The sequence below is a fragment of the Pseudomonas sp. Hp2 genome (genome assembly GCF_006386585.1).
Lineage (GTDB): Bacteria > Pseudomonadota > Gammaproteobacteria > Xanthomonadales > Xanthomonadaceae > Pseudomonas_S > Pseudomonas_S boreopolis.
In genome coordinates this window covers 1-113,551 of record NZ_VAHJ01000002.1, presented here as the reverse complement: position 1 = coordinate 113,551, position 113,551 = coordinate 1, and the positions used below count along the sequence as shown (strand labels likewise).

Sequence of the window (113,551 nt, the reverse complement as noted above, 5' to 3'; positions counted from 1 at the left end):
CGCATCGACTACACCGTCGCCGGCGGCAACGCGGTCCCGGGCATCGCCCCGACGACCTGGCCCGGCCCGGTGATCTACCAGCCCTCATCGCCGCTGCAGGCGTTGCGCGCCGCATTGCCGGGCGTGCAGGTGGACTTCGCCGATGGCCTCGACCCGGCCGCGGCGGCGCGCGCCGCGCGCGATGCCGATGCCGTCGTCGTGTTCGCCACGCAGTGGGCCGCCGAGTCGGTGGACCTGCCGGACATGGCGCTGCCCGACGGGCAGGACGCGCTCATCGCCGCGGTCGCCAGGGCCAACCCGCGGACCACCGTGGTACTGGAGACCAACGGCCCGGTGCGCATGCCGTGGCTGGAACGGGTGCCGGCGGTGCTGCAGGCCTGGTATCCGGGCATCGGCGGCGGCCCGGCCATCGCCAACCTGCTGACCGGCAAGGTCAACCCGTCCGGCCACTTGCCGGTGACCTGGCCGGTGGACGAGTCGCAGCTGCCGCGCCCGTCGATCCCGGGGCTCGGCTTCCACCCGGAGCAGCCGGGCGCGGATACCGTGGACTACGCCATCGAGGGCGCCAACGTCGGCTACAAGTGGTTCGCCGCCAAGGGCCTGAAACCGCGGTTCGCGTTCGGCCATGGCCTGTCCTACACCACCTTCGCGTTCTCCGGCCTGCAGGCGAACGTGGACGGCGCGCGGCTGCGGGCGAGCTTCGAGGTCGCCAATACCGGCGATCGCACCGGCGCGGCGGTGCCGCAGCTGTACCTGCGGATGCCGTCCGGGCACGCCACGCCGGTGCGCCTGGTCGGTTGGCAGAAGGTCGCGCTCGAGCCGGGCGAGCGCCGCCGGGTCACGGTCGAGGCGGAACCGAAAACGCTGGCGGACTTCGACACGCAGGCGCGTCGCTGGAAGATCGGCGCCGGCCGCTACACGCTGGAGCTGGCGCGTTCGGCCGGCGACGTGGTCGAGCGCGTCGAGGTGGCGCTGCCCGAAGCCGTCCTGCAATGACCGTGGCGCAGGCGTCGCCGTGCACGACGCCTGCACCCTGGCTGGGCGAAAATGCAGGCATGATCGCGTTCGCGCCCCGCACTCGCACGGCCCGGCACTGGTTCGTCCTGTTGCTGGCGTTCGGCCTGTGCCAGCCAGGCCTCGCGTCCGCGGCGACCACGCCCCGTTCGCAGCCTTCTTCGCAGGAGCGCACCCTTTCGGTCGCTTCGCTGAGCCTGGCGGGCGACCGCGAGCGCTGGCCGGAACGCCGCGACGGCGTGCTCGCCCTGCTCACTCGGCTGCGTCCGGACGTGATCGCGCTGCAGGACGTGCTGCAGGCGCCGGACGTACCCAACCAGGCCTGCTGGCTGGCGGCACGGCTCGGCTATGGCTGCAACTTCATCACCGCCGATCCGCCCAGCCGGCCGCGCCGCATGGGCAACGCCCTGCTGACCCGCCACACCGTCGTCGCCGACGCGGTGACGCTGCTGCATCCCTTCGAAATGGCCGGCACCGCCGGCATGGTGCAACTGGAGCTCGATGGCAGGCCGCTGGACGTCTACGTTACCCACCTGTATCCCGACGATCCCCAGGCACCGGAGGATTCGGCCGCGATCCGGGCCGCGCAGGTGCGCAACCTGCTGCGCTGGATCGACGTCACCTCCGGCGATACGCCGGCCATGATCCTCGGCGACATGGCCACCGCGCCCGAAGCGGCGGAGCTGAAGCCGTTCGCCGCGCGCTACCGCAATGCCCTGGCCAGCGCCGGCAGCGCGCCGATCGCGCCGCCGCCCGCCTGCAGCGGCGAGCAGGTGTTCGTGCAACCGCCGCTGCGCATACTCTCGATCCGCCCGATCATGGCCGAACCGGACGCGGGCGCGGACGCCGCGCACGGCGTGTTCGCCACGGTGGCCTTGCCGGCCGAGTCCGCGGCGGCGGAACCCTTGAACTAGGTTCCTCCCCGGACGACCTGGCGCTCCTCGCCCGCGCCGGCCTTCCGCACCGCGCGGGCACCCCTTCCCGGGGATTGCGCCGGGGATCCCGCGCCCGCAAGCAAGAAGGCCGGAACCTCGCGGTCCCGGCCTTCCCGTCATGCATCCACGGCGGAACCGCGGATCAGGCGATCGCTTCCTTGTAGCGGCGCTCGACCTCGTCCCAGTTCACCACGTTGTAGAACGCGCCGATGTATTCCGGGCGGCGGTTCTGGTACTTCAGGTAATAGGCGTGCTCCCACACGTCCAGGCCCAGGATCGGCGTGTTGCCCTCGAACAGCGGGCTGTCCTGGTTGGCCGTGCTCTCGACCACCAGCTTCTTGTCCGGGGTCACGCTCAGCCAGGCCCAGCCGGAACCGAAACGGCTGACCGCGGCCTTGGTGAAGGCTTCCTTGAACTTCTCGAAACCGCCCAGGTCCTTGTCGATCGCCTTGGCGACCTCGCCCTTCGGCTCGCCGCCGCCGTTGGGCGACATCACGGTCCAGAACAGCGAGTGGTTGGCATGGCCGCCGCCGTTGTTGCGCACCGGGCCCTGCAGGTTCTCCGGCAGCGACTTCAGCTTGGAAACCAGCTCCTCGACCGGCAGGTCGGCGTACTCGGTGCCTTCCAGCGCCGCATTGACATTGTTGATGTAGGTCTGGTGATGCTTGGTGTGATGGATTTCCATCGTCTGCGCATCGATGTTCGGCTCAAGCGCGTCGTAGGCGTAGGGCAGCTTGGGGAGGGTGTAGGCCATGCGTGTCTCCTGGACTCGTTCGCCCGGCGGGAGACCGGGCGTTGCGGGGTGAATGGTAAGGACGGCGCCGTGACTTACCAAGCCCGGCGCCGGGGAAACTTCGTCCCACGGGCATGCGGACGCCACATGCGACTGTGCGGCGCGGCCGGTTACATGCGGGTGAACCGCACGTTCGGCGCGGGTGTGCGCCATGCCGCGTTCAACCAGGGATGCCCGTGGCGGGTCATACTGCCGGCCTCTCGACCAGGAGCCTGCCGATGCGCCGACCCGCCCTGTTGATCACCGCGATCGTCCTGCTGGTGGCGGGCCTGTGGGGCATGAGGCAGGTGCAGCAACCGCATCCGCAGTTCGCCCCGCAATCGGACCTTCCGGCCGTCGCCGAGGCCCGCCGCGCGCCGGCGCCGGCGTCGACCGGCTCGATGGACGGGCTGCCGGCCTTCCTGCCGGCCGAGGCACGCGACACGATCGCCTTGGTCCGGCGGGGCGGCCCGTTCCCGCACCGGCAGGACGGCAGCGTGTTCGGCAATCGCGAACGGCGCCTGCCCGACCGCCCGCGCGGCTACTACCACGAATACACCGTGGACACGCCCGGTTCGCGCGACCGCGGCGCGCGCCGCATCGTCACCGGCGGCACGCCGCCGGAAATCTGGTACTACACCGACGACCATTACGAGACGTTCAAGAGCTTCAGCGTGCCGGAGGACGTGCGATGAGCGGCGGTTTCGGCCTGGACCTGTCCGATCCGGCGCAATCGGGGGTCTACTCCGTCGGCGAGGCGGACCTGGACACCCTGGCCGCGCTGGCGCGCGATGCCGGCCTGCGGGTGCTGCGGGTGGACCTGCAAGGGTGCACCGACAAGCGCACGCTGCTGGCGCGCCTGGCGGCGCAACTGGACTTCCCGCCCGCGTTCGGCCGCAATTGGGACGCGCTGAGCGATGCGCTGCGCGACCTGTCGTGGCAGCCGGCGAACGGCTACGCGCTGCTGCTGGAGTCGGCCGCAACGCTGCGCGCCTCCGCGGGCGCCGACTTCGACACGTTGCTGGACATCCTCGACGAGGCCGCCATCCGTTGGCGCGAATCCGGCATCCCGTTCGCGGTCTTCATGGGATTGCAGGACGATCCCTAGCCTCGCCCGTCCGCGCCCGGCGGCAGCGCAGCGCAAGGCACGCATGCCCTGTGACGCGGACCGAGGAATCGCACATCCGCCGGCCGGGGCGCTTCCACTCGCAGTTCGGTGCGGACCCGTACCTGAAGGCGTGCTACGAGGATTTCAGGATCTGGAACGGGGCCCTGGACGCGGCGCAGGTCGCAAGCCTCGCGCAAGGCCGTTGAACGATGCCGGCCCCGGCCGCATGCGTGCTCAGCCGTCCAGCTCCGACCAGCGTGCGTAAGCCGCGTCCAGCTCGGCCTGCAGCACCGCCAGCTTCTGCGTGTCGGCGGTGACGGCGGCGCCGTCGCGGGCGAAGAAGGCCGGGTCGTTCATCGACTCGGTCAGGGCGGCGATGTCGCCTTCCAGCGTCTCGATCCGCGCCGGCAGCTGTTCCAGTTCGCGCTGCTCCTTGTAGCTGAGCTTGCGCTTGCCGGCGGCGGGTTCGGCCGCCTTCGCCACGGCGGGCGCCGGTGCCGGCGATGCCGGCTTCTCCGCCGGCCTGGCGACCGCCGGCGCGGGGCGCTGGCGCAGCCAGTCGCTGTAGCCGCCCACGTACTCGCCGATCCTGCCCTCGCCTTCCATCACCAGCGTGGAGGTCACCACGTTGTCGAGGAAATCGCGGTCGTGGCTGACCAGCAGCAGCGTGCCGGCGTAGTCGGCCAGCAGCTCCTCGAGCAGCTCCAGCGTCTCCACGTCCAGGTCGTTGGTCGGTTCGTCCATCACCAGCAGGTTGGAAGGCTGCGCGAACAGCTTGGCCAGCAGCAGGCGATTGCGCTCGCCGCCCGACAGGCGCGTGATCGGCGCGCGCGCGCGCTCGGGCGTGAACAGGAAATCCTGCAGGTAGGCATGCACGTGCTTGCGCTTGCCGTTGAGGTCGATGAAGTCCGCGCCCTCGGCGACGTTCTCGATCGCGCTCCAGTCCTCGCGCAGGGTCGCGCGGTACTGGTCGAAATAGGCGACCTGCAGGTTGGTACCGAGCCGCACCTCGCCCGATTGCGGCTGCAGTTCGCCCAGCAGCAGCTTGAGCAGCGTGGTCTTGCCGCTGCCGTTGGGACCGATCAGGCCGATGCGGTCGCCGCGCACGATGGTGGTGGAGAAGTCGCGCACCATGACGCGCTCGCCGAACGCGAAGCGAACGTCCTTGGCCTCGATGACCTTCTTGCCCGACGCATCGCCCTTGGCCGCCTCCAGCCGCACGTTGCCGCCCAGTTCGCGTCGCTGCGCGCGCTCCGCCCGCATCGCCTTGAGCCGGCGCACGCGCCCCTCGTCGCGGGTACGGCGTGCCTTGATGCCCTGGCGGATCCAGGCTTCCTCCTGCGCCAGCAGCTTGTCGAAGCGCGCGTTCTCCTGCGCCTCGGCATTGAGCCGTTCCTCGCGGCGGCGCTCGTAGTTGGCCCAGTCGCCCGGCCAGCTGGTGACCTGGCCGCGATCGATCTCGACGATCCGGGTCGCCAGCGCGCGCAGGAAACGGCGGTCGTGGGTGACGAACAGCACGCTGCCGCCCCAGCCCTTCAGGAAACCTTCGAGCCAGTCGATCGCCTCGATGTCGAGGTGGTTGGTCGGCTCGTCCAGCAGCAGCACGTCCGGGCTCGACACCAGGGCCCGCGCCAGCAGCACGCGGCGCTTCATGCCGCCCGACAGGCGCGCGAACTCGGCCTCGCCGTCCAGTTCCAGGCGCGTGAGCGTCTCGGCCACGCGCTGGTCCAGCGCCCAGCCGTCGGCGGCATCGATCCTGGCCTGCACCCGCGCCAGCGCGTCGGTGTCCAGTTGCGCGGCGTGGCTGAGATGATGGAACTCGGCCAGCCACTGGCCCAGCTCGCCCAAGCCGTCGGCGACCACGTCGAACACGCTGCCGCCGGTGCCCTGCGGCACCTCCTGCTCCAGCCGCGCCACGCGCACGCCCTGCTGGACGCGCACTTCGCCGTCGTCCGGGCGCAGTTCGCCGGCGATGAGCTTCATCAGGGTGGACTTGCCGGCGCCGTTGCGGCCGATCAGGGCGATGCGTTCGCCCGGCTCGATCGCCAGCTCGGCCTTTTCCAGCAGCAATGGGCCGCCGACGCTGTAGTCGACGGCATTCAAGGTGATCAAGGGCATCCGCGCATTGTACGGGAGCGGCGCCGCTCGCCCCCACCTGCCGCGCCCGCCCCGCGATCGGCCGTCATTCCAGCAGCGCCGCCAGGGCCGGCGAGAAACGCTTGCCGCGATGGCGCACGACATACAGCTGGCGCAGCAGCCGCGGCAGCGTGGTGCGCAGCTCCACCAGCCGTCCCAGCGCGATCGGCTCCTGCACCGCGCAGTGCGACAGGCAGGCGATGCCGAGCCCTTCCGCCGCGGCCTGCTTGATCGCCTCGGTGCTGCCGAGTTGCAGCGTGCTGGCGAAGCCGCCCAGGTGCGGCAACAACGCGTTGTCCACCGATTCGCGCGTGCCCGAGCCGGGCTCGCGCAGCAGCCAGCGCTGGCCGCGCAGCGTGGCCGGCGCCAACGCGGTGCGCCGCCGCGCCAGCGGATGGCCGGGCGCCGCGACCAACACCATCGGGTCGTCGCACCACGGCCGTGCGTCCAGTTCGTCGAGGTGGCAGGGGCCTTCGATCACGCCCGCATCCACCTCGAAGCGCGCGACGGCCTCGGCCACCGCGCGGGTATTGCCGATGCGCAGCTCCACGCCCGCCTGCGGTTGCACGCGCAGCAGCGCGGCGATGCGGGCGGGCATCAGGTAGTTGCCGATGGTGGTGCTCGCGCCCAGCCGGATGCGCGCCGGCGGGCAGGCACCGGCGAGGTCGCCGAAGCGGCGCTCGATCTCCTGCGCGGCGTCCAGCGCGGCGCGGGCCGGGTCCAGCAGCGCGCGCCCGGTCTCGTTGATGACCAGGCGCTTGCCGATGCGGTCGAACAGGCGCGCCCCCAGCAGGCCTTCCAGCTCGGCGAGCGCGGCGCTGGTCGCCGATTGCGACAAGGGGATCGCCTCGGCCGCGGCGACGGTGCTGCCGTGCTCGGCGATCGCGACGAAGGTCCGCAGCTGGCGCAGGGTCAGGCGCATCCATCTATCCATATTCCAGGTTATCCATAACGATACAACCTGTTTTACAGGTAATCGAGCCCGGTCCAGGCTATGCGTATTCCCGCTATCCGCACCCTCGATGAATACCCTCTCGGTCCAGCCGGCCCGCTCTCCCGAGCGCCTCCCTTCCCGCCCTTCCCCGCTGCCCGGCCTGCTGCTCACCGCGGCGATCGCGCTGTCCTCGCTCCAGTTGGCGCGGCTGGACTGGCTGCAGGCGCATGGCCTGAGCGCGCTGACGGTGGCCATCGTGCTCGGCATGCTGCTCGGCAACACGCTGTACCCGGCCTGGGGCTCCACCGCCGGGAGCGGCGTCGCCGTGTCCAAGGGCACGCTGCTGCGCGCCGGCATCGTGCTGTACGGGCTGCGCCTGACCTTCCAGGACGTCGCCCAGGTCGGCGGCACCGGCGTGCTGGTCGACGCGATGGTGCTGGCAAGCACCTTCGCGCTGGCCTGGCTGCTGGGCACGCGCCTGCTGGGGCTGGACCGCGGCACCGCGCTGCTGGTCGGCGCCGGCAGCTCGATCTGCGGGGCCGCCGCGGTGATGGCCGCCGAACCGGTCGTGCGCGGGCGGGCCGAGCAGGTCACCGTGGCGGTCGCCACCGTGGTGGTGTTCGGCACGCTGGCGATGTTCGCCTACCCGCTGCTGTACCGCGTCGGCGTCGACCATGGCTGGCTGGCGATGACGCCCGAGCAATACGGGCTCTATGCCGGCTCGACCGTGCACGAAGTCGCGCAGGTCTATGCCGCCGGCCGCGCGATCGGCAGCGACGCCGCCGATGCCGCGGTGATCGCCAAGATGGTGCGGGTGATGATGCTGGCGCCGTTCCTGGTGCTGCTGTCGTGGATGCTGGCGCGCCTCGACCGGCGCGCGCCGGCCGCCGGTGCGCGCCGGGCCGGCAGCCCGATCGTGGTGCCGTGGTTCGCGTTCGGCTTCGTGGCCGTGGTCGGCCTCGGCTCGCTGCACTGGCTGCCGGCGCCGCTGGTCCAGGCCGCCAACGCGCTGGACACCGTGCTGCTGGCGATGGCGATGGCCGCGCTCGGCTTGACCACGCACGTCTCGGCCCTGCGCCAGGCCGGCCCGCGCCCCCTGTTGCTGGCCGGATTGCTGTTCGCGTGGCTGCTGCTGGGCGGCCTGGCGATCAACCTCGGCGTGCGCGGCCTGTTCGGTTGATCCGGTGCGGCGCGGGCCGCCGGGTAGAATGGCGCATGACCGAATTCTCCACGCTGCCGCTTTCGCCGGCGCTCGCCGCCGGCATCGACGCCCTCGGCTACACCACGCTGACCCCGGTGCAGGCGCTCGCGCTGCCGCCGATCCTGGAAGGCCGCGACGTGATCGCGCAGGCGCCGACCGGCAGCGGCAAGACCGCCGCGTTCGGCCTGGGCCTGCTTGATCGCATCGACCCGTCGCACCTGCGCGTGCAGGCGCTGGTGCTGTGCCCCACCCGCGAGTTGGCCGACCAGGTCGGCAAGCAGCTGCGCAAGCTCGCCACCGGCATCCCCAACCTCAAGCTGTCGCTGCTGACCGGCGGCGTCGCGCTCGAGCCGCAGGTCGCCTCGCTGCAGGCGCACGCCCCGCACGTAGTGGTCGGCACGCCCGGGCGCGTGCAGGAACTGGCGCGCATGCGCGCGCTCAACCTCGGCAAGGTCGCCACGCTGGTCCTCGACGAGGCCGACCGCATGCTCGACATGGGCTTTGAGGAGCCGATCCGGGAGATCGCCGGCCGCTGCGCGCGCGACCGCCAGGGCCTGCTGTTCTCGGCCACCTTCCCCGACGCGATCCGCGACCTGGCCCGCCAGCTCCTGAAGGAGCCGGTCGAGGTCACCGTGGCCGGCGCCGACAGCGCGCCCGCGATCGACCAGCAATTCTTCGAGATCGAACCGGCGCACCGGCAGAAGGCGGTGGCCGGGCTGCTGCTGCGCTTCGCGCCGGAATCGGCGCTGGTGTTCTGCAACACCCGCAAGGACGTGGACGAAGTCGCCGATTCGCTGCGGCAGTTCGGCTTCTCCGCGCTGGCGCTGCACGGCGACCTGGAGCAGCGGGACCGCGACGAGGTGCTGGTGCGCTTCGCCAACCGCAGCTGCAACGTGCTGGTCGCCAGCGACGTGGCCGCGCGCGGGCTCGACGTCGAGGACATCGACGTGGTGCTCAACTACGAACTGCCGACCGACCTGGCCACCTACCGCCATCGCATCGGCCGCACCGCCCGCGCCGGCAAGGCCGGGCGTGCGCTGAACCTGGTGGCCTCGCGCGAGCGGCCGCGAGCGCAGCTGGTCGAAGCCGAACTGGGCGAGCCGCTGCGCTTTTCCAACGCCCCGCTGGCGACCGGCAAGCCGCCGAAGCTGCCGCAGGCAGCGATGGCGACGCTGCGCATCGACGGCGGCAAGACCGACAAGCTGCGGCCCGGCGACATCCTCGGGGCGCTGACCGGCGATGCGGGGCTGTCCGGCGCGGCGATCGGCAAGATCGCGATCTTCCCCACCCGCTCCTACGTGGCGGTGGCGCGCGCCCAGGCCGACAAGGCGCTGGCACGGCTGGAAGCCGGCAAGATCAAGGGCCGCCGGTTCCGCGTGCGCAAGCTCTGAGTTCAGGCCGCCGGCGCCGCCCGCGGCCGCCCGCCGAGCAGGCGCGCGGGCAGCGTCAGCAGCGCGCGCAGGAACGCGAACAGGGCCTCGAAGGTGATGCCCACCAGCCGGAACGGCAGCGAGAGCAGCCAGACCAGCGGCCACAGCAGCAGCACGAGCAACGCCAGCGGCCAGCACAGCACGAACAGGATGCACCAGGCGGCGATGGCGAACAGCGTCTTCATGGGCAGCTCCGAAGCGATCGAGGACCCGGGGTTCCGGTGAGCGGCAGCATGCGGGCGGCCTCCCTGCCCGGCAACGGCCGTGCGACGAAGCGCCGGTTGCGGCGACGAAGCGCCGGTTGCGGCGACGAAGCCCGGCGCCGGCGCGACGAATCCGGCCATGGCGGGCATGGGAGAGGCCGCCGGTGCCGGCAGGCCGTGCCCGCTAGAGAGGAAGCTCCATCTCCACCAGGTCGTAGCCGCCCCCGAATCCATCCGGTTCGATGCGCCGGACCACGAAGCCGAAGCGCGCGAAGAAGCCCTGGCTCATCGGCGTGGTCTCGATCAGCACGCGGGCGAAGCGGCCTTCCGCGCGGATGCGTTCGAGCCGCTCCTCCAGCAAGCGGGTGCCGAGCCCGTGCGCATGCAGATCGCGCCGGACCATGCCCCACACCAGACCGGCGGCCGAGGGCTCCGGATGCGGCGCATAGCCGCCGCACCCGAGCAGTTCGCCCCGGGAGTCCTCCAGCACGAAGTAGCGCAGGCCGTCTTCATCGAGGCTGTCGAGGAAGTCCCCGCGCTCGTGCGCGCCGAAATAGTCCGGCACGTTGCTCTCGAACAGCGCGATGCAGGCGGCCAGGTCGGTGGCGCGGTACGGACGCAGGCGGGCCAAGGCGGACATGCCGTCGGTACGAAGAGGGCTGGCTCAGTACGCCAACGTGGCCTGCAACGGCACCTCGCCGGTCCAGCGAGCGCGCCCGGCCAGCGCCTTCAGCTCGACCAGCACCGCCGCGCCGATCACGTCCAGGTCCAGCTTGCGCGCCAGCGCCATCGCGGCCAGCAGCGTACCGCCGGTCGCCAGCACGTCGTCGACGATCAGCACGCGCGCCCCGGGCTTCAACACGTCGGCATGCATCTCGATCCGATCCGTGCCGTATTCCAGCGCATATTCCTGGCCGACCGTGCGCCCCGGCAGCTTGCCCGGCTTGCGCACCGGCACGAAGCCGCAGCGCAGCTCGTGCGCAAGCGGCGCACCGAGGATGAACCCACGTGATTCGATCCCGAGCACCGCCTCCGGCGATGCCTGCCGCCAGGGCTGTGCCATCGCGGCGATTGCCGCAGCAAAGCCCGGCCCGTCCGCGAGCAACGGCGTGATGTCCTTGAACACGATGCCCGGCTTGGGAAAGTCGGGAATGTCGCGGATCAGATCGGCCCAGTGCGCAGGCACAGCGGAAGCCATGCCATGGCTGGCGTCGTTCATATCGATTACCGGGTAAATCGCGGGGGCGGCCATTCTAGGCCGTACCAAGCCCCCGAGCGAGCCATGCTGTGGCTGTGGCTGTGGCTGTGGCTGTGGATTTTGCCGTTTGACTTGCCGGGGCCCCTCCGAAGCGGCGGAGACGGTGGGAAAAACCCCGCAGGGGCGACGCACATGGATGTGCGTCGTTTTTCGCCGCGACAGGAGGTCGCGTCGAAAAATCCTGCCGGCTCCGCGGACCCGCAGCGTAGCTGCGGGCGCGTAGGCGGGGTGTGCTTGATCAGCCGTTCGGCTGCTGTGAAGCGCTTCTTTTGGTTACTTTTCTTTACGCGGCACATCCTTGTGCCGCGCCCTTCGGGCCGGCTTCGCCGTGCGGCGCCGCTCCTGCGGCGCGCGTGCACAAGCAAAGAAAAGTGACTCGCCGCAAGGCGAAAGCTTTCGCCTTTCTAGCCAAAGGCAAAAAAAGCGAAAAGCAAAGTCCCTGGATGATCAGCCATTCGCCCGCTGAAAAGCGCTTCCCGCCTTCGCGGAAATGACGACAGTGGGATTACGGATAGAGACTGGATAGATGGCGTCAAAGTCGCTGGGTCCCCGCCTTCGCGGGGACGACAGCACGGAGATAGCGAGAACCGGATCGATGGTAGGAAAGTCATACACACCCAACCCAACCAATCCCTCACGACATCAACCGGCAACCGCCTTCCGCCGCTGGAACAATCCCCGCACCAGCACGAAGAACATCGGCACCAGGAAGATCGCCAGCAACGTACCCGTCACCATGCCTCCGATCACGCTCACGCCGATCTCGCGCCGGCTGGCCGCACCCGCCCCCGTCGACAACGCCAACGGCAGCACGCCCGCCACGAACGCCAGCGACGTCATCACGATCGGCCGCAGGCGCAGCCGCGCCCCTTCCAGCGCCGCCTGCATCAGCGAACGGCCCGCGCGATGCTGCGCCTCGGCGAACTCCACGATCAGGATCGCGTTCTTGGCCGACAGGCCGATCGTGGTCAACAGGCCCACCTGGAAATAGATGTCGTTGACGAACCCGACCAGCGTCGTCGCGGCGACCGTACCGATCAGGCCCAGCGGGATCACCAGCATCACCGCCACCGGGATCGACCAGCTCTCGTACAGCGCCGCCAGGCACAGGAAGATGAACAGGATCGACGCCGCATACAACCAGATCGCCTGGTTGCTGGCCATCCGCTCCTGGTAGGACAGTCCGCTCCAGGCCAGGTCGAAGCCCGGGTGCTCGGCCGCCAGCGCCTCGATCCGCCGCATCGCCTCGCCGGAACTGCGCCCGGTCGCCGGCGCGCCCTGGATCTGCGCCGCCGCCAGGCCGTTGAAACGCTGCAACAGCTGTGGGCCGCGCGTCCAATGGGTGGAGGCGAACGCCGAGAACGGCGCCATCTGCCCGTCGCTGCCGCGCACGTACCACTGGTCGATGTCCTGCGGCAGCGAGCGATACGGCGCGTCGCCCTGCACGTACACGCGCTTGACCCGGCCGCGGTCGATGAAGTCGTTCACGTAGCGCCCGCCCCAGGCGATCGACAACGTGCCGTTGATGTCGCTCTGGGCCAGGCCGAGCGCGCGCGCCTGCGCCTGGTCCACGTCGACCTGCAGCTGCGCCTTGTCGCCCAGGCCGTTGTAGCGCACCGCCGCCAGTTGCGGGTCGTCGCTGGCCTGCTGCACCAGTTGCTGCCGCGCCTGGTCCAGCGCCGGGCGGCCCACGCCGTCGGCGTCGCGCAGCCACACCTCGAAGCCGCTCGACTGGCCGAGGCCGCGCACGGACGGCGGCGAGAGCACCGTGATCCTGGCGTCGCCGAAACGACGGAAGTAGGCGTTGGCGCGATCGATGATCGCCTGCGCGGAGCCGTCGCGGCCGCGCTCTTTCCAGTCCTTCAGCCCGGCGAACGCCTGGCCGGCGTTCTGGCCGACGCCGGCCTGGTTGCGGCCGATCACCATGAAGATCACGTTGAGGTTGTCCTTCTCCTCGCGCATGAAGTAGTCGCTGATGCGCTTGCCGACCTCCTGGGTCTTCGCCAGCGGCGTGCCCTCCGGCGTGGTGAACTGCACCTGCACCTGCGCCTGGTCCTCCACCGGCAGGAAGCCGGTCGGCAGGCGCTGGTAGAGGACGGCCACCACCAGCACCACCAGCAAGTACAGCGCCACCCAGCGGCGCGGCCGGTCCAGCAGCCGGCCCAGCCGGCTTTGGTAGCCCGCCTGGCTGCGTTCGACCAGCCGGTTGAAGCCGCGGAAGAAACGCCCCTGCGGCCGCTCGCGCTCCACCGGCGCCAGCAGCGTGGCGCACAGCGCCGGGGTCAGCGTCAGCGCGACCAGCGCCGACAGCGCCATCGCCGACACGATCGTCAGCGAGAACTGCCGGTAGATGATGCCGGTGGCGCCGCCGAACAGCGCCATCGGCACGAACACCGCGCCGAGCACCACGGTGATGCCGACCAGCGCGCCGGTGATCTGCCCCATCGAGCGCTCGGTGGCCTCCAGCGGCGGCAGGTGCTCCTCGTGCATGATGCGCTCGACGTTCTCGACCACCACGATCGCATCGTCCACGAGCAGGCCGATCGCCAGCACCATCGCGAACAGGGTCAGCGTGTTGATGGTGAAGCCCGCCACCGCCAGCAGGCCGAACGTGCCCAGCAGCACCACCGGCACGGTGATCGCCGGGATCAGCGTGGCGCGCCAGTTCTGCAGGAACAGGTACATCACCACCACGACCAGCACGATCGCCTCGACCAGGGTGTGCACCACGCCCTCGATCGACACCCGCACGAACGGCGTGCCGTCGCGCGGATAGGCGACCTCCACGCCGTGCGGGAAGCGTGGCTTCATCCGCTCGACCAGCGCGCGCACCGCGTCGGAGGTCTCCATCGCGTTGGCGCCGGAGGACAGCGTCAGCGAGAAACCCGCGGCCGGATGGCCGTTGAGCCAGGTCCAGCTCTGGTAGTTCTCCGCGCCGATCTCGACCCGGGCCACGTCGCGCAGCCGCACCGCCGAGCCGTCCGGCCGGGTGCTCAGGATGATGTCCTCGAACTGCTCCGGCGTCCGCAACCGCGATTGCGCGGTGACCGTGGCGTTGAGCGCCTGCTCCGGCCCGGTCGGCAGCGCGCCGAGTTCGCCGGCGGTGACCTGGGTGTTCTGCGCCTGGATCGCGCTGGTCACGTCCGAGGGCATCAGCTTGAACGCGTTGAGCTTGTGCGGGTCCAGCCACACCCGCATCGCGTACTGGGCGCCGAACACGTTGATCTCGCCGACGCCGTTGAGCCGGCTCACCGGGTCCTGCAGGTTGCTGACCAGGTAGTCCGACAGGTCCACGCTGTCGAGCGTGTCGGTGGTGTCGTACAGCGCCACCACCATCAGGCTGTCGCCCTGCGACTTGGCCACCACCACGCCCTGGTCCTGCACCTCCTGCGGCAACCGGTTGAGCGCCTGGTTGACCGCGTTCTGCACCTGCACCTGGGCGATGTCCGGGTCGGCGCTCTGGTCGAAGGTGACGGTGATGCGCGACTGCCCCGACGAGGAGCTGGTCGAGGAGAAGTACAGCAGGTGGTCGATGCCCTTGATCTGCTGCTCGATCACCTGGGTGACGCTGTCCTCGACGGTCTGCGCGGAGGCGCCGTTGTAGTTGGCGGTGATGCTGACCGTCGGCGGGGCGATGTCCGGGTACTGCTCGACCGGCAGCGTCGCCACCGCGATCGCGCCGGCGGCCATGATGCAGATCGCCAGTACCCAGGCGAAGATCGGGCGGTGGATGAAGAAACGCGGCAGCACCGGCTCAGCCTCCGCCGGCGACGCTGGCGGCCGGGGCCACCTTCACCGGCATTCCTTCGGCCAGTCCCTGCGCCCCCTCGACGACGACCTGGTCGCCCGCCGCCAGCCCGGCGTCCACCAGCCAGCGGTCCCCCACCGCGCGCGCGGTCTTCAGTTCGCGGCGATAGGCCTTGCCGTCCTTGCCGACCACCCACACCTGGGCGAGCCCGCGCGGCGTGCGGTCCACCGCCGCCTGCGGCACCAGGATGGCCCGCTCGCGCACGCCCTGCTCGACGATGGCGCGCACGTACATGCCCGGCAGCAGTTGCCGGTCGGGATTGGGGAACTGCGCGCGCAGCGTGACCGTGCCGGTGTCCTCGGCGACGTCGATGTCGGCGAATTCCAGCCGCCCCGGCAACGGGTAGTCGGTACCGTCGGCGAGCTTCAGCTTGACCTCGGTGGACGCCGGCAGCACGCCGCCGGCGGCGATCTCGCGGCGCAGCGCCAGGTACTGGCTGCCCGACTGGGTCAGGTCCACGTTCATCGGATCGAGCTTCTGGATCTTGGCGATCGCGCCGGCCTGGTTGGCGGTCACCAATGCGCCGGGGGTCACCAGCGAGCGGCCGATGCGCCCGCCGATCGGCGCATCCACCGTGGCGAAGCGCAGGTTGGTGCGCGCGGTCTGCAGCGCCGCCGAAGCCGCGTCGCGGTTGGCGATCGCCTGGCGGTAGGCGGCCTCGGCATCGTCGATGTCCTGCTGTGCGGCCAGTTGGCCACGGCCCAGCGAGCGGTAGCGCTCGGCCTTCAGGCGCGTGGTCGCCAGCGCCGCCTCGGCATTGCTCAGGTCGGCCTCCGCTTGGCGCGCGGCGGCCTGGTAGAGCGTCGGCTCGATCTGGAACAGCGGCTGCCCGGCGCGGACCTCGCTGCCCTCCTCGAACAGCCGGCGCTGCAGGATGCCGCTGACCTGCGGCCTCACTTCCGACTCTTCGGAAGCCACGGCCCGGCCGGCCAGTTCGGTGGTGAGGGTCACCTTCTCGGGAGCGAGGGTGACGACGGCGACCTGCTTGGGCCCGGCGGTCTTTTTCTCGTCGCTGCCATGGCAGGCACTGAGCAGGCCGGCGAGCGACAAGGCGAACGCAACGGGGGCTCCCCGGAAAAACAGTCGGAGCGAGGGCATGCGGGGGATTGGAGTCGGGACTGCCGTCGAGATTATAGGTTGGGGTGGGCGCGGGGTACGTGCCAATGGTTGGTCAACCGGCACCGCGGTCGAGCGTTCTCCGCCGACGCCCTGCATCCCGGCAGGCTCGGCCGGGGAAGACCGGAAGCCTCCGGCCGCCGATCGCGCGATCAGGAACTGCAGGAAAGCATCGAGCATCCGGCTCGGTCGCGCGCCCAGTCCGGGCGCTTCGCCGCGAACGCCTCCCGTCCCGGCTGGTCCTCGTAGGGACGCCGCATCACCTCCATCAGCTCTTGGATGCCGCCCATGTCGCCCTGCTCGGCCCGGTCGATCGCCTGCTGGGCCAGGTAGTTGCGCAGCACGTAGCGCGGGTTCGCCCGTTGCATCCGCTGGCGCCGCGCCGCCGCGGCGCCGCCGTCGGCTTCCACGCGCGCCAGGTAGCGCACCAGCCAGTCGCGCAGCGCCGGCAAGGCCGCATCGCGCTTGTCCGCCGAATAGAAGGCCGGCATCAGCGGCTCGGCCGAGGGCGCATCCGGGGCCACCTCGACGAGGCTGCGGAAGGTCAGCGTCATGTCCATCTCCGCCCGCTGCATCAGCGCGTAGAGCTCGCCGGCCAGCTCCAGGTCGCCTTCCCGGCATTCCGCCAGCCCGAGCTTGGCCGCCGTGTCGCGCCGCTGGCATGCCAGGTAGGTGGCGCGGAACCGCTCCAGGCCGGCGTTCAGCGGCTCCGCGTCCGCGAACAGCGGCGACAAGGCCTGCGCCAGCCGCCCCAGGTTCCAGTACGCGACCTGCGGCTGGGTACCGAAACGGTAGCGGCGGCCCTGGGCATCGGTGGTGTTGGGGGTCCAGTCCGGGTCGTAGTCGTCCACCCAGCCGTAGGGGCCGTAGTCGATCGTCAATCCCAGGATCGACATGTTGTCGGTGTTCATCACCCCGTGCACGAAACCCACCCGCATCCAGTGCGCCACCAGTTCGGCGGTGCGCTCGCACACCTGCGCGAACCAGGCCGCGTAGCCCGGCCCGTCCCGGTCCTGCAGCCCGGGAAAGTCCCGGGAGATCGTGAAATCGGCCAGCCGCCGCAACAGCGCCGCGTCGCCGCGCGAGGCCGGCAGTTCGAAGCTGCCGAAACGCACGAATGACGGAGCGACCCGGCACACGATCGCGCCGGGCTCCGCGCGCGGGTGGCCGTCGTAGAACATGTCGCGCACCACCACCTCGCCGGTGGCCACCAGGCTCAGCGCGCGCGTGGTCGGCACGCCGAGATGGTGCATCGCCTCGCTGCAGAGGAATTCCCGGATCGAGGAACGCAGCACCGCGCGGCCGTCGGCACCGCGCGAATAAGGCGTGCGCCCTGCCCCTTTCAGCTGCAGCTCGTGGCGCTGCCCGTCGCTCCCGAGCACCTCGCCCAGCGAGATCGCACGGCCGTCGCCGAGCTGCCCGGCCCAGTGCCCGAACTGGTGCCCGCCGTAGTTGGCGGCATACGGCTGCATGCCGGGGTAGAGCGCGTTGCCGGCGAACACCTGGGCGAACTCAACCCCGGCCAGGTCGGCGGCATCGAACCCGATCCGCGCCGCGACCTCGGGCGAGTACGCCAGCAAGCGCGCCGCCGCCACCGGCGTCGGCATCACCGGCGACCACAGCGCGCCTTCCACCTGGCGCTGGCGCGGCCCGCTCTCCGGATCGCCCGGCAGCTCGGCGACGAAGCGATTGTCGAAGACCAGCGCCGCCATCGCCTCAGCCCGCGCCGAGCGCCCCGAAGGGGCCGCCCTGCTGGAGCGCCGCACGGTAGGCCGGGCGCGCTTCGATACGCCGCAGGAAGGCCTGCAATCGCGGATGTCCCTCCAGGCCGCCGGCGCGCGCGGCCGCGGCCTGCACCGGGAAGCTCATCTGGATGTCCGCCGCGGTGAAACGCTCGCCGGCGAACCAGCCGCTCTCGCCCAGTTCGCGTTCCATCCAGTCCAGGTGCAGCTTGAGTTGCGGCCCGACGAAGCCCTGCATCGCCCTGTCGGCGATCATGCGCGCGACCGGGCGCACGAAGAACGGCATCTTCGCCGAGCGGATCCGGTTGAACACCAGCGCCATCAACAGCGGCGGCATCGCCGAGCCCTCCGCGTAATGCAACCAGTACCGGAAGCGCAGCCGCTCGGGCGAATCCACCGGGCGCGGCGTCGGCGAAAGTACCCGCTCGCTGTCGTAGCGGTCGACCAGGTATTCCAGGATCGCACCGGACTCGGCCAGCACGTGGTCGCCATCCACCACCACCGGCGACTTGCCCAGCGGGTGGATCGCGCGCAGCTCGGGGGGCGCCAGCAGCGTCTCCGGATCGCGCGCGTAGCGCACCACCTGGTAAGGCAGCGCCAGTTCCTCCAGCAGCCAGAGCACGCGCTGCGAACGGGAATTCTCGAGGTGATGGACGGAGATCATGAAGGCCCGGGCGAACGAAGACGGGCCTCGGATGTTACGCCGCCCCGGGGAATCCCCGCAGGGACGCGCGCGTTCTTGCCAAGGCCCGCACAAAAGAAAACGCCGGGGACTTGCGTCCCCGGCGTCCTGGCGACCTGTCGGTGGCCGGCACGATTACAGCGCCTGCACCTGGTCGGCCTGCATGCCCTTCTGGCCCTGCACGGCGATGAAGCTCACCTTCTGGCCTTCCTGCAGCGACTTGAAGCCATTGCCCTGGATCGAGCGGAAGTGGACGAACAGGTCCGGGCCGCTTTCCGGGGTGATGAAGCCGAAGCCCTTGGCATCGTTGAACCACTTAACCGTTCCGTGTTGACGATCAGACATCTTTACTTGCTCCTGAAACATGTTGGGATTAATCGCGACCACCGGGACCCCGGGGCCGAGACTGAGTTGCAGGTGTGGGTAAAGCGGAACGATGGAGCGGATCGGATGATCGGCAGCACCAGGCCACGATTCACGGTGACCCTAGCAAACACAGTGGCGCGCACATTACTAGGGTTTTCGGGAAAAAGCGACTCCCGCACGTTCATCTTCCCGACCGGGCCCGGCCCCGGGTGGCCCGGGCGGTGGCCGCGCGTATCATGCCGCCCTTTGCCGCAGGCATCCCGATGGCCCTCACCGCCACCATTCGCAAGGCCGAACTGCAGATAAGCGACCTGGACCGTGGCTACTACGCCACCCACAACCTGACCCTGGCCCAGCACCCCTCCGAGACCGATGAGCGCCTGATGGTGCGGCTGCTGGCGTTCGCCCTGTTCGCGCGCGAGCGGCTGGAGTTCGGCAAGGGCCTGAGCACCGACGACGAACCGGACCTGTGGCAGCGCGACTACACCGGCGAGATCGCGCTGTGGATCGACCTTGGCCAGCCGGACGAGTCGCGCGTGCGCAAGGCCTGCAACCGCGCCGCCGAGGTGGCGGTGGTCAACTACGGCGGCAACGCCGCCGAGATGTGGTGGAAGAAGTACGGCCCGGCGCTGGCGCGCTTCGCCAACCTGCAGGTGATCGACATCGACGCCGGCAGCGTCGAGGCGCTGGGCGGCCGGATCCAGCGCGGCATGCGCCTGAACGTGCTGATCCAGGACGGCGAGGTGCAGCTGATCGGCGAGGACGGCGACGTGCTGAGCATCGTCCCGGCCACGCGCAAGGCCGCCTCGGCATGAGCGTCGCCTGCGACGTGCTGGTGATCGGCGCCGGCGCGGCCGGGTTGATGGCGGCGCTGACCGCCGGCCAGCGCGGGCGCCGCGTCCAGGTGGTCGAGCACGCCAACAAGGTCGGCAAGAAGATCCTGATGTCCGGCGGCGGGCGCTGCAATTTCACCAACACCGGCACCTCCCCGGCCAACTTCATCTCCGCCAACCCGCACTTCTGCAAGTCGGCGCTGGCGCGCTTCACCCCTTCCGACTTCCTCGGCATGGTCGAGCGCCATGGCATCGCCTGGCACGAGAAGGAGCTGGGCCAGCTGTTCTGCGACGTCTCCTCCAAGCTGATCGTGAAGATGCTGGTCGACGAATGCCAGGCCGCCGGCGTGCAGATCCGCACGCATTGCGCCGTCACCGGCATCGAGCGCGGCAGCGAGGGCTTCGTCGTGGACACCGCCCAGGGCCGGTTCCTGTGCCGGTCGCTGGTGGTGGCGACCGGTGGCCTGTCGATCCCCAGCCTCGGCGCGACCGGCTTCGGCTACGAGATCGCCCGCCGCTTCGGCCACGAGGTGCTGCCGACCCGGGCCGGGCTGGTGCCGCTGACCTTGTCCGGCAAGCACCAGGAGCGCCTTCGGGACCTGTCGGGCGTCGCGGTGCCGGTGGAAGCCAGCTGCCATGGCGTCGGCTTCCGCAATTTCATGCTGCTGACCCACCGCGGCGTCAGCGGCCCGGCGATCCTGCAGATCTCCTCCTACTGGCAGCCGGGCGACGACCTGCGCCTGGACCTGCTGCCCGGCCTGGATGCCGGTCAATGGCTGCGCGAGCAGAAGAGGACGCGCGGGGCCTCCGAGCTGCGCACCGTGCTGGGCGACGTGCTGCCACGCCGCTTCGCCCAGCGCCTGTGCGAGGTCTGGCTGCCGGACAAGCCGGTCCGCCAGCTGGACGAGCGCGAACTGCGTGCCGCAGCCGAGCTGCTGTCCGCCTGGCCGCTGGTGGCCAGCGGCACCGAGGGCTACCGCACCGCCGAGGTCACGCTGGGCGGCGTGTCCACCGACCAGGTCTCGTCCTCGACCATGGAGTCGCGCCGCGTGCCGGGCCTGTACTTCGTCGGCGAGGTGCTGGACGTCACCGGCTGGCTGGGCGGCTACAACTTCCAGTGGGCCTGGGCCTCGGGCCATGCCGCCGGCGAGGCGGCCTAGGGCCGGGATCGGGAATTCGGGATGGGATGTGCGAACGACGTCGCTTTTCGCGGCTCCCCGGTCCCGGATCCCCCATCCCTCTCAATGGACTCCGATGCACCCGATCATGTATTAAACCCCGTCCCCGGGGGAGACCTGAATGCAGAACGGCAAAGACCTCACGCTCCGCCTGATGATCGTCGACGACAGCGGAGAGCGCGCGGAGGGCATCGTCACCCATCTGCGCAACAGCGGCATCGCGGTGCGCCCCTCGCGCCCGCAGAACGCGGAGGACATGGCAACGATGCTGGGCGGCCAGATCGACCTGGTGCTCGCCGCCCGTTCCCTAGCCATCCCGATGCCGGCCCTGCAGCAACGCATCGCCGCCAGCGGCAAGGACGTGCCGCTGGTCCTGCTCGCCGACCGCATCGACGAGGACGAATGGGTCGAGGCCGCCGCGCACGGCGTCCGCGCGATCGCGCTGCGCCAGCGCCCCGAGCACCTGCTGGCGGTGGTCCGCAGGGAATGGGCCGACCTGCTCGCCCGCCGCGACCTGCGCCGGATCGAGGCGCAGATGCGCGAGACCGAGCGCCGCTGCGACGCGCTGATCGCCTCCTCGCGCGACCCGATCGCCTACGTCCACGAAGGCATGCACATCCGCGCCAACGACGCCTACCTGGAGATGTTCGGGTTCGAGTCGTTCGAGGACGTGGAAGGCATCTCGCTGCTGGACATGATCGCCCCGCAGCACGTCGAGGATTTCAAGCAGCTGCTCAAGTCGATGTCGCGCGGCGAGCCGCCGCCGGCGCAGTACAAGGTCGATGCGCGCACGCTGGAAGGCGGCACGTTCCCGGCGACGATGGAGTTCGCCACCGCCACCTACGAGGGCGAGGCCTGCGTCCAGGTGGTGTTCCGCAAGCGCGAGGAGCTGGACCCGGAACTGGCGCGCGAGGTCGAGGAACTGCGCCAGCGCGACGCCGTCACCGGGCTGCTCAACCGCCCGACCTTCATGATGGCGCTGGAGAACGCGGTGGCCCAGGCCAGCCGCGGCGGCCGGCAGTCCGGCTTCCTGCTGATCGAACCCGACCACTACGCCCGCATCCTGCCGGAGATCGGCCTGGACTCGGCCGATGCGCTGATCGCGGCGATGGCCCGCTACCTGGCCTCCCTGCTGGACGAGGACGTCACCGTCGCCCGCTTCGGCGAGAACAGCTTCGCCGTCCTCATGGAAGGCGACTACCTGCGCGCCACCACCACCGCCGAGCGGGTCCGCGAGGCGTTCGCCCGGCACGTGTTCGCGATCGGCGACCGGTCGGTCACGGTCACGGTGAGCATCGGCGGGGTCCAGATCGGCGAGAAGATCGCCAGCATCGGCCAGGTGCTCAAGCGCGGCGCGGAGTGCGTGCGCTCCTGCGTCGAGCTGGGCGGCAACGGCCTGGACATCTTCGATCCCAGCGCGGTCGATCGCGCCGAGGAAGAACGCATCCAGCGCTGGCTGGAGCAACTGCGCGACGCGCTGCGCGGCAACGGCTTCCTGCTGCACTACCAGCCCGTGCTCAACCTCCAGGGCGAGCCGCTGGAGCTGTACCAGGGCTTCCTGCGCCTGGAGCGCAACGGCGAGCTGGTGCCGCCGTCGGTGTTCCTGGACATCGCCGAGGAGCACGGCCTGATCGCCGACATCGACCTGTGGGTGGTGGAACGGGCGATCAAGGCGATCGGCGAGCGCCAGCGCGCCGGCCATGCCACCCATGTGATGGTGCGGATCGGCCCGGAGTCGTTCGCCAACCCGCGCATGCTCGCGACGATCCGCGAACAGCTTGCCGCCCAGCGCGTGCCGGGCGAGCGGCTGTGGCTGCAAGTCCAGGAATCGAAGGTGTTCACCCACCTCAAGAACGCGCAGCAGTTCCTCGCCGAGGTCGCCGCGTTCGGCTGCAAGGTCGGGCTGGAGCAGTTCGGTTCTGGCCTGGATTCCTTCCAGTTGCTGGCGCATTTCCGCCCGAGCTTCCTGCGCCTGGACCGCGGCATCAGCGCCGAGGTCGCGAGCAGCAAGGAAAGCCAGGACAAGATCCGCGAGATCACCGGGCGGGCCGGCAGCGCCGGCGTCGTGACCGTGACCGAGTTCGTCGCCGATGCCGCCTCGATCAGCGCCCTGTTCAGCGCCGGCGTGGACTACGTGCAAGGCGACTTCGTCGCACCGGCGAGCCCGGCGATGAACTTCGAATTCTGATCCCGACGTTCCTGCCTGGTCCCGGTCCCGAAAGCGAAGGGCCCGCAAACGCGGGCCCTTCGTCGGTCAGACCACCGTGCCGTTGGCGGCACGCAGCGCGGCGATGCGCTCGGGCAGCGGCGGATGGCTCAGGAACAGCTTGCGCAGGCCGTCACCGACGCCGCCGGCGATGCCGAACGCCGCGATCTGGTTCGGCAGCGTGCTCTGGCCATGATTGAGCTGCAGGCGCTCTAGCGCCGCGATCATCTTCTGGCGGCCGGCCAGCTGGGCGCCGCCCGCGTCGGCGCGGAACTCGCGCCGGCGCGAGAACCACATCGCGATCATCGTCGCGAACAGGCCGAACACCATCTCCAGCACGAACACGATGATGTAGTAGGCGAAGCCGCGGCCGCCGTCGCGGTTGCCGGACATCGCGCTGTCCACCACGCCGCCAACCACGCGCGCCAGCACGATCACGAAGGTATTGAGCACGCCCTGCAACAGCGCCATCGTCACCATGTCGCCGTTGGCCACGTGCGCGATCTCGTGGCCCAGCACCGCCTCGGCCTCGTCCTCGGTCATGTTGTGCAGCAGGCCGGTGGACACCGCCACCAGGGCGTTGTTGCGGTTGGCGCCGGTGGCGAAGGCGTTGATCTCCGGGCCTTCGTAGACCGCCACTTCCGGCATGCCGATGCCGGCGGCCTGGGCCTGGCGGCGCACCGTCTCGAGCAGCCAGCGCTCGGTGGGATTGCGCGGCTCGGTGATGACCTGCGCGCCGGTGGAGCGCTTGGCCATGAACTTGGACATCAGCAGCGAGATGAAGGAGCCGCCGAAGCCGAAGATCGCCGCCATGACCAGCAGGCCGCTCATCTGCGACGGGTTCACGCCCAGCAGCGACATCACCACGCTGGCGAGGACCAGCACCGCGAAGTTGGTGAGGAGGAAAAGGGCGATACGGTTGAACATGGAAGCGCAGGCTCCGCCTGGATGAATGGATGGATACCGCGAATCTGCGGGGTGGCAGGCTTGAAATCAAGACGGAACCTGACTGACGATTCAGCCAGTCATGACCCCGGTTCCTTACCGCGGCCGGTTCGCGCCCTCGCCCACCGGCCCGCTCCACTTCGGCTCGTTGCTGGCGGCGCTCGGCAGCTGGTTGCTGGCCCGCCATGCCGGCGGCGAATGGCGGGTGCGGATCGAGGACATCGATCCGCCGCGCACCGTCCCCGGCGCCGCCGACGCCCAGCTGCGCACGCTGCACGCGTTCGGGCTGCACCCGGACGGCGCGGTCGTGCGCCAGAGCGAGCGCCACGGGCTGTACCAGGCCGCGCTCGAGCGGCTGCTGCACGATGGCCTGGCCTTCGCCTGCGGGTGCAGCCGCAGCGAGCTCGCCGCGGCCGGCGGCATCCACCACCGCTGCGTCGCCCCCGCCGCGCCCGCGCGCCGGGCGGTGCGGCTGCGGGTAGCGCCCGGGAGCCGCGCCGGCTTCGTCGATGGCCTGCAGGGGCCGGTCGAGCAGGACGTGTACGCCGAGGTCGGCGACTTCGTGCTGCGCCGCGCGGACGGCTACTGGGCCTACCAGCTGGCGGTGGTCGTGGACGATGCCGACCAGGGCATCACCGACGTGGTGCGCGGCGCCGACCTGCTGGACTCCACGCCCAGGCAGATCCTGCTGCACGAGGCGCTCGGCCTGCCGATCCCGCGTTATCTGCACCTGCCGCTGGTGCTGGACGCCGCCGGCCACAAGCTTTCCAAGTCGGACGCCGCGCGACCGCTGGACGATGCGGACCCCGCCCCCGCGCTGCGCCGCGCCTGGGGCTGCCTGGGCCAGGACGCGGCGGTCCTGGCCGGCCAGGCCGCGCCGGAGCGGATGCTGCAGCGCATGCTGCAACATTTCAGGCCGGAACGAATTCCGCGCACGCTGTCGCGCGCCTGACGCGCCGCCGGCCCGGCCGGGCCCGCATCCGCCGCAAAGCGCGCGACACGCTCTAGAATCGCCGGTCCCCCTCCCGTCGCTTCCCTGGAGCATCCCCGCATGACATCCCGCGTCGTACTGGTCACCGGCGGCACCGGCGGCATCGGCACCGCCATCTGCAAGCGCCTGGCCGACCAAGGGCACCGGATCGCCACCAACTACCGCGACGAGGAAAAGGCGCGGCAATGGCAGCAGCGCATGCGCGCGGACGGCTACGACATCGCGCTGTTCCGCGGCGACGTCGCCTCGCCGGAACACGCGCGCGCGCTGGTCGCCGACGTGGAAGCCGGGCTGGGGCCCGTCGAGGTGCTGGTCAACAACGCCGGCATCACCCGCGACACCACCTTCCACCGCATGACCCCGGAGCAATGGCACGAGGTCATCAACACCAACCTCAACTCGGTGTTCAACGTCACCCGCCCGGTGATCGAGGGCATGCGCAAGCGCGGCTGGGGGCGGATCATCCAGATCAGCTCGATCAACGGCCTGAAGGGCCAGTACGGGCAGGCCAACTACGCGGCGGCCAAGGCCGGCATGCATGGCTTCACCATCTCGCTGGCGCGCGAGAACGCCGCGTTCGGCATCACGGTCAACACCGTCTCGCCCGGCTACGTCGCCACCGACATGGTGATGGCGGTGCCGGAGGAAGTGCGCGCCAAGATCATCGCGGACATCCCGACCGGCCGCCTCGGCAAGCCGGAGGAAATCGCCTACGCGGTCGCGTTCCTGGTCGCCGAGGAAGCCGCCTGGATCACCGGCTCCAACCTCGACATCAACGGCGGCCACCACATGGGCTGGTGAGCGCCGATGCTGCACCCGGCGCAACACGCTGAAATCGCGGCGGAATCCATGCTGCGCAGCATGCCCGGCGCCGGGAACCGCCGGCCGCCCTGACTTTCGTTGGTTGCAAGCGCTGCTGCGCTGCGCCATCCTGAGCGCCTGACCGTCACGAGTAACCGCTCCATGGCTGGACTGCGCATCATCAAGAAGTACCCGAACCGCCGCTTGTACGATACGGAGATCTCCAGCTACATCACGATCGAGGACGTGCGGCAGCTGATCATCGACGGCGAGGAGTTCGAGGTGCGCGACGCCAAGAGCGGCGAGGACCTGACCCGTTCAGTGTTGCTGCAGATCATCGCCGACCAGGAATCCGACGGCGAGCCGATGCTCTCGACCCAGCTGTTGAGCCAGATCATCCGCTTCTACGGCGATTCGCTGCAGGGCTTCATGGGCAACTACCTGGAGCGCAGCATGCAGGTGTTCCTGGAGCAACAGCAGCAGTTCCGCCAGCAGATGGGCAACCTGCTGGGCCAGACGCCGTGGGCGATGATGAACCAGCTCACCGAGCGCAACCTGGAGCTGTGGCAGGAATTCCAGCGCAGCTTCAGCGCCGGCTTCGGGCGCCCGACCGGCACCGGGAGCGGCGGCTCCACCCCGCCCCCGGGCACGACCGGCCCGACCGGCAAGACCCGCAGCGGCGGCCGCTGAAACAGGAGTCTGTCGCGCCCGCGCGCGAAGCGCGGCCGTCCCCGCACGCATCGCGAAACCCCTGCCGGTTCACCTTCGCTGGCGCGCGGCGGCGCGTTCGCCGTCGCTGCTGCCCTCGCTTCCCTGCGGCGCGACCCGCTCCACCGCGTAACCGCGCGCGCGCAGCTTTTCGACCACGCCGTCCTCGCCGAGCAGGTGCAGCGCACCGACCACCACCATCGCGTTGCCGCGCGATGGCGCCGCCTGCAGCATCCGCTCCAGGCGCGGCACCCAGCGATCGTTGCGCTCGACATTGATGCGGCGATAGAGCGCCGGGTACTGCCTGCGCATGTCCTGGGCCATTTCCTTCCAGAGCACCTCCGCGTCGCCGCGGCGCCAGGCATCGTGCAGGCGCCGGGTCTGGCCGGCGTCGCCGTCCGCGTCGTCGAGCGCTTCGGCCAGCATCTGCCGCTGTTCCTCCGGCGACATCCCGGCCAACAGCGCGATCTGCTCGTCCGCGCGCTCCAGCCCGATGGCCGGCTTGCCGGCCTTGAGCGCCAGCTGCATGAAGTGCCTGTCCAGCCCCAGGGCCGGGTCCATGCCCTGCGAGGTCATCGCCGCGATGCTGATCGTCAATCCCACGAACCATGCCTGGTAGGTCTGCAACAGCTCCGGCGACAGGCCGCGGCGCGCGGCATACGCCTGCAATTTCTGCCAGGTCGGCGCATCCAGTTCCTGCCGCAGCGAGGAGCCGTCCTTGCGCAGTCCGGCCTGCATCATCTTCCTGCCCAGGTCGGGCGAATCGACCTCGTCCGGGGCGAGCTCGAACACCAGCCTGCGCGCATCGGCGAAGGCGCGATCGACCTCGGGCGACAAGGGGTAGTCGTCCGGCTTGAGCAGGTGGAACGAGCCCAGCAGGTACAGATGCGCATCGCCCTTGCTGACCTTCCACAACAACGGCACCGGCGGGCGATGCGCAGCGTTCTCCGCCCGGGCGACGGCCGGCGCTCCCGCCGCAACCAGCCACAGCAACAGGCACATCCACGCCACCGCCCATCCAGGGCGGCGCCCGTTGCTGGCCCACGCACGCCGCAGCACCGCCGCCGGCAGGCCCCGCATCATGGCGCGCCCGTTCCGGCGTGCGGCTTGCGGTAGTTCTTCTCGCCCGCGGCGACCGCCAGGTCCAGCCGGTTCTCCGGCGGCGGCAGCGGACAGGTGGCGAACGGCGTGAACGCGCACGGCGGGTTGTAGGCGCGGTTGAAGTCGAGCACCACCCTGCCCTGCGCGTCCGGCGCGCCCGCGTCGATGAAGCGGCCCGCCGGGTAGCTGCCATGGCCGCTGGTGCGGTCGGCGAACACGATGAACAGCTCGTGCCCCGGCTCGCCGATCGCTTCCAGCCGGTAGGTCCTGCCGTTCTTCTCGAACTCGACCGCGCCGGCATTGGGCTGCTCGGTGGTGATGCCGACGATATCGACGATCGGGATCTTCTTGCCGGCCGGGTTCGGCACGAAGCGCGCCTCGACGCGCCATGCGGGGTCGGCCGGCCAGTAGTCCAGCCCGGCGAAGCGCACGCGCGAATCGGCGTCGGCGTGGCGTACCCGCAGCGCGCGCCGGTCGCCGCGCTGGATCAGGGTCAACCGCCCCTTGCCCTCGTCGAAACCGATCGTGGTGGGGGCATCGTCGCGATCGCTGTAGAAACGGATGCGCCCGGCGAGCGGCTTGCCGTCCACGGTCAGCGCGGCGTGCTTCTCCGGGGTGAACCAGACCTTGTCGCCTTCGACCGAGACCAGCCCCATCTTGGCCGGCCCGACCGCGAGCCGGATGCCGCTGTCGGGGCCGCTGCCGATGTAGTGCGCCTTCAGTTCCAGCCAATGCAAGCCGACCAGGCTGGTCCAGCCGTCCGGCTTGCGCAATTCCTCCAGCCGCTGCTCGCGCCAGGCCAGCGTCTCGGCCAGGAACTGCCGGTCCAGCGCCTCGGCGGGCCGGGCCGGCTGCGGTGCGTCCTCACGGCCGCATCCGGCCAACGCGAGCAGCGCCAGCAGGCCCGCTCCCAATCCCCTGATCCGCACCATCGTCAACGCCCCCTGAGGAACCAGCGGTCGATCTCCGCCAGCGTGAACCGCGCCCAGGTCGGGCGCCCGTGATTGCATTGCCCCGAACGTTCGGTCGCTTCCATGTCGCGCAGCAGGGCGTTCATTTCCGGAATCGTGAGCCGGCGGTTGGCGCGCACCGCGCCATGGCAGGCCATGGTCGACAGCAGCTCGTCGCGCGCGCTCGCCACGCGCCGGCTCTGGCCATGTTCGCGCAGGTCGCCGAGCACGTCCCGCAGCAGCGCCTCCGGCTCGGCATGGGCGAGCAGCGCGGGGATGCTGCGCACGTGCAGCGACCCCGGACCGCTGCGGGTCACTTCGAACCCGAGCTGCGCCAGCGTCTCCGCCTCGCGTTCGGCGACGTCGGCCTCGCGCTCGCCCACCGCGAGCGTGATCGGCACCAGCAGCGGCTGCGCGCGCAGGCCGATGCCGTCGTGTGCGCTCTTCAGGCGCTCGTAGCCGATGCGCTCGTGGGCGGCGTGCATGTCGACGACGATCAGGCCCTCGGCGTTCTCCGCCAGGATGTAGATACCGTGCAATTGCGCGATCGCATAGCCCAATGGCGGCACCCCGCTGACCTCGTCGGTCGGCGGCAGGCCCACCTGCGCCACGCCGATGCCCGGCGACGGCGCGGCCTCGGCAACGGGGTTCTCCGGCGGCGCATACAAGGCCGCGTAGGCCGCAGGAGCATCGGCCACGCGCAGGCCGAGCGGCGATTGCGTGGGCTTCCACTGCGGCGGCGCGCCGCCGCCGCCCTGGAATGCCGGGGCCGCGAACGTGGCGCCGCCCGCGGCTTCCGCGGCATGGGCCGCGACCGGCGTGGTGCCGGCGCGGGTCTGCGCCAGGGCATCCTGCAAGGTGCGGTAGACGAAATCGTGGATCAAGCGCGCGTCGCGGAAGCGCACCTCGTGCTTGGCCGGGTGCACGTTGACGTCCACCCGCGACGGGTCCAGTTCGAGGAACAGCACGTAGGCCGGCTGGCGGCCGTGGTAGAGCACGTCGCCGTAGGCCATCTTGACCGCGTGCGCGACGCTGCGGTCGCGCACCGAGCGCCCGTTGACGTACAGGTACTGCTGGTCGGCGCTGGCGCGCGAGTAGTGCGGCTGGGCGATCCAGCCGTGCAGGCGCAGGCCGGCGCCGCTGTGGTCCACCCGCAGCGCCTGCCGCGCGAAGTCCTCGCCCAGCGTCTCGGCCAGGCGCACGTCCGAATACAGGTCGCCGGGCTTGTAGCGGCGCGACGGCTTGCCGTTGTGCGACACCCGCAGCTCGACGTCCGGGCGCGCCAGCGCCAGCGAACGCAGCCACTCCTCGATATGGCCCAGCTCGGTGCGCTCGGCGCGCAGGAACTTGCGGCGGGCCGGCACGTTGTAGAACAGCTCGCGCACCTCCACCGTGGTGCCGGGCGCATGCGCACGCGGCGCGACCTCGCCGACCTTGCCGCCCTCCACCTGCAATGCGGCGCCATGCTCGTCCTGCGGGCGGCGCGAGGCCAGGGTGAAGCGGCTCACCGAGGCGATCGACGGCAGCGCCTCGCCGCGGAAGCCCAGCGTCGCCACCGATTCCAGGTCGTCGAGCGAGGCGATCTTGCTGGTGGCATGGCGCGACACCGCCAGCGGCAGTTCCTCCGGCGCGATGCCGCCGCCGTTGTCGCGGATCCGGATCAGGCGCACCCCGCCCTCCTCCAGTTCGATGTCGACCCGGCTGGCGCCGGCGTCGATCGCGTTCTCCACCAGTTCCTTGACCACGGACGCGGGCCGCTCCACCACCTCGCCGGCGGCGATCTGGTTGATCAGGATCTCGGGCAGCTGGCGGATGCTCATCGCGCGCCTCCCTCGGTTGCCGGCGACGGGAGCGGAACGGGAGCGGGCGGGAAGTGGGGCATCGGTACTGCGTCCGGCGCGTCGCGCCGCCATCGGGAATCAATCCGGGATGATAGCCGAGCGCCCGGCGGTTCTTGCGCCCGGCCCGACGATGCGACGCAGTGTCTCCCAGATGCGCGGATCGCCGGACTGGGCGACATTGAAGCGCAGGAACGCCGGCGCGCCCGCGGAGACGCTGAACACGTCGCCGGGCGCCAGGACGATGTTCTCCGCGAGCGCCGCCTTCGCCACGTCCACCGCCCGCAGCCCTTCCGGCAGGCGGCACCAGAGATAGAAGCCGCCGCGCGGCATCAGCCAGGGCTCGATCCCGAGCGCGCGCAGCCGGGCGGCGACGTCGCGGCGCGCGCGCAGCAGCCGCAGGCGGAGCTGGTCCATGTGCTTGCGGTAGCCGCCACCGGCCAGCACGTGCGCGATCGTCTCGGCCGCCGCCGGGCCGGGTCCGCCGAAACCGGTGGCCACCTGCAGGTCGACCAGCGCCTCGACCCAGTCGGCGCGCGCGGCGATGTAGCCGCAGCGCAGCGAAGCCGACAGCGTCTTAGAGAAACTGCCGATCCGCACCACCCGGTCCAGCCCGTCCAGCGCGGCGAGCCGCGGCGACGGCTCCGGCTCGAAGTCGGCGAAGATGTCGTCCTCGACGATGGTCAGGCCATGCCTCGCCGCGGCGTTGAGCAGGCGGTGCGCGACCTGCGGCGAGAGCGTCGCCCCGGTCGGGTTGTGCAGCGCGGAGTTGGTGATGTACAGGCGCGGCCGCTCGGAGGCGAGGATGGCCTCGAAACGCGCCATGTCCGGCCCCGTGGGCGTGTACGGCACGCCCAGCAGGGCGACCTGGTGCACCCGCAGCAAGGCGCGGAAATTGAAGTAGCACGGATCGTCCACCAGCACGGTGTCGCCGGGCCGCAGCAGGAACCGGCAGACCAGGTCGAGCGCCTGGGTGCCGGATGCCGTCAACAGCAACTGGTTGGGGGCCGCCTCGATGCCTTCCGCGCCGAAGCGCGCCAGCAGCAGCCGGCGCAGCGCCGGCGCCCCTTGCGTGCCGCCGTAGTCGGTGAGCACCTCCGCGTCGGCGCGCGCGAGCGCGCGGAACGCGCTCCGCAGCGCTCCCGCCGGCATCCAGTCGGCCGGCAGCCAGCCGCACCCGGGCTTCAGCGCGCCGCGCTCCGCGTCCAGCGCCTGCCGCGACACCCAGAACGGATCGACGACGCGCTCCTGGACGCCCGCCTGCCGTGTCAGGTCCAGCGGCGGCAACACCGAGGCGGCGATATAGAAGCCCGAGCCGCGCCGGGCCTGGACCCAGCCTTCCGCCGCCAGCCGGTCGTAGGCCTCCACGACGGTCGCGGGCGATACCGCCATCGCATCCGCCAGGCTGCGGATCGACGGCAGGCGATCGCCCGCGGCGAAGGCGCGGCTGGCGATCTTCGCGCGGATCTGCTCCATCACCGCGGCCGTCTTCGCGCCGGTACGCTCCGCCATTTCGGGTCCAGGTGTATCCCTCGTGGGACCGATACAGTTCGGGCGGATTGTATTGGATCGTCGCTGTTCGCGGCGGTCCGGCGATCGCTAGAGTCGCGCTCCACTCCAGGAGGCCGGCGGCATGAGCGACACCAGGACGATGATCGATGGCTGGGGCAGCGGGCTGCTCGGCGTGGCCATCTTCAGCGGCTCGCTGCCGGCCACGCGCGTGGCGATCGCCGGCTTCCCGCCCATGTTCCTGACCTCGGCGCGCGCGCTGATCGCCGGGCTGCTGGGCGGCGCCCTGCTCCTCCTGCTGCGCCAGGCGCGGCCGGCGCGCCGGGACCTGGCGCCGTTGGCGATCGTCATGGCCGGCGTGGTGATCGGCTTCCCGTTGCTGACCGCGCTCGCCCTGCAGCACATCACCTCGGCGCGCTCGATCGTCTTCGTCGGCCTGCTGCCGCTGGCCACCGCGATCTTCGCGGTGTTGCGCGGCAACGAACGCCCCAAGCCGCTGTTCTGGGCCTTCTCGCTCCTGGGCAGCGCCACCGTCGTCGGCTTCGCGCTGTCCAACGGCACGGCCGCTTCCGCGGCGGGCGACCTGCTGATGGTCGCCGCGATCGTGCTGTGCGGGCTCGGCTACGCCGAGGGCGCCGTGCTCTCGCGACGCCTGGGCGGTTGGCAGGTCATTTCGTGGGCGCTCGTGCTGGCCCTGCCGGTCATGCTGCCGATCGCATGGGCGACCCTGCCCGGCAGCGCCGCGGGCATCGGCGCGCCGGCCTGGATCGGACTGGGCTACGTCTCGTTGTTCAGCATGCTGATCGGCTTCGTGTTCTGGTACCGCGGCCTGGCCCTCGGCGGGATCGCCAGCGTGGGCCAGCTGCAGCTGCTGCAACCGTTCCTCGGGCTGATGCTGGCCGGCTGGGTGCTGCGCGAACCGGTGGCCTGGAGCATGGTCCTCACCGCCGGCCTGGTGGTGGTCTTCGTGGCCCTGGCCAGGCGCTTCGCCTGACCCGGCAAGGTCAGCGGCTGCCGCCGGCGACGGTACCGGCCGCCGCCTCCGCCTCGGCCTGGGCGCGCGCGGCGTACAACGTGCCCGGCGGCGGCTGGCGGGTGAAGAAGGTATTGACGCCGTCCAGCACGGCGCTGGCCAGCCTGCGCTGGTAAGCCGGATCGGTCAGGCGCCGCTCTTCTTCCGGATTGGAGATGAAGGCCGTCTCCACCAGCATCGCCGGCATGTCCGAAGTGCGCAGCACCGCGAAGTTGGCGCGCTCCAGGTGCGGCTTGTGGTTGTTGCCGATCCGCTTGAGCCCGCCCAGCACGTGCCCGGCGGCATCCTCGGATGCCTTCATGTGGCCGCTCTGGGCGAGGTCGATCAGCACGTTGGCCAAGGTGTCCTCGGTCTGCTGCAGGCGCACGCCCCCGACCAGGTCGGCCGCGTTCTCCTTGTCGGCCAGCCAGCGCGCGCGCTGCGACGACGCGCCCTTGGTCGAGAGCACGTACACGGAGGAGCCGCTGGCGCTGCGGTTCTCGGCGGCGTCGGCGTGGATCGAGATGAAGATGTCGGCACCGGCCGCGCGCGCCTTCTTGGCCCGCATCGGCAGCGGGATGAAGACGTCGCTGTCACGGGTCAGGTAGGCCTTCAGGCCCGGCGTGGCATTGACCTGGCGCGCCAGTTCGCGCGCCACGGCCAGGGTCACGTCCTTCTCGCGCTTGCCGGTCGGGCCGATCGCACCCGGGTCCTGGCCGCCGTGGCCGGGGTCGATCGCGACCACCAGCGGGCGCATGCCGGCCGCCATCTTCACCCGCGACGCCGCGCTCGGCATCACCGGGCGCGGCGCGATCTCGGGGTCCAGCGCATCGCCGCCGGGCGGGTCCGCCGGCGGTTTCGCCGCGGGCGCATTCGCCGCCACGGCAGCGCCGTTGAGGATCGCCGCGGGCGACGCGCCGGTGGCAGACGCCGATGCGGATGCGGATGCGATGGCGGGCGGCGCGCCCGGTGTCGTCGCCGGCGTGGCGGGACGCGGTTCCGGCGCGGCCGGAGGCGGCGTCGCGGGAGCGGCCGTGGCGGCGCGCACCACCGAGGCCGTCAATGCCGAGGTGGCACGCGCGGCCTCGGCGCGCGCATCCGGCGCGACGGTCGCCGCGGCCGCGGGTTGGGGCTCGCCCTGGGCAAGCTTGGGCGCCGCCGCCGGGTCCGGCGAACCTTCGCCCGGCCACTCGATCACCAGCGTCGAACCGCTGCCGTTGCGCAGCATCTGCGGCTTGAACGCGACCACCGCACCGGCGAGGTCGAACACCACGCGGAAGGTGCCGGGCACCGGCTGGCCGGTCCGCACCGCGGTGACCACGCCGCCGGGGGCCGGCATCTTCAGCCCGCGCGCGGCGGCGGAATCGGGGAAATCGACCACCAGCCGGTTCGGGCCGGCCAGGGAAATGGTCTTGTAGCCGCCGCTGCCGGCCAGCTGGATCTCGGCGCGGGTACCGGTGCTGCCGCTGCTGAGCGACACGCCGCGGATCTCGCCCGCGTCCACGCCAAAACCCGCCGCGCCGAGGCTCGCGGCCAGCGCAAGAACGATGAATTGGCGATTCCCCAGGCTCATGGAGCCGGATTCAATCACCGCAGCATCGTAATTGCAATACGTTTTCCCTTAATAATCCGTAACCTGCCAAACTTTTCTAGCGTCAGCCGGCAGCAATGCCCTGCAACTCGGGCAACGCCCGGAGCCGATCCACCCAGGCCTGGCCGGTTTCGCTCTCGCCCCGCACCTGCAGGCGCCGCCCCTCGCCCGCCACCGCCAGGCGCACCGTCAGGTCCACCGGCGGCAGCGCTCCCGCGCCGCGCTCGGGCCACTCGACCAGCCACAGGCTCGCGGTGCCCTCGTCCAGTCCCAGGAAATCCAGCTCCCCGGCCGCGCCGACGCGATACAGGTCCAGGTGCCAGGCCTCGCTGCCGTCGGCCAGCGGGTAGCGCTCGACCAGCGTATAGGTCGGGCTGCGGATCGCACCGGCGACCCCCAGCGCACGCAGCAGCGCCCGGGCCAAGGTGGACTTGCCGGCGCCCAGGTCGCCTTGCAGCTGCACCACGGCCTGCGCCGGCCGCGTGGCCGCCATCAGGCCGCCCAGGCGCTCGGTGGCCTCCGTGGAGGCGAGAAAACCTTCGATCATCGACGTATCCCGGGATTGGCGAGCCGCCGCAGTTCCGGCAGCAGATCGGTGGGAAGCAGGCCGCGCTCGCCCTGCTCAGCGGCCGCGTCGCCCGCGCAGGCATGCAGCAGTGCGCCGAGCGCGGCGGCATCGAACGGCGCATGGCCCTGGGCGATCAGCGCGGCGATCACGCCGGTCAGCAGGTCGCCCATGCCGCCTACCGCCATGCCCGGGTTGCCCGCGGCGACGATCCTCGGCGTGCGATGCGGGGCGGCGACGATCGTGCCGGCGCCCTTCAGCACGACCACGGCATCGAAGCGCGCGGCCAGCGATTCGGCCGCCGCCACGCGATCGCGCTGGACCTGCGCGGCGGGAATGCCCGACAGGCGCCCGGCCTCGCCCGGATGCGGGGTCAGCACGGCGCCGGGAACCGGCCGCGGCGCGGCGGCCAGCAGGTTCAATCCGTCCGCGTCGATCACCAGCGGCTTGCCGGCGGCGAGCGCGAGTTGCCAAAGTCCCCGCGCCCAGTCGTCCTGCCCGAGTCCCGGCCCGACCGCGACCGCGTCCGCCTGCGCCAGCAGCGGCCGCAGCGCGTCGCCGTCCTCGACCGCGCGCGCCATCGCTTCCGGGCAGCGCGCCAGCAACGGCCCGACATGGCGCGCGCGGGTGGCAACGGCTACCAGCCCGGCGCCGCTGCGCAACGCCGCCTCCGCGGCGAGCATCGCCGCGCCGCCGGTGCCCTCGTTGCCGCCGATGCACAGGACCCGGCCGGATTCGCCCTTGTGGCTGTTGAGCCGGCGCGGCGGCAACCGATCGGCCAGTGCCGACGGGTCCCACGACTGCGCTCGCGGCGTCATCGCCGCGAGCGCCGAGGCCGGCACGTCGAGCCCATGCACGACCTTCTCGCCGACATGCTCCAGTGCGTCGCCGGTATACAGCCCGAGGTGCGGCACGATGAACTGCAGCGTCAGCTGCGCCCGGATCGCCGCGCCCGGGGCCACGCCGTGCTCGGCATCGACGCCGCTCGGCACGTCCAGGGCCAGCACCGGCGCACCGGCCCGGTTGATCGCCTCGACGAACCCGCTGCTGCCCTCGTCCAGTTCGCGATTGAGGCCGAGGCCGAACAGGGCGTCCACCAGCACGTCCTCGTCGCCCAGCCCGCACGGGAACAGCTCGACCCGGCCGCCGACGGCGAGATAGTCGGTGCAGGCGCGCTGGGCCAGCTCGGATGCCGGCCCGCGCTCGGGCAGGTGCACCACCCGCACGCGCCGGCCGGCCTGGTGCAGCAACCGCGCCAGCACGTAGCCGTCGCCGCCGTTGTTGCCGGTACCGCAGGCGACCGCGATCCGCCGCGCCCGCGGCCAGCGCTCCAGCAGCAATTCGCACGCCGCCGCCCCGGCGCGCTGCATCAGCACGTAGGGATCGCCGCCGAGCAGCGCGGTGGCCTGCGCGTCGATCATGCGCGCGGCGGCGGTGTCGTAGAGGTCCAGCGGCTCGAACATGCGGCGATTCTACCGTGCGAGTCCCTCGCAAAAGCCCGCACATCCATGTGCGGGGGATATAAGCTCTCCTGCATGTCCGCCGTCCTCGCCAACGCCGATCCGCACCGCGCCGCCGCGCGCATCCGCGCGCTCGCGCGCGAGGCCGGCTTCCAGCGCTGCGGCATCTCCGGCGTCGAACTCGGCGAGGACGAAGCGCACCTGCGCAGTTGGCTGGCCGAGGGCCTGTACGGGACCATGCACTGGATGGCCCAGCACGGCGACAAGCGCTCGCGCCCGCACGAGCTGGTGCCGGGCACGCTGCGCGTGGTCTCGGTCGGGCTCGACTACGGCCGCAGGGACGATCCGCAGGCCTGGGATGCCCTCGCCGACGGCGAACGCGCCTACGTGGCGCGCTACGCGCTCGGCCGCGACTACCACAAGCTCATGCGCAACCGCCTGCAGAAGCTGGCCGAGAAGGTGCAGGCGGAGATCGGCCCGTTCGGTCACCGCGTGTTCGTCGATTCGGCGCCGGTGCTGGAACGCGCGCTCGCCCGCAATGCCGGCCTCGGCTGGATCGGCAAGCACACCTGCCTGATCGACCGGCAGGGCGGCTCCTGGTTCTTCCTCGGCGAGATCTACATCGACCTGCCGCTGCCGATCGACGTGCCCGCCACCGCGCACTGCGGCACCTGCACGCGCTGCATCGACGTCTGCCCGACCCAGGCGATCGTCGCCCCGTACCGGCTCGACGCGCGCCGCTGCATCTCCTACCTGACCATCGAGCACGAGGGCGCGATCCCGGAGCACCTGCGCAAGCCGATGGGCAACCGCATCTTCGGCTGCGACGATTGCCAGCTGGCGTGCCCCTGGAACAAGTTCGCCCGGCGCACCGACGAGCCGGACTTCCGCGCGCGCAACCGCCTGGACGAAGCCACGCTGCCGGAGCTGTTCGCCTGGGAGGAAGACGAGTTCCTGGGCCGCACCGAGGGCAGCCCGATCCGGCGCAGCGGCCACGAGCGCTGGCTGCGCAACATCGCGGTGGCGCTCGGCAACGCGCCCTCGACTCCCGCGGTGCTGGAGGCGCTGGCCTCGCGCCGCGAGCATCCCTCGGCGCTGGTGCGCGAGCACGTGCAGTGGGCGCTGGCGCAGCACGCCCCGCGCGTCGATGCGGGATAATCGCGCGATGCCTGCCCGCGAAGACCAGATACTCACGCCCAGCCAGCTCAACACGCTCGCCCGCGACCTGCTCGAGGGCGCGTTCCCGCTGGTGTGGGTGGAAGGCGAACTCGGCAACGTCACCCGCCCCTCGTCCGGGCACCTGTATTTCACCCTGAAGGACGCGCGCGCCCAGGTGCGCTGCGCGATGTTCCGGCCCAAGAGCCAGTGGCTGAAGTTCCAGCCGCGCGAGGGCCTGCGCGTGCTGGCGCGCGGCCGGCTGACGCTGTACGAGGCGCGCGGCGACTACCAGATGGTGCTCGACCACCTCGAGGAAGCCGGCGAAGGCGCGCTGCGCCGCGCCTTCGAGCAACTGCGCGCGCGCCTGGAGGCCGAAGGCCTGTTCGACCCGGCCCGCAAGCGCCCGCTGCCGGCGCACGTGCGCCGGCTGGCGGTGATCACCTCGCCGACCGGCGCGGCGGTGCGCGACGTGCTCAGCGTGCTGGGGCGGCGCTTCCCGATGCTGGAGGTCGACCTGCTGCCGTCGCTGGTCCAGGGCGAAAGCGCCGCCGCGCAGATCGCCGAGCTGTTGCGCCGCGCCGACGCCAGCGGGCGCTACGACGCGATCCTGGTGACCCGCGGCGGCGGTTCGCTGGAAGACCTGTGGGCGTTCAACGACGAACAGCTGGCGCGCGCGATCGCCGCATCCGCCACGCCGGTGGTGTCGGCGGTGGGCCACGAGACCGACTTCACCCTGGCCGACTTCGCCGCCGACCTGCGCGCGCCGACGCCCTCGGTCGCGGCCGAGCTGCTGGTGCCCGACCAGCGCGAACTGGCCTTGCGCGTGCAGCGCGCGCGCACCCGCCTGCTGCAACTGCAGCGTCACCGGCTCGACCAGGCGATGCAGCGCAGCGACCGCGCCGCGCTGCGCTTGAACGCACGGAGCCCGCAGGCCAGGCTGCAGTTGCTGCGCCGCCGCCAGGAGGAAGCGCTGCGCCACCTGCAGGCGCAACGCCGGCAGACGTTCGAGCGCCTGCATGGCCGCCTGCAGCGTGCCGGAGCGCTGCTGCGGCTGCACGATCCCGTGCGCGAGCTGCCGCGCCTGCGCCAGCGCCTGCTGGCGGCCAATCCTCAACCGCCGCTGCTGCGGCGGCTGCAGCAGGAAGCGCTGCGCCTGCGCGGCCTGGCGCGTTCGCTGGAGGCGGTCAGCCCGTTGGCGACTGTGGCGCGCGGCTACGCCATCCTCACCCGTGCCGACGACGGCCGGCTGGTGCGTTCGCGCGAACAGGTCCACGCCGGCGAACGCCTGCATGCGCGCATCGGCGACGGCACGCTCGGCCTGCGGGTGGAGCAGGAAGACCCCTAGAATCCTCGTAGAAGCAGCTCTTGTGGGAGCGGCTTCAGCCACGATGGGGCTTTCTCATGAACCCCTGCACATGTGATGTACTGGCTGTTGCAGAGGGATCTGAATGAAAGCCTCATCGCGGCTGAAGCCGCTCCCACAGAAGCTGCTCCTATAGAATCTGATTCAGACAGAACCAGATCCGGATCAGGCATGCGCGGCGGCCGCAGCGCCTGCCACGCGCCGCTGCCAGCCTTGCAGGATGATCGCCGCCAGCTTGGCCGGGTCATGGTCGAAGTGGTGGCCGCCGGGCCGCGCGACCACCTCGATCCCGCGCGCCTCGAGCTCGGGGCAGAGCGATCCCTTCTCCTGCTCGCCGTGGATGCACTGCAGCAGCCTCGGATCCATCTTCGCCAGCTCGGGCAGGACCGGCGCCTGCCCGGACTTGCCGAAACCCAGCCAGCCGCCGACCCGCACCTTGAAGTTGGCGCCATGGGCCAGGCCGAGCAGCGAGACGAAACGCACCTGGCGGCGTTGCGCCTCGGGCAGCCGCTGGTAGGCGAACGGCATCACGTCGGCGCCGAACGAATAGCCCACCAACGCGATGTCGTCGGCGTGCCAGCGCCGCTGGTACTCGGCCATCACCCGGGAAAGGTCGTCGCCGATCTGTTGCGGGCTCTTTTCCGACCAGAAGTAGCGCAGGCTGTTCCAGCCCACCACGGACACGCCCTGCCGGTTGAGTTCGGCGCCGACGCCCTTGTCCAGTTCGCGCCAGCCGCCGTCGCCGGAGATCACGATCGCCAGTCTGCGGCTGCCCGGCACGTGCATTTCCACCAGCGGCAATCCCGCCAGGCCGCTGCCCGCGGCCGGGAAGCCGGCCTGGACCGCCTGCGCGAGCTGGTCGGCCGTCGCCGACGCCGGCACCACCGCGAGCGTGCCCTGCGCGGCGGACGGCGCCTGGGTGCCGCAGGCGAAACGATCCTGCGCGGCCCCGCCGTCGACCACGACGCCCCCTGCCAGCACGTCCGGCATCGCCGCGGCCATGGCCTGCCGGACCAGCAACGCGCCCTCGCCGTCGCCGACCAGCAGCGGCGGCAGGAACACATCGATGTGCCGCTTGCGGAGCAGGTGCTTGCCGAAGCGCTCGGCGTCGTCGGCGAACCCGGCACAGTTGACCTGCCCCGGCTTGCTCACGCTATCCAGGTAGCGCGCCGTGTCGACCACCGCGACCAGCGCCCCCTGCGCGGCCAACCGGCGCGCGCTCGCCCGGGCCCGCTCCGGGGCCGCCGGGTCCGGGAACACCAGCGCCAGCGCCTTGGGCGCACCGGCCGGCGGCGGCAGGATCTCGGGCCGTCCGTAGCGCCCGACGGTGCCGTCGCTCATGTGCCAGGCCACCGCATAGCCGCTGCCGGCGACCAGCAGTAGCGCCATTACCCACCTGAATATCGTGATCTGCCACTTCATGGGAATCCCCGGCCGTGTGCGGCTTCGACACACGCGGCCGCGCCCGGTTCCCGCCCGGCCGGCGTCCGCGTTCACGGCCGTTAAGCGAGCGCCGGCGCCCTGCGTTCAGCGCGCGCCGGCGGCGCCGTCCTGGCAGAAGCGCTGCCGGTACTCCAGCGCCTTGGGCATCAGCGCCTGCAGGTTCTGGATGCGGGTGCCCGGGTTGGGATGGGTGGAGGAGAACTCCGGGGGCGCCTGGCCGCCGCTGGCCTGCTCCATGCGCTCCCACAACGGGATGGCCTGGCGCGGGTCGAAGCACGCCGCCGCTGCCAGCATCAGGCCGACCTCGTCGGCCTGGGTCTCGTGGCTGCGCGCATACGGCAGCAGGTAGCCGTATCCCATCGCGGCCATCACCATCTGCTGTTGCTGCGGGTCCATGCCGCTGGCGGCGCCGGCCATCTGCCCGATCTGGGTCAGCTTCTGCTGCGCCATGCGCTGGGCGCCGTGCCGCAGCAGCGCGTGGGCGATCTCGTGCCCCATCACCACCGCCATCGCGTCGGCGTTCTGGGCCACCGGGAACAGGCCGGTGTAGACGGCCATCTTGCCGCCGGGCAGGCAGAACGCGTTGGCCTGGTCGGACTGGATGACGTTGACCTCCCAGTCGAAGTCGCGCGAGATGCGGTTCGGCTGCATGCCGTGTTCGGCGGCGAGCGCGCCCTCGACCGGATCGATCTTCGCGATCAACCGCTGCGCGATCGCCCGCACCTGCTGCGCCTGGGGCGAGCCGGGGTCGATCGGGCGTTCCTGGCTGAGGATCTCCTGGTAGGCCTGCAAGCCGAGCGCCTTCTCCTGCTCCACGCCGAGCGAGCCGTCGATCAGCACCTTCTCTCCGGTGTAGGGATCCTCGGTCCGGTTCGAGAACCAGTAGTACGCGGCATAGCCCGCGAACAGCAGCAGCACGCCCCAGCGAACGTTGCCGAACAAACCGGGCCGCCGGCGCGGCGCGCCTGCCTGTCCACCGAATGGATCGTTGCGCATGACTCCCTTTCCTCCCCTGCCCCGGATCGCCGATCAGATGCCCCGCACCAGCCGGAAGCCGATCCTGGCACTGGTGATGTCCGAATCCTGTGAGAGCCGCCACGACGCGCGCGTCTGCTGCGGCGAGTTCGCCCAGCTGCCGCCGCGGACCAGGCGTTGCCGGCAGCCGGGATTGAACCATGCCGCGCCGTCCGCCGGCGCGCGCCGGTAGTTGGAATGCCAGCAATCGGCCACCCATTCGCTCAGGTTGCCGGCCATGTCGTGCAGGCCCCAGGCGTTGGCCTTGAAGCTTCCCGCCGGCGCGGGGCCCCAGTAGCCGTCGCCGTAGCCGACGAAGGCGTTGTTCCAGTGCCGCCCGCTCGGCGACACGTCGTTGCCGCCGGTGAAGTTGCCGGTGTTCTCCGGCGGCGTGCCGGCATTGCCCCAGGGATAGCGCCCGGTGCTGCCGGCCCGCAGCGCGTACTCGAACTCGGCCTCGGTCGGCAGCCGGTAATGGCGCCCGGTCTGTTCCGACAGCCACCGCGCGTAGGCTTCCGCGTCGCGCACGCTGACGTGCATCACCGGCATGTTGGGGGCCGCGCGCCGGCCGTCGTAGCCGGACTGCCAGTCCACCCCGCTGCGGCGTATGAAGTTGCCGGAGCGCTCGTCGTAGACCACCGAGTGGCCGCGCCGGGTCGCGCGCGGACGGGCCTTGGCCTGCTCGACGAAGGCGCGGAACTCGGCCACCGTCACCTCGGTGATCGACATCGCGAAGCCGCGCTCGAAGCGCACGTAGTGCGCCGGCCGCTCGGCGTCGGTGGCGGCCAGGTCCAGGTCGCTCGCCCCCATCATGAACGCGCCGTGCGGCACCACGATCATCTGCGGGCCGCGTCCGCCGTTCTGCATGCCGTCGGTGAACACCTGTCCGGGACGGAAGCTGCCGTAGTGCGTGGCCAGCTCGACGCGCCCGCGCAGGTCGGCGACCAGGGCATCGCCCGGCTCGGCGATGCGCAGGGCCTCGGCCAGCTTCTCGCGCGCGGCCTTCAGGCCCGGCGGCGAGGTCAGGTCGCGCAGGCCGCCATCGTGCAGGGCGGCGACCTGCGCCCGGCGGATCGCCGCTATCCGCAGCCGGGCATCGGCCATCGCCGGCGACGGCGGGCGCACCGTCGCGGCCAGCTCCAGCCACCGCTGCGCGGCCTCGAAATCGGACGCTTCCGCGGCCTGCTCGGCGCGCCGGACCAGGCCGCTCTCCACCGCCGCCAGCCCTTGCCGCGCGCGCGCATCGTCCGGATCCAGCTTCAGCGCTTCGCGGAAGTTGTCCAGCGCGCCGTTGCCGTCCTCGCCCAGCCGGTCGGCACGCAGGTCGTCCTCGCCGGCACGGTTGAACGCCAGCACGCGCTGGGCGGTTTCCACACGCCCGAGCAGCGCCCGCACCTCGGGGTCCTCCGGCCGCAGCGCCAGCGCCACCATCGCCATCGACCGGGCCCGGTCCAGCGGCACCTCCTCGTCGCCGTCCCGGGCGAGCAGCGCCCCCGCCTGCTCCAGCAACCGCTGCAGCGCGCTGCGCAGGCCCGAACGCGCGGCCGGGTCTTCCGGCACCTGTTCGCGGATCGCCAGGTAGAGCGGAATCGCGTCGTCGGCGGTCTCGAACAGCCGCCCCTCCCTCAGGGCCTGGGCGGCCCGGCGGCGCGCCTGCGGCAGATCGGCCCGGTCCAGCGCCACCGCCGGTCGATGCCAGCGCGCGACCGATTCGGCCGCGCCCTCGTCGCCGATCGTCACTTCCGGCGCCCTGTCCTTGGCGCCGCCCGCGGGCGGCACCTCGGGCGCGGACGAGGAAGGCGAGCACGCCGTGGCCAGCAGCGCGAGCAGCACCGGATACGCGACGCGTCTTGGCAACCTTCCCTCCTGGTGGACGCCGCGCCCGGAGGGGCGCCGGCTGGGCTGGGCTATTCTTACCCACCCGCTCCACCTTCGCATTCACGGACCCCCACTACGTGCCCCACTGGATCACACAGCCCGCCGAACTCGACGCCTACCTGCTGCGCCGCCCCGCCCGCATCGGCCTGGATACCGAATTCATCCGCGAACGGACCTACTGGCCGCAACTGGCGTTGGTGCAGATCGCCGTCGACGACGAGATCCTGCTGGTCGACCCGCTGGCGCCGGGGATCGCCGAAGCGCTGGAGCCCTGGCTGACCGCGCCCGACGTCGTCAAGGTGATGCACAGCGCCAGCGAGGACCTGGTGGCCTTCAAGTGCGCCTGCGGCGTGCTGCCCCGGCCCTTGTTCGACACCCAGATCGCCGCCGCCCTGGCCGGCATCGGCGCCGGGCTGGGCTACCAGAAGCTGGTCCACGAACTCACCGGCACCCTGCTGGCCAAGGGCGAGACCCGCTCGGACTGGCTGCGCCGCCCGTTGTCGCCGTCCCAGCTGGAATACGCCGCCGACGACGTGCGCCACCTGTTCGCCGCGCACGACGCGCTGTCGGCGCGGCTGGAGGCCCTGGGCCGCGCCGGCTGGCTGGCCGAGGACTGCGAGCGCCTGCTGGCCACGGTGGAGCACGACGAGCCCGAGCGCTGGCCGCACGTGGCCATGCGCAGCGCGCAGTTCCTCGACCGCGACGCGCAGTTGCGGCTGCTGCGGCTGCTGCGCTGGCGCGACCGCCAGGCGCGCCAGAGCGACAAGCCGCGCAGCTGGATCCTCGACAACGAACTGGCCGTGGCGCTGGCGCGCACCCCGCCGGCCGACGAAACCGCGCTCCAGCAGCAGCTCGACAGGCTCCCCAAGGCCCCGCGCAAGCTCGCCGGCGCGCTGTGGCAGGCCCTGTCCACGCCGCTGCCGGACGAACGGGACGCCCCGCTGGCGCTGGCCGCGGGCGATGCCCACAAGGCCACGCTCAAGCGCCTCCAGGACGCGGTGGCCATGCACAGCCGCGCCCTGTCCCTGCCCGACGGCGTGCTGGCCTCGCGCCGCCACCTCGAAGCGCTGATCGAAAGCGGGCGCTGGCCGGCGCCGCTCGGCGGCTGGCGCAAGGAACTGCTGGAACCGCAGCTGATGCCGTTGCTGGACGCCGCCCGGGCAGCCGGCTGAGCCGCCAGTGGGGCCGCAGCGGCGGGATTGACGGGCCGGTCGTCGGCAACTGGTAAAATGGTCGTTTTTACGCCAGCCGCCTAGTGCAACTCCCCCGCCGCACGCCATTCCACGGCCCGACGTTCATCCGCCTGCTCGCCGGCCTGGCGGAGACCGATGTCCAGCCGCCCCGCCCGCTGCCGGCGGAGCGGCTGAGCGAATGGCTCGACATCAACAACGCCATCGCCCTGTCGGCGGCGCTCGACGGCCGGCCGCTCGCTGGCGTGGCGCCCCCGGGCGACGCCGGGGAGGACGAATGCGCCGGCGTCCGCGCCGCCCTGGCCGAAGCCATCGCCGCCGACCGCGCCTTCGACGGCAACGGGGCGGGCGTCGCCACCGACTACGCCTTCTTCCGCCAGCGCTACCTCGCCCTGCAGCAGACCATGGAGACCGGCATCGGCCAGGCGCGCGCGCGCCTGCGCGAGCGATTGGCGGCGCAAGGCCCGGGCCCGGCCCGGCTCGCCACCGTGGATGCGGCGATGGAGAAGGCGCTGGCCCGGCGCGAACGCACGCTGCTGTCGCGGGCGCCCGCGCTGCTCGGCCAGCATTTCGAGCGCCTGCGCCAGGGCGCCGGGCTCCCGGACCAAGCGCCGTCCCCCGAGGACGCCGCGGCGGCAGCGCCCGTCGATTGGCTCGACGGGTTCCGCAAGACCATGCAGGACGTACTGCTCGCCGAGCTGGATGTCCGCCTACAACCGGTCGAGGGCCTGCAGGCGGCCCTCCGCACCTCCTGACTGAGACGTTATGTTGAAGAAACTGCTCGATTTCGCTGTATTTCTCGTCGGCCTGGCGGTCGTGTGCTGGATCGGCGCCGGCTACGCCGGCTCGAACCCGCTGGCCGCGTCCGTGGCCCTGCTCATCGGCGCCTGCTACGTGGCGGGCGGATTCGAGCTGTATCGCTACCGGCAGGCCACCGCCACGCTGGCGCGGGCGCTGGACGCGCTGCCCGTACCGCCCTCCGGCCTCGGCGACTGGCTGGACCGCCTGCATCCGTCGCTGCGCAACGCGGTGCGCCTGCGCGTGGAAGGCGAACGCGTCGCGCTGCCCGGACCGGCGCTGACGCCGTACCTGGTCGGCCTGCTGGTGCTGCTCGGCATGCTCGGCACGCTGCTGGGCATGATGGCCACCTTGCGCGGTACCGGCATCGCGCTGGAAAGCGCGGCCGACCTGCACGCGATCCGCGAGTCGCTCGCCGCGCCGGTCAAGGGCCTGGGCTTCGCGTTCGGCACCTCGATCGCCGGCGTGGCCACCTCCGCGATGCTCGGCCTGCTGTCCGCGCTGTGCAGGCGCGAGCGGCTGCAGGCGGCGCAACGCCTGGACCTGCAGATCGCGACCACGCTGCGCGTGCATTCGCAGGCCCACCAACGCGAGGAAACCTTCAAGCTGCTGCAGCGGCAGGCCGAGGCGATGCCGGCGCTGGTCGAGCGGCTGCAGGCGATGGCCGCGGCCGTCGAACAGCAGAACCTCGCCGCCCACGAACGCCAGCTCGCCGCGCAGCAAGCCTTCCACGAGCGGACCGAAGCGACCTACCTGCAGCTGGCCTCTTCCGTGGAACGATCGTTGAAGGAGAACGTCGCCGAGGGCGCCCGCGCCGCCAGTTCCGCGCTGCAGCCGGTGGTGCAGGCCACCATGGCCGCGATCGCGCGCGAAACCGCCGCGCTGCACGGCAGCGTCGCCCAGACCTTGCAGCAGCAATCCGAAGCGCTGTCCGGCGGCCTTGAAAAGACCACCGCGGCCGTCGCGGAGGCCTGGAACCAGGCCCTGCTCGACCAGCGGCACGCGAATGCGGCACTGGTCGAGCAGCTGCAGGACATGCTCGGCCGGACCGGCGAATCCTTCGAACGGCGTTCCGCCGATCTGCTCGAAGGCGTTTCGGCCCGCCTCGACGCCACTGCCGCGCAGATGGGCGAGGCCTGGAAGCAGGCGTTGTCGCGGCAGGAAATCCTCAACGAAGCGCTGGCCTCCGGCAGCCGGCAGGCATTGTCCGAAGCGGCCGGCAGCTTCGAGCGGCAAGCCGCGTCGTTGGTCGAGAGCACCACCCGCTCGCACGCCGACCTGCAGGCCGCGCTCGCCGCCCAGGATCAGCAGCGCCTGGCCGCCTGGAGCGCGACGCTCGACGCCGTGGCCGCCGCCCTGCGCCAGGAGCTGGAACGGGCCGCCGACCATGCCGCCAGCCGCCAGCAGGAGATCTGCGACGTGCTGGCGCGTACCGCCGGCGACATCACGGCCCAGGCCAAGGCGCATGCCGGCGATACCATCGCCGAGATCTCGCGGCTCGTGCAGGCCGCGTCGGAAGCGCCCCGGGCCGCGGCCGAGGTCATCGCCGAACTGCGCCAGAAGCTCTCCGACAGCATGGTCCGCGACACCGCGATGCTGGAGGAGCGCAACCGCCTGATGGCCACGCTCGACACCCTGCTCGGCTCCGTCAGCCATGCCGCCACCGAACAGCGCGCCGCCATCGATGCGCTCGTCGCCACCTCGTCCGAGTTGCTGGACCGGGTCGGCAACCGCATCGGCGAGCGGATCGAGAACGAAGCCGGCAAGCTCGACGTCGCCGCCGCCCAGGTCGCCGCCGGCGCGGCCGAGGTCGCCAGCCTGGGCGAAGCCTTCGGCGCCATCGTGCAGCAGTTCGGCAAGTCGAACGACAAGCTGGTGGCGCGCCTGCAGCGCGTCGAGAGCGTGCTGGACAAGTCGCTCGCCCGCAGCGACGAGCAGCTCGCCTACTACGTGGCCCAGGCCCGCGAGGTGATCGACCTGAGCGTGCTGGTGCAGCGCCAGATCATCGAGGAACTGCAACAGCTCGCCGGCCAGCGCGGCTCCGCCGGAGCCGAAGCCACATGAGCCCGGACATCGAAGGCGACACCGAATCGGCTACCCCGGTCTGGGCCGCGTTCGGCGACCTGATGTCGGTGCTGCTGGGCGCGTTCGTGCTGATCCTGGTCGGGGTGATCGCCGTGCAGATGCAGCTTTCCAGCCGGCTGGACGAAGAGGTCAGGCAACGGCAGCTGGAAGCGCAGCGCCGCCAGACCCTGGAACAGGCGCTGGCCGGACCGCTGGCCGCCGGCCGGGTCACGCTGGTCGATGGCCGCATCGGCATCCGCGGCAGCGTGCTGTTCGCGCTCAACTCCGACCAGCTCCAGCCGGAAGGCCGCGAGGTGCTGAAGAGCCTGGCCGGGCCGCTGGCCGGCTACCTCAAGGCGCGCGAGGAGATCCTGATGGTCAGCGGCTTCACCGACGACCGCCAGGTCCGCGACGGCAACCGCCAGTTCGCCGACAACTGGGAACTGTCCGCCCAGCGCGCCCTGACGGTCACGCGCGCCCTGATCGCCGAGGGCGTGCCGTCCTCGTCGGTGTTCGCCGCCGCCTTCGGCGCCGAGCAGCCGGTGGGTTCGAACGCCGACGAAGAAGGCCGCGCGCGCAACCGGCGCGTGGAGATCGCGCCGGTGCCGCGCCCGAAGAACACCGCCGCGGTACCCCGATGAGCGACGACGGCCACCACGCCCCGCCGCCGCCCGGTTCCGCGTGCGCGCAGGACGCCGATCGCACGGCGTCCCTGCACCGGCATTTCGTCGAGGCGATGCGGCGCCGCGCGGCCCGGCACGCCGGCGAAGCGCGCCGCCTGCTGGATGCCAGGCTGGCAACGCTGGCCGCGACGGACGCGGATCGCCGCGATCCTCCCGGCCCGGAGGCCGGAACGCCGGAGGCGCCGGACCACGCGCCGCTGCGCGGCTTGCTCGACCATATCGCCCGGCAGACATCGGCAACCGACCCGACCGCCGGCGCCGCGGACGACCCGTCGACGCGCTCCACCTACCCGGACCTGGCCGCACTCGACGAATTCAGGCAGCTCTGGTCCAAGGTCCACGCCGAGACCCAGGTGCGGCAATCGCTGGAGCAGGCACCGGCCAACGCCGGCCCGCTCAACTCAGGCCGGCTCGTGCACCGCTCGTTGAACCTGATGCGCGAGCTGTCGCCGGCTTATCTGCGCCGTTTCCTCGCCCATGTCGACGCCCTTTCCTGGCTCGAACAGATCAACGTGCCTCCCGTGCAGGCGAAGGACGCAGCGCCCGTTCCAGGCGCCAGGAAACGCGCGCGGAACCCGCGATCGCCATGAGCGGCGCGCCGCGGGAACGAACGCCCCGTCGACGGCTATTGGCTTCCGGCCGCGCATCAGGCTAGAATGCGCGCCTCGCGTGGGGCGGTAGCTCAGCTGGGAGAGCGTCGCGTTCGCAATGCGAAGGTCGGGAGTTCGATCCTCCTCCGCTCCACCAATCACACCAGCACGAAAGCCCCGGCATCGCATGCCGGGGCTTTCTTGTATCGCACGATCCTCACATGCGGCCGCGACAACGGCGTGGCCTTGCCCCCTCAGGGGCCGCACGTGCCTGCAGGCATTGCCTGCAAGCGGCATTCCGCCAACAATGCACCCCTTGCATTGCCCGCGACATTCCCTTTCCAGACAGACCCATGACCGAAAAGAACGCTTTGAACCTGGATGCCATTGCCGAGGCCAAGGCCAAGCTGGCCGAAGAACTGCGCAAGCTCGAGGAACAGGAAGTCCACCTGCGCCAGCAGCAGTCGTCCGATGCCTTCACCCAGGTGCTCGCCCTGCTGCGCGAATTCGCCGGCCACTTCAACGCCAAGCAGAAGGCCGAGATCGCCGCCCTGATCGGCGAGGAAAAGCCGAAGGCCAGGAAGAGCGCCGCCAGCGATGCGCGCCGCGAAGTCGCGCCGAAGTACTGGCTGCCGCACACCGGCGAGACCTGGACCGGTCGCGGCCGTACGCCGAAGGCGTTCGCCGCATGGGAAGGCACCGCCGCCTACAAGGAATGGAAGGCCCGCCACCCCAACGAGAAATTCCCGGCCTTCCCGGGCTGATTCCGCCCGAGCCCCCTCGCCCGCACGGGCGAGGGGCCGGTACGCGGGCGCCGATCCCTTCCGGCTCCAGGCGGCCCCCGCCGTTCTTCCGCCGCGTTTCCTAGCCGCCTCAGGCCAACGCCGATATGCCCGCCGGCGCGCGCGATGCCGTGCCGGACAGGCGCCGCTGCGCCTCGGCCAGATCCGCACCGTCCAGCCCCTGCAGCGGCTGCAACCGATCCGCCACCCATGCCGCCACCGGCAGCCCATCGCGGTACAGCACGCGATTGCCCGGCACGCGCGGTACGCGCTCGCCCGGCAGTACGTTGCCCAGCAGATTGGCCGGGTCGCTGGCCGACAGGCACACCCACTGCCCGGCCAAGGGTTCGCGGCGCAGCCGGCGCAACAACCCGATCGCGTCCGGCAAGGCGAACTGTTCGCCGGACAGGCCGGCGATGAAACGCCCGCCGCGGATCTCGCCGCGCGCTTCCAGGCGCCGGTACACGCGCAGCAACTCCCGCCAGGGCGGCAGCCACGCCGCCTCGCGCTCCAGCAGCCGCCAGCAGACCACGCCATAGCGGCGCAGCAGGACCTGCGCGACGTGCGCGACCGCCTCGTGGCGCGCTTCGCCCGGCGTGTCGTCCGCGACCGGCGGCGGCGCGCGCAGCAGCGACCAGCGGCCTGCGTCGCGGATCCCGGACAACGGCGCCCGCCTGCGCGATCTCGACAGCGCCGACGGCCGTTTCGACGCCGGCACGAGCAAGGCACGCAGCCCGGCATAGCTGTCGCAGTGCACGCGTCCGCGCACCACCAGTTCCGCCAGCGCGTCCTCCAGCTCGGTGCCGAGCAGCCGCGTCGCGTCGGCGATCTCGTCGAAGAACGATGCGCCGTGCTCGGCCAGGAAATCGGCCACCTTCTGCGCGCGCGAATGCAGCGGCTCGCCGGTCTCGTGCTCCGCCGCCAGGCGCCGCCACTGCATCGCTTCGCGCCTGGGCAGCAACAGGATCGGCGCGCTGCGCAGCGAGGCGCCCGGGCTGCGCGTCGCCGGGGACGGCCGCAGTCGCGTCCACAGCACCCGCCCGGCTGCGCACTGCTCGTCCAGCCAGGCCGGCTGGTAGTCGCGCAGGCGCGCCGCCAGCAGTTCGCTTTCCCAGCACGCGGCCGGGGCCTCGAAGCCTTCCAACTGCGCCAGCACCCCCGCGAGCGCTTCCGAACCGGATCGCCGGCTGCCCTCGCCCAGGTGCTGCCATTCGAACAGGAAGCGGGCGAAATCGCGCTGCGAGACCGGCTCGATCTCCCGGCGCAACCGCCCGAGCGTATAGCGATGGATGCGCGCCAGCAGATGCCGTTCGCACCATTCGTCCTCGTCCGCGTCCGGCGAGAACCGCCCCGCCATCACGAATCCTTCCTGGCGCAACGCGAGCAGCGCATCGCGCACGTCCTCGCGCGGCAGCTGCAACGGCGCGGCCAACCGCTCCAGCGTGACCGGCCCCAGGCCGGCCAGGCGCGCCCGCACCAGCTCGCGCAGGGCGTCGGCGCGCTCCTGTCCCAAGCTGGCCGCCCCTGCCGGCACCTGCAGCGCCGGACGCGGTTCGGCCGACGGATACAGCAAGCGCACCGATTCCAGCCGCTCCACGCTCACCCACGCGAGCGGCACGCCTTCCCGGACCAGGCAGGTGGCGCGGCCATCGCCCGCCAGCGCCTGCAGCCATGCGGACCAGCCAGGCTCGCGCCCGACCTCGTCCATCGCCAGCATCCCGAGCGTATCGACGGCTTCGTGCATCTCGTCGGCATCGCGCGGCTGCGGCCAGGCCTCGGCCCGTACCGCGGCGATCGCCTCGGCATCGAGCCGGCCCATCGCGCCCGCGTCCTCGGCGTCGCCGAACCGGCGCGCCTGCACTGCCTGGGTGCGCCGCTCTTCGAGCGGGGCATCGTCGAGGAATGCGTACGGGCGCGCCTCCAGCACCTCGGCGGCCAACGGCGAGGGCGCCGGCAGGTCGCGCGCCACCACCTCGATGGCGCCGGACTCGATGCCGCGCAGCACTTCGAGCCAGCCCGCACTGTCCATCGCCTCGTGCAAACAATCGTGGAGCGTCTGCGCGACCAGCGGATGGTCGGGGATCTCGCGCTCGCCGACGATGTTCTCCAGGCAGGCGACCTGGTCGGGGAACACGGTGGCGAGCAGGTCCTCGGACTTCATCCGCTGCAGTTGCGGCGCCACCTTGCGCCCGTTGCTGAAGCGCGGCAGCGCCAGCGCGTTGGTCGCGTTCCAGCGCCAGCGCACCCCGAACAACGGCGCGTCCAGCAGCGCCTGCACCAGCACGTGCTCGGCCGAGGCGGAATGCAGGAAGCGCGCCACGTCCTCCAGCGGGAAGCTGTGGCGGGTCGACAGCGACAGCACGATCGCGTCCTCGGTGGCCGCCGCCTGCAATTCGAAGTCGAAGGTGCGGCAGAAGCGCTTGCGCAACGCCAGGCCCCAGGCGCGGTTGATGCGGCTCCCGAACGGGCTGTGGATCACCAGTTGGGTGCCTTCGGATGCATCGAAGAAGCGCTCCATCACCACGCAGCGTTGCGTCGGCAGCTCGCCCAGGTCGGCCAGGGCGCGGGCCAGGTAGTCGGCGAGCTGCTGCGCGGCCTCCAGGGGCAGCCCCAGTTCCGCCAGCAGCCATGCCTGGGCGGCCTCGCGCCCGCCTTCGCGCAGCCGCGCCGCCACGTCCGCGCGCAACCGCGCGACCGCGTGCGACAGCTCGTCGCTGCGGCCGGGCGCCTCGCCGAGCCAGAACGGGATGTTGGGCGGCGCGCCCTTGGCGTCCTCCACCCGGACGCGGCCCGGCTCGATGCGCAGGATGCGGTAGCTGGCATTGCCCAGTTGGAACACGTCGCCGGCCAGGCTCTCCACCGCGAAGTCCTCGTTGACCGTCCCGATGTTCTCGGCCTGCGGCTCGAGCAGCACCGTGTAGTCGCCGGTCTCCGGGATCGTGCCGCCGGAGGTGAGCGCCGTGGTGCGCGCGCCCCGGCGCGCGCGCAGGACGCGGTGCACGGTGTCGCGGTGCAGGTAGCTGGCGCGCCGCCCCAGCCGCGTGTCGAAGCCTTCGGCGAGCATCCGCACCACCTCGTCGAAGCGCTCGCGCGACAGGTTGGCGTACGGCCAGGCGCGGCGCACCAGCGCGTACAGCGCGTCTTCCGCGCAATCGCCGCAGGCCGCCTCGGCGACGATCTGCTGGGCCAGCACGTCGACCGGCGCCTGGACCACGCGCAGCGCATCCAGCTCGCCGCGCCGCACCGCATCGAGCAGCGCCGCGCATTCGACCAGCTCGTCGCGCGAGGCCGGGAACAGCCGCGCCTTCGGGGTTCCGCTCACCGCGTGCCCGGAACGGCCGGCGCGCTGCAGGAACGTGGAGATCGAGCGCGGCGAACCGAGCTGGCAGACCAGGTCGACCTCGCCGATGTCCAGGCCCAGTTCGAGCGACGCGGTGGCGACCAGCACGGTCAGCTCGCCCGCCTTCAGGCGCCGCTCCGCCGCCAGGCGCGTCTCGCGCGCCAGGCTGCCGTGGTGGGCCGCCACCCGGTCCTTGCCGAGCAGGTCGCCCAAGTGCCGCGCGGCGCGCTCGGCCATCCGCCGCGTGTTGACGAACACCAGCGTGGTGCGGTGCTCGCGCGCCAGGCCGGCCACCGCTTCGTAGACCTGCAGCCATTGGTCGTTGGACATCACCGCGCCCAGCGGCGTCGGCGGCAGCGCCAGCGCGAGATCGCGCTCGCGCACGTATCCCGCGTCGACGATCTCGCAGTCCGGCCGGCCATCGCGCACCTGCCCTGCCCCGACCAGGAAGCGCGCCACTTCGTCGATCGGCTTCTGGGTGGCCGACAGGCCGATCCGCACCAGCGGCGCCTCCGCCAGCGCCTGCAACCGCTCCAGGCTCAATGCGAGATGGCTGCCGCGCTTGTCGGCGGCCACCGCGTGGATCTCGTCGACGATGACCGTGCGCACGCTGCGCAGCGACTCGCGGCCGGAGACCGAACCGAGCAGGACGTACAGCGACTCCGGCGTGGTCGCCAGGATATGCGGCGGCCGCCGGCGCGCCCTATCGCGCTCGCGCTGCGGGGTATCGCCGGTGCGCACCGCGCTGCGGATGTCCACCTCGGGCAGGCCGAGCGCCTGCAGTTCCGCGCGGATGCCGGCCAGCGGGGCCTCGAGGTTCGCGTGGATGTCGTTGGAAAGCGCCTTCAGCGGCGACACGTAGAGCACGCGGGTATGGTCGGGCAGCGCGCCCTCATGCTCGAGGCCTTCGCGCAGCAGGCCGTCGATCGCGGTCATGAACGCCGCCAGCGTCTTGCCCGAACCGGTCGGCGCCGCCACGAGCGTGTGCCGGCCATCGGCGATCGCGGCCCAGGCGGCCGCCTGGGCCGCGGTCGGCACCTGGAAGCGGTGCCGGAACCAGCGCGCGACGGCGGGATGGAAGCGGAGCAGCGGATCGGTCATGGGATCGGAACGGGCCAGGAGGCGCCTGCGCCACGATAGCGCCGGCCAGGATCGGATGCAGGTATCGTTGTCGAGATGCGGCCGGATCCGCAGGCCGGCAAGCGGCATACGGCCGCAGGCGGTTAACCGTTCATCGCCGGCAAGGCCATGTGAGGACATCCGGACGCCCGGGTGCGCCGCCCCGCGACCGGACCGGCGTCCTGCCGATTGCCCGTGCAGGCGCCCGCTGGCACAGTGCGCCCATGCCCAGCCTGATCCTGTTGATGATTGCCGGCGCAGCCGTGTTCGCTTTCTGGAACGCCTCGCGTGCCGCCGCCGAACGCGCCGAGGTGCTCGGCCGCAATGCCTGCCGCGCCGCCGACGTGCAATGGCTCGACCAGAGCGTGCACGCCGTGCGCCTGCGCCCGTGCCGCCTGCCCAACGGCTGGCTCGGCTTCGAACGGACCTTCCGCTTCGACTACTCGCACGATGGCATCGACCGCCATACCGGCCGCCTGGTGCTGCGCGGCACCGAGCTGGTGGCGTTCACCGGCCCTTCGATGGCGACGGTGACGCCGCTGCGGCGCGAGCTGGAGAACCCCTAGCGGCGGATCCGAGCCCCAGGCCGCCGGACTGCTGGAGAACCGATCCGGCTCCGGCACCGGCATTCACCAGGCGTGCAGGTCGTTGCCGCCGCTGTGGGTCCTGCTGTCGTTCCTGCCTGGCTTTTCCGCGCCGGCGTGCGTGAGCCAGGCTGCAGTCCCTACGCTCCCATTCCGCAGCGGGAAAAGCCAGATCCCCCTTGCGATCGAACGACACCGGCGAAGCCGTCGAGACTGGAGTCCTCCCGCGATGCTCCGGCGTGCGCCGGAGCCCGATGCGAGCGACAGCCGCGACGGACTACTTCACCACCCGCAGGTGCGGGCGCTTGCCGGCAGGCGGGGCATCCTCCGGGCCCGGCCCCTGCGGCGGCGGGGCATCGTCGTCCGGCGGCTCGCCCGACGTGCCGGGGATATCGTCCGGCAGCGCCATGCCCTGCCCGGTCTCGCGCGCATACACCGCCAGCACCGCCGACATCGGCACGTACACCGGATGGCTCACGCCGCCGAAGCGAGCGGTGAAACTCACCCCTTCGTTGTCCATGTGCAGGTGCACGACCGCGCGCTCGGCGATGTTCAGCACCACGCGTCCGTCCTGCACCGAGCTCGGCGGCACCTGCACGCCTTGCAAGCCCGCATCCACGAGGATGTGGGGCGTCATGCCGTTGTCGTTGATCCATTCCACCAACGCCCGCAGCAGATAGGGGCGATGGCTGGTCATGCGGGGAAAGTCTTGGCTCATGTGCGACAGTTTACGCGCTGGGCCTGTCGCGCTGTCCATTCCCCGATGGGCACCGGTACGCGCCGGTACAGGCGCATACCGGCCACGATCACGCCGGCAGGTCGCGCAGCTTCTTTTCCTGGTCGGTGAGGCTGCGGATGAAGCCGGGGTTGCGGAAGATCCGGTTGCCGTAATCCTCGATCGCCTTGCCGTCCTTCGGCAGCGGCACGTCCAGCGCCTGCAGGCGCCAGATGATCGGCGCCATCGCGCAATCGGCCAGGCTCATCTCCGGATTGAGGAAGAACTTGCTGGCCTTGAACAACGGCACCGATGCGGTGAGGAGTTCCTTCAGGCGCTTGCGGCCGGCCTCGGCCTGGGTCTTGTTGCCGAGCTGGATCGCCTGCACCTGCGGTACCCAGTCGTGCTCGATGCGCAGCATCGCCAGGCGCAGCCGCGCGCGCGACAGCGGGTCGACCGGCATCAGCGGCGGGTGCGGGTAGCGCTCGTCCAGGTACTCGCTGACCACCGACGCGGCGTAGAGCACCAGCTCGCGCTCCACCAGCGTCGGCACCGAATGATAGGGATTCAGGTCGATCAGGTCTTCCGGCGGGTTCTGCGCATCGACCGGCACCAGGTCGTAGGTGACGCCCTTGGCGGCCAGCACCAGCCGGACCCGATGGCACAGCACGTCATCGGTGGAGGAAAACAAGGTCAGGGTATTTCGCATACGCACACTCGTCGCCATTCAAGGCTCTCCAACGACCGGAATCCGCCGGCCGCATCGGCGCCGCCGGCCCCTTGCCAACGGTTCACCACGGTGAACCCGAGTGTGCAATCACACTCCGGAAAAGCCAATAGCAGGGCTATCGTCCCACCGCCTGCAACGCCCGGCCGCCCCCGGTCGCCGGCTCAATGCACGTCCTTCCAGTACTCGCGCTTGACCAGGTAGGCCAGGAACGTCAGCAGGGCCAGGAACAGGATCACCCACACGCCCAGACTCTGGCGCTTCAGGGCGGCGGGCTCGCCGGCGTATTCCAGGAAGTTGCTGATGTCGCGCACGGTCTGGTCGAACTCGGCCGGGTTCTGCCGGCCCGGCTGCGCCAGCTTGATGCCGACCACCGGCCTCTCGCCCAGGGCCTTGTCGAGCTCGCCGTACTCGGGTTGCTGCAACCCTTGCAGCTCCCACAGCGGATTGGGCATCGAGGCGTTGGGGAACACCGTGTTGTTCCAGCCCAGCGGCCGCGATGAATCCAGGTAGAACGACTTCAGGTAGGTATAGATCCAGTCGGTGCCGCGCACGCGCGCGATCAGGCTCAGGTCGGGCGGCGCCTTGCCGAACCACTTGGCGGCGGCATCGTGGGGCATCGCGTTCTCGATGTGGTCGCCGATCTTGCCGCCGGTGAAGTTGAGGTTGTTCATCACTTCTTCCTCGGTCAGCCCGAGGTCGGCCGCCATGCGCGAATAGCGCAGGTACTTCAGCGAGTGGCAGCCGGAACAGTAGTTCATGAACAACTGGGCGCCACGCTGCAGCGAGGCGCGGTCGCTCAGGTCGTTGCCGGCCTGCTGCAGCGCGCCGCCCTCGGCGGCCAGCAGGGTCGTGGAGAACAGCAGGCCCGCGGCCATCGTGGCCACGCGGGCGAACCATGGCTTAGTCATGCGTCGTCACCCGCTCAGGCACCGGCTTGGTCTTGTCCAGCCTCGTCCACACCGGCATGGTGATGAAGAAGGCGAAGTACAGGAAGGTCAGCACGCGACCGATGTAGGTCTCGTGGATGTCGGTGCCCGGGCCGGAGCCGATCACCCCCAGCCACACGAAGCACACTGCCAGCGTGCCCAGCGCGACCTTGGAGATCCAGCCGCGGTAGCGGATCGACTTGACCTTGGCCTTGTCCAGCCACGGCACCAGGAACAGGATCGCGATCGCCGAGAACATCACCAGCACGCCGCCCAGCTTGTTGGGCACCACCCGCAGCATCGCGTAGTACGGGGTGTAGTACCAGACCGGCTTGATGTGCTCGGGCGTGACCAGGCGGTTGGCCTCGGTGAAGTTGTCGTGCTCCAGGAACAACCCGCCGAAGCCCGGCGCGAAGAAGATGATGAAGGCGGCGATGATCAGCAGGAAACCGACGCCGACCAGGTCCTTGACCGTGTAGTACGGGTGGAACGGGATGCCGTCGGCGGGCTTGTTCGGGTCCCAGCGGTTGCCCTTGGGCCCCTTCTTGATCTCCACGCCGTCCGGGTTGTTGGAGCCGACCTCGTGCAGCGCGCCCAGGTGCAGTACCACCAGCAGCAGCAGCACCAGCGGCAGCGCGATCACGTGCAGGGCGAAGAAGCGGTTGAGGGTGGCGTCGGACGGCAGGTAGTCGCCCATGATCCATTCGGTCAGCCCGTTGCCGATCACCGGGATCGCGCCGAACAGCGAGATGATCACCTTCGCGCCCCAGAACGACATCTGGCCCCAGGGCAGCACGTAGCCCATGAAGGCCTCGGCCATCAGCACCAGGTAGATCAGCATGCCGAGGATCCAGACCAGCTCGCGCGGCTTCTGGTAGCTGCCGTACATCAACCCGCGGAACATGTGCAGGTAGACCACGATGAAGAACAGCGAGGCGCCGGTGGAGTGCATGTAGCGGATCAGCCAGCCCCACTCCACGTCCCGCATGATGTACTCGATCGACGCGAACGCCTCCGCGGCGCTGGTCTTGTAGTGCATCGTCAGGAAGATGCCGGTGACGATCTGGTTGGCCAGCACCAGCAGCGCCAGCGAGCCGAAGTAGTACCAGAAGTTGAAGTTCTTCGGCGCGTAGTACTCGCTGACGTGCTTGCGGTAGACCGGCATCAGGCCGGGCGCGCGCGCGTTGACCCAGTCGAAGACGCCGTTGGCGGTGCGGACAAGGATGTTGGCCATGCTCAGGCAGCCCCCGTGCTGTTGCCGGACGGATCCACGCCGATCACGATCGTGTTGTCGTCCTGGTAATGGTGCGGCGGCACCAGCAGGTTGATCGGCGCCGGCACGCCGTCGAAGACGCGGCCGGACATGTCGAAGCGCGACTTGTGGCAAGGGCAGAAGTAGCCGCCCTTCCACTGCGGGTCGTAGGGCTCGGGCCGGATCTCGGCGACCATCTCGGGCGAGCAGCCCAGGTGCGTGCACAGGCCGACCAGCACCGATATCTCGGGCTTGATCGAGCGGTACTCGACGTTCTTCAGCACGTACTCCGGCTGCTGGTCCTTGTTCTCGGACTTGGGGTCCTTGAGCCGGCCGTCCAGCGACGGCAGCGCATCGAGGATGGCCTTGGACCGCTTGACGATCCAGATCGGCTGGCCGCGCCACTCGAGGATCAGGCGCTGGCCTTCCTGCAGGGCGCTGATGTCGGCGGTCACCGGCGCACCGGCCAGCTTGGCGCGCGCGCTCGGGTTCCACGATTTGACGAAAGGTACCGCTAGAAACCCTGCTCCTACCGCGCCGACCACTGCGGTTGTCGCGGTCAGGAACCGTCGACGTCCCGTGTTGGCGGGCTCGTTAACCCCATCGTTGGCCATCCGGCTCTCCGATCTGTATTAGGTAGCTTGAGGCTGCCAGCGGCCCGCGGGGGGTCGAGCCGCGATGAATCCGGGGCGAGTGTAGCGGAAGGCTTAATGGACAGACAATGCGTCGGCGAAGGAAAGATGCCCCGGCCGGCGGCGACATGCCCGCGAAGCCGGGCCGAGCGGCGCTACTGGACCGAGGCCAGCACGCCGCGGTAGCGCTCGGCCAGCACGCCCACGCGCTGTACGTAGCGCTGGGTCTCGGCGTAGGGCGGCACCCCGCCGTACTTGTCCACTGCGCCCTCGCCCGCGTTGTAGCCGGCCGCGGCCAGGGTCAGGTTGCCGTCGAAGCGCTTGAGCAGCCAGGCCAGGTATTGCACGCCGCCGCGGATGTTCTGGCCGGCATCGTAGGAATCGGCGACGCCGAAGCGCCGCGCCGTGGCCGGCATCAACTGCATCAGCCCCTGCGCGCCCGCCCGGCTCAGCGCCATCGGGTTGTAGGCCGATTCGGCGTGGATGATCGCGCGCACGACCGCCTCCTCCACGCCGAACTCGCGCGCGGCGGCGGCGATCTCGCCCTGGTAGGCCGCGGTGTTGAGGCGGACGGTCCCGAAGTTGACGCCGGGGTTGACCGCGCACGCGTAGCAGGTCTCGATGAAGCTGTAGCGGATCGTGCGCAGCCCTTCGATGCTCGCGGTCTGCGTCGGGCGGGCGCTGGTGTAGTGGCGCACGCCGTCCTTCATGTAGGAATAGAGCTGCCCGCTGACGACCCGCTGCGGCAATCCGCGCGGGTTCGCCGGGGCCGGCATCGGCGCCACGGACTTGGGCGCGACCGAAGCGGCGACCGGCGGCACCGCCGTCTTCGCCGGCTCGGCGCTCGCCACGGCGGGCCGGGGCTTGGCCGGCGCCGGCCTGGCGGACGCGCGGCGCTCGGGCTTGTAGTTGCCGACCACGCTGCACGAGGCGCCATGGACGCGCTTGCTCACGTAGCTGGGGATCCCGTCGCCGCCGATGCACTTGTACAGGGTGCCGGCGCTGGCCGGCGCAGCCGACAGCGTGGCGAACAGCAGCCCCAGCATCCCCGGTATCCCCTTCATGGCGCGAAGTCTCCCAGCTCCGCCGGGCGTTGCCAAGTGCTTGGCGCGAAAAGGGTTTGTTGCCGCCAGAGCGTGCCATGCCCTTTGGAGTGCGGCATCCGCGTGCTTGGGCCGGGGCAAGGCCGACCCGTCTTGCCAAGGACCGCAACGCATTCCCGCGGTGGCACCGGCCGCGGGAATGCGCTTCAAGGGGCATGGCACGTTCTACAATAGCCGGCTCGCCGCGGCCGCCCTGGTGGCCGCCCCCGCTCAGCCACCCGTCTGGAATAAGCGCCATGCCCGGGACGCCCGCCTCCGAAATCCCCGCCACGGCCGTTGCCGTGGATTCCCCCACGCTCGTGCCCTTGCCCGGCCAGCGCCCGGCCATCCCGGGCGGTGCGCGCGGGAAGCTGTACATCAAGACCCACGGGTGCCAGATGAACGAATACGACTCGGCCAAGATGGCCGACGTGCTCGCGCAGGCCGAGGGGCTGGAACTGACCGACGACCCGGAGGAGGCCGACGTCGTCCTGGTCAACACCTGTTCGATCCGCGAGAAGGCGCAGGAGAAGGTGTTCAGCCAGCTCGGCCGCTGGAAGGCGCTGAAGGGCAACGGCCGCGACGTGATCATCGGCGTAGGCGGCTGCGTCGCCTCGCAGGAAGGCGAAGCCATCGTCAAGCGCGCGCCGTACGTGGACCTGGTGTTCGGCCCGCAGACCCTGCACCGCCTGCCCGAGCTGATCCGCGCCCGTCGCGAGCAAAACCGGCCGCAGGTGGACATCAGCTTCCCGGAGATCGAGAAGTTCGACCGCCTGCCCGAGCCGCGCGCCGAAGGCCCGAGCGCGTTCGTCTCGATCATGGAAGGGTGCTCGAAGTACTGCTCGTTCTGCGTGGTGCCCTACACCCGCGGCACCGAGGTCAGCCGGCCGTTCGAGGACGTGCTGGTGGAAGTGGCGCAACTGGCGGCGCAGGGCGTGCGCGAGATCAACCTGCTCGGCCAGAACGTCAACGCCTACCGCGGGCCGATGGAAGGCGGCGAAGTCGCCGACCTGGGCCTGCTGATCCGCACCATCGCCCAGATCGAGGGCATCGGCCGCATCCGCTTCACCACCTCGCACCCGCTGGAGTTCTCCGACTCCCTGGTGGACGCCTATCGCGACGTGCCGCAACTGGCCAACTACCTGCACCTGCCGGTGCAGGCCGGCAGCGACCGCATCCTCGCCGCGATGAAGCGCGGCTACACCGCGCTGGAGTTCAAGTCGAAGATCCGCAAGCTGCGCGCGGTGCGCCCGGACATCTCGATCAGCTCGGACTTCATCGTCGGCTTCCCGGGCGAGACCGACGCCGACTTCGAGAAGACCATGAAGCTGATCGAGGACGTGGGCTTCGACCAGAGCTTCTCCTTCATCTACTCGCGCCGCCCCGGCACCCCGGCCGCGGACCTCGACGACGATACGCCCGAGGCGGTCAAGCACGCGCGCCTGGAGCGGCTGCAGAAGCACATCAACGAATACGCCGCGGGCATCTCGCAGCGGATGGTCGGCACCGTGCAGACCGTGCTGGTCGAAGGGCCGTCGAAGAAGAACCCGAACGAGCTGACCGGCAAGACCGAGAACATGCGCTCGGTGAACTTCCCCGGCCATCCGCGCCTGGTCGGCCAGTTCGTGGACGTGCTGATCACCGAGGCGCTGACCAACTCGCTGCGCGGCCGCGTCCAACTGGGCGGGGACGCCGACGCGGCCTGAGCCGGCCGGGCCTGGCGGTTTTTTCGCCAGGCCTTCGCCGGGCCTTGCGGCACAAGCCGTGCCGCGGGTTACCCACAGGCTTTTCCGCATTCGATCCACACCGGTTGTGGACAGCGCGCCGGCCAGTGGCGATTCTTTCGCCAATCCGGCTCGATCCCTTGCGCCGCGGCCCCCTGCGGCCGTTATCCACAGGTTGCTGCAGCCGGGTTCCACAACGACTGTGGAGAAACCCTCAATCCAGCCGCTTGCGGAAGCGCGAGATCGCCAGCGTCATCATCACCGCGGTGAACACCACCAGCGCCAGCGCGTCCGGCCACAACTCCGACGGCGAGGCGCCGCGCAGCATGGTGCCGCGGATCAGCCGGATGAAGTGGGTCAGCGGCAGCGCCTCGGCCAGCCACTGCGCCAGCCTGGGCATGCCGTCGAAGGGGAACATGAAGCCCGACAGCAGGATCGAGGGCAGGAACAGGAAGAACGTCATCTGCATCGACTGGAACTGCGACTGCGCGCGCGTGGAGATCAGCAGCCCCAGGCTGAGGTTCGCCACGATCAGCAGCATCGATGCCGCGTAGACCGCGGGCAGCCCGCCGCGCACCGGCACGTCGAACAGCAAGCCGCCCAGCACCAGGATCACCGTGGCCTGGATCAGCCCCACCGCGATGTAGGGCAGCACCTTGCCGACCATCAGCTCGGCGCTGGACACCGGCGTGGCGATCAGCATCTCCAGGTTGCCGCGTTCGCGCTCGCGCACGATCGCCATCGCCGTGAACATCACCAGGGTCATGGTCAGGATCACCCCGATCAGGCCCGGCACCACGTTGATCGCCGACACCCGCTGCGGGTTGTACAGCGGCAGCACGCTGATGCGCGCCTGCGATTGCGCGCTGGACATGCGCCCGTCCAGCGGCATCTGCGCCAGCTGGCGCGCGGCGGCCTGCACCGAGGTATCGGCGCCGTCGACGATCACCTGCATCACCTCGCGGCCTTCGCCCAGCCGGCGCTCGAAATCCGGCGGCACCACGATGCCGACCTCGATCGTGCCGGCCCGGATCAGCGACTGGATCTCGGCCGGGGTGCGCGCGGCGGCGACCGGCTCGACCACCCCGGTCGCCAGCATGTCGCGCACCAGCGCGCGCGAGGCCGCCGTGTCGGCCAGGTCGGCCACCGCCGCCGGCAGGTTGCGCACGTCCAGGTTGATCGCATAGCCGAACAGCAGCAGTTGCAGCGTCGGGATCCCGATCATCATCGCCAGGGTCATGCGGTCGCGCATCATCTGCCGCACCTCCTTGACCATGACCGCGTAGATCTGCGCGATCTTCATGCGCCCTCCTCCTCGCGGCCGCGGGTCGCGGCGACGAACACGTCTTCCAGGCTGGGCTCGATGCGGGCCACCTGCGCCTCCAGGCCGCGTTCGCGCAATGCCGCGGCGAGCGCGTCCGGGTCGCCCCGTCCCGGCGCGCACAACACGCGCAGCTCGTTGCCGATCTGCGCCACCGAGAGCACGCCGTCCACGGCGTGCAGGATCTTCTGCGCCTGCCGCAGCGCCGGGCTGCGTACGCCCAGCGTGCGCCCCTCCAGGCGCCCGGTCAGCTCGGCCGGCGTGCCGTCGGCCACCAGGCGCCCGCGCTCGAGGATGGCGATGCGATGGCAGCGCTCGGCCTCGTCCATGTAGTGGGTGGATACCAGCAACGTGGTGCCGCCGTCGGCCAGCTCGAACAGCTTTTCCCAGAAGCCGCGCCGCGATTCCGGATCGACCGCGCTGGTCGGCTCGTCGAGCAGCAGCAGCTGCGGCTCGTGCACCACAGCGCCGGCGAGCGCCAGGCGCTGCTTCTGGCCGCCGCTCATCGTGCCGGCGAGCTGCTTCTGCAAGGCCTCCAGGTCGTAGGCGTGCAGCAGCTCCTCCACGCGCGCGTTGCGGCGCGCGCGCGGCAGGCCCTGCACCGTGGCGAGGAACTGCAGGTTCTCGCGCACGGTGAGGTCCTCGTACAGCGAAAAGCGCTGGGTCATGTAGCCGATGCGCCGGCGCAGCGCCTCGGCCTGCTCGGGGATCGGCAGGCCCAGCACCTCCACGTCGCCGTCGCTGGGCGTGAGCAGCCCGCACAGCATGCGGATGGTGGTGGACTTGCCGGAGCCGTTCGGCCCGAGGAAGCCGTAGACCTGCGCGCGCGGCACGCTCAGGTCGACGTGGTCGACGGCGGTGAAATCGCCGAAGCGCTTGGTCAGCCCGTGCGCGCGGATCGCGATGCCGCCGCCGGCGTCATTCATGGGCGTCGTCCGCCAGCCGCGCCCGCACCGGCACGCCCACCGGCAGGTCCTTCGCGCTCGCCGGCAGCTGCACCTCGGCCAGGTAGGTCAGGCGTTCGGCATCGCCGCCGGAGAGCGCGTAATAGGGAGTGAACATCGGCTCGCTGCGGATCGCACGGATCCGTCCTCGGTACACCTGGCCGCTGCCGTCCACGCTGACCTGCAACGCCTGGCCGATGGCCACGCGCCCGCGCAGGGTGGCCGGCACGTAGATGCGCGCATACGGCGCATCGCCGACCAGCATCACCGCCAGCGAAGCGCCGACCGGCGCCTGGTCGCCCAGCTTGTACGGCAGGCTGTCCACGCGGCCGGCGCGCGGGGCCACGATGTCCAGTTTCTCCAGGTTGACCGCCTGCACCGCGGCGTCGGCCTGCGCGGCACGCAAGGCCGCCTCGCCCTGTGCGATGTCCTCGGCCCGGTTGCCGCGCTCCAGCTCCAGCAGGGCCTGCTCGGCCGCGCGCACCTGCGCCTGCGCATCGCCGGCGGCGGCGCGCGCGCGATCGACGTCGGCGGCCGCGACCAGTTGCTGCCGGCCCAGCGGCTGCAGGCGCGCGTAGTAGGCGGTGGCATCGCGGGCCTGCGCCCGCGCCGAGGCCAGCTGCGCGCGGGCCTGCGCGATCTGCTCCGTGCGCGGGCCGGCCACCAGTTCCTGCAGCGCCTGTTCGCGTTGGCGGGCCTGCTCCTGCAGGCCCTGCAGCTGCGAACGGGTACGCACCAGCTCCAACTGCATCAACCGCGTGCCGGCCGCGACCTGCTGGCCCTCGCGCACGTCCATCGCCACGATGCGTTCCGCCGCCGGCGCGGGCAGCGTGATCCGGTCCCACTCCAGCGTACCCAACAGCGGATCGGGCTCGCGCCGGCAACCGCCGGCCAGCGCCAGGACGGCGCACGAAAGAATGAGGAGCAGCTTGCGCATCGCGTTCTCCGTCGTTTCCGAATACCGGCCGCTCAGCGCGGCCCGCTCCAGGCCCCGTGCCACAGCAGTGCCAGCGCATGCCCGGCCACCGCGTCCATGCCCAGTTCCTCCGCCCCCAGCAGGCGCCGCCAGATCGGCGCGCCCGCAGCTGGAAACATCGTCAATCCGACCAGCGAGGTCATCAGCAGGCGCGGGTCCAGGCCGGGATTGAGCTCGCCGCGCGCCTGCGCGTCGGCGAAACGCGCCGCCATCATCCGGGCGACCTGCGGGCCGACCTCGTCGGTCAGCAGGCCGCGCAGCGAGCCGCCCTCGCACAACACCTCGCGTACCCACAGCTGCGGCCACCAGGGGTTCTGCTCGACCACGGCCACCACGCCCTCGACGAAGGCGCGCACCGTCGCGGGCAGGTCGTCGCCGGCGGCGACCAGGCGCGAGACCAGCCCGGCGGCGACCGGCCGCAGCCGCGTCTCCACCACGCTGCGCAGCAGTTGCTCCTTGTCGCCGAAGTAGTAGTTCACCAGCGCGGGGGTGACGCCGGCACGCTGGGCGACGTCGCGCATCCGCGTGCCGGCGATGCCCTGCTCGGCGAAGCACGCCAGCGCCGCGTCGAGCAGGCCGGCCTGGTGGTCCTTGCCGTCGGCCACCGCCGGCCGCCCCGGCGGGCGGGGCCGTGCGGCGCGCTTGCGGGTGCCGGCCGCGCGCTTGCCGGCGGCGTCTCGAGGTGGCTTGGGATCGACCATGGCGATATTTAAATCCACATTTAATTAAGGCCGGGTGAATTCCGCGGCGCTGGGGTTTGCCGCGCCGACGCGCTAACCTTGGTTCCCTGCTCGGCCGCGCCTCGCGGCACGGCGCCGCTCCGAACGCCTCATGACCACACCCGCGCAACGCGACTTCACCCTCGATCCCGTCGATACCGAGCGCCTGTCCAACCTGGCCGGACCGTTCGACGAACACCTGCGCCAGATCGAGCTCAAGCTCGGCGTGGAGATCGCCAATCGCGGCAACGTGTTCCGTGTCACCGGCCCGGAAGCGGCGGCCGCCGCGGCCGAGAAGCTGCTGCGCGCGCTTTACGACGAGGCCGCCGGCACCACGTTCGACAGCCATGCGATCCACCTGCGCCTCAACGAGGCCAACGTCGAGCACGTGGCCCGGCGCGAGTACGCGCCACAGGAAGTGGCCATCAAGGTCAAGCGCGGCACCATCCGCGGGCGCGGCGCCAACCAGGCCAGGTACCTGCACCTGATCGCCACGCACGACATCAACTTCGGCATCGGCCCGGCCGGCACCGGCAAGACCTTCCTGGCGGTCGCCAGCGCGGTCGAGGCGCTGAACGAGTCGCGCGTGCAGCGGCTGGTCCTGGTGCGCCCGGCGGTGGAGGCCGGCGAGAAGCTCGGCTTCCTGCCCGGCGACCTGAGCCAGAAGGTCGACCCGTACCTGCGCCCGCTCTACGACGCGCTGTACGAGATGCTCGGCGTCGAGAAGGTGGTGAAGCTGCTGGAGAAGAACGTCATCGAGATCGCGCCGCTGGCCTACATGCGCGGGCGCACGCTCAACGACGCCTACGTGATCCTGGACGAGGCGCAGAACACCACCATCGAGCAGATGAAGATGTTCCTGACGCGCCTGGGCTTCGGCTCGACCGCGGTGATCACCGGCGACCTCACCCAGATCGACCTGCCCAAGCACGTCAAGTCCGGCCTGCGCGACGCGATCGACGTGCTGCGCGACGTGGAAGGCGTCAGCTTCACCTTCTTCGAGTCGCGCGACGTGGTGCGCCATCCGCTGGTCGCGCGCATCGTCAGCGCCTACGACAGGCGCGACCTCCAGGACGCGCAGACGGGAGCCTCGCCATGACCCGCGGACCGGTACGCCTCGACGTCGCCGTCAGCTACGCCCTGCCCCGCGCCGGGTTGCCGTCGGCGGTGAGCTTCCGCAAGTGGGTCGCGGCCGCGCTGAAGGGCCGCATCCGCGAGGCCGACCTGGCGATCCGCCTGGTCGATGCCAAGGAAGGCCGCTCGCTCAATCACCATTACCGCGGCAAGGACTACGCCACCAACGTGCTGAGCTTCCCGGCGGAAGTCCCCGAAGGCCTGCCCAAGGGCGTGAAGTTCCCATTGCTCGGCGACCTGGTGATCTGCGCCCCGGTGGTGGAACGCGAGGCCCGCGAGCAGGGCAAGCTACTGAGCGCGCACTATGCCCACCTGACCGTCCACGGCACGCTGCACCTGCTCGGCTGGGACCACGAGGACGACAGGGAAGCCGAGGCGATGGAACAGCTCGAACGCGAGATCCTGGCCGAACTCGGCGTCGCCGATCCCTACGCGGGCGAGCGTTGAGCCCGGGACGCGCGGCACCGGCGCCTGGACGCAGCGCCCATCGGGGCCGAAGCACCTCTACGACGCCCTCCGCCCGCCATGTTCCGGAGACTGCCTTCTTGACCCGCCCCCTGCTCGCCGCCCTTGGCCTTGCCTTCGCCGCCGGCACGTGCGCGGCCGCCGAACCGGCCACCGCGCCCGACCTGCCGGCCTTGATCGAGTGCCGCCAGGACATCGCGGCGTATGCGCACGGCATCGTGCCGGTGCTGAACGACCCCGCCGCGGCCGAAGCCCTCGGCTGGCAGGCGCTGCCGCGCAGCAATCCGTTCATGAGCGAATTCCGGCTGCCGGCGCCGGTCGCCGCGTTCGGCGCGTCCAGCGACCACCTCGTGGTCTCGGGCGGCACGATCATGCTGCTGCTCGACGGCCCCGATCCCCGCACGCTCGCCAAGCGCCTGCAGTTGGAAACCGGCGTGGACACGCCGGAGAAATTCATGGCCGGCCGCGAGGTCGCCAGCCGCGACGTGGTCACCCCGGGCACCGGCGAGAAGATGGTCGAATCGGTGATCCTGAGCGTGTCGGACGTGCGCAGCCACCCGGGCAAGACCCTGGCCGGCTGCACCTACGACCTGGACAAGCCTTGAGGACCGACCGGGATTGGGGAAGGGCTCTTGGCTCCGTTCCCGGTCAAGACAGCCTGTGCCCTGTGGGAGCGGCTTCAGCCGCGATGAGCTTTCATACAGATCCCCCTGCAAAAGCCCGCACATCCATGTGCGGGGGTTCAACTGGGAACGCCTCATCGCGGCTGAAGCCGCTCCCACAGGGGGCGTCGCTTCTGCCCCTCGGGTCCCGGGTGCCGGCTCCACCCTGCTAGACTTGGACCCAACGCCCGGCTCGCCGGGTGCCGTTTCCCCGAATGATGTCCGAAGACGACAGTAGTCACAGTTCGCCCGAACCCCAGGAAAGACGCCGCAGTTGGCTCGAACGCCTCAGCGCGGCCTTCTCGGGCGAACCGCATACCCGCGACGAACTGGTCGCCCTGCTTCGCACGGCCCACGGCGACGGCCTGATCGCCGCCGATACGCTGCGCATGATGGAAGGCGCGATCTCGGTCTCCGAGCTCACCGTCGCCGACGTGATGGTGCCGCGCTCGCAGATGGTCTCGCTGCCGGTCGAGTCGCGCTTCCTCGACCTGATGAAGCAGGTGGTCGAATCCGGCCATTCCCGTTTCCCCGTGCACGGCGAGAACAAGGACGAGGTGCTCGGCATCCTGCTCGCCAAGGACCTGCTGCGCGGCGTGGTCGCCGACAACGGTCCCGGCAACGTGCGCGAGCTGCTGCGCCCGGCGGTGCTGATCCCGGAGTCCAAGAAGCTCAACGTCCTGCTCAAGGAATTCCGGCTGTCGCGCAACCACATGGCGATCGTGGTGGACGAGTACGGCGGCGTGGCCGGCCTGGTCACCATCGAGGACGTGCTGGAACAGATCGTCGGCGAGATCGACGACGAGCACGACGAGGCCGAGGACGAGAGCTCGCTGATCGCCGTGCAGTCCGACGGGCAGTACGTGGTCGACGCGCTGACGCCGATCGAGGATTTCAACGAGCGCTTCGGCGCCGACTTCCCCGACGACGACTACGACACGGTGGGCGGCCTGGTGACCGACGCGATCGGCCACCTGCCCGAGACCGGCGAGGAACTGACGCTGGGCCGGTTCGCGTTCCGCGTCGCCAAGGCCGACGCGCGCCGCGTGCATGCGCTGCACGTCACCGTGCTGCCGCCCGAACTGCAGGACGAGGCTTGATCCGCGCGCTTCCCATCGCCGCGCTGCGGCTGCTGGCGTTGCTGGCCTGCCTGCTGCCGGCCTGGGCGTTCGCCCAGGCCGCGCCGCGGATCGGCGTGGCGACGATGCAGCCCGGCGAGGTGTTCTTCGAGCGCTTCGGCCACGACGCGATCGTGGTGGCCGATCCCGCCACCGGACGGGCCATCTCGTACAACTTCGGCTATTTCGACCCGAGCGAGCCCGACTTCGTCGGCCGCTTCGTCGAGGGCGAGATGATGTACTACCTCGTCGCGCTGCCGCTGGAGGAAGACCTGCAGCAGTACCGCGACAGCGGGCGCGGGGTCAGCATCCAGTGGCTGGACCTGCCCCCGCGGCAGGCGACCGCGCTGGCCGACGCTTTGGCGGTGCGCAGCCGCCCGGAGAACGCGCGCTATCGCTACGACTACTTCACCGCCAACTGCGCCACGATGGTCCGCGACAGCCTGGACCAGGCGATGGGAGGCGCATTGAAGGCGCAGCTCGCCGGCCGCTCGCGCGGCAATACCTATCGCAGCGAAGCGGTGCGGCTGGCCTCGCCGGCGCCGTGGATGTGGCTCGGCTTCGACCTGGGGCTGGGGCCCTACGCCGACAAACCGCTGTCGCGCTGGCAGGAAGCGTTCGTCCCGATGCGGCTCGCCGAAAGCCTCGCCGAGGCGCGCAACAGCGAAGGCCGCCCGCTGGTGCAGTCCACCCAGGAACTGCTGCCGCACCGGATCGCGCCGGAACCGCCGGACCAGGCGCGGTCGCGCTGGCCGTGGCTGCTTGCCGGCCTGGTCGTCGCCGCCGGCGTGCTGGCCCTCGCGCGGCGCCCGCGCCTGCTGGCCGGCCTGGCGATTCCGTTCTGGCTGGCCTGCGCGATCGGCGGCGGGCTGTTGATCTACCTGTGGGGCTTCACCGCGCACCAGGCCGCCTGGGGCAACCGCAACCTGCTCCTGCTCAATCCGCTGTGCCTGCTGCTGGTCGCCGGCGCCTTCGGATCGCTGCGGCGGCACGTGCCCGGCCGGTGGTTCGGCATCGTCGCCTGGCTGGTGGTCGCCGCGGGCGTGCTCGCGCTGGTCATCGACTGGCTGTCGTTCCAGCCGCAGTTCAACCTGCAGTGGATCATGCTGCTGTTGCCGATCCATGCCGCGCTGGCCATGGCGCTGGGGCGCGCCCGCAAGACGGTCCCGCCCGCGGCGGGCTAGCGTCCACGGATTCCGCTTCGGCGGGATCGCGGCTTCCCGGAGCGCGGATCACGCTCACGTTCCCGTCGTAGCGCCCGCTGCGCGCGAACGGCGCGGCTTGCCCCTGCCCGCGCGCTGGCGCACGATGCGCGCCATGACCGAAATGCACCCGACCCCTTCCGACAATCCCGCGTGCGTCATCACCTGCGCGTTCTACGATGGCCACGGCAAGCGCCACGACATCGGCCTCGACCGGATCAGCGAAGAGCTCGAGAAGGACGACGAGGGCTTCGTCTGGGTGGGCCTGTACGAACCCGCCGAGGACGTGCTGCGGCTGCTGCAGAGCGAGTTCGGGCTGCACGACCTGGCGATCGAGGACGCGCTCAAGGCGCACCAGCGCCCCAAGGTCGAGGGCTATGGCAACTCGCTGTTCGTGGTGGTCAAGACCGCGCAACTGGTGGACGAGCGGATCCGTTACGGCGAGACCCACGCCTTCCTCGGCAAGCGCTTCCTGCTGACGGTGCGCCATGGCGCTTCGCTCTCCTATGCGCCGGTGCGGGCGCAGATGGAGCGCGAGCCGTCGATGCTGTCGCTCGGCCCGGCCTTCAGCCTGTACGCCATCCTGGACTTCGTGGTCGACAACTACCTGCCGATCATGGACGAGTTCCGGGACACCCTGGAACTGCTGGAGAAGGACATCTTCTCTGAGAGCTACAAGCGCCGCACCGTGGTGCGGCTGTACGAGCTCAAGCGCGAGCTCAACAAGATGCGGCTGGTGGTGGCGCCGCTGCAGGACGTGCTCTCGCACCTCAAGCGCAACCCCGGTCCCTTGATCCCCGACAGCGTCGTCGTCTACCTGCGCGACGTGCTGGACCACGCGGCGCGCATCAACGACGCGATCGACACGTTGCGCGAGATGCTGGGTACCGCACTGAGCGTGAACCTCTCGCTGGTCACGCTGGCCCAGGGCGAGACGGTCAAGCGCCTCGGCGCCTGGGCGGCGCTGCTGGCGGCGCCGACCCTGATCACCAGCTGGTACGGCATGAACTTCGAGCACATGCCGGAACTCGGCGGACGCTGGTCCTACCCGATCCTCGTGGGCGGCGTGGCACTGTCGTGCCTGGTGCTGTATCGCCTGTTCAAGCGGGCGAAGTGGCTGTAGGGGATTCGGGATTCGGGATTCGGGATTCGGGATTCGGGATTCGGGATTCGGGATTCGGGATTCGGGATTCGGGATTCGGGATTCGGGATTCGGGATTCGGGATTCGGGATTCGGGATTCGGGATTCGGGAGAAGCATCTTTGCCTGGATCCGGCTGTCAAGCGATTTGATGCTCTCCCTGCTTTTTTGGCTTCTTTGTGGGAGTGGCCTCGGCATGCCGAGGCCCCTCCCACAGCACCGCGCGATCCCGGGCAGGCTTTCCCGGGCCCCGCTCAAGCCACGTAGATCGTCTTGACGTTCATGAACTCGTGGATGCCGTGCTCGGCCAGTTCGCGGCCGAAGCCGGAACGCTTGGTGCCGCCGAACGGCATCCGCACGTCGCTCTTCACGATGGCGTTGACGAACGCGGCGCCGCATTGCAGCTGGCGCGCCACGGCCTCGCCGCGCCCGGCGTCGCCGGTCCAGACGCTGCCGCCGAGGCCGAAGGTGGTGTCGTTGGCGACGCGCACGGCTTCGGCCTCGTCCTTGACGCGGAGGATCGCCGCGACCGGGCCGAACAGCTCCTCCTCGTAGGCCGGCATGCCCGGGCCGACCCGGTCCAGGATCGTGGCCGGATAACCGGCATGCGAGCCCGGGGTCGGCTCGCCGCCCAGCAACAGCTCGGCGCCCTTGGCGATGCTGGCCCGTACCTGCTTGTGCAGCTCGTCGCGCAGGTCGGCGCGCGCCATCGGCGCCAGCGTCGTGGCCTCGTCGGCGGGATCGCCGTAGCTGCGCTTGCCCGCGGCTTCGACGAACTTCGCCACGAACGCGTCGGCGATCGCCTCGACCACGATGAAGCGCTTGGCGGCGATGCAGGTCTGGCCGGCATTGTCGAAACGCGACTTCACCGCGGCCTCGACCGTCCTGTCGAGGTCCGCGTCGTCGAGCACGACGAAGGCGTCGCTGCCGCCGAGCTCCATCACCGATTTCTTCAGCTGCTCGCCCGCGTTGGACGCGATCGCGCGCCCGGCACGCTCGCTGCCGGTCAGCGTCACCGCGGCGACGCGGGGATCGCGCAGCACCGCCGCGGCCTGCTCGTTGTCGATGTGCAGCACGTCGAACACGCCTTCCGGCACGCCCGCGGCCTCCAGCACCTCGGCGATGGCGTCGGCGCAACGCGGCACGTTCGTCGCGTGCTTGAGCAGGGATACGTTGCCCGCCATCAGCGACGGCGCGAGGAAACGGAACACCTGCCAGATCGGGAAGTTCCACGGCATCACCGCGAACACGCAGCCGATCGGCTCGTAGTGGACGTAGCTGCGCCGAGCCTCGGTGCGGATCTCCTTGGGCGCCAGGTATTCCGCGGCGTGCTCGGCGTAGTACGCGCAAGCCTGCGCGCACTTGTCGATCTCGGCCAGCGCCTCCTTGCGCAGCTTGCCCATTTCCGCCGTCATGATCCGCTGGATGTCGTCGCGGCGCCGGGTCAGTTCCTCGCCGGCCTTGCGCAGCAGCGCGCCGCGCTCGTCCAGCGGCCGCGCCGCCCAGGCCGGGAACGCCCTGGCCGCGGCGGCCAGGCGCCGCTCGATCGCCGCCTGGTCCATCGCCTGGACGGTGTGCTCGGGTCGGCCCGTGTACGGATTGACGGTCTGGTAGCTCATCGTGCGACTCCGGAAAACGAATGCGCATATGCTAGCCCCGCGCAGGTCGTCATCGCGTCAGCGACATCATTGCGGGAGCGGCCCCGGCCGCGGCGGGCCGTAGCCGCCCCGCGAACTCAACCGTTCTCCTGCAGCGCCAGCTGGATGTCCTGCTGCCGGCGCTTCTCGTTGCGCGCCATGATCCACCAGCCGATCGCCGCGGCCACCGACACCGCCAGCACCAGGATCGTCGCCAACGCGTTGATCTTCGGGCTCAGGCCCATGCGTACCGAGGAGAACACCTTCATCGGCAAGGTGGTCGAACTCGGGCCGGCGACGAAGCTGGCGATCACCACGTCGTCCAGCGACAGCGTGAACGCCAGCAGCCACCCGGACACCAGCGCCGGGGCGATGATCGGCAGCGTGATCAGGAAGAACACCTTGAGCCGGTTCGCGCCCAGGTCCATCGCTGCCTCTTCCAGCGAGCGGTCCAGCTCCTGCAGGCGCGAGGACACCACCACGGTGACGAACGACAGGGTGAAGGTGACGTGCGCGATCCAGATCGCGGTGACGCCCTTCGGCGCGATGCCGATCGCGCCGCCGACCGAGACCAGCATCAGCAGGATCGACAGGCCGATGATCACCTCCGGCATCACCAGCGGCGCGGAGATCAGCGCGCCGAACAGCGTCTTGCCGGGGAAGCGCCGCAGTCGGGTCATCGCCATCGCCGCCATCGTGCCGATCACCATCGAGGCGGTGGCGGTCCAGAACGCGACCTTGAGGCTGATCCAGGCCGCGTCCAGCATCTGCCGGTCGCGCAGCAGTTCGCCGTACCACTTGGTCGAAAAACCCGACCAGACCGTGGCCAGGCGCGACTCGTTGAACGAGTAGACGATCAGCAACAGGATCGGCAGGTACAGGAAGCCGAACCCCAGGCCCAGCACCAGCCAGGTCGCCAGGCGGCCGCTGCGCGTCGCGCTCATGTCAGCCGCCCTTCCAGCTCGCGCTGCTGGTAACGGTTGAAGATCAGGATCGGGATCATCAGCAAGCCCAGCATCACGATCGCCACCGCCGAGGCCACCGGCCAGTTGCGGTTGTTGAAGAACTCGCCCCACAGCACGCGCCCGATCATCAGCGTGTCCGGCCCGCCCAGCATCTCCGGGATCACGAACTCGCCCACCGCCGGGATCATCACCAGCATGCAGCCGGCGATGATGCCGTTGCGCGACAGCGGCAGGGTGATGGTGAGGAACGCCTTCCACGGCCGCGCGCCGAGGTCGTAGGCGGCCTCGAGCAGGCGGTGGTCGAGCTTGACCAGGTTGGCGTACAGCGGCAGCACCATGAACGGCAGGTAGCAGTAGACGATGCCGATGTACGCGGCGACGGGCGTGTACAGGATGTGCAGCGGCGAGTCGATCAGGCCCAGCCCGGTCAGCAGCCGGTTGAGCACGCCGTTGCTGTCGAGGATGCCGATCCAGGCGTACACGCGGATCAGGAACGAGGTCCACGAAGGCAGCACCACCAGCATCATCGCGACGTTGCGCGCCGCCGGCGGCATCCGCGCGATCACGTAGGCGATCGGATAGCCGGCCAGCAGCGCCAGCAGCGTGGAGATCGCGGCGATCTTGATGGAACTCAGGTAGGCCAGCAGGTACTGGTTGTCGGCCAGCAAGGAGAGATAGTTGCCGAGGTTGAGGCGGACCGTGAGCGCCTCGTCCACGTACTCCAGCAGCGGCGTGTACGGCGGCATCGCGATCGCCAGCCGGCTGAAGGAGATCTTCAGCACGATCAGGAACGGGATCGCGAAGAACACGAGCAGCCACAGGTACGGCGGCGCGATCACCGCCCAGCGGCCGCCCGGCAGCCAGCGTTTGAGCGCGCGCGGGTTCATGAGGTCAGCACCACGCCGTCGTTGTCGTCCCAGGACACCCAGACCTCGTCGCCCCAGGTCATCCCCTCGCTCTCCCAGCGCTTCTGGTTGGCGAAGTTGGATTGCAGCTTGAGGCCGCTGGGCAGGCGCACGTGGAAGATCGAGTGGCTGCCGAAATAGGCGATGTCCTCGATGGTCCCGCGCGCCTTGTTGTACTGCTGCTCCGGCTCGGCCTGGGTGATCCACACCTTCTCCGGGCGCACCGCGAAGGCCACCTCCTGGCCTTCCACGCCGGTGATGCCGTGGCTGATGTAGATCGGCACCGGGAACTGCGGGCAGAGCAGCGTCACGTGGTCGGGCTGGTCCTCGTCGATCCGGCCCTCGATCAGGTTCACCGAACCGATGAACTCGGCGGCGAAGCGGCTGTTCGGCGACTCGTAGATGTCCGCCGGCGTGCCGACCTGCTGGATCCAGCCCTGGTCCATCAGCGCGATGCGGGTGGCCATCGTCATCGCCTCCTCCTGGTCGTGGGTGACCATCACGCAGGTGACGCCGGTCTTCTCGATGATGTTGACCAGCTCCAGCTGCATCTGGTTGCGCAGCTTCTTGTCGAGCGCGCCCATCGGCTCGTCCAGCAGCAGCAGCTTCGGCCCCTTGGCCAGCGAGCGCGCCAGCGCCACGCGCTGCTGCTGCCCGCCGGAGAGCTGGTGCGGCTTGCGCTTGGCGAGCCTGCCCAGCTGCACCAGCTCGAGCATCTCGCCCACGCGCGTGCGGATCGCGTCCTTGCCCAGCCCGTCCTGCTTGAGGCCGAAGGCGATGTTCTGCTCGACCGTCATGTGCGGGAACAGCGCGTAGGACTGGAACATCATGTTGATCGGCCGCTCGTACGGCGGCAGGTCGTTCATCGGCTGGCCGTCGAGGACGATGCGGCCGCGGGTCGGCGTCTCGAAACCGGCCAGGCAGCGCAGCAGCGTGGACTTGCCGCTGCCCGAACCGCCGAGCAGCGCGAAGATCTCGCCCTTGCGCACGTTCAGGCTGACGTCGTCGAGCGCGACGAAACCGTCGAACTCCTTGCGCACGCCGCTGATCGAGAGGTAGTCGTCCGGGCGCTCGGACGCCGCGGAGGAAGACGGATTCTGCGGCCTGGCCTCGGTCGACGCCATCGAACACTCCTGATCGGTGAAGGATCGCGGGCGCCGCGCCTGCCCCCGCCGCCCGTGACGAGCAGTGTAGCGGGGCCACGGTGGCGGGAAAACGCTCGAAGTCCCCTCCGCTAGAGGCGGCAAGGCACGGCCCGCGCGCCGGCGGCGCGCGTGCCTCGGAGCGCCCACGCCGCCGGCGTGGACCGGGACGCGGACGGGGCGAGGCGGGGGCGAAGCCCCGGAACGGTGTTCAACTACTTATCTTGCGGGAGGGACTTCGGTCCCAACGCTTGGCCGATGCTGCCGCCGGGACCGAAGTCCCTCCCAAAAGAACACTGCCCGGCCCGAACAGAGCCGAGCAAGGAAGTACGGCCTACCTGGCCGCCGCCTGCTCCGGCGCCTGCCAGCCCAGCCCCAGGCTCTTCTGCAGGCCGATGTAGTCCACCAGCAGCTTCATCTGCGCCTGGGTCCGGCTGTCGCGCGCGGACAGCTGCTGGCGCTGCACGTCCAGCGCGTCGATCAACGACGTGGCGCCGGCCCGGTAGCGCTGCTGCACCAGGTCGGACGAACGCGTCGCCGCGTCCGCCGCATCGCCGGCCATCGCCAGTGCCCGGCGCGAGGCGCCGAAGCGCGCCAGCGCGTTGTTGGCGTCCTGCAGGGCCGCGAGCACCTTGGCCTCGTAGCTGGCCGCATAGGCCTGGTTGCCCGCCCTCGCCTGCGCCACCTGCGAGCGCGTCTTGCCGAAATCGAACACCGACCAGCGCAGGATCGGCGCGACCACCGTGCCGACCGCGTCGGAGCCGAGATCGCCCGGCGAGGTCGCGCCCATGCCGATCCCGCCGAGCAGCGTCACCTGCGGGAAGTAGCCCGACAGCGCCTGGCCGATCTTGGCCGACGACGCGGCCAGCTGGCGCTCGGCCCTGCGCACGTCCGGGCGCCTGCGGATCAGCGAGGCCGCATCGTCCACCGGCACTACCGCCGGCAACTGCGGTAGCGGCCGCGGTTCGGCCAGTGCGGCATCGAGGGCGCCGGGCACGCGTCCGGTCATCAGCGCCAGCTGGTCGAGCGATTCCTGCAGGGTCGCCTGCAGGTCCGGGATCGACGCCTCCTGCTGGCGCAGCTGCGCCAGCGCGCGTTCCACGTCGGTCTGCGGCGCGGCGCCGCGTTCGCGGCGCTGCCGGGTCAGCTCCAGCATCTTCGCCGCCTTGTCGCGGCTGTCGCGGGCGATCGCAAGCCGCTCCTGGGTACCGCGGTAGTTGGCGTAGGCACGGCCCACCTCGGCGGCGAGCTGGACTTGCGCGTCCGCCAGCTGGGCCTCGTCGGCCTCGGCCTGCGCCTGCGCCTCCTGCTGCGCGCGGCGGCGGCGCCCGAACAGGTCCAGCTCCCAGCTCGCGTCGAAGGCCGCGGTGTAGAGCTCGACGTTGTCCAGGTCGGTTCCCTGCAACTGCGGGGTGCTGCGCGCCGCATCGACGATCGCGTCGGGCATGCGCGCGTGCACGTAGCCCGCGGTGGCGCCGACGCTCGGCATCCGCTCGGCCCGGCGCTGCCGCACCAGCGCGCGCGAGGCGCTGACGTTGGCCTCGGCCGCGCGCAGGTCGGGACTGTGGGCCAGCGCCTGCTCGACCAGCCAGGTGAGCTGCGCATCGTCGAGCGCCTCCCACCAGCGCCGCGGCGGCGGCGCATCGGCGACGACGGCCGGATCGGCGCGCGGCAGGCGCGCCTGCGCCAGGGCGTCGCCGGCCACGTCGGGCTTGACGTAGTCCGGGCCCAGCATGCACGCCGACAACAGCAGCGGCAGCGCGGCCGGCAGCAACAACGGACGGAACGGGGAACGGGTGGTCATCAGTGCATCACCATGGGCCCGCCGCCCTTGGGCAGCGGCTTGAGCATGAAGATCAACGGGAACGTGCAAACCACGATCACGCCGAAGATCCAGAACAGGTCGTTGTAGGTCATCACCAGCGCTTGCTGCTGCACCAGCTGCGCGATCCGGGCGAACGCCTGCAGTTGCGCGTCGCCGCTGCCCGCCTGCAGCTGGGCGCCGATGCCGTGCAGGTAGTCCTGCGCCAGCGGCGAGTTGGCCGTGGTCGAGCTGCCGATCATCTCGGTGTGGAAGGTCAGCCGGCGCTCCTGGAAGGTGGAGATCAACGCCAGGCCGATCGAACCGCCGAGGTTGCGCGCGGCGTTGAACAGGCCCGAAGCGTCGCCGGTGAGGTTCTGCGGCACCGAGGTGATCGCGGCCTGGTTGAGCGCCATCATCGCGAACGCCAGGCCCACGCCCTGCAGCAACTGGCCGATCACGAAGTGGATGCCGACGCTGTCGGCGGTCAGTCCGAGGTTGACGAAGCAGGCGCCGGCGAACGCGGCCATGCCGATGCCCACCATCAGGCGCACGTCCACGTTGGCCAGCATCCAGGGCATCAACGGCATCAGCAGCACGGTCGGCACGCCGCCGAGCAACAGCACGTAGCCGGCCTGCTCGGTGTTGTAGCCGGAGATCACCGCCAGGAACTGCGGGATCATGTACATCACGCCGAACAGGATCATGCCCACCGCCGTCACCATCACGAACACCGAGGCGAAGGCGCGGTTGCGCAGGATCGACAGCCGGATCACCGGCTCGCGGTTGATGAACTGCGCCAGCAGCAACGCGCCGAAGCCGAGCAGCGACAGCAGCGAGAGCATCAGGATCAGCTCCGACTCGAACCAGCGCTCGCGCTGTCCCTCCTCCAGCACCACCGTCAACGCGCCCAGGCCCGCGGTCATGCCGAAGATGCCGAGCCAGTCGGCGCGCAGCAATCCGCCCCAGTCGGCCTTCTCGTGCTTCAGGCCCAGCAGCAACAGCGCCACCAGGCCCGCGCAGATCGGCACGTTGATGAAGAACGCGTAGTGCCAGCTGACGTTCTCGGCCAGCCAGCCGCCCAGCAGCGGCCCGATCACCGGCCCCAGGATCACGGTCATGCCGAACAGCGCGGTGCCCTGGGTCTGCTGCTCCGGCGGCAGGCGCGTGCCGACGATGGTCAGCGCGGTCGGGATCAGCGCGCCGCCGGCGAATCCCTGCCCCACGCGCCCCAGGATCATCATCGGCAGCGTCGTGGACAGCCCGCACATCACCGAGAACGCGGTGAACATGATCGCGCAGATCAGCAGGAAGTTGCGCAGCCCGAGCGTGCGCACGAACCAGCCGGTCAGCGGGATCATCACGATCTCCGAGACCAGGTAGGCGGTGGAGATCCAGGTGCCCTCGGTGCCGCTCGCGCCGACCTCGCCCTGGATGGTCGGCAACGCGGCATTGACGATGGAGATGTCCAGCGTCGCCATGAACGAACCGATGGTGCCGGCGGCCACGGCCAGCCAGGCGCTGGCGTCCGCCTTGCGCGGGCGGCCGGCGGCCGCCGCGGCGGCATGCGCGCTCACTGCGCCGCCCCGCCCTTCGCGCCCTCGCGCCCGGCCTCGTCCTCGGCCCGCGCCTTGCCGTCCTTGGCCGAGCGGGTATCGACGGTCACCACCACCGACATGCCCGGCACCAGCACCTTGCGCGCCTCGGCGCCGGCATCGACGCGGATGCGCACCGGCACGCGCTGCACGACCTTGGTGAAGTTGCCGGTGGCGTTCTCCGGCGGCAGCAGCGCGAACTGCGAGCCGGTACCGGGCGAAATGCTGTCGACCGTGCCGTGCAGCTTCACGCCGGACAGGGCGTCGACCTCGATCTCCGCCGGCTGCCCCGGCCGCATCAGGCCCATCTGGGTTTCCTTGAAGTTGGCCTCGAGGTAGAGGTCCTCCACCGGCATCACCGTCATCGTGCGGGTACCGGCGGCGACGAACTGGCCGACCTGCACGGTCTTGTTGCCGATGCGCCCGTCGATGCGCGCGGTCAGCCGCGTGTCCTCGAAGGCCAGGCGCGCGGCGTCGGCATCGGCGCGGGCCTGCGCCAGGCCCGCACGGGCCTGGGCAAGCTGCGCCTTGGACGCTTCCAGCTGGCTGCCGGCGCCTTCGAGCTGGGCCCGGGCGGCGTCGTATTGCGCCTGCGCGCGTTCAAGGTCGTGCTGCAGGCTTTCCAGGTGTTCGTGGGTGTCGGCGCCGCTGGCGGCGAGCGGGGTGAACCGCGCGACCTCCGCCTTGGCCAGGCGCAGGCTGGCCGCCGCCGCGGTGACCTGGGTGCGCGCCTGCAGCAGTTGCGCGGATTGTCCCTGCACGCCGGCCTCGGCGGCGGCGATGTCGGCCTCGCGCACCGCCACCACCGCCTCGGCCTGCTCCAGCTGCGCGCGGTAGGTACGCCCGTCGATCTCGAGCAGCGACTCGCCGGCCTTCACCCATTGGTTGTCCTTGACGAACACCTGGGTGACGTAGCCGTTGACCCGCGGCGCCACCGCGACCGCATCGGCCTTCAGGTAGGCGTTGTTGGTTTCCTGCAGGTAGCGCCCGACCAGCAGCCAGTGCACGAACCAAGCGACCAGCCCGGCCAGCAGCACCAGGCCGACGACGAGAAGCGTCCACTTGACCTTGGGGTTGGCGAGCGCCGAAGGCTTGCCGTCCTTGTCCTGGCGGTCATCGGACCCGTTGGAAGGGGAATGCCCGCGTGCCTGATCGTCGTCTGCAGTGCTCAAAGCCAGGTTCCTTGAAAGCCGTTGCGGTCTCGCCGTCCTGACGAACAGACGGCCACGTATGGTCGGGACGGCTACCTTACTATTATTTGTACCGCCGGGTACAGATTGAGAAGGGCGGCCGCGCCGGGCCGCGGCCGCCCGTTCATCTCCCCCGGCCGGGCGTCAATGCCCCGTCTTGAGCTCGGTCCACAGCCGGGTGTACTGGCGATCCACTTCCGGCGGCATGATCTTCAGGCCGAACAGCTTGGCCATGGTCTCCGGCGGCGGGTAGATGGTCTTGTCGTCGCGGATCGCGGCCTCGATCAGGGGCGTGGCGGCCGGCACCGGGTTGGGATAGCTGACGAAGTTGGTATTGGCGGCCGCCACTTCCGGCGTCAGCAGGTAGTTGATGAACGCATAGGCGTTCTCCGGGTGCTTGGCGTCCTTGGGGATCGCCAGCATGTCGAAGAACTGCAAGGCGCCTTCCTTCGGGATCGAATAACCGATGCGGACCCCGTTGCCGGCCTCCTCGGCGCGGTCGCGTGCCTGCAGGATGTCGCCCGACCAGCCCACCACCAGGCAGGTGGTGCCCTTGGCCAGCGCGTCGATGTACTGGCTGGAGTGGAAGTTCTGGATGTAGGGGCGGATTTCCTTGAGCTTGGCCGCGGCCTTGGCGATCACCGCCGGATCGGTGCTGTTGGGGTCCTCGCCCAGGTAGTGCAAGGTGGTCGGCACGATCTCCGAAGCGGTGTCGAGGATGGTGACGCCGCAGTCCTTGAGCTTGGCGATGTTCTCCGGCTTGAACACCAGGTCCCAGCTGTTCACCACGTCGGTGCTGCCGAAGGCCGCCTTGACCTTGTCGATGTTGTAGCCGATGCCGGTGGTGCCCCACAGGTACGGCACCGCGTACCGGTTGCCCGGATCCTGCTGCGCGATGCGCTTCATCATCTCCGGATCGAGGTTGTTCCAGTTGGGGATCTTGCTGCGGTCCAGCGGCTGGAACACGCCGGCCTGGATCTGCCGCCCCAGGAAGCTCAGCGAGGGCACCACCACGTCGTAGCCGCTGCCGCCGGCCAGCAGCTTGGCCTCAAGGACCTCGTTGCTGTCGAACACGTCGTAGGCGACCTTGACGCCGCTGGCCTTCTCGAAGTTCGGGACCGTGTCGGTCGCGATGTAGTCCGACCAGTTGTAGACGTTCAATACCTTCGCTTCGGGCGACGCCGGGGCATCCGCGTCGCCCGCGCTCTCGCCGCTTCCCCCGCAACCGGCCAGACACACCGCGGCCAGCGCCATCCACATCGCATGTTGCTTCATCGTGGTCTCCATGGGCCGCCCGCAGGCGGCGGTAGGCAGGCGCCGTTGCGGACGCCCGGTGTTGCCCTCCCCCTTGCCGCGCGAACGCCGCTCTCACCGGCGGCGCCCGTACACCTTGAACCTTGCGATGAAGCCCCCTGTCCGCCGCGGCGACAGAACCCAGCTTGCGCCATGGCGCGGGGGCCATGCGGGAGGGACTCCGGTCCCGGCGGGCTCTGCCAGCAAAGCGCCGGGACCGGAGCCCCTCCCACGATCACTCATGAATGCAAACAGCCCCTGGGCATCAACGCCCCGTCTTGATCTCCGTCCACAGCCGCGTGTACAGCTGGTCCACTTCCGGCGGATTGATCGCGTAGGTGAACATCTTGGCCTTCACCTCGTCCGGCGGGTAGATCGTCGGGTCGTTGCGGATGTCCTCGGCCACCAGCGGGGTCGCCTTCGGCACCGGATTGGCGTAGTGGATGAAGTTGGTGTTGGCCGCGGCCACTTCCGGCGTCAGCAGGTAGTTGATGAACGCGTAGGCGTTTTCCGGGTGCTTGGCGTCCTTGGGGATCGCCAGCATGTCGAACCACTGCGGCGCGCCCTCCTTCGGGATCGAGTAGGCCACGTGCACGCCGTTGCCGGCCTCGTCGGCGCGGTCGCGGGCCTGGATGATGTCGCCGGACCAGCCCACGGCCAGGCAGGTGCTGCCGTTGGCGAGCGAGCTGACGTACTGGCTGGAATGGAAGTTCTGCACGTACGGGCGGATCCCCTTGATCAGGTCGGCGGCCTTCTGCAGTTCCTCCGGCTTCTGGCTGTGCGGGTCCAGGCCCAGGTAGTTCAGCGCGATCGGCAGCAGGTCGGAGGGCGTATCGAGGATCGTCACGCCGCAGTCCTTCATCTTGCCGATGTTCTCCGGCTTGAAGATCAGGTCCCAGCTGCCGGCGATGTCGGTGCTGCCGCCGAAGCGCTCCTTGAGCTTGTCGACGTTGTAGCCGATGCCGGTGGTGCCGATCATGTACGGCACGCCGTACGCGTTGCCCGGATCCTGCTGCGCGATGCGCTTCATCACGTCCGGGTCGAGGTTGGCCAGGTTCGGGATCTTGCTCTTGTCCAGCGGCAGGAACACGCCGGCCTTGATCTGGCGGCCGAAGAAATTGAGCGTCGGCACCACCACGTCGTAGCCGCTGCCGCCGGCCAGCAGCTTGGCCTCGACCATCTCGTCGCTGTCGAACACGTCGTAGACGACCTTGATGCCGGTCGCCTTCTCGAAGTTGGGGACGGTGTCCTCGGCGATGTAGTCGGAGTAGTTGTAGACGTTGAGGACCTTCTCCTCGGCGCCGGCGGGCTTGCCGGCATCGGCATTGGCGCCGGCCTCGGGCTTGCCGCCGCAGGCGGCCAGCAGCGTGGTGGCGAGGGCGACGGTCAGGATTCGCAGCTTCATCGTGGTCTCCACAAGATCCCGCTATGAGGGTGGGGTCGGCCGTGGGCCGGGACTACGCCAGCCTACCCAGCGCCGGGCTATTTGCCCAGCGCCGCGGCGGTGTCGTCCAGCGCCTTCCAGGCCTTGTCGAACAGTTCGTCGACCTGGGCCCGGGTGATCACCAGCGGCGGCGACAACAGCATCGCATCGTTGGTCGCGCGCAGGATCAGGCCATGGCGGAGCGCGATGTCGCGGCACAGCGCGCCGACCTTGCCGCGCTCGTCGAAGTAGCCACGCCGGCGCTTGTCCGGCACCAGTTCGAGCGCCCCCATCAACCCGGCAATGCGCGCCTCGCCGACCAGCCGGTGCCCGCCCAGCTCGGCCCAGCGCTGGGCCAGGTAGGGCGCGATCCGCTCGCGCGCGGTCTCGACGATGCGCTCTTCCTGCATGATCCGCAGGTTCTCCAGCGCCACGGCGGTGCAGACCGGATGCCCCGAATAGGTGCAACCGTGCGCCAGCTCGCCGCCCTGCTCCTTCAGCACGCCCGCGACGCGGTCGTTGAACATCGCCGCGCCGAGCGGGATGTAGCCGGAGGTGATGCCCTTGGCGATGGTCATCACGTCCGGCTGGAAACCGAAGTACTGCGAGCCGAACCACTGCCCGGTGCGGCCGAAGCCGCAGATCACCTCGTCGGCGACCAGCAGCACGTCGTACCTGCGGCAGATCCGCTCGATCTCGGGCCAGTAGCTGCGCGGCGGGATGTACACGCCGATGGCGCCCATGATCGGCTCGCCGATGAAGGCGGCAACGTTGTCCGGGCCCAGCTCGAGGATCTTGTCTTCCAGCCGCCGCGCGGCGAGCAGGCCGTACTCCTCCGGGTCCGTGTCGCCGCCGTCGCCGAACCAGTACGGCGGATCGATGTGCGCGATGCCCGGGATCGGCAGGCCGCCCTGCTTGTGCATGCCCTTCATCCCGCCGAGGCTGGCGCCGGCCATGGTGGTGCCGTGGTAGCCGTCGTGGCGCCCGATGAAGACCTGCTTCTGCGGCTTGCCCTGCACCGCCCAGAAATGCCGCACCAGCCGCAGGATGGTGTCGTTGGCCTCCGAACCGGAGTTGGTGAAGAAGGCGTGGTTGATGTCGCCGGGCGCCAGCTCGGCGAGCTTGGCGGCCAGGCGGATGGTCGGCTCGGTGGTGCACTGGAAGAAGCTGTTGTAGTAGGCCAGCTCCTCCATCTGCCGCGCCGCCGCCTCGCCCAGCTCGGCCCGGCCGTAACCGATGTTGACGCACCACAGCCCGGCGAACGCGTCCAGCAACTGGTGCCCCTCCGCATCCCACACGTAGACGCCCTCGCCCCGCGTCAGGATGCGCGTGCCCTTCTTCGCCAGCGCCGCGTTGTCGTTGAACGGATGCAGGTGGTGGGCTGCATCCAGGTCCTGCAGGGTCCGCGTTTGAATCGGGTCCATCGCCATCTCCGCTATCGCTTTTGATTTTTGCTGTTGCTGTTGCCGTTGCCGTTGCCGTTGCCGTTGCCGTTGCTCGTGATGTTGCCTTGGCTTCCCGCCTTTGACTTACCGGGGCCCCTCCGAAGCGGCGGAGACGGCGGGAAAAACCCGAAGGGCGACGCACAGGGATGTGCGTCGTTTTTCGCCGCGACAGGATGTCGCGTCGAAAAATCCCGCCGGCTCCGCGGACCCGCAGCGCAGCTGCGGGCGCGCAGGCGGGGTGTGCTTGATCAGCCGTTCGGCTGCTGTGAAGCGCTTCTTTTGGTTACTTTTCTTTACGCGGCACATCCTTGTGCCGCGCCCTTCGGGCCGGCTTCGCCGTGCGGCGCCGCTCCTGCGGCGCGCGTGCACAAGCAAAGAAAAGTGACTCGCCAAAGGCGAAAGCTGTTGCTGTTGCTGTTGCTGTTACGCAAGAGAACCCACAAGACCTCGAACAATGCGAGGCTTCCCTCGCACCCTCACCCCAACCGCCCCGGCCCACACCAGCGGAGTGGACGCTCAAAGGCACGCGCGCCAGTGGCGCGCAAGCCGTGCCTTATCGCCCCGAGGGGAGAGTGGCTCGAGCCAACCCCTGCCCCTCAAGCACTCAACGCCTCAAACATTCAACAACAGGAACTCCCGTTCCCACGAACTGATCACCCGGAAAAACGTCTCGTACTCCTTCCGCTTCACCGACACGTAGGCACGCACGAACCGCTGCCCCAGCATCTCCTGCAACGGCACGCACCCCTCCAACTCGTCCAACGCCTCGCCCAACGACCGCGGCAGATCGTAGCCCTCCTCCTTGCCGCTGCCGGTGATCGGCTCGGTCGGCTCCAGCTTCTCGCGGATCCCGAGCAGGCCGCAGGCCAGCGTCGCCGCCATCGCCAGGTACGGATTGGCGTCCGAACCGGCAAAGCGGCTCTCCACCCGCATGTTCTCGGGCGTATCGAACGGCACGCGCAACCCGCAGGTGCGGTTGTCGTAGCCCCACAGCACATTGCTCGGCGACACCTCACCGAACACCAGCCTGCGATAGGAATTCACGTTCGGCGCGAAGAACGCCATCGCCATCGGCACGTACTTCTGCAATCCGCCCAGATAGTGCGCGAAGGTGCGGCTGAACTCCCCCGACCTGCCGCCGCTGAAGACGTTCTGCCCGTCGCTCGCCCGCACCAGGCTCTGGTGGATGTGCATCGCGCTGCCCGGCTCGTTCTCCATCGGCTTGGCCAGGAAGGTGGCATAGACGCCATGGCGCATCGCCGCCTCGCGCATCGTGCGCTTGAACAGGAACACCTGGTCGGCCCGCGACATCGCGTCGCTGTGGGTGAAGTTCACCTCCAGCTGCGCGGCGCCGGACTCGTGGATCAGCGTATCCACGTCCAGCTCCATCGCATCGCAGTAGTCGTACATCAGGTCCAGGATCGGGTCGAACTCGTTGACCGCGTCGATCGAGTACGACTGGCGCGCGGTCTCGGCCCGCCCGGAGCGGCCGGCCGGCGGCAGCAGCGGGAAATCCGGATCGGTGTTCTTCTGCACCAGGAAGAACTCCAGCTCCGGCGCCACCACCGGCTGCAGGCCCTCCGCCGCGTAGGCATCGAGCACGCGCCGCAGCACGTTGCGCGGCGCCAGCTCGTGCGGCGTGCCGTCGCGGGTATAGCAGTCGTGGATGATCTGCGCGGTCGGGTCGGTGGCCCACGGCACCATGCGCACCGTGTCCGGGTCCGGGCGCAGGTGCATGTCCGAATCCGACGGCGAGGTCAGTTCGTAATAGTCGTCCGGGTAGTCGCCGGTGACGGTGGTGGCGAAGATCCCTTCCGGCAGGCGCGTGCCGTAGTCGTGGCTGAACTTGTCGGCCGGGATGATCTTGCCGCGCGCGTTGCCGGTGATGTCCGGCACCAGGCATTCCACCTCGGTGATGCGGCGCTCCTTCAGCCAGCGCAGCAGCGAGCTTTCGGGTTGGACAGGAGGGGCGGCCTTGCGGGGGCGCGGGCGGGTGGTCATGGGATTCAGCGGCTGCGTTGGGCGGCGTAGCGACGACACGCTTCGCCGAAGGCCTGGAATATGCCGAGGTAGAACGGGTTTTCGGTGACGCGCCATTCCGGATGCCACTGCACGGCCAGCAGGAACGGCGTGCCGATGCCGCGGAAGGCCTCGACCAGGCCGTCGGGCGAGGTCGCCTCCACCGCCAATCCCCCGCCCAGGCGCGCGATGCCCTGCCCATGCAGCGAGTTGACGCGGACCTCGGTCGTGCCGGCGATGCCGGCCAGCAAGCCGCCCGGTTGCAGATGCACCGGATGCGCCGGGCCGTACTGCACTTCCAGCGCGGCCTCGATGTCCTCGCGGTGGTCGTCCATGCCGTCCACCTCGTGCACCTTCTGGTACAGGGTGCCGCCGCAAGCGACGTTGACCTCCTGCAATCCGCGGCAGATCGCCAGGACCGGCAGGCCGCGCGCCACCGCCTGCGGGACCAGCGCCAGCGTGTTGGCGTCGCGCGCGGGATCGTGCAGGTTGCCCTCCCAGCTCGGTTCGGGGCCGTAGTGGTGCGGCTCGATGTTGCTGACCGCACCGGTGAGCAGCAGCCCGTCCAGGCGATCGAGCCAGAGCCCCGGATCGACCGGCGGCTGCAAGGCCGGCAACAGCACCGGCGTGGCGCCGGCGCCTTCCACCACCGCGCGCACGTACTTCTCGCCGGTGGCGAGGAACGGATGCGCTCCGATCATCTTGCGGTCGGTCGGCAGGCCGACCAGCGGCGGGAAGGCCATGCGATGGGGCTCGATGGGCTTTTCGGCAACCTACCTTGGGCGTTTTATTTTTGCAACAACGCACGCATGGCCCTCTCCCGGCGGGAGAGGGCTTGGGGTGAGGTGCGGGCGCAGTCCTGCGTCGCCAGGCTGCAGGAGGCTTCGCCCGTACCCTCGTCCGCCCCTTCGGGGCACCTTCTCCCGGTGGAAGAAGGGAAAGCCGGGGCGTTGAGTATTCTTGACACACCCTCCGCTCTGCTAAGCTCGGCCAGACCCCGCAGGCGCCCGTCATGACCACGAATCCCGCCGCTTCGTCCCTGCCCCCGGAAGACGCCGAGACCCTGCGCCGGATCGACGGCTGCGAACTGGTCGACCTGCTGCTGCCCGACACCAACGGCCTGCTGCGCGGCAAGCGCGTGATCCGCGAATCGCTGGAGAAGGTCTACGCGGACGGCGTCTGCCTGCCGATGTCGCTGCTGGCCGCGCACATCACCGGCGACACGGTCGAGGAGACCGGCCTGGGCTACGACATCGGCGACGAGGACCGATTGTGCCGCCCGGTACCCGGCACGCTGCGCCCGGTGCCGTGGTCGCCGCGGCCGATGGCGCAGTTGCTGCTGTCGATGGAGGACGGGCGCGGCGGCGCGTTCGAGGCCAATCCGCGCGCGGTGCTGGCGCGCGTGCTGGAGCGCTACCGCGCGCGCGGCCTCACGCCGGTGGTCGCGGTCGAGCTGGAGTTCTACCTGTTCGATGCCGCACCCGACGCGCACGGCCGCCCGCAGACCCTGCGCGACCCGCGCACCGGCCAGCGCGGCGACGGCACGCAGGTCTACTACATGCCGGAGCTGGACGACCATCGCGCCTTCACCGACGCGGTCGCCGCCGCCTGCCGCGAGCAGCGCGTACCCGCCGACACGGCCGTGGCCGAATACGCGCCGGGCCAGTTCGAGATCAACCTCAAGCACCGCGACGACGCGCTGGCCGCCTGCGACGACGCGATCTTCCTCAAGCGCACGATCAAGGCGATCGCGCAGCAGCAGGGCGCGCTCGCCAGCTTCATGGCCAAGCCGTTCGCCGGCCAGTCCGGCAGCGGGCTGCACCTGCACGCCAGCCTGCTCGACGACGCCGGCCGCAACGTCTTCGCGGGCACGCCGGACGCGCCGGCCGAAGCGCTGCGCCACGCGGTGGCAGGCCTGCAGCGCGCCGCCGCCGATTCGCTGCTGCTGTTCGCCCCGCACGCCAACAGCTACCGGCGCTTCGTGCCGAACGCGTTCGTGCCGCTCAACGACAGCTGGGGCTTCAACAACCGCACCGTCGCGCTGCGCATCCCGCACAGCGATCCGCGCAACACCCGCATCGAACACCGCATCGCCGGCGCCGACGCCAATCCCTACCTGGTCGCCGCGGCGGTGCTGGCCGGCATGCTGGACGGCATCGAGCGCCGGCTCGATCCGGGCCCGCCGGTCGTCGGCAATGCCTACGAACAGGCCGAGTGCCGCAGCCCGGGCTGGCAGGAGGCGATCGCGCGCTTCCTGGCCAGCGACTTCGTCGCCCAGGCGTTCGGCGAGCGCTTCCGGCATGTCTACGGCCAGCAGAAGCGACGCGAGATGCTGGACTTCCAGGCCCGGGTGACCGACCTGGACTACGCCTGGTACCTGCGCACGGTGTGATGGCCAGCCGCGCGCGCGAAGAGGGCTATCCCGACAGCTGGTACGCGGCCAGCACGGCGCCGTTGCCGCCGCAGGCGGCCCTGCAGGGCGCGGAGACCGCCGACGTCTGCATCCTCGGCGCCGGCTATACCGGCCTGACCGCCGCGCTGGCATTGGCCGAAGCCGGCTACCGCGTGGCCGTGCTCGAGGCCCGGCGCATCGGCTGGGGCGCTTCCGGGCGCAACGGCGGGCAGGCCATCGTCGGCTACGGCTGCGAGCAGGACGCGCTGGAGAACCTGCTCGGGCCGGACGAGGCGCGGCTGCTGTTCGACTTCTCGCGCGACGGCATGCGGATGCTGCGCGAGCGCATCGCCCGCCACGGCATCGACTGCGACTGGCGCGACGGCCATGCCCACGTCCCGCTCAAGCCGCGCCAGGAGCGCGCCTTGCGTGCCGGCATCGCGCACATGGCCGAGCGCTACGACTACCCGCTGGAATGGTGGGACCGCGCGCGCCTGCGCCGGGAGCTGGCCAGCGACCTCTACCTCGGCGCGATGTACGACGCCGCCAGCGGCCACCTGCATCCGCTCGCCTATGCGCTGGGCCTGGCGCGCGCCGCGCTGGCCGCCGGGGTGCGCATCTTCGAGCATTCGGCGGTGACGCGGCTGGAGCGCGGCGCCCGGCCGGTGCTGCACACCGCGCGTGGCCAGGTGCGGGCGGAGTTCGCGGTGATCGCCGGCAACGCCTGGCTGCGCGGCGTCGCGCCGGAGCTGGAAGCGCGGATCATGCCGGTCGGCACCTACATCGGCGCCACCCCGCCGCTGGGCGCCGAGCGCGCCCGGGCCCTGATCCGCAACGACATGGCGGTGGCCGACACCAACTGGGCGCTCGACTACTACCGGCTCAGCCGCGACCACCGCCTGCTGTTCGGCGGCCGCGCCAGCTACTCCTCGCTGCCGCCGCCCGGCCTGAGGGGCCTGATGACCCGGCGCATGCACCGGGTGTTCCCGCAGTTGGGGGACGTCGGGCTGGACTACCTGTGGGGCGGCTACGTCGACATCTCGCTCAACCGCGCCCCGCACTGGGGGCGGCTGGCGCCGAACCTGTATTTCGCCCAGGGCTTCTCGGGCCACGGCGTCGCGGCGAGCGGCCTGGCCGGCACCGTCATCGCCGAGGCCATCGCCGGGCAATCCCGGCGCCTGGACGTGTTCGAGCGCATCCCGCACCGGCCCTTCCCCGGCGGCCGGCTGCTGCGCACCCCGCTGCTGGTGGCGGCGATGAGCTGGTATCGCCTGCGCGACCTGCTCCCATAACGCGAAATCCGTCACAATTATCTCAAGCTTTGCCGGATCTGGCCGATATGGACGCGGCACGTTACTTCCCCATACGTCACTCGATGCCCGTCCCCTCCGCTCGAGCTCCCGAAGGCGATCCGCTGCCGCAGCGCGTCCTGCTGGTGGAGAACTCGCGCGCCTTCACGGGCATGCTGCGCGAGGCGATCGAGTCGCGGGTGGAGCTGCCGGTCACGGTGGTCTCCACGCTGGCCGAGGCCGCGCGCGTGCTGGAGGAGGAGGACGGCTGGTTCCTGGTGCTGACCGGCCTGGTGCTGGTCGACGGCGACCGCGACCAGGTGGTGGAGTTCTTCGTCTCGCGCGGCCTGCCCACGGTCGTGGTCAGCGGCGTCTACGACGAGGACCTGCGCAAGCGCGTGCTGCAGCAGCAGATCATCGACTACGTGCTGAAGAACGCGCCGGGCAGCATCGACTACCTGACCTGGCTGGTGCAGCGCCTGGACCGCAACCGCCGCATCTCGGCGCTGGTGGTGGACGACTCGTTGTCGGCCCGTACCTACGCCACCGCGCTGCTGGAGATGTACGGCTACAAGGTGGTCGTGGCCGCCGACGGCGCGCAGGGCCTGAAGGCGATCGAGCAGGACCCGAGGATCCGCCTGGCGGTGGTCGACCAGGACATGCCGGGCATGGAAGGCGTGGAATTCACCCGCCGCCTGCGGGCGCTGCGCGCGCGCGACAAGGTCGCGGTGATCGGGCTGTCCGGCAACAACGACGCCTCGCTGATCCCGCGCTTCCTGAAGAACGGCGCCAACGACTTCCTGCGCAAGCCGTTCTCGCGCGAGGAATTCTTCTGCCGCGTCTCGCAGAACGTGGACCAGCTGGAGCTGATCGGCACCCTGCAGGACCTGGCCACGCGCGACTACCTCACCGGGCTGCCCAATCGCCGCCACTTCCTCGAACAGAGCCAGCGCCTCCTGCCGAGGCTGCTGGCCGAACGGAAGGCGGTCACCGCGGCGATGCTCGACATCGACCACTTCAAGCACATCAACGACACCTGGGGCCACGAGGCCGGCGACCACGCGCTGCGCGCCGTGGCGGCCTCGGTATCCGAGCATGCGCGGCCACAGGACCTGGTCGCGCGCTTCGGCGGCGAGGAATTCTGCCTGTTGGTGCCCGGCCTCGATGCCGCCGGCGCGGCCGGCTACTTCGAAGCGCTGCGCGAGCGGATCGGCGCGTTGCGCATCCCGGTCGGCACGGACGTCCTGCGGATGACGGTCAGCATCGGCCTGTGCACCGCGCACTCGGAGGACTGGACGCTGCACGACATGCTCGGCGAGGCCGACAAGCACCTGTACCTGGCCAAGGCCGGCGGCCGCAACCAGGTCCGCTTCGCTGCCTGACCCTATCGCAGGAGCGGCTTTCTTGTGGGAGCGGCTTCAGCCGCTCCCACAAGAAAGCCGCTCCTACAGCCCCCACCATTCACGCCACGCTGGAATGCCGGCGCGCGGCCATCAGCGCCAGCAGCGTCACCACCGCCATCGAGCTCAGGTACCAGCCCACCGACTTCAAGCCATACGTCGCCGCCAGCCAGGTCGCCAGCGGCGCGGCCGGCGCGGCACCGAGCACCCCGGCCAGGTTGAACGACATCGACGAGCCGGTGTAGCGCACCTCCACGGGGTACAGCTCCGACAGCAGCGTTCCCACCGGACCGTAGGTCCAGCCCATGACGAACAGCCCGATCGCCAGGAACGCCAGCACCATCAACGGATGGCCGGACTGGAACAGCGTGGAGAACAGCAGCCCGAACGCCACGATGCACGCGCTGGCCACCGCCATCGAACGGCGTGCGCTGGTGCGGTCGCCGTACAGGGCCGACAGCGGGATGCCCAGCGCGAAGAACAGCATGCCCACCATCTGCAACAGCAGGAACTGCTGGCGACTGTAGCCGAGCGTGGTGGTGCCGTAGCCGAGCGCGAACACCGTCATCAGGTAGAACAGGACGAAGGTCGCCAACGCGCCGAACGTGCCCGCAAGCACCGGCCCCATGTGCTTGCGCACGACCACCCCGAACGGCACGCGCACCTGTTCGTTGCGCTCCAGCGCCCGCTGGAAGTCCGGCGTCTCGGTGATGCTCAGGCGCACCCACAGCCCCAGGATCACCAGCAGCGCGCTGGACAGGAACGGCACGCGCCAGCCCCAGCTCATGAACTGGTCCTGCGACAGCAATGCGCCCAGCACCAGGAAGGTGCCGGCCGAGAGCAGGAAGCCCAGCGGCGCGCCGAGCTGCGGGAACATCCCGTACCAGGCGCGCTTGCCCGGCGGCGCGTTCTCGGTCGCCAGCAGCACCGCTCCGCCCCACTCCCCGCCCAGCCCCATGCCCTGGCCGAAACGGCACAGGGTCAGCAAGGCCGGCGCGGCGATGCCGATCTGCGCATAGGTCGGCAGCAGGCCGATCACCACGGTCGAGATGCCCATCGTCAACAGTGCCGCCACCAGCGTCGCCTTGCGCCCGATCCGGTCGCCGAAGTGGCCGAACAGCGCCGAGCCCACCGGGCGCGCGACGAACGCCACCGCGAAGGTCGCCAGCGAGGCGAGCTGCTGCGCGGTCGCGCTGGCCGGCGGGAAGAACAGGTGCGGGAACACCAGCACCGCGGCGGTGGCGTAGATGTAGAAATCGAAGAACTCGATGGTGGTGCCGACCAGGCTCGCCAACAGCACGCGGGCGGGCGAATTGGTCGGCGCCTGGGAAACGGCGGCAACGCTCATGCGGGGGTGGTCGTTCGAAGAGGCAGGGGATTCTGGCAGATGCGGCGCGGCATGCGCACGCATGGTTGCGGCAGCAACCGTATGGCGCGCGCGTCGCCGGCCGGCCTCGCCATGGCGGTCAATCCGCGAGGTTGATCCAGGTCGCCTTGATCTCGGTGTACTTGTCGAACGCGTGCAGCGATTTGTCGCGCCCGTTGCCCGACTGCTTGTAGCCGCCGAACGGCGCGGTCATGTCGCCGCCATCCCAGTAGTTGACCCAGACGCTGCCGGCGCGCAGCTTGCGCGCGACCCGGTGCGCCCGGGAAATGTCGCGGGTCCACACGCCGGCCGCCAGCCCGTACTGCGTGTCGTTGGCCATGCGCAGCGCGTGCGCTTCGTCGTCGAAGGCGATCACCGACAGCACCGGCCCGAAGATCTCCTCGCGCGAGATGGTGTGCTCGTGCGCCACCCCGTCGAATACGGTCGGCTCCACGTAGCAGCCGCCTGCGACCACGTCCGCGCGCTTGCCGCCGAGCACCAGCCGCGCGCCCTCCTCGCTGCCCTTGGCGATGTAGTCGAGCACGCGCCGGGTCTGCGCCTCGTCCACCAACGCCCCCATCGCCGCGTCGTCCTCGAACGGGTGGCGCGGCTGCATCCTGCGCCCCGCGGCGACCACCTTCTCGACGAAGGCGTCCTTGATCGAGCGCTCCACCAGCAGGCGCGAGGCCGCGGTGCAGACCTCGCCCTGGTTGTAGAAGATGCCGCCGGCGGCGGCCTCGGCGGCCGCGTCCAGGTCCGGCGCATCGGCGAACACGATGTTGGGGCTCTTGCCGCCGCACTCCATGTACGCGCGCTTCATGTTGGACTGGCCGGCGTATTGCAGCAGCTTGCGGCCCACCACGGTCGAGCCGGTGAACACCAGCCCGTCCACGTCCATGTGCAGCGCGAGCGGCTCGCCGGCGCCGGGCCCGGTGCCGGGCACCACGTTGAAAACGCCGTCCGGCACGCCCGCCTCGGCCACCAGTTCGGCCAGCCGCAGCGCGCTCAGCGGCGACTTCTCCGACGGCTTGAGCACCACCGAGTTGCCGGTGGCCAGCGCCGGGGCGATCTTCCAGGCCGCCATCAGCAACGGGAAGTTCCACGGCACGATCGCGCCGACCACGCCGAGCGGTTCGCGCGTGACCAGGCCGAGCTCGTCCGGACCGGTCGGCGCTATTTCGCCGTATACCTTGTCCAGCGCCTCGGCGGTCCAGCTCAGGCACCGGATGGTCGCCGCCAGGTCCACCGCGCGCGCGTCGCGCACCGGCTTGCCCATGTCGAGCGATTCCAGCAACGCCAGCTCGTCGGCATGCCGTTCGACCAGTTGCGCCAGCTTCAGCAGCACCTTCTTGCGGTGCACGGGCTTGGCCTCGGACCAGCGCCCGGACTCGAAACCGCGCCGCGCGGCGGCCACCGCGCGGTCCACGTCCAGGGCGGACCCGGCCGCGACCCGGCCTAGCACGCGCCCGTCGATCGGGCTGACGCAATCGAAGGTCGCGCCGTCGGCGGCATCGACATAGCGGCCGTCGATGAAGGCCTGGGTCTTCGGCGAAAGACCCTCGGCCATCGCCTGCCAGTGTTCGCGGTTACGGGACGTGCTCATCGACTCTGCTCCTGTGGTTCCTTCGCCCCGCGGGGCGAAGGCGAAGGGCAAGGACCTGTCGCCCCGCCCCTGCGGAAGACTAGAAAGTAGCCGGCGTGTTCGCGCTGACGATGACCGCCTCGCCTTCGCCGACGTTGCGGAAGCGGTGCGGGATGCGGCTCTCGAAGTAATAGCCCTCGCCCGCGCGCAGCACCCGTGCCTGCCCGCCGACCGTGACTTCCACTTCGCCGCAGACCACCACGCCGCCCTCCTCGCCGTCGTGGCGCAGCATGCTCTCGCCGGTGTCGCTGCCGGGCGGCATCACCTCGCGCAGGATGCACATCTGGCGCTGCGGGCGATGCTTGCCCACCAGGAAATAATGGATGCCGTCGCTGCCCACGTCCGGCAGCTCGTCGGCCGAATAGAAAGGCGTGTCGGGCGGGCCGATCTGCAGGTCGTGGGTGAAGAAGTCGGCCAGCGAGATCGGGATGCCGTCCAGCACCTTCTTCAGCGAGCTGACCGACGGGCTGACCTTGTTCTGCTCGATCAGGGAGATCGTCGAATTGGTCACGCCCACGCGCTTGGCGAGCTCGCGCTGGCTGAGCCCATGCGCCCTCCGCACCAGTTGCAGGCGTGCGCCGATGTCCATGCGTCCAGAAACCGGGGATGTGTTGCGGATACTTTACATGGGCCGCCCCGAGCGTCAATCGCACTATGCGGAATCCTGTGGGAGCGGCTTCAGCCGCGATAGGGCTCTACCGGCAAGCTCCATCGCGGCCGAAGCCGCCCCCCAGAGCATCCGATCCCGTCCGGGCCAAGCTGGTGTAAAGTTTTTTCAACAACTCGACCGGAGCGCGTTCATGAGCAGCGAATCCCCGTCCTCCCTCGCCGAACTGGCGCAGCAGCCGCCGGCCTCGCTCGACGCGTTCTGGATGCCGTTCACCGCCAACGCCCAGTTCAAGGCGCGCCCGCGCCTGCTGGCCTCCGCCGAGGGCATGTACTACCGCAGCGTGGACGGCCGCAGGATCCTCGACGGCACCGCCGGCCTGTGGTGCTGCAACGCCGGCCATGCGCGCCCGCGCATCGTCGAGGCGGTGGCGAAGCAGGTGGCGACGCTCGACTTCGCGCCGACCTTCCAGATGGGCTCGCCGCTGCCGTTCGTGCTGGCCGAGCGGCTCAAGGCGATCGCGCCGCCAGGCCTGGAGCACGTGTTCTTCACCAACTCCGGCTCCGAGTCGGTGGACAGCGCGATGAAGATGGCGCTGGCCTACCACCGCCTGCGCGGCGAAGGCCAGCGCACCCGCTTCATCGGTCGCGAGAAGGCCTACCACGGCGTCGGCTTCGGCGGCATGTCGATCGGCGGACTGCCCAACAACCGCAAGTGGTTCGGTCCGCTGCTGCCGGGCACCGACCACCTGCGCCATACCCTCGACATCGGCCGCAATGCCTTCTCGCGCGGCCTGCCCGCGCACGGCGTGGAACTGGCCGAGGACCTCGAACGCCTCATCGCCCTGCACGACGCCTCCACCATCGCCGCGGTGTTCGTCGAACCGATCTCCGGCTCGGCCGGCGTGGTGTTGCCGCCCGCGGGTTACCTGCAGCGCCTGCGCGAGATCTGCGACCGCCACGGCATCCTGCTGGTGTTCGACGAGGTGATCACCGGCTTCGGCCGCGTCGGCAAGGCTTTCGCCGCGCAACGCTTCGGCGTCGCCCCCGACCTGATGACCACCGCCAAGGGCCTGACCAACGGCACCGTGCCGATGGGCGCCGTATTCGCGAGCGACAAGGTGCACGAGGCCTTCACCCACGGCCCGGCCAGCGCCATCGACTTCTTCCACGGCTATACCTATTCGGGCCATCCGCTGGCCTGCGCCGCCGCCCTCGCCACCCTGGACACCTACGCCGAGGAAGGCCTGTTCGAGAAGGCGATCGAACTGGGCGGCCTCTGGGAACAGGCGATCCATTCGCTCGAGGGCGCCCCGAACGTCATCGACATCCGCAACTTCGGCCTGGTCGGCGCGATCGAGCTGGCCCCGCGCGAAGGCGCCCCCGGCGCGCGCGGCTACGAAGTGCTGGAACGCTGCTTCCACGAAGGCAACCTGCTGGTCCGCGCCACCGGCGACGTCATCGCGCTGTCGCCACCGTTGATCGTGGAGCCCGACCAGATCGGCGAGATGTTCGAGATCCTCGGACGCGTGTTGCGGCAGGTGGCCTGACCGGACGGGCCGAGGGTCGCGTCCGCCGGCCATCGTAGGCGCCGGGGTCGAACTGGCCGGAGAACCGTTTCGCCCGGGCTTGCCGCCCAGGCGGCCCGGCCGGCAGTAATATCAGCCACCGCCGTCAACCGAGGAGCGACCGTGGTCCCCATGAACGACCTGCTGCTGTTCGCCGGCGCGGCCTTGCTGATGGTCCTGACGCCGGGCCCGAACATGATCTACCTGATCTCCCGCTCCATCTGCCAGGGGCGCAAGGCCGGGATGATCTCGCTCCTGGGCGTCGTCGCGGGGTTCCTCGTCCACATGTTCGCGGCGGCCATCGGCATCACCGCGCTCTTCCTCGCGATCCCGATGGCGTACGAAGCGCTCAAGTGGCTGGGAGCGGCCTACCTGCTGTATCTCGCCTGGCAGGCGGTGAAACCGGGCGCACGTTCGCCGTTCGAAGCCCGCCAACTGCCGGAAGACCCGCCTTCCAGGCTGTTCCTGATGGGCTTTCTCACCAATACGCTGAATCCGAAGATCGCGGTCTTTTATCTCTCGATCTTTCCCCAGTTCGTGTCGCCGGACCACGGGTCGGTGTTCGCGCAGAGCGTCGTGCTCGGCCTTACCCAGATCGTCGTGAGCTTCACCGTCAACACGGCCATCGCGCTGTCCGCAGGCGCCCTGGCCGGCTGGTTCGTGCGCAACCCGCGCTGGCTGTCGGCGCAGCGCTACTTCATGGGCTCGGTGCTCGCGGGGCTTGCGGTACGGCTCGCCTCGGAGCAACGCAGGGCCGCCTAGGCCACGCCACGGCCCGAGAGCAGGAGACGGCGCGATGTTCAAGAATCTCATCCCGAAGATCTTCTACGAGCGGCTGCAGGACGGCCTCGAATTCTTCGTGGACGGACTGGGCTTCGAACTCCTCTACCGCGATGCAAGCCTGGCCGTCGTGGCACGCGACGGGGCGAAGGCCTATATCGTCCAGGACGCCGGGTACGCGGCGAAGGACCGTCCGGAGCTTGGCATCGAAACCGACGACATCGACGCGATCTTCGAGGAAATGTCCTCCCGTGCGCCCCACCTGTTGCATCCCAACTCGAACAGGGTCTCGTTGAAGCCCTGGGGCGCGCGGGAGTTCGCGATGCTGGACAAGACCACGGTCTGCGTCGTCTTCCGCCAATGGCAGGCCGACGGCGGGGACGCCTGATATGCCTCGCCGTCCGGCACTGGGATGCCGTATCCGCCCGGGTTGCCATCGCCACGCGCCGGCCTTGCCCCTACAATGCGCGCCCGCTTTTCCCGCTGCATTGCATGGACATCGTCGTCAACGAAGAACTGAAGGCCTACATCGACCCGCTCACCGCCGAGGAGCACGACGCGCTGGAACGCAGCCTGCTCGCGGAAGGTTGCCGCGACGCCCTGGTGCTGTGGGGCAACGTCCTGGTCGACGGGCACAACCGCTACGGCATCTGCCGCAAGCACGGGATCCCGTTCAACACCGTGCAGAACCCGCGCTTCCAGTCGATCGACGACGTGCACCTGTGGATGATCGAGCAGCACCTGGGCCGGCGCAGCGTCTCCGATTTCCAGCGCGGGGTGCTGGCGTTGCGCAAGCGCGAGATCCTGGCCAAGCGCCAGCGCGAGGCGCGCGAGGCTGAACTCGCCGCGACGCGCGCCGCGCAGCAGGCCCAAGCCCAGGCGGAAGCGGAAGCAGAAGCCGCCGCGGCCGGACCGGCGCCGGCCGAGGACCTGCCGCCGTGGGACGACGCGCCGCCGGTCAGCCGCGCCGAACTCGCGCGCGAGGCGCGCCTGAGCAACAACCAGGTGGTGATGATCGAGCGCATCCACACCCAGGCCGCACCGGAGGTGATCGAGGCGGTGAAGGCCGGCGACATCTCGATCAGCGCCGCGGCCGCGGTGGCCACGTTGTCCGAGGAAGAGCAACGCGCCGCCGCGCTGGCCGGCAAGTCCGAACTGAAGCAGGCGGCCAAGCGCGTGCGCGAGTCCAAGCGCAAGCCCAAGGCGGATGCCGCCGCGGACGGCGACGAGGCGCCCCTGGACGCCAAGGCGTTGCAGCGCCGCGTCAACGAGCTGGAACGCGAGAACGAGCGGTTGCGCGGCCAGGTCGCGACGCTGCAGGAGCAGTTGCAGCGCCTGCGGGGCTGATCGCGCCCGCCGGCCGGCGCGATCGCCGGGACGACGGATGCCGGCGGCGCGCGGCCGGCGAAGACGGGCCGCATCCGCCGGATATGCCAACCTAGCCGCATGGATACCCGCACCGCTGCCTCCACCGATCCGCGCCGCGCGCAGCTGCGGCGGATGAAGACCCTGGCCCTGTTCCTGCTGCTGGCGATGCTCGGCGGTTTCGTGCTCAGCCACGCGATGGGCCAGCAGGGCGCCTGGGCCTGGGTCGCCGCGTTCTGCGAGGCCGCCGCGGTCGGCGCGCTGGCGGACTGGTTCGCGGTGGTCGCGCTGTTTCGCCGCCCGTTGGGCCTGCCGATCCCGCACACCGCGATCCTGCCGCGCGGCAAGGACCGCCTGGCGGACGGCCTGGCGGTGTTCGTGCGCGACCACTTCCTGGCTCCCGCGACGCTGCTGGAAAAGCTGCGGCTGTTCGACCCGGCCAGCCGCCTCGGGCAATGGCTGGCGCAACCGGCGCAGGCGCGGATGCTGGCGCAGATGGCGCGCGGCTGGATGCAGCAGGCGCTGGACCTGCTCGACGAAGCCGCGGTGCGGCGCGCGATCCAGCGCTTCGTGGTGGAGCGCCTGCGGCAGTGGAACGCCGCCGCCACCGCCGGCGAGGTGCTGTCGCTGCTGACCACCGACGGCCGCCACCAGCGCCTGCTCGACGATGGCCTGGAACGGCTGGGCCGTTGGCTGGACGACGAGAAGGTCAAGGCCTGGGCATCCGACCTGATCGTGCGCTACGCGCGCCGCGAATGGCCCAAGCTGGTCGGCACGGTGAACTGGGTGACGCCGGTCGAGGAGATCGGCGACAAGCTGGCCGACCGGCTGGCGCGGGCCGCGATCGAGGAACTGCAAGCCATCCTGTCCACGCCGGAACACCCGCTGCGCCAGGACTACGAGGCCTGGCTGCGCGGCTACATCGAGCGCCTGCGCGACGAGCCCGCGATGGCCGAGCGGGTGGAACGGCTCAAGCAGCGCGCGATCGAGCACCCTGCCCTGCAGGATTACGTGCAGGCGCTATGGGCGCAGATCCACGCAGCGCTGCGCCGCGACCTGGACAGCGGGGACTCGGCGATCGCCGCGCACCTGGAACGCTCGCTGCATGGCCTGGGCCGCTCGCTCGCCGAAGACCCGGCCCTGCGCGAGGCGCTCAACCAGCACATGCTCGATGCCGCCGGCCGGCTCACCGAGCGGCTGCGCGCCTCGGTGACCGAACACATCGCGGGCACGATGAAGGGCTGGGACGAGCGCCACCTGGTCGACCTGCTGGAACTGAGCGTCGGCCGCGACCTGCAGTACATCCGCTTCAACGGCACCTTGGTGGGCGGATTGATCGGCCTGGCACTGCATGCCGTGTCGGTGTGGATGGGGTGATGCCCCGCTGGCGGGCGTCCCAACCCCGGCCGATGCAGCGCTTTTCCGTGGGAGCGACTTCGGCCGCGACGGGCCCTACCCGCACAAAACCCATCGCAACCAATGCCGCTCGGTGCGGACGGAGTGACGCCCCCCGGCAAGCGTCCCAACCCCGGCCGATACAGCGCTTTTCCGTGGGAGCGACTTCGGTCGCGACGGGCCCTACCCTCAAAACCCATCGCAACCGATGCCGCTCGATGCGGACGGAGTGACGCCCCCCGGCAAGCGCCCCAACCCCGGCCGATGCAGCGCTTTTCCGTGGGAGCGACTTCGGTCGCGACGGGCCCTACCCGCAAAACCCATCGCAACCGATGCCGCTCGGTGCGAACGGAGTGGCGCCCCCCGGCAAGCGCCCCAACCCCGGCCGATGCAGCGCTTTTCCGTGGGAGCGACTTCAGTCGCGACGGCCTTATCGGTAAAGCCCGTCGCGACTGAAGTCGCTCCCACAAGGGATCGCCGGCGCCCTCGCCTGCCATGGGCGAGCACCGCCAGCGGAGGGGAAAGCGCCTCCATCACGGACGTCGCCTTGCCCCGTCCCGCCGGGAGGCGAATAATAGCCATGCTGCGCCGCACAATCCCGTGCGGCGCGGGCTGGTCCGCCGGCCACGCCGGCCCTCCGCGACGCCTCGCGCCCGGCCAGCCCGGAACCGAGAACGCCAAGTTGTCCCGCGAGCCCACGCCTGCCGCCCCCTCCCAGCGTTACCCCGACTACCGTCTGATCTCGCTGATCCTGGCCTGCGCCATCTTCATGGAGCAGCTCGACGCCACGGTGCTGGCGACGGCGCTGCCGACCCTGGCGCGCGACTTCGGCGTGGCGGCGCCGGCGATGAGCATCGCCCTGACCAGCTACCTGCTGGCGCTGGCGATCGGCATCCCGGCCAGCGGCGCGATCGCCGACCGCTTCGGCCTGCGCCGGGTCTATTGCGCCTCGATCTGGATGTTCATCGCCGGCTCGATCCTGTGCTCGCTGGCGACCGACCTGCCGACGATGGTCGTGGCGCGCTTCATCCAGGGCGCAGGCGGCGCGATGATGGCCCCGCTCGGCCGCTTGATCCTGCTGCGCAGCGTCGAGCGCCGCCACCTGGTGTCCGCGATGGCCTGGACGCTGGTGCCGGCCTTCGTCGGGCCGATGCTCGGCCCGCCACTGGGCGGCCTGTTCGTGACCTACCTCGACTGGCGCTGGATCTTCTACATCAACGTGCCGATCGGCATCGCCGGGTTCTTCCTGGTGCGGCGCTTCATCCCGGAAATCCCCTCCGAGTCGGCGCCGGGCCGGTTCGACTTCGCCGGATTCGCGCTGTGCGGCGTGGCGCTGGGCTGCCTGCTGTTCGGGCTGGAGATGGTCAGCCAGCGCGACGGACTGGCCCATGCCGTCGCGCTGATCGCGACCGGCGGCGTCGCCTCGCTCGGCTACCTGTGGCATGCACGCCGCCATCCGGCGCCGCTGCTGGACCTGTCGCTGCTGAAGATCGATTCGTTCCGGCTGTCGGTCATCGGCGGCTCGCTGATGCGCGTCACCCAGGGCGCGCATCCGTTCCTGCTGCCGCTGCTGTTCCAGATCGGGTTCGGCTACAGCGCCGCGCAGAGCGGCCAGCTGGTGATGGCCACCGCGCTGGGCGCGCTGGTGATGCGCGTGCTGACTCCGCGCCTGTTGCGGCGCTACGGGTATCGCAACGCGCTGATCGGCAACGGCGTGTTCGCCAGCCTCGGCTACCTGGTGTGCGCGTTCTTCCAGCCCGGCTGGCCGCCGATGCTGGTGTTCGGCCTGCTCGCCTGCTGCGGCGCGTTCATGTCGTTCCAGTTCGCCGCGTACAACACCATCGCCTACGAGCACGTGCCGGCATCGCGCATGAGTTCGGCCAGCAGCCTGTACACCACCCTGCAGCAGTTGATGCTGTCGGTGGGCGTGTGCGCCGGCGCGCTGTTCCTGAAGACCTCGATGGCGGCGAGCGGCCACGCCGCGCCGCAGCTGCGCGACTTCTCCGTCGCCTTTCTCGCGGTGACGCTGATCTCCTTCAGCTCGCTGCGCTGGCACGTGCGCTTCGCGCCCGATGCGGGACAGGAGATGAGCGGGCACCGGCGCGGCGAAGCCGCCGGCTGACGGACTGCCCCGTGGGAGCGGCTTCAGCCGCGATGGAGCCTTACCGGGAATGCCACATCGCGGCTGAAGCCGCTCCCACGGGCTATGCCCGCGCCAGCCGCCAGGCGCGGTGGATGCGGGCGTTGCGCTCGAAGTCCGGGTCGATCGTCGCCGGGGTGATCTCCTCGCAGCGCGCGAACGCGGCGATCGCGTTCTCCTCCAGCCGGAACCGGCGGAAATTGTTTGAGAAGTACAGCACCCCGCCCGGCGCCAGCCGCGCCACCGCGGCGCGCAGCAACCGCACCTGCTCGCGCTGCACGTCGAAGTCCTCCGCGCGCGCGGAATTGGAGAACGTCGGCGGGTCGCAGAAGATCACGTCGAACTGGCCGCGCTCGGCTTCCAGCCAGGCCAGCGCGTCGGCCTGCACCAGTTGGTGCTTCGCCCCGCCCAGGCCATTGAGCGCGAAGTTGCCGGCGCACCACTGCAGGTACGTGCCGGACAGGTCCACGCTGGTGGTGGTCGCCGCACCGGCCACCGCCGCTTCCACGCTGGCCACGCCGGTGTAGCAGAACAGGTTGAGGAAGCGCTTGCCGCGCGCCTCGGCCGCCATGCGCGCGCGCAGCGGGCGGTGGTCGAGGAACAGGCCGGTATCCAGGTAGTCGAACAGGTTCACCTGCAGCAGCGCGCCATGCTCGCGCACGTGGAAGCTCTCGCCGCGCTGGTCGAAGCGGCCGTACTTGCTGCCGCCCTTGCCGCGCTGGCGCGCCTTGGTCGCCACCTGTTCCTTCGGCACCTGGAACACCTCCCGCGCCGCCGCCAGCAGATCGCCGAAACGGCGGCGCACGTCGGCCTCGGGGATCGAGGCCGGCGCGGCGTACTCCTGCACGTGCAGGAACAACCGGCGCTCGCCGTCGGCCTCCTGGTAGACGTCGATCGCGGCGGCGTATTCGGGCAGGTCGGCATCGTAGGCGCGGAAGCACTCCACGCCTTCGCGCGCGCGCCATTTCTTCAGCCGCTGCAGGTTCTTGCGCAGGCGGTTGGCGACCATCTGCGCGCCGTCGCCGAGCGGGCGCGGCTCGGCCTGCGCCCGCTGCGGCACCGCAACGGGATCGCAGACGAGCAGCGTGCATTCGAGCGCGCCGTTGAACACCTGGTACTTCCGGGTCGCGCGCAGGCCGGTGGCGAAGGCCAGTTCGTCGTTGCCGCACAACAGGCCGGCGCGCCAGGCGGGCACCGCGCGCCGCAACGCATCGCCCAGGCGCCGGTACAAGGCCGCGTCCGCGGCCAGGCGTTCGTCGTACGGCGGATTGCACACCACCGCGCCGTTCGCTTCGGGCGGCAGCGGCAGTTGCGCGACATCGGCCACGGCGAAATCGATCGCGCCCTCCACGCCCGCCGCGCGGGCGTTGGCACGGGCGGCGTCGATCGCGCGCGGGTCGAGGTCGCTGCCGTGCAGGGACGGGCGCAATCCGGCCAATCCCGCCGCGGCGCGCGCCTGCGCTTCGTCCACCAGCGTTTTCCATGCCGTAGCGTCGAATCCGCGCCAGCGCGTCGGGGCCAGCACCGGCCGCTCGGCCGGCGAGGCGGCGGCAAGCGACCACGGGTCGGCGTAGCGCTGCAGGCCGGGCGCGACGTCCGCGGCCATCAGCGCGCCTTCGATCAGCAAGGTGCCGCTGCCGCACATCGGGTCGAGCAGGCCGCCGCCTTCCGCGTACAGGCGCGGCCAGCCGGCGCGCACCAGTACCGCGGCGGCCAGGTTCTCCTTCAAGGGCGCTTCGTGCGGGGCCATGCGCCAGCCGCGCCGGTGCAGCGGGCCGCCGCCGAGGTCGACCGAGAGCGTGGCGCGGCCCTTGCGCAGCGACAGGTTCAGGCGCAGGTCGGGCTGCTCCACGTCCACCGACGGCCTCGCCAGGCCCTGCCCGCGCAAGCTGTCCACCACCGCATCCTTGACCCGCTGCGCGGCATAGCGCGCATGCGTGATCGCGGTGCCGGAGACGTGCGCATCCACCGCCAGCGTGTGCCCGGTCGCGAGGTGCTCCTGCCACGGCAGCGCCGCCGCGCCGGCGTACAGCGCATGTTCGTCGGGGCAGTCGAACCCGGCGATCGGCCACAGCACGCGGCTGGCCAGGCGCGACCACAGCACGGCCCGCTGGGCATCGCGCAGTTCGCCTTCGGCGTTCACGCCGGCGACGGTGGCGGTGGCCTTGGCCGCGCCGAGCGCAAGCAGTTCGTCGGCCAGCAGGTATTCCAGGCCCTTGGCGCAGGAAGCGAAGAATTTCACGTGGATATCCGGGAAAGCGGCGGCGCCAGGGGTTCCTGCGGCGGAAGCGGCGGCACGGGGGCGCCATGTTCGGCGATCGTGCCGCGCATTGCCAGTTCCCGCGCTACCAGGGTTCCAGCCGCGGGCGTTCGCGGTCGAGGTCGAGGCGGCCGTCCAGCGCCAGCCGCTCCAGCAGCGCCTCGTCGTGAGAGACCACCACCAGCGTGCCCGGATAGTCCTGCAGCATCGCCTCCAGCGCCTGCCGCGACGGCAAGTCGAGGTGGTTGGCCGGTTCGTCGAGCAGCAGCAGTTCGGCCGGTTCGGCCGCATAGATCGCGCAGGCCAGGGCCACTTTCAGGCGCTCGCCGCCGCTGAGCGAAGCGCAAGGCCGCTCGAGCGCCTCCGCCGCGAGCCCGAGCAGCACCAGCCGCAGCCACAGATCCGCCTCGGGCAGGGCCGGGTTGGCGTCGCGCAGCAGGGACAGCGGTGCGAGGCGGGCGTCGATCCCGCCCAGGTACTGGTCGAGCCAGGCGCGCGCGACCGGTACCTCGCAGGTTCCCTCCGCCGGCATCAGGCGCCCGGCCAGCATGCGCAGCAAGGTGGATTTGCCCCGGCCGTTGCCGCCGCACACCGCGATCCGCCGGCCGGCCTCCAGCACCAGATCGAGCGGATGCGCCGCATGCGGGCCGAACGGCAGGCGCGCGCCCTGCAGCACGGCGGTGCGGCGGCGCTGCAACGGGCGCGGCGGCCACAGCACCACGGGCCGCTCCGGCGGCGCCTGCGAGGCGGCCTCGCGTACCGCATCGCGCTGCTGCGCCAGCGCGCGATCCTGCAATGCCTGCTGGCGCCCCTGGCTGGCCTCGCTGCGCGACTTGCTCAACCCCAGCAGGATCGGCGCCTGGTTGGCCTCGTGGCCTTCCTGGCGTCCGCGCGCCTGGCGCCGCTGCATGCGCTGGTGCGCCTGCTGGCGCTCGCGCTCGACCCGCCGCAGCCCGGCCCGTTGCCGGTCCAGCTCGGCCTGGGCGGCGGCGCTCGCCCGGGCGGCCGCTTCCGCGTAGGCGCCGTAGCCGCCGCCGTGGCAGCGCAGGCCTTGCGGAGAGAGCTCGACGATCTGCCGCATGTCTTCCAGCAACGTCCGGTCGTGGCTGACGACCAGCAACCCTCCCGGCCAGTCCGCCAGGCGTCGCCGCAGGCGCTCGCGCTGCGCGCGGTCGAGATGGTTGCTCGGCTCGTCGAGGATCAACAGGTCGGCCCCGGCCAGCCACGCGCCGGCCAGGGCGACGCGCATCGCTTCGCCGCCACTGAGCAGCGCGGCCGGATGCCCGGGCTCCCATTCCGGCAAGTCCTGCATCCGCAGCGCCGTGGCCAGTTCGCGGCGGATGTCCCAGCGCTCGCCCACAGCCTCGAAGTCGGCCGGATCGGCGCTGCCCGCCTCGATCCGCGCCAGCGCGGCCACGACCGGCCCCATGCCCGCGAGATCGGCCACGCTCGCGCCGGCCGCGACCGCGACCTGCTGCGGCAGGTAGCGCACGCGACCCTGCGCCGACCTCCGCCCCCGGCTGGGCGCCAGCTGGCCGGCGAGGATGCGCGCGAGCACGCTCTTTCCCACGCCATTGCGGCCGACCAGCCCGGTCGGGGTGGCGTCGAGGTGCAGGTGGATATCGGAGAACAGGCACCGGCCATCGGCCAGGTGGAAGGCGACGCCATCCAGCGTCAAGGAAGGAACTTGCATGCGGAACTCCTGATGCCAGGCGGGACACGGTCGCGGGGACCGGGTTCGTCGGGCCGTCGTGACGACGGCGGGCATCAGTGGCGCATCGGCGCAGCTCCTTCCAGATCAGGCGCGCAGTCTAGCGCGATGCCGGCTCAGCGGCTGAATGCCGGGTGGTACTCGACCTCGCCCATCGGCGGCAGGCGGTCGCCGAAGGCCAGTGCCTGGAAATACGCCGCCGACACGCCGGGCAGCACCAGGCCTGGCTCCTGCGCGAAACCGAAGCGGCCGTAGAAGGCCGGCTCGCCCAGCACCACGCAGCCGCTCGCGCCCTGCTCGCGCAAGGCATCGAGCACCGCGCCGACCAGCCGGCTGCCGATGCCGCGGCGCTGGTGGCCCGGCCCGACCGAGACCGGTCCCAGCCCGTACCAGCCCCTGGCGCCGTCGGAAACCGTCACCGGCGAGGCCGCGGCATGGCCGACCACGTAGCCTTCGTGCTCGGCGACCAGCGAGACCGCGAGCGCACCGTCGGCGCGCAGCGCGGCGATGATGTCCTGCTCGGTATGGCGGCTGTGCTCGGCATGCATGAAGGCGACCAGGGTGACCACCTCGATCGCCTGCGCGTCTTCCGGCCGCTCCGGGCGCAACAGGATGTCCACCGGCGCGCCGTTCACAACGATTGCAGCAGTTCGGCGAACGCGTGCGCGGAAGCCTCGACGTGCGAGGCCAGCCGATGCGTGTCGTCCACCAGCAGTAGCCGCGCCGAGCGTGCCTGCGCCCAGGCGATCACGTCGGCGGCCGGGATCAGTTCGTCGTGCCAGGCATGCACGACCGAGACCGGCACGCGCGCGGCATCCAGCGCCGGCAACGGCCCCATCCTGGTCGGCGGCACCATCAGGAACAGCGCGCGCGTGGGCACCTGCAGCGACACTTGCGCGGAGACGTAGGAGCCGAGGCTGGACCCGGCCAGCACCACCGGCCCCCTGGCCGCGGCCGCCTGCGCCAGGCCGAGCAGGCGCTGCAGCCGGCCGCGCACGTCGCCGACCTGGCTGATGTCGCGGCGCGCGTCGAGGTCGGTGTAGTCGGGACGCTCGTGGGTCCAGCCCAGGCGTTCGGCGACGTCGGCCAGCGCGGTCACCTTGATGGCGTCGGGCCCGCTCTCGAACCCGTGCGAGAGGATGCAATGCCCCCGGCTCACAGCGCCTCCACCGTGTCGCCTACGCGCAGCACGCCGCCCTTGACGATGCGCGCGCACAGCCCGCCGTGGCCGCGCATGGCGTTGTAGCCGCCCGGCCCCAGCGCCAGTTCCATGCGCGAGCATGGGTCGCAGGGATCGGTGCCTTCCAGTTCCACCTCGCCGATGCGGAAGCGCCGCCCCTTCAGTGCGATCAGCGGGATGCCCGCCACCACCAGGTTGCGGCGCAGCAGCGCCGGCGCCACCTCGGCATGCCCGGACAATGCCGCGATCGCCGGCAGGTGCTCGGCCTGGATCAAGGTGACGCCACGCTTGCCGCTGCCGCCCTGGTAGCGATCGCCGTCCAGGCCGCCCTGGGCGGTGGCGCGCACTTCGGCGAGCCCTCGCATCGGCACGTCGCGCGCGGGGCGCACGCCGATCCATTCGACGCGGCCGGTGCGCGGCAGCGTCGCCATCAATTTCGCCAGTGGGCTTTCGGGATCGAGAGACATGCGCGAATGCTAGCATCCGCGCATGTCGCCAGCCCCCGTGCCGCAGCCTTCGATCCATCCCGCGCCCCTGCCCTACGAGCGGAAGCTCGCACCGCGCGCGCTCGCCGAGGTGACGCTGGCGGTGATCCACTGCACCGAGCTCCCGGACCTGGCCACGGCACGCCAGTACGGCGAGCAGGTGCGCTACGACAGCGGCACCGGCAACAGCGGCCACTACTACATCGACCGCGACGGCCGCATCGAGCAGTACGTGGCGCTGGACCGCATCGCGCACCACGTGCGCGGGCAGAACGCGCATTCGATCGGCATCGAGCTGGTCAATACCGGCCGCTACCCGCACTGGCTGGATTCGCGCCACCAGGCCATGCACGAGCCCTATCCGCAGGCGCAGGTCGAGGCGCTGCTGGCGCTGCTGGCGTGGCTGCCGCAAGTCCTGCCGTCGCTGCGCGACATCGCCGGGCACGAGGACCTGGACACCGCGGAGGAAGCCGCCAGCGACGATCCGTCCCTGCGCGTGCCGCGCAAGCGCGATCCGGGGCCGCTGTTCCCGTGGGAGCGGGTCATGGCCGCGATCCCCTTGCGACGGATCGGCGCGAGGCGGTCCTGAAGGACGAAGGACGCCAGGGCCGGGCTAATGCGCCGCGGCCAGGTACGTCTTCTCGCCGGCGTTCACCGCCAGGTCCAGCCGGTTCTGCGGCGGGGCGACCGGGCACACCACGTGCGGCGTCAACGCGCATGGCGGGTTCTCGGCGCGGTTGAAGTCCAGCACGATGCCGTGCCCGCTCGGCGGATCCACGAACAGGTAGCGCGCGCCGCCGTAGGTTTCCTTGCCGCTGGTCCGGTCGGCGAACAGGAAGAACAGCCGCTTTTCCCCTTCGATCGTCACCGGCGCGAGGCGGTACTCGTGGCCGTCGCGGCGAAACACCGCCTCGCCCGGCATCGTCGCGTTCAACGGCGTGCCGATCGAGGTCAGCAAGGTGATCGGCCTCGGCTGCGGATAGACGTGCCAGTCGGCCCTGATCCGCCAGCCCTCGTCCACCGGGAAATACTCGATGCCGGGGAAATTCTTCAATGCCGGCGCCTGCGCGTCGCGATAGCGCCAACCGGCGACCGGCCCGGTGCGGACCAGGTAGAACTGGGCCTGGCCGATCTCCAGGCGGTCGCCGGGACGTTCGAAGGCTTCCGGCCGCAGTTCGGTCTCGCCGGTCAGGCGCGTTCCGCGCAGGCGCACCTCGGCGCGCGGGTCCGGCTCGAAGCGCGCGCCGCTCTCCGCCTCCAGGCGCAGCACGCCCAGGTACGCCGGCCCGCCCGGCAACACGATGTCGTTGTCGCCGGCCGCGCCGATCCGGTACGTGCCCGGACGCAGCCGGCCCGAGCCGGTATAGCTCAGCCAGCCGTCGGGCGCGCGCAGGCGTGCCAGGCGCTCCTCGCGCCAGCGCTCCAGCTCGATCTCATACCGGTCCGCCGCGACCGCGGCGGCATGCGTCTGCGGCGTGGTATCGGCGGCGGTGGGCGTGGTCACGCCCTGCGAACATGCGCCCACCGCGACCGAAGCCAGAACCGCCCATACCCGCAACCGCATGAAGTGCACCCACTCCGAGAGAAACGTGCGCTCCGCGCAAATGCCTGGCGATGAACACAGGCCCCCATCCAGGGCCGTATTGTGCCTGCAATCTCAGGCGCCCGCCGTGATGGGCCGGGCGGGATCGCTGATCCAGCCGCTCCAGGAACCGGCATAGACCCGCGCGCCCTGCAGCCCGGCCACCTCCATCGCCAGCAGCAAGTGGCAGGCAGTGACGCCGGAACCGCACATCAGCACCGTCTCCCGCGGCGGGCGGCCATCCAGCACGGCTTCCAGTTCCGCGCGCAGGCGCGCGGCCGGCTTGAAGCGCCCGTCTTCCAGGTTGGCCGCGAACGGCCGGTTGACCGCGCCGGGCACGTGCCCGGCCACCGGATCGATCGGTTCGACCTCGCCACGGAAGCGTTCCGGCGCGCGCGCGTCCCACAGCCAGCCGGCGGGCTGCGACAGGCGCGCCAGCACCTCCCCGGCCTCGGCGATCGCCCCGGGATCGGGCGCGCCCGGATACGGACCGGCATCCTCGATGGCGGCCACCTCGCCGGTTTCCGGCAGGCCCGCGGCGCGCCATGCGGCCAGGCCGCCATCGAGCACGGCCACGGCACGATGGCCCAGTACCCGCAGCAGCCACCACAGCCGCGCGGCGGCCATGCTGCCGTCGCCGGCGTCGTACACCACCACCTGCGTGTCCGGGCGGATGCCCCACAACCCGAGCTTGACCGCGAACAGGTCCCATTGCGGCAACGGGTGGCGACCTTCGCCCGATCGGCCCAGGTCGGACAGGTCCTTGTTCAAGTCGGCGTAAACGCTGCCCGGCACATGCGAGCGGAAATATTCCTCGCGCCCCCAGTCGGGCGCGTTCAAGGCGAAGCGCGCATCGACGATGCGCAGGTCGGCGCGCTCCAGCGAGGCGGCCAGCGTCGGTGCATCGACCAGGGTGTTCCAGGTCGGCAAGCTCATGCGGTCTGCTCCAGTCGGCGTCGCAGGTTGAGAAGGATGGCGGCGGTGGCGCCCCAGATGCGCTGCCCGGGCCAGGCGTACTCCAGCACCCGGCGCGGGCGGCCCCGGAACTCGATCTCGACGCTGCGCAGGTTGCCAGGATCCATCAGGTAGTCGAGCGGGACCTCGAATACCTCGGCCACTTCGTCGGGCTGCGGCACCGGCACGAACGCCGGATCGATCACCGCCACCACCGGCGTCACCCGGAAACCGCTGACGGTGACGAACGGATCGAGATAGCCCAGCGCCTGCGCCTGCCCGGGACCGAGCGCGATCTCCTCGCAGCTCTCGCGCAGCGCGGCCGCGGCGGGATCGCGATCCGACGGCTCCACCCGGCCGCCCGGGAAACTCACCTGTCCCGCGTGGTGGCGCAGGGCGTCGTTGCGGCGGGTCAGCAGCACCCGCGTACCGGTCTCGCGGGGGATCAGCCCGGCGAGCACCGCCGCTTCGGCCGAGGCGCCGTTGCCGACCAGGTCGATCATCTCGTCGTGGTTCCAGCCCGGCCCGGCCGGCACGGCATCGAGCGGATACAGCGCGCGCCGCAGCCGGTCGCGTTCGGCCAGGCGCAGTTCCAGCCCGCGGGCCTCGCGCCCGGGCAGGATCGATTCCAGATAGTGGCGGCGTTCGGCGTCGCTCATGCTCTTCCAACGGACAATCTCGTCGATGCTGCGCAGGCAGCCCCGGCATCGCCCGGCCGGATCCAGCGCGCATATGCCGATGCACGGCGTGGGGATGCCATCGGGGGAAACGCGCACCGGCACGGACACGCCTCCAGCCTAGCGCGAATCGGGCCGCGATCGCGCGGCGGCGCCCTGCGTCACCGCCTCGCACGAGGGCGTGGACGCGCGAGGCTCCCGCAAACGATCGCGCCGGCCACGTGGGCCGGCGCGATCGTCGTTCCGCAAGGCTCGCTTACTTGACGCTGACGAGCTTGATCTCGAACTGCACGGCCACGTTCGGCGGGAACGGGGTGCGCGGGTCGGCACCGTAGGCCTTGTCCGGCGGCAGGGTCACTTCCCACTTCGAGCCGGCCGGCATCTGCAGCAGGGTGTCGCGCATGGCCTGCATCTCGACCTCGCTGACCTTGATCGACGGGATCTGCTGCGCCGGGCGGGCCTGCTGCGGGCGCTGGCCGTAAGGGAACGGACCGGCCACTTCCAGCTGCACGGTGCTGGCCTGGGTCGGCTTGGCGCCGGTGCCGTTCTCCAGGACCTTGTAGGCCACGCCGCTCGGCAGCGTCTTCACGCCGGCCTGCGACTTGTACTGGGTCATGAACTGGTCGCTCTTGGTCTTGTTCTCGGCGGCGGCCTTGTCGTACTCGGCCTTGGCCTGCTGGGCGCGGGCCTGCTCGCGCTTCTGGAACGCCTCGACCGCCGGCTTGAGCTGCTCGGCGGTGATCGCCGGCTGCTTCTTGGCGTAGGCGTCCTGCAGGCCCTTCACCACCGAGTTGATGTCCAGCTGCTCGCCACGGCCGGTCAGCTCGGCCAGGTTGTTGCCGTAGTCGTAGCCGAAGTAATAGCTGAGCTTGCCCTTCTCGGACGTGGTGTCCTGGGCCAGTGCATTGCCCGTCAGGGCCAGGGCCGCCACGGCGACCGCGATAGAACGCAACTTCATCAAACAATTCTCCAGGGTGGTGGCACAGGACGGGGCTGCCGCCTGAGATGGACGCGTTAGGATAGCCGCCGCTATGGCGGACTGCCACTGACGACCCCGGCTATGACCGGCCGCGGGTTGCGGAAGTTCCGTGCTCACATTTTCTTCACTTCACGAAAGGTTCTGCGATGTCAGACAACGTGGTCCTGGTCGAAGACCGGCAGGCCGTCCGCACCCTCACCGTCAACCGTCCCGACAAGCTGAATGCATTGAACCGGCAGACCCTGCAGGCGCTGGACCAGGCCTTCGCGGAGGCCGCGGCCGCCGACGGCGTGCGCGCGGTGGTGCTGACCGGCGCCGGCGCCAAGGCCTTCGTGGCCGGGGCGGACATCGCCGAGATGGCCGACCTGCCCGCGGTCCAGGGCCGCGACTTCTCGCTGCTCGGCCAGCAGCTGATGCGGCGGATCGAGCGCATGCCCAAGCCGGTGATCGCCGCGATCAACGGCTTCGCGCTCGGCGGCGGGCTGGAGCTGGCGATGGCCTGCCATCTTCGCCTGGCCGCCGACAGCGCCCGCGTCGGCCAGCCGGAGATCAACCTGGGCTTGATCCCCGGCTTCGGCGGCACCCAGCGCCTGCTGCGCCTCACCGGCCGCGCCGCGGCCCTGGAACTGTGCCTGCTCGGCGAACCGATCGACGCCGCGCGCGCGCTGCAGCTGGGCCTGGTGAACCGGGTGGTGCCGGCCGGCCAGTTGCAGGAACAGGCGCTGCAGCTGGCCGGGAAACTGGCCGACGCCGCGCCGATCGCGCTGCGCGGCATCCTCGACGCGGTGGTGTTCGGCGGCGAATGCGCGATCGAGGAAGGCCTGCAGTTCGAGACCGCGCAGTTCGCGCTGATGTTCGCCACCGAGGACATGCGCGAAGGCACCCGCGCCTTCCTGGAGCGCCGCAAGCCCCGCTTCGCCAACCGCTGATCCCGCCGACGATATCGATGCACCGGAAGCCCGACGCCACCGGAGCGGCGATGCCGCTGCCCTTGCGACTGCTGCACTGCCTGCTCGCCGACGATCCGGACCGGGCGATCGAACTCGGGCTGATGGACTATGCGCCCTCGCCCGGCGACGACGCGCTCGACCCGGCCCATCCCGACCTGCCGCAGCGGCTGCTGCAGGCGCAGGCGCGCTTGCGCACGGCCTGGGCCGCGCGCGAACGCCATCGCGCGCGCGCCGCGCGCCTGGCCCGCCGCGCGGCCGAACGCGAGGCGCGCCG

At 70.7% G+C, this 113,551-nt stretch carries 99 protein-coding genes and 1 tRNA gene (1 of these 100 cut by a window edge); 43 read left to right on the top strand and 57 right to left on the bottom strand.

All coding sequences use genetic code 11. The features are described 5' to 3' along the window. Both FD678_RS05470 and FD678_RS05465 read left to right on the top strand, forming a co-directional pair. Positions 1-996 carry the end of a beta-glucosidase family protein gene (locus FD678_RS05470; RefSeq protein WP_140720181.1) on the top strand. It extends 1,239 nt beyond the left edge of the window, so 996 of the gene's 2,235 nt are visible here — the last part of the coding sequence; its start codon lies off the left edge, out of view; its stop codon occupies positions 994-996. Between the two features lie 59 nt (positions 997-1,055). Beyond that, the gene (locus FD678_RS05465) at positions 1,056-1,928 is read left to right on the top strand and encodes an endonuclease/exonuclease/phosphatase family protein (RefSeq protein WP_140720179.1); all 873 of its coding nucleotides are present in this window, start codon (positions 1,056-1,058) and stop codon (positions 1,926-1,928) included. Between the two features lie 163 nt (positions 1,929-2,091). Here FD678_RS05465 and FD678_RS05460 read toward each other — a convergent pair whose 3' ends face one another. Next, positions 2,092-2,703, bottom strand: coding sequence for a superoxide dismutase (locus FD678_RS05460; protein ID WP_140720177.1), 612 nt, complete (start codon positions 2,701-2,703; stop codon positions 2,092-2,094). A 257-nt stretch (positions 2,704-2,960) separates the two neighbouring features. Here FD678_RS05460 and FD678_RS05455 point away from each other — a divergent pair, with 257 nt between their 5' ends. Genes FD678_RS05455 through FD678_RS05445 form a run of 3 tightly spaced genes read left to right on the top strand, consistent with a single transcriptional unit; the run spans position 2,961 to position 4,035 of the window. Continuing rightward, the gene (locus FD678_RS05455) at positions 2,961-3,416 is read left to right on the top strand and encodes a ribonuclease domain-containing protein (RefSeq protein ID WP_140720175.1); all 456 of its coding nucleotides are present in this window, start codon (positions 2,961-2,963) and stop codon (positions 3,414-3,416) included. After that, positions 3,413-3,829 carry a barstar family protein gene (locus FD678_RS05450; RefSeq protein ID WP_140720173.1) on the top strand — a complete coding sequence of 139 codons (417 nt, stop codon included), beginning with the start codon at positions 3,413-3,415 and terminating at the stop codon, positions 3,827-3,829. The genes FD678_RS05455 and FD678_RS05450 overlap by 4 nt, the downstream gene beginning before the upstream one ends. Positions 3,830-3,879: 50 nt before the next feature. Then, complete coding sequence (locus FD678_RS05445) at positions 3,880-4,035, top strand: LamG domain-containing protein (RefSeq protein WP_140720171.1); 156 nt, start codon at positions 3,880-3,882, stop codon at positions 4,033-4,035. 28 nt (positions 4,036-4,063) lie between these two features. Here the strand turns inward: FD678_RS05445 and FD678_RS05440 are convergent, their stop codons facing one another. Together FD678_RS05440 and FD678_RS05435 are read right to left on the bottom strand one after the other, a co-directional pair. Then, positions 4,064-5,947: an ATP-binding cassette domain-containing protein gene (locus FD678_RS05440; protein WP_140720169.1), complete on the bottom strand. Its 1,884-nt coding sequence runs from the start codon at positions 5,945-5,947 to the stop codon at positions 4,064-4,066. Between the two features lie 64 nt (positions 5,948-6,011). Next, positions 6,012-6,887: a LysR family transcriptional regulator gene (locus FD678_RS05435; protein WP_140720167.1), complete on the bottom strand. Its 876-nt coding sequence runs from the start codon at positions 6,885-6,887 to the stop codon at positions 6,012-6,014. A gap of 100 nt (positions 6,888-6,987) precedes the next feature. Here FD678_RS05435 and FD678_RS05430 point away from each other — a divergent pair, with 100 nt between their 5' ends. Together FD678_RS05430 and dbpA are read left to right on the top strand one after the other, a co-directional pair. Next, complete coding sequence (locus FD678_RS05430) at positions 6,988-8,079, top strand: YeiH family protein (protein WP_140720165.1); 1,092 nt, start codon at positions 6,988-6,990, stop codon at positions 8,077-8,079. Between the two features lie 35 nt (positions 8,080-8,114). After that, positions 8,115-9,491, top strand: a complete 1,377-nt coding sequence (gene dbpA, locus FD678_RS05425; protein WP_140720163.1) for an ATP-dependent RNA helicase DbpA — start codon at positions 8,115-8,117, stop codon at positions 9,489-9,491. A 2-nt stretch (positions 9,492-9,493) separates the two neighbouring features. Here dbpA and FD678_RS05420 read toward each other — a convergent pair whose 3' ends face one another. The 8 genes from FD678_RS05420 to FD678_RS05385 all read right to left on the bottom strand — a co-directional run bounded on the left by FD678_RS05420 (position 9,494) and on the right by FD678_RS05385 (position 18,684). Then, positions 9,494-9,715, bottom strand: a complete 222-nt coding sequence (locus FD678_RS05420; RefSeq protein ID WP_140720161.1) for a hypothetical protein — start codon at positions 9,713-9,715, stop codon at positions 9,494-9,496. A gap of 202 nt (positions 9,716-9,917) precedes the next feature. Further along, positions 9,918-10,373 carry a GNAT family N-acetyltransferase gene (locus FD678_RS05415; protein ID WP_140720159.1) on the bottom strand — a complete coding sequence of 152 codons (456 nt, stop codon included), beginning with the start codon at positions 10,371-10,373 and terminating at the stop codon, positions 9,918-9,920. Between the two features lie 24 nt (positions 10,374-10,397). Next, a complete protein-coding gene (locus FD678_RS05410) occupies positions 10,398-10,952 on the bottom strand; it encodes an adenine phosphoribosyltransferase (RefSeq protein ID WP_140720157.1) in 555 nt (184 codons plus the stop codon). Positions 10,953-11,633: 681 nt separating this feature from the next. Further along, positions 11,634-14,738, bottom strand: a complete 3,105-nt coding sequence (locus FD678_RS05405) for an efflux RND transporter permease subunit (protein WP_177497665.1) — start codon at positions 14,736-14,738, stop codon at positions 11,634-11,636. A gap of 7 nt (positions 14,739-14,745) precedes the next feature. Continuing rightward, positions 14,746-15,897, bottom strand: a complete 1,152-nt coding sequence (locus FD678_RS05400) for an efflux RND transporter periplasmic adaptor subunit (protein WP_140720153.1) — start codon at positions 15,895-15,897, stop codon at positions 14,746-14,748. Between the two features lie 170 nt (positions 15,898-16,067). Next, positions 16,068-17,627: a protein adenylyltransferase SelO gene (locus FD678_RS05395; protein ID WP_140720151.1), complete on the bottom strand. Its 1,560-nt coding sequence runs from the start codon at positions 17,625-17,627 to the stop codon at positions 16,068-16,070. Positions 17,628-17,631: 4 nt separating this feature from the next. After that, positions 17,632-18,321, bottom strand: a complete 690-nt coding sequence (locus tag FD678_RS05390; RefSeq protein WP_140720149.1) for a glutathione S-transferase — start codon at positions 18,319-18,321, stop codon at positions 17,632-17,634. A 153-nt stretch (positions 18,322-18,474) separates the two neighbouring features. Continuing rightward, complete coding sequence (locus FD678_RS05385; RefSeq protein WP_140720147.1) at positions 18,475-18,684, bottom strand: cold-shock protein; 210 nt, start codon at positions 18,682-18,684, stop codon at positions 18,475-18,477. A 284-nt stretch (positions 18,685-18,968) separates the two neighbouring features. Between FD678_RS05385 and FD678_RS05380 the strand changes: the two genes are divergently transcribed. From FD678_RS05380 to FD678_RS05370, 3 genes are all read left to right on the top strand, one after another. Further along, positions 18,969-19,520 carry a YaeQ family protein gene (locus FD678_RS05380; protein WP_140720145.1) on the top strand — a complete coding sequence of 184 codons (552 nt, stop codon included), beginning with the start codon at positions 18,969-18,971 and terminating at the stop codon, positions 19,518-19,520. Continuing rightward, positions 19,517-20,698, top strand: coding sequence for an NAD(P)/FAD-dependent oxidoreductase (locus FD678_RS05375; RefSeq protein WP_140720143.1), 1,182 nt, complete (start codon positions 19,517-19,519; stop codon positions 20,696-20,698). The genes FD678_RS05380 and FD678_RS05375 overlap by 4 nt, the downstream gene beginning before the upstream one ends. A 139-nt stretch (positions 20,699-20,837) precedes the next feature. Beyond that, positions 20,838-22,904, top strand: coding sequence for an EAL domain-containing response regulator (locus FD678_RS05370; protein ID WP_140720141.1), 2,067 nt, complete (start codon positions 20,838-20,840; stop codon positions 22,902-22,904). A gap of 66 nt (positions 22,905-22,970) precedes the next feature. On the opposite strand, the gene htpX is transcribed toward FD678_RS05370, so the two are convergent. Then, positions 22,971-23,849, bottom strand: coding sequence for a protease HtpX (gene htpX / locus FD678_RS05365; protein ID WP_140720139.1), 879 nt, complete (start codon positions 23,847-23,849; stop codon positions 22,971-22,973). A 100-nt stretch (positions 23,850-23,949) separates the two neighbouring features. Here htpX and gluQRS point away from each other — a divergent pair, with 100 nt between their 5' ends. From gluQRS to phaR, 3 genes are all read left to right on the top strand, one after another. Further along, the gene (gene gluQRS, locus FD678_RS05360) at positions 23,950-24,819 is read left to right on the top strand and encodes a tRNA glutamyl-Q(34) synthetase GluQRS (RefSeq protein WP_140720137.1); all 870 of its coding nucleotides are present in this window, start codon (positions 23,950-23,952) and stop codon (positions 24,817-24,819) included. A 99-nt stretch (positions 24,820-24,918) separates the two neighbouring features. Further along, positions 24,919-25,659, top strand: coding sequence for a beta-ketoacyl-ACP reductase (locus FD678_RS05355; protein WP_140720135.1), 741 nt, complete (start codon positions 24,919-24,921; stop codon positions 25,657-25,659). 162 nt (positions 25,660-25,821) lie between these two features. Then, positions 25,822-26,349 (top strand): polyhydroxyalkanoate synthesis repressor PhaR, encoded by a 528-nt coding sequence (gene phaR, locus FD678_RS05350; protein ID WP_140720133.1) that lies wholly within the window; start codon positions 25,822-25,824, stop codon positions 26,347-26,349. 69 nt (positions 26,350-26,418) lie between these two features. On the opposite strand, the gene FD678_RS05345 is transcribed toward phaR, so the two are convergent. The 4 genes from FD678_RS05345 to FD678_RS05330 all read right to left on the bottom strand — a co-directional run bounded on the left by FD678_RS05345 (position 26,419) and on the right by FD678_RS05330 (position 31,768). Continuing rightward, on the bottom strand, positions 26,419-27,450 hold the full coding sequence (locus tag FD678_RS05345) for a TraB/GumN family protein (RefSeq protein ID WP_218569531.1): 1,032 nt from the start codon (positions 27,448-27,450) through the stop codon (positions 26,419-26,421). Then, positions 27,447-28,400, bottom strand: coding sequence for a DUF1684 domain-containing protein (locus FD678_RS05340; RefSeq protein ID WP_140720131.1), 954 nt, complete (start codon positions 28,398-28,400; stop codon positions 27,447-27,449). The genes FD678_RS05345 and FD678_RS05340 overlap by 4 nt, the downstream gene beginning before the upstream one ends. Before the next feature lie 2 nt (positions 28,401-28,402). Continuing rightward, the gene (mutL, locus tag FD678_RS05335) at positions 28,403-30,238 is read right to left on the bottom strand and encodes a DNA mismatch repair endonuclease MutL (RefSeq protein ID WP_140720129.1); all 1,836 of its coding nucleotides are present in this window, start codon (positions 30,236-30,238) and stop codon (positions 28,403-28,405) included. Between the two features lie 99 nt (positions 30,239-30,337). Then, positions 30,338-31,768: an aminotransferase-like domain-containing protein gene (locus FD678_RS05330; RefSeq protein WP_140720127.1), complete on the bottom strand. Its 1,431-nt coding sequence runs from the start codon at positions 31,766-31,768 to the stop codon at positions 30,338-30,340. Positions 31,769-31,889: 121 nt separating this feature from the next. Between FD678_RS05330 and FD678_RS05325 the strand changes: the two genes are divergently transcribed. Then, entirely contained in the window at positions 31,890-32,759 is an 870-nt protein-coding gene (locus tag FD678_RS05325; RefSeq protein WP_256661868.1) for a DMT family transporter, read from the top strand. Between the two features lie 10 nt (positions 32,760-32,769). On the opposite strand, the gene FD678_RS05320 is transcribed toward FD678_RS05325, so the two are convergent. From FD678_RS05320 to FD678_RS05310, 3 genes are all read right to left on the bottom strand, one after another. Next, a complete protein-coding gene (locus FD678_RS05320; RefSeq protein ID WP_177497586.1) occupies positions 32,770-34,350 on the bottom strand; it encodes an N-acetylmuramoyl-L-alanine amidase in 1,581 nt (526 codons plus the stop codon). 82 nt (positions 34,351-34,432) lie between these two features. Continuing rightward, the gene (gene tsaE / locus FD678_RS05315; RefSeq protein ID WP_140720123.1) at positions 34,433-34,915 is read right to left on the bottom strand and encodes a tRNA (adenosine(37)-N6)-threonylcarbamoyltransferase complex ATPase subunit type 1 TsaE; all 483 of its coding nucleotides are present in this window, start codon (positions 34,913-34,915) and stop codon (positions 34,433-34,435) included. Next, positions 34,912-36,396: an NAD(P)H-hydrate dehydratase gene (locus FD678_RS05310; RefSeq protein WP_140720121.1), complete on the bottom strand. Its 1,485-nt coding sequence runs from the start codon at positions 36,394-36,396 to the stop codon at positions 34,912-34,914. Before FD678_RS05310 ends, tsaE begins: the two co-directional genes overlap by 4 nt. A gap of 72 nt (positions 36,397-36,468) precedes the next feature. Here FD678_RS05310 and queG point away from each other — a divergent pair, with 72 nt between their 5' ends. Both queG and xseA read left to right on the top strand, forming a co-directional pair. Continuing rightward, positions 36,469-37,551, top strand: coding sequence for a tRNA epoxyqueuosine(34) reductase QueG (gene queG, locus FD678_RS05305; RefSeq protein ID WP_140720119.1), 1,083 nt, complete (start codon positions 36,469-36,471; stop codon positions 37,549-37,551). Positions 37,552-37,558: 7 nt separating this feature from the next. Next, positions 37,559-38,896 (top strand): exodeoxyribonuclease VII large subunit, encoded by a 1,338-nt coding sequence (gene xseA / locus FD678_RS05300; protein WP_140720117.1) that lies wholly within the window; start codon positions 37,559-37,561, stop codon positions 38,894-38,896. A gap of 183 nt (positions 38,897-39,079) precedes the next feature. Here the strand turns inward: xseA and FD678_RS05295 are convergent, their stop codons facing one another. The 3 genes from FD678_RS05295 to FD678_RS05285 form a co-directional block, all read right to left on the bottom strand. Continuing rightward, a complete protein-coding gene (locus FD678_RS05295) occupies positions 39,080-40,336 on the bottom strand; it encodes an AcvB/VirJ family lysyl-phosphatidylglycerol hydrolase (protein ID WP_140720115.1) in 1,257 nt (418 codons plus the stop codon). 105 nt (positions 40,337-40,441) lie between these two features. Next, entirely contained in the window at positions 40,442-41,353 is a 912-nt protein-coding gene (locus FD678_RS05290) for a M48 family metallopeptidase (protein ID WP_140720113.1), read from the bottom strand. A gap of 33 nt (positions 41,354-41,386) precedes the next feature. Further along, positions 41,387-43,228, bottom strand: a complete 1,842-nt coding sequence (locus tag FD678_RS05285; protein WP_218569529.1) for a formylglycine-generating enzyme family protein — start codon at positions 43,226-43,228, stop codon at positions 41,387-41,389. A 98-nt stretch (positions 43,229-43,326) separates the two neighbouring features. Between FD678_RS05285 and rnd the strand changes: the two genes are divergently transcribed. The 7 genes from rnd (at position 43,327) to FD678_RS05250 (ending at position 49,338) form a co-directional block, all read left to right on the top strand. Then, positions 43,327-44,421, top strand: a complete 1,095-nt coding sequence (rnd, locus tag FD678_RS05280) for a ribonuclease D (RefSeq protein ID WP_140720108.1) — start codon at positions 43,327-43,329, stop codon at positions 44,419-44,421. 83 nt (positions 44,422-44,504) lie between these two features. Continuing rightward, positions 44,505-45,194 (top strand): DUF3348 domain-containing protein, encoded by a 690-nt coding sequence (locus tag FD678_RS05275; RefSeq protein WP_140720106.1) that lies wholly within the window; start codon positions 44,505-44,507, stop codon positions 45,192-45,194. Positions 45,195-45,204: 10 nt separating this feature from the next. After that, positions 45,205-47,301, top strand: coding sequence for a DUF802 domain-containing protein (locus FD678_RS05270; protein WP_140720104.1), 2,097 nt, complete (start codon positions 45,205-45,207; stop codon positions 47,299-47,301). Further along, positions 47,298-47,942 carry an OmpA family protein gene (locus FD678_RS05265; protein WP_140720101.1) on the top strand — a complete coding sequence of 215 codons (645 nt, stop codon included), beginning with the start codon at positions 47,298-47,300 and terminating at the stop codon, positions 47,940-47,942. Before FD678_RS05270 ends, FD678_RS05265 begins: the two co-directional genes overlap by 4 nt. Continuing rightward, entirely contained in the window at positions 47,939-48,574 is a 636-nt protein-coding gene (locus FD678_RS05260) for a DUF2894 domain-containing protein (protein WP_140720098.1), read from the top strand. Before FD678_RS05265 ends, FD678_RS05260 begins: the two co-directional genes overlap by 4 nt. Before the next feature lie 81 nt (positions 48,575-48,655). Beyond that, positions 48,656-48,731, top strand: a tRNA-Ala gene (locus FD678_RS05255). 196 nt (positions 48,732-48,927) lie between these two features. Next, entirely contained in the window at positions 48,928-49,338 is a 411-nt protein-coding gene (locus tag FD678_RS05250; RefSeq protein WP_140720096.1) for an H-NS histone family protein, read from the top strand. A 109-nt stretch (positions 49,339-49,447) separates the two neighbouring features. Here the strand turns inward: FD678_RS05250 and FD678_RS05245 are convergent, their stop codons facing one another. After that, positions 49,448-53,797, bottom strand: coding sequence for a DEAD/DEAH box helicase (locus FD678_RS05245; RefSeq protein ID WP_140720094.1), 4,350 nt, complete (start codon positions 53,795-53,797; stop codon positions 49,448-49,450). A gap of 242 nt (positions 53,798-54,039) precedes the next feature. Between FD678_RS05245 and FD678_RS05240 the strand changes: the two genes are divergently transcribed. Continuing rightward, positions 54,040-54,381 carry a DUF3301 domain-containing protein gene (locus FD678_RS05240; protein ID WP_177497584.1) on the top strand — a complete coding sequence of 114 codons (342 nt, stop codon included), beginning with the start codon at positions 54,040-54,042 and terminating at the stop codon, positions 54,379-54,381. A gap of 295 nt (positions 54,382-54,676) precedes the next feature. Here the strand turns inward: FD678_RS05240 and FD678_RS05235 are convergent, their stop codons facing one another. From FD678_RS05235 to FD678_RS05210, 6 genes are all read right to left on the bottom strand, one after another. Then, positions 54,677-55,096 carry a ClpXP protease specificity-enhancing factor gene (locus tag FD678_RS05235; RefSeq protein ID WP_218569528.1) on the bottom strand — a complete coding sequence of 140 codons (420 nt, stop codon included), beginning with the start codon at positions 55,094-55,096 and terminating at the stop codon, positions 54,677-54,679. A 109-nt stretch (positions 55,097-55,205) separates the two neighbouring features. Next, positions 55,206-55,823 (bottom strand): glutathione S-transferase N-terminal domain-containing protein, encoded by a 618-nt coding sequence (locus FD678_RS05230; protein WP_218569527.1) that lies wholly within the window; start codon positions 55,821-55,823, stop codon positions 55,206-55,208. Between the two features lie 182 nt (positions 55,824-56,005). Further along, complete coding sequence (locus FD678_RS05225; protein WP_140720088.1) at positions 56,006-56,752, bottom strand: cytochrome c1; 747 nt, start codon at positions 56,750-56,752, stop codon at positions 56,006-56,008. Beyond that, a complete protein-coding gene (locus tag FD678_RS05220) occupies positions 56,745-58,004 on the bottom strand; it encodes a cytochrome b (protein ID WP_140720086.1) in 1,260 nt (419 codons plus the stop codon). The genes FD678_RS05225 and FD678_RS05220 overlap by 8 nt, the downstream gene beginning before the upstream one ends. A 2-nt stretch (positions 58,005-58,006) precedes the next feature. Next, the gene (gene petA / locus FD678_RS05215) at positions 58,007-58,636 is read right to left on the bottom strand and encodes a ubiquinol-cytochrome c reductase iron-sulfur subunit (RefSeq protein WP_140720084.1); all 630 of its coding nucleotides are present in this window, start codon (positions 58,634-58,636) and stop codon (positions 58,007-58,009) included. 173 nt (positions 58,637-58,809) lie between these two features. Further along, positions 58,810-59,718, bottom strand: coding sequence for a lytic transglycosylase domain-containing protein (locus FD678_RS05210; protein WP_140720082.1), 909 nt, complete (start codon positions 59,716-59,718; stop codon positions 58,810-58,812). A 275-nt stretch (positions 59,719-59,993) separates the two neighbouring features. On the opposite strand from FD678_RS05210, the gene miaB reads away from it, so the two are divergent. Continuing rightward, positions 59,994-61,442, top strand: coding sequence for a tRNA (N6-isopentenyl adenosine(37)-C2)-methylthiotransferase MiaB (gene miaB, locus FD678_RS05205; RefSeq protein WP_140720080.1), 1,449 nt, complete (start codon positions 59,994-59,996; stop codon positions 61,440-61,442). A gap of 232 nt (positions 61,443-61,674) precedes the next feature. On the opposite strand, the gene FD678_RS05200 is transcribed toward miaB, so the two are convergent. Genes FD678_RS05200 through FD678_RS05185 form a run of 4 tightly spaced genes read right to left on the bottom strand, consistent with a single transcriptional unit; the run spans position 61,675 to position 65,402 of the window. Further along, a complete protein-coding gene (locus FD678_RS05200; protein WP_140720078.1) occupies positions 61,675-62,763 on the bottom strand; it encodes an ABC transporter permease in 1,089 nt (362 codons plus the stop codon). Next, entirely contained in the window at positions 62,760-63,707 is a 948-nt protein-coding gene (locus tag FD678_RS05195) for an ABC transporter ATP-binding protein (RefSeq protein ID WP_218569526.1), read from the bottom strand. The genes FD678_RS05200 and FD678_RS05195 overlap by 4 nt, the downstream gene beginning before the upstream one ends. Beyond that, positions 63,700-64,662 carry an HlyD family secretion protein gene (locus FD678_RS05190; protein ID WP_140720076.1) on the bottom strand — a complete coding sequence of 321 codons (963 nt, stop codon included), beginning with the start codon at positions 64,660-64,662 and terminating at the stop codon, positions 63,700-63,702. Before FD678_RS05190 ends, FD678_RS05195 begins: the two co-directional genes overlap by 8 nt. 32 nt (positions 64,663-64,694) lie before the next feature. Next, entirely contained in the window at positions 64,695-65,402 is a 708-nt protein-coding gene (locus FD678_RS05185) for a TetR/AcrR family transcriptional regulator (RefSeq protein ID WP_140720074.1), read from the bottom strand. 130 nt (positions 65,403-65,532) lie between these two features. On the opposite strand from FD678_RS05185, the gene FD678_RS05180 reads away from it, so the two are divergent. From FD678_RS05180 to FD678_RS05155, 6 genes are all read left to right on the top strand, one after another. Then, complete coding sequence (locus FD678_RS05180; RefSeq protein WP_140720072.1) at positions 65,533-66,519, top strand: PhoH family protein; 987 nt, start codon at positions 65,533-65,535, stop codon at positions 66,517-66,519. Continuing rightward, the gene (gene ybeY / locus FD678_RS05175) at positions 66,516-67,001 is read left to right on the top strand and encodes an rRNA maturation RNase YbeY (protein WP_140720070.1); all 486 of its coding nucleotides are present in this window, start codon (positions 66,516-66,518) and stop codon (positions 66,999-67,001) included. The genes FD678_RS05180 and ybeY overlap by 4 nt, the downstream gene beginning before the upstream one ends. 98 nt (positions 67,002-67,099) lie before the next feature. Next, positions 67,100-67,624, top strand: a complete 525-nt coding sequence (locus tag FD678_RS05170) for a hypothetical protein (protein WP_140720068.1) — start codon at positions 67,100-67,102, stop codon at positions 67,622-67,624. Positions 67,625-67,899: 275 nt separating this feature from the next. After that, a complete protein-coding gene (locus FD678_RS05165) occupies positions 67,900-68,781 on the top strand; it encodes an HlyC/CorC family transporter (protein WP_140720066.1) in 882 nt (293 codons plus the stop codon). After that, the gene (locus FD678_RS05160; protein ID WP_218569525.1) at positions 68,778-69,983 is read left to right on the top strand and encodes a lipoprotein N-acyltransferase Lnb domain-containing protein; all 1,206 of its coding nucleotides are present in this window, start codon (positions 68,778-68,780) and stop codon (positions 69,981-69,983) included. The genes FD678_RS05165 and FD678_RS05160 overlap by 4 nt, the downstream gene beginning before the upstream one ends. Before the next feature lie 133 nt (positions 69,984-70,116). Then, positions 70,117-71,124 (top strand): magnesium and cobalt transport protein CorA, encoded by a 1,008-nt coding sequence (locus FD678_RS05155; protein WP_218569524.1) that lies wholly within the window; start codon positions 70,117-70,119, stop codon positions 71,122-71,124. Positions 71,125-71,395: 271 nt separating this feature from the next. On the opposite strand, the gene FD678_RS05145 is transcribed toward FD678_RS05155, so the two are convergent. The 12 genes from FD678_RS05145 to FD678_RS05090 form a co-directional block, all read right to left on the bottom strand. Then, positions 71,396-72,760, bottom strand: a complete 1,365-nt coding sequence (locus FD678_RS05145) for an NAD-dependent succinate-semialdehyde dehydrogenase (RefSeq protein ID WP_140720062.1) — start codon at positions 72,758-72,760, stop codon at positions 71,396-71,398. A gap of 116 nt (positions 72,761-72,876) precedes the next feature. Further along, positions 72,877-73,722 (bottom strand): ABC transporter permease subunit, encoded by an 846-nt coding sequence (locus FD678_RS05140; protein WP_140720060.1) that lies wholly within the window; start codon positions 73,720-73,722, stop codon positions 72,877-72,879. Beyond that, positions 73,719-74,630 (bottom strand): ABC transporter permease subunit, encoded by a 912-nt coding sequence (locus FD678_RS05135; RefSeq protein ID WP_140720058.1) that lies wholly within the window; start codon positions 74,628-74,630, stop codon positions 73,719-73,721. Before FD678_RS05135 ends, FD678_RS05140 begins: the two co-directional genes overlap by 4 nt. Further along, a complete protein-coding gene (locus tag FD678_RS05130) occupies positions 74,627-75,772 on the bottom strand; it encodes an ABC transporter ATP-binding protein (RefSeq protein WP_140720056.1) in 1,146 nt (381 codons plus the stop codon). Before FD678_RS05130 ends, FD678_RS05135 begins: the two co-directional genes overlap by 4 nt. Before the next feature lie 352 nt (positions 75,773-76,124). Next, a complete protein-coding gene (locus tag FD678_RS05125) occupies positions 76,125-77,594 on the bottom strand; it encodes an efflux transporter outer membrane subunit (protein ID WP_140720054.1) in 1,470 nt (489 codons plus the stop codon). Next, positions 77,594-79,168, bottom strand: a complete 1,575-nt coding sequence (locus FD678_RS05120; protein WP_140720052.1) for an MDR family MFS transporter — start codon at positions 79,166-79,168, stop codon at positions 77,594-77,596. Before FD678_RS05120 ends, FD678_RS05125 begins: the two co-directional genes overlap by 1 nt. Further along, positions 79,165-80,358, bottom strand: a complete 1,194-nt coding sequence (locus tag FD678_RS05115) for an HlyD family secretion protein (RefSeq protein ID WP_218569523.1) — start codon at positions 80,356-80,358, stop codon at positions 79,165-79,167. The genes FD678_RS05120 and FD678_RS05115 overlap by 4 nt, the downstream gene beginning before the upstream one ends. Positions 80,359-80,520: 162 nt before the next feature. After that, positions 80,521-81,636, bottom strand: a complete 1,116-nt coding sequence (locus FD678_RS05110; RefSeq protein ID WP_372237523.1) for a polyamine ABC transporter substrate-binding protein — start codon at positions 81,634-81,636, stop codon at positions 80,521-80,523. Between the two features lie 298 nt (positions 81,637-81,934). Beyond that, the gene (locus tag FD678_RS05105) at positions 81,935-83,074 is read right to left on the bottom strand and encodes a polyamine ABC transporter substrate-binding protein (RefSeq protein WP_140720046.1); all 1,140 of its coding nucleotides are present in this window, start codon (positions 83,072-83,074) and stop codon (positions 81,935-81,937) included. Between the two features lie 77 nt (positions 83,075-83,151). After that, entirely contained in the window at positions 83,152-84,516 is a 1,365-nt protein-coding gene (locus FD678_RS05100; RefSeq protein WP_140720044.1) for an aspartate aminotransferase family protein, read from the bottom strand. A gap of 633 nt (positions 84,517-85,149) precedes the next feature. Beyond that, positions 85,150-86,538, bottom strand: a complete 1,389-nt coding sequence (locus tag FD678_RS05095) for a glutamine synthetase family protein (RefSeq protein ID WP_140720042.1) — start codon at positions 86,536-86,538, stop codon at positions 85,150-85,152. Positions 86,539-86,543: 5 nt separating this feature from the next. Continuing rightward, the gene (locus tag FD678_RS05090; protein WP_140720040.1) at positions 86,544-87,299 is read right to left on the bottom strand and encodes a gamma-glutamyl-gamma-aminobutyrate hydrolase family protein; all 756 of its coding nucleotides are present in this window, start codon (positions 87,297-87,299) and stop codon (positions 86,544-86,546) included. A 269-nt stretch (positions 87,300-87,568) separates the two neighbouring features. Between FD678_RS05090 and FD678_RS05085 the strand changes: the two genes are divergently transcribed. From FD678_RS05085 to FD678_RS05075, 3 genes are all read left to right on the top strand, one after another. Beyond that, complete coding sequence (locus FD678_RS05085; protein WP_140720038.1) at positions 87,569-88,948, top strand: glutamine synthetase family protein; 1,380 nt, start codon at positions 87,569-87,571, stop codon at positions 88,946-88,948. After that, on the top strand, positions 88,948-90,240 hold the full coding sequence (locus FD678_RS05080; protein ID WP_140720036.1) for an NAD(P)/FAD-dependent oxidoreductase: 1,293 nt from the start codon (positions 88,948-88,950) through the stop codon (positions 90,238-90,240). The genes FD678_RS05085 and FD678_RS05080 overlap by 1 nt, the downstream gene beginning before the upstream one ends. Positions 90,241-90,323: 83 nt before the next feature. Then, complete coding sequence (locus FD678_RS05075; RefSeq protein WP_140720033.1) at positions 90,324-91,619, top strand: diguanylate cyclase; 1,296 nt, start codon at positions 90,324-90,326, stop codon at positions 91,617-91,619. A gap of 79 nt (positions 91,620-91,698) precedes the next feature. Here the strand turns inward: FD678_RS05075 and FD678_RS05070 are convergent, their stop codons facing one another. The 3 genes from FD678_RS05070 to FD678_RS05060 form a co-directional block, all read right to left on the bottom strand. Continuing rightward, a complete protein-coding gene (locus tag FD678_RS05070) occupies positions 91,699-92,985 on the bottom strand; it encodes an MFS transporter (protein ID WP_140720031.1) in 1,287 nt (428 codons plus the stop codon). Positions 92,986-93,103: 118 nt separating this feature from the next. Continuing rightward, on the bottom strand, positions 93,104-94,606 hold the full coding sequence (locus FD678_RS05065) for an aldehyde dehydrogenase (protein WP_140720029.1): 1,503 nt from the start codon (positions 94,604-94,606) through the stop codon (positions 93,104-93,106). A gap of 79 nt (positions 94,607-94,685) precedes the next feature. Continuing rightward, the gene (locus FD678_RS05060; RefSeq protein WP_140720027.1) at positions 94,686-95,234 is read right to left on the bottom strand and encodes a cupin domain-containing protein; all 549 of its coding nucleotides are present in this window, start codon (positions 95,232-95,234) and stop codon (positions 94,686-94,688) included. Positions 95,235-95,445: 211 nt separating this feature from the next. Here FD678_RS05060 and FD678_RS05055 point away from each other — a divergent pair, with 211 nt between their 5' ends. The 6 genes from FD678_RS05055 to FD678_RS05030 all read left to right on the top strand — a co-directional run bounded on the left by FD678_RS05055 (position 95,446) and on the right by FD678_RS05030 (position 102,481). Further along, on the top strand, positions 95,446-96,801 hold the full coding sequence (locus FD678_RS05055) for an aspartate aminotransferase family protein (protein WP_140720025.1): 1,356 nt from the start codon (positions 95,446-95,448) through the stop codon (positions 96,799-96,801). A 141-nt stretch (positions 96,802-96,942) separates the two neighbouring features. After that, the gene (locus FD678_RS05050; RefSeq protein WP_140720023.1) at positions 96,943-97,581 is read left to right on the top strand and encodes a LysE family translocator; all 639 of its coding nucleotides are present in this window, start codon (positions 96,943-96,945) and stop codon (positions 97,579-97,581) included. A 34-nt stretch (positions 97,582-97,615) separates the two neighbouring features. Next, positions 97,616-97,987, top strand: coding sequence for a hypothetical protein (locus FD678_RS05045; protein WP_140720021.1), 372 nt, complete (start codon positions 97,616-97,618; stop codon positions 97,985-97,987). A gap of 104 nt (positions 97,988-98,091) precedes the next feature. Continuing rightward, complete coding sequence (locus FD678_RS05040; protein WP_140720019.1) at positions 98,092-98,946, top strand: plasmid replication/partition related protein; 855 nt, start codon at positions 98,092-98,094, stop codon at positions 98,944-98,946. Positions 98,947-99,045: 99 nt separating this feature from the next. Beyond that, positions 99,046-100,341, top strand: coding sequence for a DUF445 domain-containing protein (locus FD678_RS05035; protein ID WP_218569521.1), 1,296 nt, complete (start codon positions 99,046-99,048; stop codon positions 100,339-100,341). A gap of 598 nt (positions 100,342-100,939) precedes the next feature. Then, positions 100,940-102,481, top strand: a complete 1,542-nt coding sequence (locus tag FD678_RS05030) for an MDR family MFS transporter (protein WP_140720017.1) — start codon at positions 100,940-100,942, stop codon at positions 102,479-102,481. A gap of 82 nt (positions 102,482-102,563) precedes the next feature. On the opposite strand, the gene rlmKL is transcribed toward FD678_RS05030, so the two are convergent. From rlmKL to FD678_RS05005, 5 genes are all read right to left on the bottom strand, one after another. Further along, on the bottom strand, positions 102,564-104,741 hold the full coding sequence (gene rlmKL, locus FD678_RS05025) for a bifunctional 23S rRNA (guanine(2069)-N(7))-methyltransferase RlmK/23S rRNA (guanine(2445)-N(2))-methyltransferase RlmL (protein WP_140720015.1): 2,178 nt from the start codon (positions 104,739-104,741) through the stop codon (positions 102,564-102,566). A gap of 103 nt (positions 104,742-104,844) precedes the next feature. Further along, positions 104,845-106,452 carry an ATP-binding cassette domain-containing protein gene (locus FD678_RS05020; protein ID WP_140720013.1) on the bottom strand — a complete coding sequence of 536 codons (1,608 nt, stop codon included), beginning with the start codon at positions 106,450-106,452 and terminating at the stop codon, positions 104,845-104,847. A gap of 134 nt (positions 106,453-106,586) precedes the next feature. After that, the gene (locus FD678_RS05015; protein ID WP_140721823.1) at positions 106,587-107,090 is read right to left on the bottom strand and encodes a GNAT family N-acetyltransferase; all 504 of its coding nucleotides are present in this window, start codon (positions 107,088-107,090) and stop codon (positions 106,587-106,589) included. An 11-nt stretch (positions 107,091-107,101) separates the two neighbouring features. Next, the gene (locus FD678_RS05010) at positions 107,102-107,629 is read right to left on the bottom strand and encodes a hypothetical protein (RefSeq protein WP_140720011.1); all 528 of its coding nucleotides are present in this window, start codon (positions 107,627-107,629) and stop codon (positions 107,102-107,104) included. After that, positions 107,626-108,117 (bottom strand): MOSC domain-containing protein, encoded by a 492-nt coding sequence (locus tag FD678_RS05005; RefSeq protein ID WP_140720009.1) that lies wholly within the window; start codon positions 108,115-108,117, stop codon positions 107,626-107,628. Before FD678_RS05005 ends, FD678_RS05010 begins: the two co-directional genes overlap by 4 nt. A 22-nt stretch (positions 108,118-108,139) precedes the next feature. Here FD678_RS05005 and FD678_RS05000 point away from each other — a divergent pair, with 22 nt between their 5' ends. Then, on the top strand, positions 108,140-108,724 hold the full coding sequence (locus FD678_RS05000) for an N-acetylmuramoyl-L-alanine amidase (RefSeq protein WP_140720007.1): 585 nt from the start codon (positions 108,140-108,142) through the stop codon (positions 108,722-108,724). Positions 108,725-108,748: 24 nt separating this feature from the next. Here FD678_RS05000 and FD678_RS04995 read toward each other — a convergent pair whose 3' ends face one another. From FD678_RS04995 to FD678_RS04980, 4 genes are all read right to left on the bottom strand, one after another. After that, positions 108,749-109,639 (bottom strand): DUF1684 domain-containing protein, encoded by an 891-nt coding sequence (locus tag FD678_RS04995; protein ID WP_218569520.1) that lies wholly within the window; start codon positions 109,637-109,639, stop codon positions 108,749-108,751. 153 nt (positions 109,640-109,792) lie between these two features. Next, positions 109,793-110,653 (bottom strand): sulfurtransferase, encoded by an 861-nt coding sequence (locus tag FD678_RS04990; RefSeq protein WP_140720003.1) that lies wholly within the window; start codon positions 110,651-110,653, stop codon positions 109,793-109,795. After that, a complete protein-coding gene (locus FD678_RS04985; RefSeq protein ID WP_218569519.1) occupies positions 110,650-111,447 on the bottom strand; it encodes a CoA pyrophosphatase in 798 nt (265 codons plus the stop codon). The genes FD678_RS04990 and FD678_RS04985 overlap by 4 nt, the downstream gene beginning before the upstream one ends. Positions 111,448-111,604: 157 nt before the next feature. Then, positions 111,605-112,306 (bottom strand): FKBP-type peptidyl-prolyl cis-trans isomerase, encoded by a 702-nt coding sequence (locus FD678_RS04980; protein WP_140720001.1) that lies wholly within the window; start codon positions 112,304-112,306, stop codon positions 111,605-111,607. A 167-nt stretch (positions 112,307-112,473) separates the two neighbouring features. Here FD678_RS04980 and FD678_RS04975 point away from each other — a divergent pair, with 167 nt between their 5' ends. Both FD678_RS04975 and FD678_RS04970 read left to right on the top strand, forming a co-directional pair. After that, entirely contained in the window at positions 112,474-113,256 is a 783-nt protein-coding gene (locus FD678_RS04975) for an enoyl-CoA hydratase/isomerase family protein (protein ID WP_140719999.1), read from the top strand. 17 nt (positions 113,257-113,273) lie between these two features. Further along, positions 113,274-113,551 (top strand): hypothetical protein (locus FD678_RS04970; protein WP_140719997.1); only part of this gene is annotated, 278 nt, incomplete at its 3' end.

Excerpts from the sequence above, each read along its gene's own strand:
- FD678_RS05040 (WP_140720019.1), top strand. The coding sequence starts at position 98,092 with ATGGACATCGTCGTCAACGAAGAACTGAAGGCCTACATCGACCCGCTC.
- FD678_RS05435 (WP_140720167.1), bottom strand. The coding sequence starts at position 6,887 with ATGCGCCTGACCCTGCGCCAGCTGCGGACCTTCGTCGCGATCGCCGAG.
- FD678_RS05395 (WP_140720151.1), bottom strand. The coding sequence starts at position 17,627 with ATGGCGGCGCTGGTCTTCGACAATCGCTTCGTCGCCGAGCTGCCGGGC.
- FD678_RS05325 (WP_256661868.1), top strand. The coding sequence starts at position 31,890 with ATGAGCGACACCAGGACGATGATCGATGGCTGGGGCAGCGGGCTGCTC.
- FD678_RS05100 (WP_140720044.1), bottom strand. The coding sequence starts at position 84,516 with ATGGACCCGATTCAAACGCGGACCCTGCAGGACCTGGATGCAGCCCAC.
- FD678_RS05355 (WP_140720135.1), top strand. The coding sequence starts at position 24,919 with ATGACATCCCGCGTCGTACTGGTCACCGGCGGCACCGGCGGCATCGGC.
- FD678_RS05135 (WP_140720058.1), bottom strand. The coding sequence starts at position 74,630 with ATGAACCCGCGCGCGCTCAAACGCTGGCTGCCGGGCGGCCGCTGGGCG.
- FD678_RS05455 (WP_140720175.1), top strand. The coding sequence starts at position 2,961 with ATGCGCCGACCCGCCCTGTTGATCACCGCGATCGTCCTGCTGGTGGCG.
- tsaE (WP_140720123.1), bottom strand. The coding sequence starts at position 34,915 with ATGATCGAAGGTTTTCTCGCCTCCACGGAGGCCACCGAGCGCCTGGGC.
- FD678_RS05060 (WP_140720027.1), bottom strand. The coding sequence starts at position 95,234 with ATGGACATCGGCGCACGCCTGCAACTGGTGCGGAGGGCGCATGGGCTC.
- FD678_RS05225 (WP_140720088.1), bottom strand. The coding sequence starts at position 56,752 with ATGACTAAGCCATGGTTCGCCCGCGTGGCCACGATGGCCGCGGGCCTG.
- FD678_RS05195 (WP_218569526.1), bottom strand. The coding sequence starts at position 63,707 with ATGAATGACGCCGGCGGCGGCATCGCGATCCGCGCGCACGGGCTGACC.
- FD678_RS05235 (WP_218569528.1), bottom strand. The coding sequence starts at position 55,096 with ATGACCAGCCATCGCCCCTATCTGCTGCGGGCGTTGGTGGAATGGATC.
- FD678_RS05340 (WP_140720131.1), bottom strand. The coding sequence starts at position 28,400 with ATGGTGCGGATCAGGGGATTGGGAGCGGGCCTGCTGGCGCTGCTCGCG.
- FD678_RS05420 (WP_140720161.1), bottom strand. The coding sequence starts at position 9,715 with ATGAAGACGCTGTTCGCCATCGCCGCCTGGTGCATCCTGTTCGTGCTG.
- FD678_RS04975 (WP_140719999.1), top strand. The coding sequence starts at position 112,474 with ATGTCAGACAACGTGGTCCTGGTCGAAGACCGGCAGGCCGTCCGCACC.
- FD678_RS04980 (WP_140720001.1), bottom strand. The coding sequence starts at position 112,306 with ATGAAGTTGCGTTCTATCGCGGTCGCCGTGGCGGCCCTGGCCCTGACG.
- dbpA (WP_140720163.1), top strand. The coding sequence starts at position 8,115 with ATGACCGAATTCTCCACGCTGCCGCTTTCGCCGGCGCTCGCCGCCGGC.
- petA (WP_140720084.1), bottom strand. The coding sequence starts at position 58,636 with ATGGCCAACGATGGGGTTAACGAGCCCGCCAACACGGGACGTCGACGG.
- FD678_RS05370 (WP_140720141.1), top strand. The coding sequence starts at position 20,838 with ATGCAGAACGGCAAAGACCTCACGCTCCGCCTGATGATCGTCGACGAC.
- FD678_RS05065 (WP_140720029.1), bottom strand. The coding sequence starts at position 94,606 with ATGAGCACGTCCCGTAACCGCGAACACTGGCAGGCGATGGCCGAGGGT.
- FD678_RS05290 (WP_140720113.1), bottom strand. The coding sequence starts at position 41,353 with ATGCGCAACGATCCATTCGGTGGACAGGCAGGCGCGCCGCGCCGGCGG.
- FD678_RS05095 (WP_140720042.1), bottom strand. The coding sequence starts at position 86,538 with ATGACCACCCGCCCGCGCCCCCGCAAGGCCGCCCCTCCTGTCCAACCC.
- FD678_RS05005 (WP_140720009.1), bottom strand. The coding sequence starts at position 108,117 with ATGTCTCTCGATCCCGAAAGCCCACTGGCGAAATTGATGGCGACGCTG.
- FD678_RS05125 (WP_140720054.1), bottom strand. The coding sequence starts at position 77,594 with ATGACCACCCGTTCCCCGTTCCGTCCGTTGTTGCTGCCGGCCGCGCTG.
- phaR (WP_140720133.1), top strand. The coding sequence starts at position 25,822 with ATGGCTGGACTGCGCATCATCAAGAAGTACCCGAACCGCCGCTTGTAC.
- FD678_RS05430 (WP_140720165.1), top strand. The coding sequence starts at position 6,988 with ATGAATACCCTCTCGGTCCAGCCGGCCCGCTCTCCCGAGCGCCTCCCT.
- gluQRS (WP_140720137.1), top strand. The coding sequence starts at position 23,950 with ATGACCCCGGTTCCTTACCGCGGCCGGTTCGCGCCCTCGCCCACCGGC.
- FD678_RS05145 (WP_140720062.1), bottom strand. The coding sequence starts at position 72,760 with ATGAGCTACCAGACCGTCAATCCGTACACGGGCCGACCCGAGCACACC.
- FD678_RS05240 (WP_177497584.1), top strand. The coding sequence starts at position 54,040 with ATGCCCAGCCTGATCCTGTTGATGATTGCCGGCGCAGCCGTGTTCGCT.
- FD678_RS05220 (WP_140720086.1), bottom strand. The coding sequence starts at position 58,004 with ATGGCCAACATCCTTGTCCGCACCGCCAACGGCGTCTTCGACTGGGTC.
- FD678_RS05295 (WP_140720115.1), bottom strand. The coding sequence starts at position 40,336 with ATGAAGTGGCAGATCACGATATTCAGGTGGGTAATGGCGCTACTGCTG.
- FD678_RS05320 (WP_177497586.1), bottom strand. The coding sequence starts at position 34,350 with ATGAGCCTGGGGAATCGCCAATTCATCGTTCTTGCGCTGGCCGCGAGC.
- FD678_RS05130 (WP_140720056.1), bottom strand. The coding sequence starts at position 75,772 with ATGGCGTCGACCGAGGCCAGGCCGCAGAATCCGTCTTCCTCCGCGGCG.
- mutL (WP_140720129.1), bottom strand. The coding sequence starts at position 30,238 with ATGAGCATCCGCCAGCTGCCCGAGATCCTGATCAACCAGATCGCCGCC.
- FD678_RS05265 (WP_140720101.1), top strand. The coding sequence starts at position 47,298 with ATGAGCCCGGACATCGAAGGCGACACCGAATCGGCTACCCCGGTCTGG.
- FD678_RS05110 (WP_372237523.1), bottom strand. The coding sequence starts at position 81,636 with ATGTGGATGGCGCTGGCCGCGGTGTGTCTGGCCGGTTGCGGGGGAAGC.
- FD678_RS05460 (WP_140720177.1), bottom strand. The coding sequence starts at position 2,703 with ATGGCCTACACCCTCCCCAAGCTGCCCTACGCCTACGACGCGCTTGAG.
- FD678_RS05415 (WP_140720159.1), bottom strand. The coding sequence starts at position 10,373 with ATGTCCGCCTTGGCCCGCCTGCGTCCGTACCGCGCCACCGACCTGGCC.
- FD678_RS05390 (WP_140720149.1), bottom strand. The coding sequence starts at position 18,321 with ATGATCTCCGTCCATCACCTCGAGAATTCCCGTTCGCAGCGCGTGCTC.
- FD678_RS05400 (WP_140720153.1), bottom strand. The coding sequence starts at position 15,897 with ATGCCCTCGCTCCGACTGTTTTTCCGGGGAGCCCCCGTTGCGTTCGCC.
- FD678_RS05230 (WP_218569527.1), bottom strand. The coding sequence starts at position 55,823 with ATGCGAAATACCCTGACCTTGTTTTCCTCCACCGATGACGTGCTGTGC.
- xseA (WP_140720117.1), top strand. The coding sequence starts at position 37,559 with ATGCCTGCCCGCGAAGACCAGATACTCACGCCCAGCCAGCTCAACACG.
- FD678_RS05030 (WP_140720017.1), top strand. The coding sequence starts at position 100,940 with ATGCTGCGCCGCACAATCCCGTGCGGCGCGGGCTGGTCCGCCGGCCAC.
- FD678_RS05075 (WP_140720033.1), top strand. The coding sequence starts at position 90,324 with ATGCCCGTCCCCTCCGCTCGAGCTCCCGAAGGCGATCCGCTGCCGCAG.
- FD678_RS05310 (WP_140720121.1), bottom strand. The coding sequence starts at position 36,396 with ATGTTCGAGCCGCTGGACCTCTACGACACCGCCGCCGCGCGCATGATC.
- FD678_RS05080 (WP_140720036.1), top strand. The coding sequence starts at position 88,948 with ATGGCCAGCCGCGCGCGCGAAGAGGGCTATCCCGACAGCTGGTACGCG.
- FD678_RS05375 (WP_140720143.1), top strand. The coding sequence starts at position 19,517 with ATGAGCGTCGCCTGCGACGTGCTGGTGATCGGCGCCGGCGCGGCCGGG.
- FD678_RS05070 (WP_140720031.1), bottom strand. The coding sequence starts at position 92,985 with ATGAGCGTTGCCGCCGTTTCCCAGGCGCCGACCAATTCGCCCGCCCGC.
- FD678_RS05190 (WP_140720076.1), bottom strand. The coding sequence starts at position 64,662 with ATGCGCAAGCTGCTCCTCATTCTTTCGTGCGCCGTCCTGGCGCTGGCC.
- FD678_RS05090 (WP_140720040.1), bottom strand. The coding sequence starts at position 87,299 with ATGGCCTTCCCGCCGCTGGTCGGCCTGCCGACCGACCGCAAGATGATC.
- FD678_RS05260 (WP_140720098.1), top strand. The coding sequence starts at position 47,939 with ATGAGCGACGACGGCCACCACGCCCCGCCGCCGCCCGGTTCCGCGTGC.
- FD678_RS04990 (WP_140720003.1), bottom strand. The coding sequence starts at position 110,653 with ATGAGCTTGCCGACCTGGAACACCCTGGTCGATGCACCGACGCTGGCC.
- FD678_RS05450 (WP_140720173.1), top strand. The coding sequence starts at position 3,413 with ATGAGCGGCGGTTTCGGCCTGGACCTGTCCGATCCGGCGCAATCGGGG.
- FD678_RS05085 (WP_140720038.1), top strand. The coding sequence starts at position 87,569 with ATGACCACGAATCCCGCCGCTTCGTCCCTGCCCCCGGAAGACGCCGAG.
- FD678_RS05250 (WP_140720096.1), top strand. The coding sequence starts at position 48,928 with ATGACCGAAAAGAACGCTTTGAACCTGGATGCCATTGCCGAGGCCAAG.
- FD678_RS05330 (WP_140720127.1), bottom strand. The coding sequence starts at position 31,768 with ATGGCGGAGCGTACCGGCGCGAAGACGGCCGCGGTGATGGAGCAGATC.
- FD678_RS05000 (WP_140720007.1), top strand. The coding sequence starts at position 108,140 with ATGTCGCCAGCCCCCGTGCCGCAGCCTTCGATCCATCCCGCGCCCCTG.
- FD678_RS05140 (WP_140720060.1), bottom strand. The coding sequence starts at position 73,722 with ATGAGCGCGACGCGCAGCGGCCGCCTGGCGACCTGGCTGGTGCTGGGC.
- FD678_RS05210 (WP_140720082.1), bottom strand. The coding sequence starts at position 59,718 with ATGAAGGGGATACCGGGGATGCTGGGGCTGCTGTTCGCCACGCTGTCG.
- FD678_RS05055 (WP_140720025.1), top strand. The coding sequence starts at position 95,446 with ATGAGCAGCGAATCCCCGTCCTCCCTCGCCGAACTGGCGCAGCAGCCG.
- FD678_RS05035 (WP_218569521.1), top strand. The coding sequence starts at position 99,046 with ATGGATACCCGCACCGCTGCCTCCACCGATCCGCGCCGCGCGCAGCTG.
- queG (WP_140720119.1), top strand. The coding sequence starts at position 36,469 with ATGTCCGCCGTCCTCGCCAACGCCGATCCGCACCGCGCCGCCGCGCGC.
- FD678_RS05410 (WP_140720157.1), bottom strand. The coding sequence starts at position 10,952 with ATGAACGACGCCAGCCATGGCATGGCTTCCGCTGTGCCTGCGCACTGG.
- FD678_RS05155 (WP_218569524.1), top strand. The coding sequence starts at position 70,117 with ATGACCGAAATGCACCCGACCCCTTCCGACAATCCCGCGTGCGTCATC.
- FD678_RS05180 (WP_140720072.1), top strand. The coding sequence starts at position 65,533 with ATGACCACACCCGCGCAACGCGACTTCACCCTCGATCCCGTCGATACC.
- FD678_RS05165 (WP_140720066.1), top strand. The coding sequence starts at position 67,900 with ATGTCCGAAGACGACAGTAGTCACAGTTCGCCCGAACCCCAGGAAAGA.
- FD678_RS05465 (WP_140720179.1), top strand. The coding sequence starts at position 1,056 with ATGATCGCGTTCGCGCCCCGCACTCGCACGGCCCGGCACTGGTTCGTC.
- FD678_RS05105 (WP_140720046.1), bottom strand. The coding sequence starts at position 83,074 with ATGAAGCTGCGAATCCTGACCGTCGCCCTCGCCACCACGCTGCTGGCC.
- FD678_RS05380 (WP_140720145.1), top strand. The coding sequence starts at position 18,969 with ATGGCCCTCACCGCCACCATTCGCAAGGCCGAACTGCAGATAAGCGAC.
- FD678_RS05045 (WP_140720021.1), top strand. The coding sequence starts at position 97,616 with ATGTTCAAGAATCTCATCCCGAAGATCTTCTACGAGCGGCTGCAGGAC.
- FD678_RS05200 (WP_140720078.1), bottom strand. The coding sequence starts at position 62,763 with ATGAAGATCGCGCAGATCTACGCGGTCATGGTCAAGGAGGTGCGGCAG.
- htpX (WP_140720139.1), bottom strand. The coding sequence starts at position 23,849 with ATGTTCAACCGTATCGCCCTTTTCCTCCTCACCAACTTCGCGGTGCTG.
- FD678_RS05270 (WP_140720104.1), top strand. The coding sequence starts at position 45,205 with ATGTTGAAGAAACTGCTCGATTTCGCTGTATTTCTCGTCGGCCTGGCG.
- ybeY (WP_140720070.1), top strand. The coding sequence starts at position 66,516 with ATGACCCGCGGACCGGTACGCCTCGACGTCGCCGTCAGCTACGCCCTG.
- FD678_RS05385 (WP_140720147.1), bottom strand. The coding sequence starts at position 18,684 with ATGTCTGATCGTCAACACGGAACGGTTAAGTGGTTCAACGATGCCAAG.
- miaB (WP_140720080.1), top strand. The coding sequence starts at position 59,994 with ATGCCCGGGACGCCCGCCTCCGAAATCCCCGCCACGGCCGTTGCCGTG.
- FD678_RS05345 (WP_218569531.1), bottom strand. The coding sequence starts at position 27,450 with ATGATGCGGGGCCTGCCGGCGGCGGTGCTGCGGCGTGCGTGGGCCAGC.
- FD678_RS05185 (WP_140720074.1), bottom strand. The coding sequence starts at position 65,402 with ATGGTCGATCCCAAGCCACCTCGAGACGCCGCCGGCAAGCGCGCGGCC.
- FD678_RS05440 (WP_140720169.1), bottom strand. The coding sequence starts at position 5,947 with ATGCCCTTGATCACCTTGAATGCCGTCGACTACAGCGTCGGCGGCCCA.
- FD678_RS05245 (WP_140720094.1), bottom strand. The coding sequence starts at position 53,797 with ATGACCGATCCGCTGCTCCGCTTCCATCCCGCCGTCGCGCGCTGGTTC.
- FD678_RS05020 (WP_140720013.1), bottom strand. The coding sequence starts at position 106,452 with ATGCAAGTTCCTTCCTTGACGCTGGATGGCGTCGCCTTCCACCTGGCC.